This is a genomic window from Variovorax sp. GW460-12-1-14-LB1, from assembly GCF_059423605.1.
Window position 1 is genome coordinate 53244 of the sequence record NZ_JBWKYF010000008.1, and the last position, 87800, is coordinate 141043.

Genomic DNA, 87800 nt, shown 5'->3' on the forward strand with positions numbered 1-87800 from the left:
GGGTTGTCGCTGTTGCATGCCGGCCCCGACGACGCCGTGCTGCCGGAGCCGTCGACCTTCGAGGAGATGTACTTCATGCTCGAATTCTTCCTGCGCCAGCGCAATCGGCCGGTGGTGCCGCGCAGCCTCGACTGGCAGGAATTCAGCCTGTTGTCGCCGTTCGACATGGTCGACGTGGCCGGCACCGAGATTCGCCTGACGCCGATCGAATTCGACCTCGCGGCCGAATTCTTCCGCCACATGAACCGGCCGCTGGACCGGGAGCACCTGGAAATGATCGGCTGGCAAAGCGGCGTGGCCGCCGGCTCGCGCACGCTGGACGCCAACGTGTCGAAGCTGCGCCGCAAGCTCGGGTTGTATGTCGACCAGCCGCACGGCCTGTCGCTGCACGCCGTGTGGGGCATGGGCTATCAATTGAGCCAGCTGGGCAAGCGCGAGGCGCCCGGCACCTGGACGTTCCCGGCGGATTTCCGGGTGGCGTCGGCCGCGCCGTCGCAGCTGTCGACCTGAGCGGCGATTCAGCGCGCGGGTGGCTGCTGCTGTTGCGGCTGCGCCAGCACCCAGCGCGCGAGCACCTGCGCGTCGGCCTCCGACACCAGCGACTGGCGCGGCATGATCACGCGGCCCCAGGTGCCGACGCTGCCGTTGCGGATCTTCTCGGCCAGCCGTGCCGGCGCGGCCGCATCGTTGCGGTAGCGCTCGGCGATCTGCGCGAAGCCCGGCCCGACCTGCTTGTGCACCAGGCCGTGGCAGGCCATGCAGGCGTTCTTGCGGGCCAGGTCGACAGCGGAAAGTTGCGGCTGCTGGGCTGCGGCACCGAAGGATGCGGCAGCGAGTGCGATCGAGAGAAAGTGGGGAGCGGAAAGCCGGGGAATACAGGGCATGGAGGGGAAACCGGGGAGGGGTGAAAACTGTACCTTGCCCTGTCGCAGACCCCGGATCGCCGCCCGAATGCCCCGTCTGGAGGTCGTCTCTCATTCGCGACAAGTCGATTCAAGAGTAACTATATGTATGGTTAAATCCCTCGCAACTACCGCGAAGAGGACGAGGGATTCCCATGAAGCTGCCGCTCAGCATTGCATTGGCCACCGTGGTTCTGGCCGGATGCGCCAGCGCACCGCCGCCCGGGCCCGGCCAGGGCACCGGCATGTCGTACGTGCCGATGGTGGCCATGGAAGGCGTGGACAAGGTGCGCTACGACAGCGACGTGGCCGACTGCCGCACCGCCGCCACCCGCATCACCGCGCGCAGCGAATCGGGTGACGCCATGTGGGCCGCGCTGGGCCTGGGCCTGATCACGGTGCACGGCCAAGGCATCGTCGCCGCGGCCTCCTACACCGGCATCAGCGCCGCCGTCATCGACTGGAACACCCGCCCCAGCAGCGCGCTGATCGCCGAGCACCAGCAGGTCGCCATCGTCCATTGCATGGCCAAGCGCGGCTACCGCAACCTCGACCCGAACGTGCAGGACACGTTCTACGGCAACACCTTCAACCCCGTGCTTGCGCTCAAGCCGCGCCGCACGGGCATCGACACCTACAACGTCGAGCGCCTGGCCAAGGCTGGCCGCTGCAATGTGCAGCCGCGCGCCGAGCTGACGGCCAAGGGCCCGGGCTACGAGAGCTACAGCGTGCCGTGCACCACCGGCGTGGCCTGGGCCGTGCGCTGCGAGTTCGGCAACTGCCGCGTGCTGGCGCAGACGCCGATGCGCCCGGCGGCGCCCGTGCGCCGCTCCTGAGCCGGCCCCTCCGGGCTCACTTCACGACCATGCCCTTGAGCGCCGGGTCGGGCGGCGGGGGCTTGAGCTTCATGTCGCGCAGCGTCTTCACGAGCAGCTGCGCGATCATCATGTTGCGGTGCCGCTTGCTGTTGGCCGGAATCACGTGCCAGGGCGCGTGGTCGCTCGAGGTGGCGGCCAGCGCGTTCTGATAGGCCTTCTGGTAGTCGACCCACTTGGTGCGCACCTCGAGGTCGCCCATGCTGAACTTCCATTGCTTGCCGGGCGTGTCGATGCGGGCCTGCAGCCGTTCGCGCTGCTCGTCCTTGTCGATGTGCAGCATGCACTTGACGACGACCGTGCCGGTCTCGGTGAGCAGCCGCTCGAAGTCGTTGATCTGCGCATAGCGGCGGCGGGCCTCGTCGCCGTCGATCCAGCCTTCGACCACGGGCACGAGCACGTCCTCGTAGTGGCTGCGGTTCCACACCATGATCTCGCCGGTGCGCGGCACGGCGGCGTGGCAGCGCCAGAGGTAGTCGTGCGCGCGTTCGTCCTCGCTCGGCGCCTTGAAGGCCGTCACCCGCACGCCCAGCGGCGAGGTGCGCGAGAACACCCAGCGCACCGTGCCGTCCTTGCCGCTGGTGTCCATGCCCTGCAGCACCAGCAGCACCTTGCGCCGGCCTTCGGCGTGCAGCACGTCCTGCAGTTCGTCCAGCTCGACGGCCAGGGTGTCGAGCTCGGCGCGCTGGGCCGACTCGTCATCCGTGAGAAAGGGTGAGTCGTCGGGGTCGATGCGCGAGAGCTTGAACTTGCTGCCGACGCGGTACTTCTTGAATTTGGACATCTGCGGGCGCTCCGTCAAAAAAGAAACGAAGCCCGCAGGGTACGCGAATCAGCGTTGCGGGCGCCCGCGCGGCGGCGGGTGGTCGTCGTCGCCGTTGCTTTCGTCGATCGATGCGCTCCAGCGGTTGTCCCACTCGGCCTGGTGGCGCACGCCGTCGATCTCGCGCCGGTCGCGCTTGGTCGGGCGGCCCTGCTCGATGGCCAGGGCCGGCTCGCTGCCCATGCGGCGCTGCTCGCGGAAGGCGGCCTGCGCCGCCAGACTCTCGGGCGTTTCCTCGTACAGCTGCTGGGCCACGGGCGCCGGGCCGCGCTGGCCGCTGAGGCCGCGCACGGTCACGGTCCGCGTGAGCGGGCCCAGGCGCATCGCGACGGTGTCGCCGGCCTTGACCTCGCGCGAGGCCTTGGCGACCTCGCCGTTCACCTGGATGCGGTTCTTGCCGATTTCGTCCGCGGCCAGCGAACGGGTCTTGAAGAAGCGGGCGGCCCAGAGCCACTTGTCGATGCGCAGACGGTCCATGAAGGTCGGAAAAGAAAGGTCAGCCATTGTGGCGCGACAGCGGCAGCCGCACCACGGCGTCGAGCCCGGTCACGCGGTCGGTGCCGCCAGGGTTGGGTACCGTGCGGTTGTCGAGGCTGATGCGTCCACCCAGGGCCAGAACGATCTCGCGGCAGATCGCCAGGCCCAGGCCCGAGCCGCTCGCGGTGTTGCCCGCCGAGAAGGGCGCGAACAGGCGCTGGCGCAGTTCGGCGGAAATGCCTGGGCCGTCGTCGCGCACGGTGAGCACGGCCTCGTCGCCCTCGGCGTGCACGCGCACCGAGAGCGGCGCGCCCGTGGGGCTGTGCTTGATGGCGTTGTGCAGCAGGTTGCGCGTGAGCTCCTGCAGCATCCACTGGTGCGCGCGCACCGTCACCGCGTCGTCGGCGGCCAGCTCGAAATCGAGCGCCTTGTCGGCCACCAGCGGCGACAGGTCGAGCGCGATGTGGCGCACCACGTCGCCCAGGTCGAGCAGCGCCGACTCGGGCTGCTGGCGCAGCTGCTCCACCTTGGCCAGCGACAGCATCTGGTTGGCCAGCGTGGTGGCGCGCTCGACGGTCTGGCTGATCTCGACCAGCGCCTGCTCGGGCGCCACGTCGCCGCGGCGCGCCGACTGCACCTGCGCCTTCAGCACGGCCAGCGGCGTGCGCAGCTGGTGGGCGCTATCGCGCACGAAGCGCTTCTGGTGGTCGAGCAGGCGCTGCAGCCGGCCCATGACCTCGGTGGTGGCGTCGATGAGCGGGCGCAGCTCGGCCGGGGCGCCGGGCGCGTCGATGGGCGAGAGGTCGTCTTCGGGGCGCCGCTCGATGGCTTCGCCGAGCTCGCGCACCGGCCGCGTGGCGCGTTGCACGACGACGACGGTGACCAGCGCGATCACGCCCATCAGCAGCAGCTGGCGCCAGAGCATGTCGAGCAGCAGCTTGCGCACGAGTGTCTCGCGCAGCTCCAGTGTCTCGGCCACCTGCACCACGGCCATGCCGCGGCCGCGCGCGCTGGCCACCGGCTGCAGCATCACGGCGACGCGCACCGGCTGGCCGCGAAACTCGGCGTCGTAGAAATCGACCAGCGCCGCATACGCCCCGCGGTCGGGGATGCGCCCGCGCCAGAAGGGCAGTTCGGCGAAGCCCGAGACCATCTCGCCGTCGAGCGCCGACACCCGATAGAACAGCCGGCTGCGGTTGTCGGCCTCGAAGGCCTCGAGCGCGGAGTAGGGCACGATCGCGCGCAGCCGCGCCATGTCGTCGTAGCCTTCCACGTCGAGCTGCTCGCCGATGGTCTTGGCCGAGGCCAGCAGCGTGCGGTCGTAGGCGGTGGTGGCTGCCGCCAGACTCTGGCGGTACAGGCTCACGCTGTTGATCACGACGAACACCGCCACCGGCACCAGGATGCCGAGCAGGAGCCGCGCGCGCAGGGACGACATCGTGCGCCGCAGGGCCGCCCTCAAGCCTCGGCCCGCAAGAGATAGCCCAGGCCGCGCATCGTCATCAGCACCGTGCCGGTGCCCACCAGCTTCTTGCGCAGGCGGTACACGACCACCTCGATGGCCTCGTACTGCACCTCGGATTCGCCCGGGAACACCAGCTCGAACAGGCGCTCCTTGGTGACCGCGTGGCCGGGTTTCATCATCAGCGCCTTGAGCAGCGCGAGCTCGCGCGGCGTGAGCTCGAGCAGTTCCGAGCGGTGGTAGACGGCGCCGTTGTCGGGCTCGAAGCGCAGGCTGCCGACCTCCAGCGGGTTCAGCGTGGGGTCGGGCCCCGCGCTCAGGCTGCGCCGGCGCAGCGCACGGATGCGGGCCTCGAGCTCGTCCAGGTCGAAGGGCTTGGGCAGGTAGTCGTCCGCGCCGGCGTTCAGGCCCATGATGCGGTCGCCCACCGTGCCACGCGCGGTCAGCAGCAGCACCGGCGTGCGCAGGCCCTCGGCGCGCGCCTGGGCCAGCACCTGCAGGCCATCGACGTGCGGCAGGCTCAGGTCGAGCGCGACCACGTCGGGCTCGACGGCGCGCCACTGCGCGATCGCCTGCGCGCCGTCGCCGCAGATGCGCACGTCGATGCGGCGGCGCCCGAGGGTGCGCTGCAGGGTGATTTGCATCGAGGGGTCGTCTTCGACGAGCAGCAGCTTCATACGGGCAGGGGTCGGTACTTCGGTGTTTTCCCCAGTCTGGTGGACAGCCAACTGACAGCGGGGCGGCGCATGATAGCGGCTCAGGTCCAAGTCAGGTTCCATCCGTTCCCAAGTTCTCAGGAGACACCAACGATGCGTCGCGATACCTTTTTGAAGTCCCTGGCCGCACTGGCCGCTGCCGGCGCCTTGCCGCTGTCGGCGCGCGCTGCCGCCAACGTCAAGATGATGATCCCGGCCAACCCGGGTGGCGGCTGGGACACCACCGGCCGCGCGCTGGGCAAGGCCCTGACCGACGCCAAGGTGGCCGACACCGTCGCCTACGACAACAAGGGCGGCGCTGCCGGTGCGCTGGGCCTGGCCCAGTTCGTCAACGGCTCCAAGGGCGATGCCAACGCGCTGATGGTCATGGGCTCGGTCATGCTGGGCGGCATCATCACCGGCAAGCCGCCGGTCAACCTGTCGCAGGCCACGCCCATCGCGCGCCTGACCACCGAATACAACGTGTTCGTGCTGCCGTCGAACTCGCCCTTCAAGACCATGAAGGACGTGGTCGAGCAGCTCAAGAAAGACCCGGGCAGCGTCAAGTGGGGCGGCGGTTCGCGCGGCTCCACCGAGCACATCGCCGCGGCCATGATCGCGCAGAAGGTCGGCGCCGATCCGTCCAAGATCAACTACGTGGCCTTCCGCGGAGGCGGTGAAGCCACCGCCGCCATCCTGGGCGGCAACGTCACCATCGGCGGCAGCGGCTACAGCGAATTCGCCGAGTACATCGCCGCCGGCAAGATGAAACCCATTGCTGTCACCTCCGCCCAGCGCCTGCCGGGCATCAATGTGCCGACCCTGAAGGAACAGGGCATCGATGTCGAGATCGGCAACTGGCGCGGCGTGTACGGCGCGCCCGGCATCTCGGCCGAGCAGCGCAAGGCCCTGACCGACATGGTGCTGGCCGCGCTCAAGAGCCCGTCGTGGGCCGAGTCGCTCAAGAAGAACGACTGGACGCCGGCCGTGCTGTCGGGCGATGCCTTCGCCAAGTTCGTCGACGACGACTTCGCCAGCCTGCGCGCGATCATGGCCAAGTCCGGCATGGTCTGAGTTTGAGTCGCCCCCAGGCTGCGCGCCCTTCGTGTCGTGCACGCCAACCCCCTTCCGGGGGCAACACCCGCGGCCCGGCAAAGCCGGCTTGCGGTGTTTCTGGAAGGGGCCTTCTTTTTCCCCACGACTGCGGGAGCAAAAAATGACAACTCCAGAATCCTCGGTCTCACATTCCGCTGAGGCTACCTCCGGCGCGGCCCGCTGGCCGCAATACGTCGTCGGTCTCGGCGTGCTGCTGACCGGCGCTGCGCTGGCCTTCGGCGCCATCGGCATTTCTTCCGAAGCCGGCTACGGCGGCGTCGGCCCCAACTTCCTGCCCTGGATGGTCTCGATCGTCCTGATGGTCTGCGGCGCGTGGATCACCTGGGAAGCGTTCAGCGGGGGCTTTCGCGAGCTCGACGCGCCCTCGGGCGCCGACACCGCCTACTGGCCCGGCTTCATCTGGGTGGCGGCGGGCCTGCTGCTCAATGCGGCGCTCATCACCAGCATCGGCTTCATCCTGAGCTGCGCGCTGTGCTACCTGCTGGCCGTGCAGGGCCTGCGCCGCGCCGCCGGGCAGGCCAAGGTCAACGCACCGGCCACCTGGGTCACCGACTTGGTGACGGGCCTGGCGATCTCGGCCCCGGTCTTCTGGATGTTCACCAAGTTCCTGGCCATCAGCCTGCCGGGTCTCACCAGCACCGGCTGGATCTGAGCGGAGCCACGCCAAATGGATATCTTCAACGCACTGATGACCGGCTTCGCGGCCGCGATCACCCCCATCAACCTGCTGTGGTGCCTCATCGGCTGTGCCCTGGGCACGGCCGTGGGCGTGCTGCCCGGCATCGGCCCCGCCGTGGCGGTGGCGATGCTGCTGCCGATCACCGGCAAGGTCGACATCACGGCCTCGATGATCTTCTTCTCGGGCATCTACTACGGCGCCATGTACGGCGGCTCGACCACCTCGATCCTGCTGAACACGCCCGGCGAAACCGCCAGCATGGTCACGGCGATGGAAGGCAACAAGATGGCCAAGAGCGGCCGCGCGGGCGCCGCGCTCGCCACCGCGGCCATCGGCTCCTTCGTGGCCGGCACCATCGCCACCGTGGTCGTCACGCTGTTCGCGCCCTTCGTGGCCGACTACGCCGTGCGCCTGGCGGCGCCCGAGTACTTCCTGCTGATGCTGCTGGCCTTCACCACGGTGAGCGCGGTGCTCGGCAAGAGCACGCTGCGCGGCATGACGGCGCTGTTCGTCGGCCTGGCCATCGGCTGCGTGGGCCTGGACCAGATCACCGGCCAGGGCCGCTACACCGGCAACATGCCCGAGCTGCTCGACGGCATCGAGATCGTGCTGGTGGCGGTGGGCCTCTTTGCGGTGGCCGAGGTGCTGTACGCCGTGCTGTACGAAGGCCGCGTGGTCGAGGGCCAGAACAAGCTGACCCGCGTGCACATGACCTCGCGCGACTGGAAGCGTTCCATTCCCGCCTGGCTGCGCGGCGCGGCCATCGGCACGCCCTTCGGCTGCATCCCGGCCGGCGGCACCGAGATCCCGACCTTCCTGAGCTACGCCACCGAGAAGAAGCTCGCGAAGGACGCCGATGCCAAGGCCGAGTTCGGCACCACCGGCGCCATCGAAGGCGTGGCCGGCCCCGAGGCCGCCAACAACGCCACGGTGACTGCCGCGCTGATCCCGCTGCTCACGCTGGGCATTCCCACCTCGAACACCACGGCCATCATGCTGGGCGCGTTCCAGAACTACGGCATCCAGCCGGGCCCGCAGCTGTTCACCACCTCGGCCGCGCTCGTCTGGGCGCTGATCGCTTCGCTGTACATCGGCAACCTGATGCTGCTGGTGCTGAACCTGCCGATGGTCGGCCTGTGGGTCAAGCTGCTCAAGATCCCGAAGCCGCAGCTGTACGCCGGCATCCTGATCTTCGCGACCGTGGGTGCCTACGGCATGCGTCAGAACACCTTCGACCTGTTCCTGCTGTTCGGCATCGGCCTCCTGGGCGTGGTGATGCGGCGCTTCGACTTTCCGACCGCGCCTGTGGTGGTCGGCATGATCCTCGGCCCGCTCGCCGAAGCCAACCTGCGCAACGCCATTGCCATGGGGCAGGGCAGCCCGATCGTGTTCTTCCAGCGCCCCGAGTCGATCGTGGTGATCATCGCCATCGTCGCCGTGCTGGTGCTGCCGCGCCTGGCCAAGCGCATGAGCGAACGCAAGCTGAAGCGGCTGGCGCAGCTGGACGCCTGACGCGACCGACTTTCTTTTTCGGTTCACATGCCGCGGGCGATTGGCGCCCGCGGCATTTTTTTTGAATGCGCCTGCGGCGCCAAGGGGCTTGACCGCGCAGTCATCACCGCGTCGCCGCATGTCCCCAGAATGGCGGCTTCGTTCGGGGTACCGCTTGCATCGCCCGCATTCCATGCCCGGTACGGCAGGGGTGTGACGAGGTATTCCCATGAAGAGTCCACAGACTCTGGCCTGGCTGCTGCTTGCGGCCAGCGTGGCGGCGGAAGTCGCCGGCACCATCGCCCTTCGCCATGCCGAAGGGTTCACCCGCCTGTTGCCATCGCTGCTCACCGCCGCCTGCTATGCCGGCGCGATCTGGCTCATGTCGCTCGCGGTGCGCGAACTGGATGTGGGGCTGGGCTACGCGGTCTGGGCCGGTGCCGGCACCGCGCTGATCGCGGTCGCCGGCATGGTCTGGTTCGGTGAAGCGGTCACGCTGACCCGCGTGGTCGGCCTGCTCGCCATCGTGGCAGGCGTGGTGGTGCTGAACATCGAGGCGCGGTAGCGGCTTCACCGCTGCCCGCGCTCGGAGGTCTCAGCGCTGCGGCGCCTCGACCAGGTCGTCGTCGATGTGCGGGTCGGCCGGCTGCCCGCGCACCTTGCGCACGGTACGGCGGATCCAGTGCTCGATGTCGTCCACGTAGGTGAACACGGCAGGCACCACCAGCAGGCTCAGCACCGTGGAGGTGATCAGCCCGCCGATCACCGCCATCGCCATCGGCGAGCGGAAGCTCGAGTCGGCGGTGCCGAAGCCCACGGCAATGGGCAGCATGCCGGCGCCCATGGCGAGCGTGGTCATGATGATGGGCCGCGCGCGCTTGTGGCAGGCGTCGCGCAGCGCGTCCCAGCGGCTCATGCCGTGGTCGCGGCGCGCCACGATGGCGTACTCCACCAGAAGAATGGAGTTCTTCGTGGCGATGCCCATCAGCATGATCAGGCCGATCAGCGAGGGCATCGACAGCGCCTTCTGCCCGATCAGCAGGCCCACGAAGGCGCCGCCCAGCGCGAGCGGCAGCGCGCACAGGATGGTCACCGGGTGCAGGAAGTCCTTGAACAGCAGCACCAGCACGATGTAGATGCACAGCACGCCCGTGAGCATCGCCAGGCCGAAGCTGGCGAACAGCTCGGTCATCACTTCGGCGTCGCCCACCTCGGCGATGCGCACGCCCGGCGGCAGCTTCTGGATCGAGGGCAGGGCCTCGACGGCGGTCTTGGCATCGCCCAGGCCCACGCCCGACAGCTCGATCTCGAAGTTGACGTTGCGCGAACGGTCGTAGCGGTCGATGACGGCCGGGCCGCCTTCCATCGTGAGCGAGGCCACCTGGCTCAGCATGACGGGCCCGCGCGCGCCCGGCACCGACAGGCGACCGATGAGGTCGAGGTCTTGCCGTGCCGAGTCTTCGAGCTTCACCACGATCGGCACCTGCCGCTGCGCGAGGTTGAGCTTGGCCAGCGCCTGGTCGTAGTCGCCCAGCGTGGCCACGCGCAGCGTCTCGGCGATGGCCGAGCTGGTCACGCCCAGGTCGGCGGCGCGCGCGAAGTCGGGGCGCACGGCGATCTCGGGGCGGATCAGGCTCGCGGTCGAGGTGATGTTGCCCAGGCCGGGAATGGTGCGCAGGTCTTTCTCGACCGCACCCGCGGCGGCCGACAGCGCCACCGGGTCTTCGCCCGTGAGCACCAGGATGTACTTCTCGCCCGAGCCGCCCAGGCCCACGGTGCTGCGCACGCCGGGCAGGGTTTCGAGCGCGGTGCGGATCTCTTTCTCGATCACCTGCTTGCGCGGCCGGTCGCCGCGCGGGTCGAGCTGGATCGTCAGCGTGGCCTTGCGCGTCTCGGGCGTGCCGAAGTTCGCGAACGGGTCGCCGCCGGCGCTGCCGCCCGCCACCGTGGTGTAGACGCTCTTCACGTGGTTGATCTTCATCACGCGGCGGCGCGTTTCCTCGGCCGCGGCCGTGGTCTGTGCCAGCGTGGAGCCCGGCGGCAGCGACAGGTAGACCTGCGTCTGCGAGTTGTCGTCGGCCGGGATGAAGCCGGTCTTGAGCAGCGGGATCATCGCCAGCGAACCGAAGAAGAAGAGGGTGGCCATCACCATCGTCTTGAAACGGTTGTGCGTGCTCCACGTCACGGCGCGCATGTACCAGCGCAGCCAGCCCGGCTCCTTCTCGGCGCCGACGATCGGCTTGAGGATGTAGGCCGCCATCATCGGCGTGAGCACCCGCGCCACCACCAGCGAGGCGAACACCGCGAGCGAGGCGGTCCAGCCGAACTGCTTGAAGAACTTGCCGGCCACGCCGCTCATGAAGGCCGTGGGCAGGAACACCGCGATCAGCGTGAAGGTGGTGGCGATCACGGCCAGGCCGATTTCGTCGGCCGCCTCCATGGCCGCCTGGTAGGGCGACTTGCCCATGCGCAGGTGGCGCACGATGTTCTCGACCTCCACGATGGCGTCGTCCACCAATATGCCGACCACCAATGAGAGCGCGAGCAGCGAGATCACGTTGACCGAGAAGCCCAGCAGGTACATGCCGACGAAGGCCGGAATCACCGACATCGGCAGCGCCACGGCCGAGACGAAGGTGGCGCGCCAGTCGCGCAGGAAGAGCCACACCACGATCACCGCGAGGATGGCGCCCTCGTACAGCAGGTGCAGCGAGCCGTCGTACTCTTCTTCCACCGGGTCGACGAAGTTGAAGGCCTCGGTCAGCTCGATGTCGGGGCGCTGCACGCGCAGGTCGGCCAGCGCCTTCTGGATGGCGCGGCCCACTTCGACCTCGCTGGCGCCGCGGCTGCGGGCCACCTCGAAGCCCACCACCGGCTTGCCGTTGAGCAGCGCGGCGGCGCGCGGCTCGGCGATGGTGTCGCTGATGCGCGCCACCTGGTCCAGGCGGATGCGGCGGCCGTCGCTCAGTGCGATCTGCATGTCGGCGAGCTGGTCGGCCGACTGCACGGTGGCCATGGTGCGCACCGGCTGTTCGCTGCCGCCCAGGTCGATGCGCCCGCCCGCGCTTTCGGTCTGCACCTGGCGCAGCTGGCGCGAGATGTCGGCCGCCGAGGCGCCCAGCGCCTGCAGCTTGGCCGGGTCGAGGTCGATGTGCACCTGGCGCGTGACGCCGCCCACGCGGTTCACGGCGCCCACGCCGGGCAGCGCGAGCAGCTTCTTGGTGATGTCGTTGTCGACGAACCAGCTCAGCGCCTCGTTGTCCATGCGCGACGAGGCGATGGTGAAGGCCAGCACCGGCTGGGCCGCGAAGTCGAGCTTGGTGACGACCGGGTCGCGCACGTCGGCGGGCAGGTCGGCGCGCACCTTCTGCACGGCCGAGCGCACGTCGTCCACGGCCTCCTGCACGGGCTTCTCGAGGCGGAACTCGACGATCAGCGTGGCGGCGCCGTCCTGCACCTTGGTCGTGATGTGCTTCAGGCCCTGGATGGTGGCGATGGAGTTCTCGAGCTTGCGCGCGACGTCGGTCTCCAATTGAGAGGGTGCGGCGCCCGGCAGCGAGGCCGAGACGGTGACGGTCGGCAGGTCGATGTCCGGGAAGTTCTGCACCTTCATGGCGTTGAACGACAACAGCCCCCCGAAGGTGAGCAGCACGAACAGCATCACCGCCGGAATGGGGTTGCGTATGGACCAGGCGGAAACGTTCATGGCGTGTTCCTTGTGTTGGCTTATTTAGGCGAAGGGGCGGATGCCCCCGCCTTCGCCGGGGTGGCGGCCGCGGCGGCCGCGGGCGTGGCGTCCACCACGCGCACCAGGTCGCCATCGTTGAGGAAGCCCGCACCCTGCACCACGATCTGCACGCCCTCGGGCAGGGCGTTGGTGATCTCCACGCGGTCCTTCAGGCGGCGGCCGGTCTGCACCTTGAGCTGCGCCACGCGGCCGTCGGGCAGCAGCGTGAAGACGTTGTTGAAGCCGTCGCGCGGCACGATCGCGCTTTGCGGCACCGTCGGCGCGGAACTGCGGCCGAGTTCGAAATCGCCGCGCGCGAACATGCCGGCCTTCACGCCGGTGTTCTGCTGCACGTTGGGCAGGTCGACGTAGACCAGCGCCGCGCGCGTCTGCGGATCGACCGTGGGCGCGATGCTGCGCACCGTGCCCTTCACCTGCGCGCCGCTGGCGCTGACCACGAAGGCCGGCGTGCCCACGGCCACGCGGCCCAGCTCGGCCGAGGTGACTTCGGCGCGCCACTCGAGCCGGCCCTGGCGGATCAGCCGGAACAGCTCGGTGCCGGCGCCCACCACGCTGCCCACCGTGGCGGTGCGCGCGGAGATCACGCCGTCGTCGGGTGCCAGCACCTGCGTGTTGCGCCCGCGCACCTGCTGCGCGGCCAGCACGGCCTCGGCCGCTTCGGCGCGCGCCTTGGCGGTCTGCTCGGTGGTCTGGTACTGGTTGATCTGCTGCTGGCTCAGCGCGCCCGTGGCCTGCAGCGTGCGGGCGCGCGCGGCGTTGCCGGCGGCGTCGGCCGCCGAGGCGCGGGCCTCGGCCAGCGAGGCGCGCGCCTGCGCGATGTCGGCCTGCACCGTCTCGGGCGAGAACACCGCGAGCACCTGGCCCTTCTTCACGGTGTCGCCCACGTTGACGCGCACCTCTGCCAGCTTCAGGCCGTTCGACTCGGAGCCGATCACGGCCTCCTGCCAGGCCGCCACGTTGCCGTTGGCCGCCAGCGTGACGGTCAGTTCGGTGGCCTCGGGCCTGGCGACCGAGACGGTCAGCGCCGGGCGCTGGGTGGGGCCTTTCGCGGCGGGTGCGGCCTTGTCGTCGGCCGGCTTGCGGGTGAGCCACAGGCCTGCGCCAACGACGACGATCAGCGCCAGCAGCGCGAGGACAAGGGTGGAACGCTTCATTGTTTTCATGGCGACGTCGCGACCTTGGCGGCCGGGGTGGTGGTCATAGAGGACGATGCTTCGGCGGGGCGGCTCCAGCCGCCGCCCATCGAGCGGTACAGGGAGACCCAGGCTTCGGTGCTCTCGCGCTGCAGCGAGACGCGCGCGGTCTGCGCGGCGAACAGCGTGCGCCGCGAGTCCTCGAGCTCGAACAGGCTGGCCAGGCCGCTGCTGTAGCGGGCCTGGGTGGCGTCGAACGAGGCCTGGTAGTTCTTCACCGCGCTGTCGGCGTCGGTGCTGCGCGCGGTGGTGGCGTCGAGGTTCACCAGGGCTTCTTCGACCTCGCGCACGGCCTGGCGCACGTTGGCGCGGTAGAGCGACACGGCCTCGGTGTAGCGCGCCTTGGCCGCCTCGGCGTTGGCCGCGCGCGCGCCGCCATCGAGCAGCGGCACGGTGAGCGACAGCGGCCCGACGGTCCAGGTGTCGAGCGATTCGCGAAAGCCGCTGGTGCGGATCTGCATGCGGCCGATCGAGCCCGAGAGCGTGAGCTTGGGATAGCGCTCGGCCTCGGCCGAGCCCACCTCGGCGCTGGCCGCGGCCACGCCGAGTTCGGCTGCGTACACGTCGGGCCGCTGTGAGAGCGCCTGCGCCGGCACGCTGGCGATGGCACCGACCACCGGCAGCGCGCGCTGCGTGGGCGAGGCCGCGAGCTTCTGCGCGAGCGTGGGTTCGTCGAGCCCGCTGAGTGCGACCAGCGCCTTGCGCTGCACCACGCACAGGGCGCGCTGTTGCGTGAGGCGGCCCGAGGCGTCGGAGGCACTGGCACGCGCCAGCGCGGCGTCGGCCGGCGCGGTGAAGCCGGCGCGCGCCGACAGGTCGGTGAGCCGCGCCGTTTCGCCGCGCGACTTGGCATCCGACTCGGACACGTTCAACTGCTGCTGACAGGCGCGCTCGGCGAAGTAGGCATTGGCCGTTTCGGCCGCCACGGCGACACGGGCGTCGTGCCACTTGGCGGTGGCGCTGTCGAGCTTCTGCTGGGCCGCGTCGCGGTCGGCGCGCAGGCGGCCGAACAGGTCGATCTCCCACTTCGACTGCAGGCCGGCCTGCAGCGTGGTGACCGGCGCGGTGGAGGCGCTGCTGCTGCTCGAAGAGCCGCCCGCGCCGAACGACGAGCCCGAGACGCCCCGGCTCGCCGATGCCGTGCCGTCCAGGCTGGGCAGCAGCGCCGCGCCGGCCTGCACGCGCGTGGAGCGCGCCTCGGCCACGCGCGCCGCGGCGCTGGCAAGGTTGGGGCTGGCGGTTTCGGCGGCGGCGATCAGCTCGACCAGCAGCGGGTCGTCGAGCTGGCGCCACCACTCGGCCAGCGCGGCCAGCGAGCCGCCGTGGGGCAGGGGCGCGTGCCATTGCGCGGGGAAGGGCGCCTGCACCGAAGCGGGCGGGCGCGTCAGGCCGCAGCCGGCAAGGCCGAGGCCCAGCGGCAGGCTCAGAACAAGGGCAATCCGTCGGAGTCGTCTCATGGCTTCTTTCTCTGCTCGGCGGCCACCTGGCGGCGGCGTGCGGTTTCGGCCTGGACCAGCGCCATCGCGTAGCCCGTGAGCCGGTCGGCCCAGGTGTCGATGGCGCGCGGCGTGCGCAGCAGCGACGGGCGCAGGGCCTCGATGAAATCCTGGCTCACGTACAGCTGCATCGACAGCCCGGTGATCGCGAAGGTCAGGCGGTGGATGTCGTCGTCGGCGCGCTCCACCTGCAGGTGGCGGCACAGCAGTTCGACGATGGCGCGGTGCGGGCCCTTGATGTCGCGCTCCAGTTCCTTGGCCCACTGGCTGGTGGGCTCCAGCATCTCGCGCATGTGCAGCTGGATGCACTGGCGCACGATCTCGCCCTGCTTGAGCGGATCGATCATGGCCGCCATGCAGATGCGCAGCGTGGCTTCGAGCGACTGGCCGGGCACGTTGCAGGCGGCCACCAGGTCGTTCGAGTCGCTGCCCATCGGCTCGTTGAAGGTGGCGGAGTACAGCCCCTCCTTGTCGCCGAAGTAGTAGCTGATGGCCGAGACGTTCACGCCGGCCTCGCGCGCGATCTCGCGGATCGAGGTCTTGGCGAAACCGTTCTGGGCGAACAGCCGCAGCGCGGTGTGCAGCAGGCGGTGGCGCGCCTCGGCGCCGTCGCTGCGAGGGGCGCGGCGCGGCGACGGCACGGGCGTTGGCGTGAGGGGGTCCCTGGCGTTCATCGGCGCGATTAGAGCATGACTGAAATCAAACGATTGATTTACTTAAGGCTTGCTGAAGGCTTTTGTTTTTGGTTGCATGTGGGCCTGCGCGCGGCAGGGGCGGGTGCCGCACACAGTACGATCCGCGCATGTCCGTCGCTCCCTCTGCCGCCGCACCGCCGCCCGCCTTGCCCCTGGACGCCGAAGGCATCCTCGCGCTCGCCGCGCGCTCGATGTTTCATCTGTTTTCGAGTATCAGCCAGGGCATGTTCCTGGTCGACCGCAGCGGGCGCATCGTCTGGGTGAACGAGGGCTACCGCCGCTTCCTGCCGGCGCTGGGTTTTTCATCCATCGACGAGTTCATGGGCCACATGGTCGAGGACGTGATCCCCAACACCATGATGCGCCGCGTGCTCGAAACGGGCGAGCCGATCCTCATCGACCTGCTGACCAACAAGGCTGGCACCTTCGTCGTGAGCCGCATCCCGCTGCGCGAGGAGCGCGAAGACGGGGAGGGCCTGGGCAAGGTCATCGGCGCCATCGGCATCGTGCTGTTCGACCAGCCCGAGACCACGCTGCAACCGCTCATCAGCAAGTTCGCGCTGCTGCAGCGCGACCTCGACGACGCCCGCCGCGAGCTGGCCAGCCAGCGCAACAACCCGCTGTACCAGCACGCACCCGACGGCCAGCGCCGTTCCAAGTACACCTTCGCGAGCTTCATCGGCAGCAGCCCGGCGGCCGTGGAAGTGAAGCGCCACGCGCGCCGCGCCGCGCAGTCCACCAGCCCGGTGCTGCTGCTGGGCGAGACCGGCACCGGCAAGGAGCTGCTGGCGCATGCGATCCATGCGTCGTCCACGCGCGCCAAGGGCCAGTTCGTCAGCGTCAACATCGCGGCCGTGCCCGACACGCTGCTCGAGGCCGAGTTCTTCGGCTTCGCCCCCGGCGCCTTCACCGGCGCCGACAAGCGCGGGCGCGAAGGCAAGTTCAAGCTGGCCGACGGCGGCAGCCTGTTCCTCGATGAGATCGGCGACATGCCGCTGGGCCTGCAGGCCAAGCTGCTGCGCGCGCTGCAGGAAGGCGAGATCGAACCGCTGGGCTCCAACAAGCTGATTCCCTTCGACGCCCGCGTGATCGCCGCCACCTCGCGCGACCTGCCCGAGCTGGTGCGTCGTGGCCTGTTCCGTGAAGACCTGTACTACCGCCTGAACGTGCTGCCGCTGCGCGTGCCGCCGCTGCGCGAACGCCGCAGCGACATCCCGGCGCTGGTCGAGGCACTGGGCGAAGACATGGCGCTGCGCAGCGGCGAGGCGCCGCCCGAGCTCACGCCCGACGCGCTTGCGCTCTTGGCCGGCCAGCACTGGCGCGGCAACATCCGCGAGCTGCGCAACGTGCTGGAACAGGTGACGATGCGCAGCGACTCGCAGCGCATCGACGCGGCGCAGCTCGAACGCATCCTGCGCGAAGCGGGGCTGGAGCAGATCGAGGCGCCCGATACCTCGCACAGCCTGCGCGACGTCGACCAGGAGGCGGCGCTGCTGCGCCCGCTGTCGCAGCAGGTGGCCGAGCTGGAACGCAAGGCGATCGCCGCCGCGCTTGAAAGCACCGGCGGCAACAAGCTCGCGACCTCGCGGCTGCTGGGCATCTCGCGCGCCACGCTGTACGAGCGCATGACGGGGATGGGCCTCTCATGAGCGTCAAGGCACTGCGTTCCACCTTCGGCCCGAACTGCCATTGGTGCGGGCTGCCGATGGACTTCGACGAGCCGCACGGTCGGCCCGAGTCGGCCACCATCGAACACCTGCTCGACGCCACGATGGGCGGCGTGCGCCAGCAGAAGCACCGGCGCCTCGCGCACGCGGTGTGCAACCACACGCGCAACGAGCTGCGGATGCGGGCCGAGCGCGAGTTCGAGAGCTGGCTCGCGGCGCGCCGCGACTCTGCTGGGAAACCCTGACTGATCAGCAGACAGTTGTCTGAAATAAAGACAACGCAAATGCACTGAAATCAGGCGAAACCGGTTGCGACCGAATGAGGAAGCCTTTGTTATCAATGGCTTAGGTAGGTGGCACGAACTGTGCAATATTCAGTCACCTTTATCAGGAGACAAGACATGCACCGTCGCCACCTCATCGCCCTGGCCGCCCTGGGCGCCACCGTTGCCACCATGCCCGCCTGGGCCCAATCGAACGAGATCCGCATCGCCCACGTCTACAGCAAGACCGGCGCGCTGGAGGCCTACGGCAAGCAGACGCAGACCGGCCTGATGATGGGCCTGAACTACGCCACCGGCGGCACGATGATGGTCAACGGCAAGAAGCTCGTGGTCATCGAGAAGGACGACCAGGGTAAGCCCGACCTGGGCAAGTCGCTGCTGGCCGCCGCGTACTCCGACGACAAGGCCGCGCTCGCGGTCGGCCCGACCGCTTCGGGCGTGGCGTTGGCCATGCTGCCGGTGGCCGAGGAGTACAAGAAGATCCTGATCGTCGAGCCCGCCGTGGCCGACTCGATCACCGGCGACAAGTGGAACAAGTACATCTTCCGCACCGGCCGCAACTCGAGCCAGGACGCGATCTCCAACGCCGTGGCCATCGACAAGGCCGGTGTCACCGTCGCCACGCTGGCGCAGGACAACGCCTTCGGCCGCGACGGCGTGAAGGCCTTCGGCGCCGCGCTGAAAAAAGCCAAGCTCGCGCACGAGGAGTACCTGCCGCCCGCCACCACCGACTTCACGGCCGGCGCGCAGCGGCTGATCGACAAGCTCAAGGACCAGCCGGGCCGCAAGATCATCTGGATCGTCTGGGCCGGCGCGGGCAACCCGTTCAAGATCGTCGACCTCGACCTGAAGCGCTACGGCATCGAGATCGCCACCGGCGGCAACATCCTGCCGGCCATGGCGGCCTACAAGTCGCTGCCGGGCATGGAAGGCGCGGCCTACTACTACTTCGGCATTCCGAAGAACCCGGTGAACGAGGCGATGGTCGCGGCCCACTACAAGGAATTCAAGACGCCGCCGGACTTCTTCACGGCCGGCGGCTTCTCGGCCGCGATGGCAGTGGTGACGGCGCTGAAGAAGACCAACGGCGACACCGGCACCAACAAGCTCATCAGCACCATGGAAGGCATGAGCTTCGACACGCCCAAGGGCAAGATGACCTTCCGCAAGGAAGACCACCAGGCGATGCAGTCGATGTACCACTTCAAGATCAAGGCCGACCCCGCGTTCGCGTGGGGTGTGCCGGAGCTGGTGCACGAAATCAAGCCCGAAGAGATGGACATCCCGATCAAGAACAAGCGCTGAACACGGCGCTGATCGTTCCCTGAACCCGCGGCGCGCATGCAGGCGCCGCCCCCTTTTCGCCCCGGATGGCCGCCGGGCGAAGCGCCAGCCTGCGTCCGCGCACGCTGTCGCGCTCCACGGTCGATTCGTCAGTCTGCAAGCAAGCGTTCGATACACAAACCAACAGGAGACAGCGATGCCAGCGATGCGATGGAACAACTGGAAGGGGTTTGCCGCAGCAGCGGTGATCACGGCGGCGGCGCAGGCCGCCACGGCGGCCGTGCCGCTGCCGGCACTGGGCGCCAACCCGGCGGAGGTGAGCGTGTCCGGCTTGTCGGCCGGCGGCTTCATGGCGGTGCAGCTGCACGTGGCCTACTCGGCCACCTTCAAGCGCGGCGCGGGGGTGGTCGCTGGCGGTCCGTACTACTGCGCCGAAGGCTCGGTGGTCAATGCCACCGGGCGCTGCATGACGCACAGCACCAGCATCCCGGTGTCGACGCTCGTGAGCACCACCAACAGCTGGGCCGCCAGCGGTGCGATCGACCCGGTGTCGAACCTCACGAACTCCAAGGTCTACCTGTTCTCGGGCACTTCGGACAACACCGTCAAGCAGCCGGTGATGGACGACCTGAAGACGTACTACCAGAGCTTCGTGCCGGCCGCCAACACGGTCTACAAGAACAACCTCGGCGCCGGCCACGCGATGGTCACCGACGATTACGGCGGCGCCTGCAGCACCACGGCCGCGCCGTACATCAACAACTGCGGCTTCGACCTCGCGGGCGAGATCCTCACGCAGCTGTACGGTCCGCTGAACCCGCGCAACAACGGCGCGCTGGGCGGCACTTTCACGGAGTTCAACCAGTCGGAGTTCGTCTCCGGCCACGGCGTGGCCGCCACCGGCTGGCTCTACGTGCCGCAAGCCTGCACCACCACCTCGTGCCGCGTGCACCTGGTGCTGCACGGCTGCAAGCAGAACTACACCGACGTGAGCGACCAGTACGTCAAGAAGACGGGCTACAACCGCTGGGCCGACACCAACAACATCATCCTGATCTACCCGCAGACCAGCACCGCGGCCACCAACAGCTGCTGGGACTGGTGGGGCTACGACAGCGCCAACTACGCCAAGAAGTCGGGCCCGCAGATGGCCGCCATGAAGGCCATGATCGACCGCGTCACCGGTTCGGCCGGCGGCGGCGGGCTGCCGGCGCCCACCGGCGTGGGCACCTCGGGCGCGACCAGCAGCAGCATGGTGATCGGCTGGGCCGGCGTGTCGGGCGCATCGGGCTACAACGTGTACCGCGGCGGCAGCAAGGTCAACGCCTCGCCGGTGGCCGGCACCAGCTACACCGACACCGGCCTGGCCGCGTCGAGTACCTACAGCTGGACCGTGGCCGCGCTGAACGCGAGCAACGTCGAAGGCGCGATGTCGGCGGCCGCCACGGGCGCGACCACGGCGGGCCCGGGCGGCGGGGGCACGTGCTACACCGCGAGCAACTACACGCACACCATGGCCGGGCGCGCCTATGCGCTGTGGGGCCTGACCTATGCCAACGGCTCGGGCCAGTCGATGGGCCTGTGGAACATCTACGCCATGACCACGCTGAAGCAGACGGGCACCAACTACTACGTGATCGGCACCTGTTGAGGCCGTTCACCCTGCACTGATTTTTCGATTCGCAAGGACCTTTCCACAATGCTTGAGACCCGGGATCTGACCATCCGCTTCGGAGGGCACGTGGCCGTCAACAGCGTGAGCTGCGCATTCGCGCCAGGCACGCTGACGGCCATCGTCGGCCCCAACGGCGCGGGCAAGACCACTTACTTCAACCTGATCTCCGGGCAGCTCAAGGCCACGGCCGGCACGGTGTCGCTCGACGGGCAACCGTTGTCGCACCTGTCGCCGTCGGCACGCACGCACGCCGGGCTGGGGCGCGCGTTCCAGCTCACCAACCTGTTCCCGAACCTCACGGTGCTGGAGAACGTGCGGCTCGCCGTGCAGGCCACGCGCGCCGGCGCCCACCGCCACGGGCTCAACCTGTGGAGCATCTGGAGCGACCACAAGGCGCTGACCGAGCGCGCCGAGCAGATCCTGGCCGACGTGGCGCTCGAGCCGCGCGCCCACGCCACGGTGGCCAGCCTGCCGCACGGCGACCAGCGCAAGCTCGAGGTGGCGCTGCTGATGGCGCTCGAACCCAAGGTCTTCATGTTCGACGAGCCCACGGCCGGCATGCATGCGGCCGAGGCGCCCGTCATCCTCGACCTGATCCGCAAGCTCAAGCAGGACAAGACCAAGACCATCCTGCTGGTCGAACACAAGATGGACGTGGTGCGCGAACTCGCGGACCGCATCATCGTGCTGCACAACGGCACGCTCGTGGCAGACGGCGAACCGGCCGAGGTGATCGCCTCGCCGGTCGTGCAGGAGGCCTACCTGGGCATCGCGAAGGAGGCCGCATGAGCACCGAAAATTTGCTGACCCTCGAAGGCGTGCAGACGCACATCGGGGCGTACCACATCCTGCACGGCGTCGATCTGGCCGTGCCCAAGGGCCAACTCACCATGCTGCTGGGCCGCAACGGCGCGGGCAAGACCACCACGCTGCGCACCATCATGGGCCTGTGGCATGCGTCGCAGGGCAGGGTGCAGTTCGCCGGCAAGGACATCACGGCCCTGCACACGCCGCAGATCGCCGAGCTCGGCGTGGCCTACGTGCCCGAGAACATGGGCATCTTCTCCGACCTCACGGTGAAGGAGAACATGGTGCTGGCCGCGCGCGGCGCCAAGAACGCCGACGCCATCGACGACACGCGGCTGAAGTGGATCTTCAAGCTCTTCCCCGCGGTCGAGAAATTCTGGAACCACCCGGCCGGCAAGCTGTCGGGCGGACAGAAGCAGATGCTGGCCGTGTCGCGCGCCATCGTCGAGCCGCGCCAGCTGCTCATCATCGACGAGCCCAGCAAGGGCCTGGCGCCCGTGATGATCAACAACATGATCGAGGCCTTCGGCGAGCTCAAACGAAGCGGCGTGACGATCCTCTTGGTCGAACAGAACATCCACTTCGCCCAGCGCCTGGGCGACACCGTCGCGGTGATGGACAACGGCCGCGTGGTGCACAGCGGCTCGATGGCCGCGTTCTCTGCCGATGCGCAACTGCAGCAATCGCTGCTCGGACTCGCCCTATGAAACTCGACTTCGACTGGAAGCCTCTGCTTCTTGCCCCCATCCTCGCGCTCGTGGCGCTGCCGCTCACGGGCTCGGTCTCGACCTGGCTCACGCTCACGGTGGCGGGGCTGGCGATGGGCATGATCATCTTCATCATCGCCTCGGGCCTCACGCTGGTGTTCGGCCTGATGGACGTGCTGAACTTCGGCCACGGCGTGTTCATTGCGCTGGGCGCCTTCGTGGCCAGCAGCGTGCTCGGCCTCATGGGCGACTGGACCGGCTCGGGCGAGCTGTGGCGCAACCTCGTGGCGGTGTTCCCGGCCATGCTTGCCGCGATGGCGGTGGCCGGCGCCATCGGCCTGGCCTTCGAGCGCTTCATCGTGCGGCCGGTGTACGGCCAGCACCTGAAGCAGATCCTCATCACGATGGGCGGCATGATCATCGGCGAGGAGCTCATCAAGGTGATCTGGGGCCCGGCGCAGATTCCGCTGCCGCTGCCCGAGGCGCTGCGCGGCTCGCTGCTGATCGGCGACGCCGCCATCAGCAAGTACCGCCTGCTCGCGGTGGCCGTGGGCGTGGTGGTGTTCGGCGTGCTGGCCTGGACGCTGGGCCGCACCAAGATCGGCCTCTTGATCCGCGCCGGCGTGCAGGACCGCGAGATGGTCGAGTCGCTGGGCTACCGCATCGGGCGCCTGTTCGTGGGCGTGTTCGTGGTGGGCAGCGCGCTGGCCGGCCTGGGCGGCGTGATGTGGGGCCTGTTCCAGCAGAACCTGGTGCCGCAGATGGGCGCGCAGGTCAACGTGCTGATCTTCATCGTGATCATCATCGGCGGGCTGGGCTCGACCGGCGGGGCGCTGCTCGGCGCGCTGCTGGTGGGACTCATGACGAACTACATCGGCTTCCTGCTGCCCACGCTCACGCAGTTCGCGAGCATCTTCCTCATGGTGGCCGTGCTGCTGTGGCGCCCGCAGGGCGTGTACCCCGTGGCGAACCGTTGAGGAGAAAGCCGTCATGTTCCTGAAACGACTTCTCTCCAACGACATGCCGCGCAGCCGCCTGCTGGCACTGCTGCTGCTGGCCCTGTTCCTGGCGCTGGCCTTTGCGCCGTTCCTGTTCCCGGGCGTCAAGGCGCTCAGCGTCGCGGCCAAGATCCTGGTGTTCGTGGTGCTGGTCGCGAGCTTCGACCTGCTGCTGGGCTACACCGGCATCGTGAGCTTCGCGCACACGATGTTCTTCGGCATCGGTGCCTACGGCATCGCCATCTCGGCCTCGCGGCTCGGGCCCAACTGGGGCGCGGTGCTGGTGGGGCTGGGCGCGTCGCTCGCGATCTCGCTGGTGCTTTCGCTGGCCATCGGTCTGTTCTCGCTGCGGGTGCGGGCGATCTTCTTCGCGATGATCACGCTGGCCGTGGCCTCGGCGTTCCAGACGCTCGCCTCGCAGCTGTCGGACTTCACCGGCGGCGAGGACGGCCTGACCTTCAAGCTGCCCGAGCTGATCTCGCCGAGCTTCGAGTTCGCCGAAGAGCCCTTCCTCGGCGTCTCGCTCGACGGGCGTCTGCTGTGCTACTACCTGCTGTTCGTGGCGGCGGTGGTGCTGGTGCTGGCGATGCTGCGCATCGTGAACTCGCCCTTCGGGCGCGTACTGCAGGCCATCCGCGAGAACGAGTTCCGCGCCGAGGCCATCGGCTACCGCGTGGTGGTGTACCGCACCACGGCGGCCGTGCTGTCGGCGCTGTTCGCCACGCTGGCCGGCGCGATGCTCGCCATCTGGCTGCGCTACAACGGCCCCGACACCTCGCTGAGCTTCGAGATCATGATCGACGTGCTGCTGATCGTGGTGATCGGCGGCATGGGCACGATCTACGGCGCGGCCATCGGCGCGGTGCTGTTCGTGGTGGCGCAGAGCTACCTGCAGGACCTGCTGCGCCTGGGCAACGAGGCCGCCAGCGGCCTGCCGTGGCTCGCGGCGCTGCTGTCGCCCGACCGCTGGCTGCTGTGGCTGGGCGTGCTGTTCGTGCTCTCGGTGTACTACTTCCCCACGGGCATCGTCGGCAAGCTGAGGGCGAGGGCGGCGAAATGAGCGACGGCAAGAACAACAGCACCATGACGCCGACATCGCACTACGCACAACTCGCAGGCCGCGAAATCCACTGGCTTGATTGGGGCCCCGCCAACGCCCCCGTCGTCATCGCCTGGCACGGCCTGGCGCGCACCAGCCGCGACATGGACGAGCTGGCGCAGCACTTCGCGGCGCGAGGCTTTCGCGTGATCTGCCCCGACACCCTGGGGCGCGGCCTGAGCCAGTGGAGCCCGTCGCCCGACGAGGAATACACGCTCGCGTTCTACGCAAGGCTGGCCAATGCGTTGTGCGACGAGCTGCGGCTGGGCCGCGTGCACTGGGTGGGCACCTCGATGGGCGGCGCGATCGGCACGGTCTGCGCGTCGGGCCTGTTCGAGCCGCGCATGAAGGCGCGCATCGCCAGCCTCACGCTCAACGACAACGCGCCGCAGCTCGCGCAGGCCGCCATCGAGCGCATCCGCGCCTATGCCGGCGATCCGCCGGCCTTCGCCACGGTGGCCGAGCTGGAGGCTTTTTTCCGCACGGTCTACAAGCCCTACGGCTGGCTCAGCGACGCGCAGTGGCGCCGGCTGACCGAAAGCTCCACGCGCCGCCTGGCCGACGGCCGCGTCACGCCGCATTACGACCCAGCGATGGTCAAGCAGTTCAGCGCGCACGACAACGACTACCTGATCTGGCCGCACTACGACGTGATCGAGGCGCCGGTGCTGTGCCTGCGCGGCGCCGAGTCCGACCTGGTGCTGCCCGAGGTGATCGAGGAGATGCACCGGCGCGGGCCGGGCGCGGCCGGACGCCTGCAGGTGATCGAGGTGCCGGGCTGCGGCCATGCGCCCGCGCTCAACGTGCCGGAACAACTGGACCCGATCGAGGGGTTTATCCGCGCGGCCGGTCGTTGAAGGCACGGCGCGCTCACAATCGCGCCGACTTCAACTCCAAGATCACCTCGCCATGGCCCTCTCGATGTACGACCTGTCCGTGCCGGTTTTCACCCGCGGACTCGGGTAACTCACCCATCTGCTCGACAAGGGCCTCGCGCATGCGAAGGCCCAGGGCATCGACCCGGCGACGCTGGTCGAGGCGCGGCTGGCGCCCGACATGCTCACGCTGGCCGGCCAGATCCAGCGCGCGAGCGATGCTTCCAAGCTGGGCACGGCGCGCATCGCGGGCATCACGGCCCCGAGCTTTCCCGACGAGGAAAAGACCTGGGACGACCTGCTGGCGCGCATCGCGAAGACGCAGGATTTCCTGGCCGGCGTGGACCGCGCGCTCATCGACGGCCACGAAGAACGCCCCGTGACCATCAAGGCACGCGAAGGCGAGGCGCACTTCACGGCGCAGCGCTACCTGCTGCAGTTCGCGCTGCCGAACTTCTTCTTTCACGTGACCACCGCCTACGACGTGCTGCGCCACAAGGGCGTGCCCATCGGCAAGCTGGACTACCTCGGCCGCTTCTGAGTCCGTTCAGGCGCGGCGTGCCGCCAGCGCGTACATCAGCGGAATGCGCGGCATGCCTTCGGGCGGGGCCATGCGCCGTCCGCCGAGTTCGCGCATGCCTTCGAAGGGCTTCCAGCCGTTGGTGTACGGGTACTCCTCGAAGCGCTCGATGGCCAGGCCCGCCTGTGCGAGCGCGGTCGTCACCTGGCCCACGCCCCAGGTGAACTCGAAGCTCGGATGCGGGTTGCGAAAGGCCTGCACGCCGGGCATCGGCCGGTCGTCGGGCACGAGGCCGTCGCCCGATTCGGCCACGTAGTCGCCCACGCCTTCCTCGGGCACGGGCGCGTCGTTGAAGTAGTCGTAGTGGAACTTCCACTGCGGGTCGAACACCAGCGCGAACGGGTGGAACTCGACGATCACGAAGCGACCGCCGGGTTTCAGCAACTGCGCCACGCCGCGGGCCCACGCGCCGAGGTCGGACAGCCAGCACAGCGTGCCGTACGAACAGAACACGAGGTCGTGGCGCTCGCCGCGCGCGGCGGCAGCCTCGAAGTAGTCGTAGACGTCCGCGCGCTCGAAGCGCGCCGCAACGCCCGACTCGGCCGAGAGGCGGGTGGCGAAGTCGATGGCCTCGTCGGAGATGTCGACGCCGGTCACGCGGGCGCCGCGCCGCGCGATGCTGAGGCTGTCCTGGCCCGCGTTGCACTGCAGGTGCAGCACCGACAGGCCGTCCACGTCGCCGAGCAGGGCGCTTTCCTCGGGGAACAACGTCGAGCCGCCCGCGCGGAAGAAGGCGGCCTGGTCGCCCTTGTGGCTGTTGTGCGCCACCGTGGCGGCGTTCCACGACTGGCGGTTGGCTTCGTGCAGGTCTTTCTTCATGGCGTGGTAGTGTCGGGTCGGGTGGGCCAGCCCGCCAGGTGGCGTTCGGCGATGCCCGTGAGCGCGGTGATCCACGCCGGGCTGTCGTTGAGGCAGGGGATGTAGCCGAAGCGCTCGCCGCCCGCGTGCAGGAAGGCTTCGCGGCCTTCCATGGCGATCTCTTCGAGCGTCTCGAGGCAGTCGGCCGGAAAGCCCGGGCAGACCACGTCGACGTGCTTCACGCCGCGCGCGCCGAGTTCGCGCAGGGTGGGCTCGGTGTAGGGCTCGAGCCACTTGGCGCGGCCGAAGCGCGACTGGAAGGTCGTGCGGTACTGCGTGGACGCCAGGCCCAGCCGTGCCGCGAGCAGGCGGGCGGTCTCGAGGCACTGCGCCTCGTAGGGATCGCCCAGCGCGATGTTGCGCGCGGGAATGCCGTGGAAGCTCATCACCAGCAGTTCGCCGCGGCCTTCGGTCTTCCAGTGCTTCTCGATGCCTTGCGCGAGCGCCTCGATGTAGGCCGGGTCGTCGTGGTACTGGTTGACGAAGCGGAACTCGGGCACGTGGCGCTGGCGGCGGCTCCAGGCGTTCACGGCGTCGATCACGCTGGCCGTGGTGGTGGCCGAGTACTGCGGGTAGGCCTGCAGCACCAGCACGCGCGTGGCGCCCTCGGCCTGCAGCGCATCGAGCCGCGAGGCGATCGACGGGTTGGCGTAGCGCATCGCGTCGCGCACCGTCACGCGGTGGCCGCGTTCGCCGAGCCAGCCGGCCAGCAGGGTGGCCTGCTTCTGCGTCCAGACCTTGAGCGGCGAGCCCTCGGGCAGCCAGATGCTGGCGTACTTCGCGGCCGACTTCGCGGGCCGCGTGCGCAGGATGATGCCGTGCAGGATCAGCGCCCACAGCGCCCTGGGAATCTCGACCACGCGCGGGTCGCCCAGGAAGTCGGCGAGGTAGGGGCGCACCGCGGCGGCGGTGGGCGCATCGGGCGAACCCAGGTTGCACCAGAGCACGGCGGTGCGGTCGTTCTTGCTGTTCTGACTGTCTTGGGGGGCGAGAGGCATGCGATATTCTCGGGCATGACTTCCGCTTCCCCGGCGCCCGGCGGCGCCACGCCGCTCGACATCTCGCGCATCTCGGCGATCACGCTCGACCTGGACGACACCCTGTGGCCGATCTGGCCGACCATCGAGCGTGCCGAGCGCGTGCTGCACGAATGGCTGCTGCGCGAGGCGCCCAAGACGGCCTCGCTGCTGCTCACGCCGGGCGTGCTGCGCGAGCTGCGCGAAGCCACCGCCAAGGAGCGCTCCGACCTCGCACACGACCTGAGCGCGCTGCGCCGCGAGTCGATCCGCACGGCGCTCGTGCGCGCGGGCGAAGACCCGGCGCTGGCCGACCCGGCCTTCGACGCCTTCTTCGAAGAGCGCCAGCGCGTCACCCTGTACGACGACGCGCTGCCAGCGCTCAAGTGGCTCAGCGAGCGCTACCCGCTGGTGGCGGTGTCGAACGGCAACGCCGACCTCCACAAGACCGGCGTCGGCCGGTGGTTCCGCACCGCTTTCAATGCGCGCGCCTTCGGCAGCGGCAAGCCGCACGCGCCGATCTTCCGCGCTGCGGCGGCCTCGGTCGGGCTGCTGCCCAAAGACGTGCTGCACGTGGGCGACGACGCCGCGCTCGACGTGGTGGGCGCGCTCAACGCCGGCATGCAGGCCGCCTGGCTGGTGCGCGACGAGCGGCCGTGGGAGCACGGCGCGCGTCCGCAGCTGATCGTGCCCAACCTGCACGCGCTGTGCATCGCGCTGGGCGCCTGAAGGTCAGCGGAACACCGGGCGGAAGAAGCTGCGTTCGTAGCTGACGATGCAGCGCGTCTCTTCGGCGTAGCGGAAGGCGGCCTGGCAGTCGGCGTCCTGCATCGAGTCGGCCCGGTAGGTTTCGTACGCGGCCAGGCTCGGGAAGCTGAACATCGCCAGCGCCACGTTGTTGGCGCCTTCGGACGGCAGGAAGTAGCCGTGGTGCTGGCCGCCGAACTTCTCGACCAGCGGAATCCAGAGCTTGCCGTAGTGCTCGAATTCCTTGAGCTTGAAGGGATCGACGATGTAGCGCAGGTAGCAGGTGATCATGGGTGAGGAATGTCAGGGGACTATCGGCGCGGCCCGAGCGGCGCGCGGCTGCCCGGACTATAGTTTTGCGACGGCCCCCTTTCATTGCTTTCGCGCGAATTCCCTTCCATGCATCTCTCCACCTGGCTCCTCTTTTGCGGCGTGACCCTGGTCGTCGCCTTCACGCCCGGCCCGGCCGTGCTGCTCGCGGTCTCCAACGCCATCTCCGTCGGCCCGCGCCGCGCCATGATCAGTTCGCTGGGCAACGCCTGCGGACTCTTCCTGGTCTCGGCCGCCGCGATGGGCGGGCTGGGCGTGGTGCTCAACACCTCGGCCACGGCCTTCATGGTGCTGAAGGTGGCGGGCGCGGGCTACCTCGTGTACCTGGGCATCCGGCAGTGGCGCAGCCGCACGAGCGTGTTCGCCGAGCTGCAGCCTTCGGCCGCGCCGGCGCCTTCGCGTTCCGCGCGCCGGCTGTTCGGGCATGGCGTGACGGTGGCGCTGACCAACCCGAAGGGCATCCTGTTCTTCTCGGCGCTGTTCCCGCAGTTCCTCACGCACGACGCGCCGATCCTCACGCAGTTCGCCGTGCTCACCACGACCTTCGCGGCCGGCTCGGTGCTGGCGCATGGCTCGTACGTGCTGCTGGCGCGCCTGCTGAAGAAGCAGTTCGCGAACCCCAAGCGCGCGCAGCTGTTCAACCGCGTGTCGGGCGGCGCCTTCGTGCTGCTGGGGTTGAGCCTGCTGCGGCTGCGCAACAAGACGGCCTGAGAAGGCCTCCGACTTTCTTCAGTCGAGCCCGAAGCGCTCGCGCAGCGCCGCGCAGAAGTCGGCGGTGCCGCTGAGCGAGAGCGTGAGGGTGTCCAGGCGCGGGTTGTCTTCCCGCGTGCGCTGCACGTCGCAGTCCCACACCGCACCGTCGTCGAGCGCGCCGCGCCCACCGGGGAAGGTGGCCTCGGCCCAGGCCAGCACCTGCGCGATCTCGGCTTCCACCTCGGGCGTGCGCTCGGGCGGGGTCGAGGCCATGGCGTCGAAGGTGCCGTGGTCTTCGGTGTCTTCGCTGTAGTCGAAATCGAGGTAACGCAGGGTCGTGGTCATGGTCACGGCGTGGCAAGTGCGCGCGCGACGGCCAGTCCGTTGAGGACCGCGCCTTCGAGCGTGGCGGGATAAGGGCCTTCGGTGTAGTCGCCGCAGGCCTGCAGCCCCGGCGCGATGGCGGCCGGCGGGCGCGCCAGGCCGGGCGTGCAGGCGAAGGTGGCGCGTTTTTCGACCACGGTCTGGATCGGCGTGAGCCCCGGTTGTCCGAGCTGCGCGCCGGCTTGCGCGAGCACCTGTTTCTCGAGCGTCTCGCGGGGCGTTTCGTTGGCGCTCACGACGAAGGCGAGCACGCCTTCTGGTCCACCGAGTTGGCCGCGGTCGAACACGAACTGGGCCGGCGCGCTGCCCGGCTGGCTGCGCAGCGCGAGCATCGGCTCGGCCAGCGGTGCGGCGCCGCGCACGTAGACCGTGGCGATCGCCTCGAAGCGCAGCGATTCGGTGACGTTGCACCAGCGCGAAGCGGCCGGCAGGCCGGTGGCACGCACAAGGCGCGCGGCGTCCCAGGGCGCGCAGGCCAGCACGGCCTGGTCGAAGAGCTCGTCATCGACGCGCCACCGGTCGCCCTCGGGCGCGATGGCGCGCACGCGGTGGCCGATGTGCGCGATGGCGCCGTGCCGGGCGAGCCACGCGAGCGCGGCATCGGGCAGCAGGGCGCCGAGGTCCACGCGCGGCAGCAGCAGGTCGGCACCGCCGCGCCCGCTGAACAGCGCGTCGTGCAGCACGCGCAGGAACACCTGGCCGCTCGATTGCGGCACGGGCGTGTTGAGCGCCGAGACGCACAGCGGCTCGATGAGTTCGTGCATCACGCGCGGCGTGAGGCCGGCGCACAGCGTGGCGACGCTGGTGCCGGGCGCGCAGCGAAAGCCCGCGAGGCGCCAGCGCACGGCGGTGGCCAGCAGCGCGGCCTTGTCGCGCCAGGTCCAGCCGCGCGCGGTGAAGATGCCGATGAGCAGGTCGAGCGGCGGCGGCCGGCCCGCGGGCAGCTGCAGCCCGCCGCCGTCGGCAAAGCGCAGCGACAGCGGCAGGCGCTGCAGGGCGGTTTCCACATCCACCCCCACGTCGCGCATGAGCGCCAGCGTGGCGGTGTAGGCGCCGATCAGGATGTGCTGGCCGTTGTCCAGCGCCATGCCGTGCATGTGATCGACCCGCCGCGCCCGCCCGCCGGCCATCGGCGCGGCTTCGAACAGGGTGACGGCGTGCCCGAGCCGCGTGGCCTCGACGGCGCAGGCCAGGCCGGCCCAGCCGGCGCCGATGACGGCGAGCCTCATGGGCACGAAGGGTGGGGCGTCATATCCGGCCCAGCGCCTGGACTTTCCAGGCGAGCCACAGCTTGCGCACGGGCGTCAGGCTGATGCGCTGGTTCAACACCTGGAAGTCGTCGCGCTCGATCTCGCGCAGCAGCGTGCGGTAGATGCTGGCCATCATCAGGCCGGGCTTCTGCGTGCGGCGGTCGGCCAGCGGCAGCAGGGCCAGCGCCTCGTCGTAGGCGGCGTGGGCGCGCTGGGCCTGGAACTTCATGAGCGCGACAAAACGGTCGGAGTGCACGCGGTTCAGGATCTCGTGCGCCTTCACGTCGAACTGCTGCAGCTCGTTGACGGGCAGGTAGATGCGACCGCGCAGCGCGTCTTCGCCGACGTCGCGCAGGATGTTGGTCAGCTGCAGCGCCAGGCCGAGCTTGTGGGCGTAGGCGGTGGTCTGCGGATCGGTCTGGCCGAAGATGCGCGCCGCCACCTCGCCGACCACGCCGGCCACCAGATGGCAGTAGCGCGCGAGGCCGGGGAAGTCGAGGTAGCGGGTCTGGTCCAGGTCCATCTGGCAACCGTCGATCACCTCGTTGAGCTGGCGCGCCTCGATGCCGTAGGTGGCGGCATGCGGCATGAGCGCCTGCATGACCGGATGGCGCGGCGTGCCGGCAAAAGCCTGGGCGACCTCGGTGCGCCACCAGGCGAGCTTGGTGGCAGCCACGCCGGGGTCGGAGACCTCGTCGACCACGTCGTCGACCTCGCGGCAGAAGGCATAAAAAGCCGTGATCGCGGCGCGCCGCGGCTTGGGCAGGAACAGGAAGGCGTAATAGAAACTGCTGCCCGAAGCGGCGGCCTTGTCTTGCACGTATTGCTCGGGATTCATCGGGGAGGCGCTGCTTTCATGGGCCGTGATTGTCTCCGCATCCGCCATGCCTTCCAGAGCAGCACGGGCGCGTCGGCCTTGCCGACGGTGGGGCGCTGCGTGAAGGTGTCGAAGCCCAGGTCCTCGATCTTGTCGAGGATGCGCAGGCCGCCCTGCACGACCAGGCGCAGCTCCCAGCCCACGCGGCCCGGCAGGCGGTGCACGAGCGGGGCGCCCTCGGTCATGAGCTCGCGCGCCCAGAAGGCCACCACTGCTATCAGATTGATAGCTTCCTGCGGCGGCGGCGCGGAAGACAGGGGCGCGAAGACCTTGAAATGCTCCGAGGTGAGGCCGCGCCGCGCGCAGTCGGTGCGCGGAAAATAGAAGCGCCCGCGCGGCAGGTCGACGCTCGGGTCCTGCCAGAAGTTGATGAGCTGCAGTGCGCTGCAGATGGCGTCGCTCTGGGCCAGCGCCTGCGCATCGGTCACGCCGTACAGGTGCAGCAGCAGCCGGCCGACCGGGTTGGCGGAGCGGCGGCAGTAGTCGAGCAGCTCGGCGCGGTCGGCGTAGGTGCCGCGGTCGCGGGTCTTCTCGATGTCCTGCATGAAGGCGCTGAGCAGGTCGGCGAGCAGGTCTTCGGGCAGGCGGTACTCGGTGATGGCCCAGGCCAGCGGACCGAACACGTGGGGCCAGCGCGAGTCGGGCAGCGCTTCGCCGCGCGCGGCGGCGGCCAGTTCCTCGCGGTAGGCGCGCAGCTCGGCCAGGCGCGCATCGGGCGAGGCGTCGCCTTCGTCGGCGATGTCGTCGGCGGTGCGGGCAAAGTGGTAGATCGCGGCGATCGGCGGGCGCAGGTGCGGCGGGCACAGCCACGAGGCCACGGGGAAGTTTTCGTAATGGGCCGGCGCGGCGGCATGACCAGGATTGGCAGGAGGAGTGGCGGACACGCCACGATTGTCGGCGACGTCATGTCCGGGCACTATGCTGGCGGCGTCGCCACTTTCCATCTCTCTTTCGCCCATGACGATGAAAGCAACTGCCGCGGCTTCCGGGACTGCGCTTCCCGCTTCGGGCGACACCGCACATCCGGCCGGGCCGGGGCTGATGATCGCGGCGCTGGGCGTCGTCTTCGGCGACATCGGCACTTCGCCGCTGTACGCCTTCAAGGAGACGATGAACCCCGAGCACGGCGTGCCGTTCTCGCCCGACGCGGTGCTGGGCCTGCTCTCGCTGATCTTCTGGGGCCTGATGTTCGTGGTGACGCTCAAGTACGTGGTGTTCGTGCTGCGCGCCGACCACGACGGCGAAGGCGGCATCCTGGCGCTGCAGGCGCTGGCGCGCAACGCCGTTTCCGGCCCGAAGACCCGGCCCTGGGTGTGGCGCGGGATCGGGGTCCTGGGCCTGGTGGGTGCGGCCATGTTCTACGGCGACAGCCTCATCACGCCGGCCATCTCGGTGCTGTCGGCGGTCGAGGGCCTGGAGGTGCAGGCGCCGGTGCTGCAACGGGTGGTGATCCCGATCACGCTGGCGATCCTCGTCGGGCTGTTCATGGTGCAGAAGAAGGGCACCGGCGTGGTCGGCAAGATCTTCGGGCCGGTGATGCTGCTGTGGTTCCTGGTGCTGGGCGTGGCGGGGCTGTGGCAGGTGCTGCAGCAGCCGCAGGTGCTGGCGGCGCTCGACCCGCGCCGGGCGGTGGGCTTTCTGGTCGAGCACCGGGCGCAGTCGCTGGCCGTGCTGGGCGCGGTGTTCCTGGCGTTCACGGGAGGCGAGGCGCTGTATGCCGACATGGGGCACTTCGGCGCCAGGCCGATCCGTCTCGCGTGGCTCTTCATCGCGCTGCCGGGGCTGGTGCTCAACTACTTCGGACAGGGCGCGCTGGTGCTGGCGAACCCGGCGTCCATCGACAACCCGTTCTTCCGGCTCTTTCCCTCGTGGGGCGTGCTGCCGATGGTGGTGCTCGCGGCCATGGCCACGGTGATCGCGTCGCAGGCGGTGATCTCGGGCGCCTTCTCGCTCACCGCGCAGGCGATGCGCATGGGCTACCTGCCGCGCATGCGCGTGGTGCAGACCTCGGGCACGGCCATCGGGCAGATCTACGTGCCAGCCGTCAACTGGTTGCTGATGGTCGGCGTGCTGCTGCTGGTGCTGGGCTTCCGCAGTTCGGGCGCGCTGTCGGCGGCGTACGGCATCGCGGTGTCGATCACGATGGTGACGACCACATTGCTGGCCGGCATCGTGGCCTGGGGCCTGTGGCGCTGGAACAAGGTGGCGGTGGCGGTCGGCGTGGCGGCCTTCGCGGCGGTCGACCTGACCTTCGTGGTGTCCAACAGCCTGAAGGTGGCCGAGGGCGGCTGGCTCACGCTGGCGGTGGCGGCCGGGGTGATGGTGCTGTTCACCACCTGGGCCAAGGGCCGGCGCCTGGGCCTGGAGGCGGCGGCGGCCGACAGCCTGCCGCTGCGCCCCTTCGTCGATTCGCTGGCGCTGAACATGCCGCACCGGGTGAGCGGCACGGCCGTGTTCCTGAATCCCGACGCCACGGCGGTGCCCCACGCGCTGCTGCACAACCTCAAGCACAACCAGGTGCTGCACGAGCAGGTGATCGTGCTGCGCGTGCTCTCGTGCGACACGCCGCGCGTGGACGCGCGCCTGCGCATCGAGGCCGAGCAGCTGATGGACGGCATCTGGGTGGTCACGGCGCGCCACGGCTTCATGGAGCGGGCCGACGTGCCCGAGTTCATCCGCATCCTGGCCTACCAGAAGACCCTGGCCATCGACTCGATGAAGACCTCGTACTTCGTCTCCCGCGCCTCGGTGGGCGAGGAGAACCTGCCGGGCATGAACCCGGTGCGACGGGTGCTGTTCGGCTGGCTGCAGCGAAACGCGGGCCGGGCATCCGATTACTTCGAGCTTCCTGATAACCGGCTGGTAGAGATGGGGCAGAGAACTTAGCGCAAACAGGGTCAACTGACCGGCGGGTCATTGACACTGTTTAACGTTTACCCTAGATTACTAACCGGTGGGTCATTAATGGCCCGGTTCCTCTCTTCTTGGGTGTCTCATGACCGCCTCCGCCGCCTCACTCCGTGCCCGCAGCGCCGCCTGGCTGCTGCTTCCCGCCATCTTTCTGGCCGGCTGTTCGCCGAAACCGCCCGCCCAGGAGCCCGTGAGGGCGGTCAAGTTCGTGACCGTCGGCACCAGCGACTACGACGCCCAGCCCGAGTTCTCGGCCGAGGTGCGGGCCCGGGTCGAATCGCGCCTGGGCTTCCGGGTGGCGGGCAAGATCATCCGCCGCCAAGCCGAGCTCGGCCAGCACGTGCAGGCCGGCCAGGTGCTGGCGCAGCTCGATCCGCAGGACTACCGGCTGGCCGCCGAGGCCGCCCGTGCCCAGCAGGCCGCCGCGCTGACCAACCGCGACCTCGCGGCCGCCGACCTGAAGCGCTACACCGAACTGCGATCGCAGAACTTCATCAGCGGCGCCGAACTGGAACGCCGCGAAACCACCTGGAAGGCCGCCCAGGCCCAGCTCGAACAGGCGCAGGCGCAACTGGCCTCGCAAGGCAACCAGGCCAGCTACACGACGCTGGTGGCCGACGTGGCGGGCGTCATCACGGCCATCGAGGCCGAACCGGGCCAGGTGGTGCAGGCCGGCACGCCGGTCGTGCGCATCGCCCAGGACGGCGCGCGCGACGTGGTGTTCGCGGTGCCTGAAGACCGCGCCGCGCTGATCAAGCCCGGCTCGCCGGTCGCGGTGCGCGGCTGGTCCGGCGGCGAGGTGCTGCAGGGCCAGGTGCGCGAGGTGGCGGCCAGTGCCGACGCGGTCACGCGCACCTATTCGGTCAAGGTGTCGATCGACGCCGCGACTTCGCCGGCGCTCGGCGCCACGGTCTACGCCAGGCCGCAGGCCCTGGCCCGCACCGACGTCGCGGTGATCAAGCTGCCGACCAGCGCACTGCGCCAGGAAGGCAAGGGCTCGGCGGTCTGGGTGCTCGACAAGGACAGCATGACCGTGCGCTCGCAGCCGGTGCAGGTGGTCACGGCCGACGGCAATGAAGCCGTGATCGGTTCGGGCCTGGCGACCGGGATGATGGTCGTGGCCGCGGGCGTGCACGTGCTGTCGCCGGGGCAGAAGGTCACCATCTACCAGTCGAAGGAGGCCATGGCGGCCGCCGCCAATGGCCAGCAACAGGCGCAGGCGAAGCAGCAGGCGGTCGAGGCCGTGGCCGCGACGAAGAAGGAGATCGCAACGGGTGCCGCCAAATGACGGAAGGCCCAGCGACCCCCGCGACAACCCCGGCGCCTGAGTCTGAGTACAAGTCGCCCGGCTTCAATCTTTCCAAATGGGCGTTGGACCACGCGCCCCTCACGCGCTACCTGATGGTGGTGCTGATGGTGCTGGGCGCCTTCGCGTACTTCCAGCTCGGCCAGGACGAAGACCCGCCGTTCACCTTCCGTGCCATGGTGGTGCGCACCTACTGGCCCGGCGCCACCGCGCAGCAGGTGGCCGAGCAGGTCACCGACAAGCTGGAGCGCACGCTGCAGGAAGCGCCGTACGCCGACAAGATCCGCAGCTATTCGAAGCCGGGCGAGTCGCAGATCATTTTCCAGATCAAGGACTCGTCGAAGGCCGCCGAGGTGGCCAACGTCTGGTACACGGTGCGCAAGAAGATCGGCGACATGCGCGGCACCTTGCCCGCGGGTGTGCAGGGGCCGTTCTTCAATGACGATTTCGGCGACGTCTACGGCGTGATCTACGCGCTGGAAAGCGAAGGCTTCAGCTACGCCGAGCTCAAGACGCTGGCCGACGACGTGCGCCAGCAGCTGCTGCGCGTGAAGGACGTGGCCAAGGTCGACCAGTTCGGCGTGCAGGACGAGAAGGTTTTCATCGAGATCTCGCAGAAGCGCCTGGCCCAGCTGGGGCTCGACTTCAACGCCGTGCTGGCGCAGCTCGGCTCGCAGAACGCGGTCGAAAGCGCCGGCACGATCCAGTCGCCGCTGGACGTGGTGCAGGTGCGCGTGGGCGGCCAGTTCACCAGCGTCGAGCAACTGCGCGAGATGCCGATCCGCGGCAGCTCGGGCAACCAGATCAAGCTCGGCGACATCGCCGAGATCCGCCGCGGCTACGTCGATCCGCCGGCCGTCAAGGTGCACCACCAGGGCAAGGAAGTGATCGCGCTGGGGGTGTCGATGGCCAAGGGCGGCGACATCATCGCGCTGGGCAAGGCCCTCAAGGCCACCACCGCCACCATCGACCAGCGCCTGCCGGCCGGCGTGAAGCTGGCGCAGGTGCAGGACCAGCCGGTGTCGGTGGCCAGCTCGGTCAACGAATTCGTCGGCGTGCTCATCGAGGCCGTGGCCATCGTGCTGGCCGTGAGCATCATCGCGCTCGGCCTGCACAAGGGCGGGCGCTTCGGCTGGTACATCGACATGCGCCCGGGCCTGGTGGTGGCCATCACCATTCCGCTGGTGCTGGCCGTGACCTTCCTGGCCATGAACTACTTCGGTATCGGGCTGCACAAGATATCGCTGGGGTCGCTCATCATCGCGCTCGGCCTGCTGGTGGACGACGCGATCATTGCCGTGGAGATGATGGTGCGGAAGATGGAGGAGGGCTACGACAAGGTCCGCGCCGCCACCTTCGCCTACGACGTCACGGCCAAGCCGATGCTCACGGGCACGCTCATCACGGCGGCGGGCTTCCTGCCGATCGGCATCGCCAAGTCGGTGACGGGCGAGTACACCTTCGCGATCTTCGCGGTGACGGTGATTGCGCTGGTGCTGTCGTGGATCGTGTCGGTGTACTTCGTGCCGTACCTGGGCACGCTGCTGCTCAAGGTGAAGCCGCACGACCCCGATGCGCCGCCGCACGAGCTGTTCGACACGCCGTTCTACAACAGCTTCCGCCGCGCCGTGAACTGGTGCGTGCAGCACCGCTGGCTGACCATCGGCGCCACCGTGCTGATCTTCGCGCTGGGCATCGTCGGCATGGGCAAGGTGCAGCAGCAGTTCTTCCCCGATTCGAGCCGGCCCGAGATCATGGTGGACATCTGGTTCCCCGAAGGCACCTCGTTCGCCGCCAACGAAGAAGTGGCCAAGCGCGTCGAACAGCGCGTGATGAAGGAAGAGGGCGTGAAGACCGTCAGCACCTGGATCGGTTCCGGCGTGCCGCGCTTCTACCTGCCGCTGGACCAGGTCTTTCCGCAGACCAACGTGTCGCAGCTCATCGTGCTGGCCAAGGACCTGAAGGTGCGCGAAACGCTGCGTCTGCGCCTGCCCGCCTTGCTGGCCGAGGAGTTCCCCGAGGTGCGTGGCCGCGTGAAGCTGCTGCCCAACGGCCCGCCGGTGCCGTACCCGGTGCAGTTCCGCGTGATCGGCACCGAGCCCGCCCAGCTGCGCGCCCGCGCCGACGAGGTGAAGGCCGTGCTGCGCGAAAGCCCCAACATGCGCGGCGTGAACGACAACTGGAACGAGTCGGTCAAGGTGATCCGCCTCGAAATCGACCAGGCCAAGGCGCGTGCGCTCGGTGTGACCAGCCAGGCCATCGCCCAGGCTTCGCGCACCATGTTCAGCGGCACCACGGTCGGCCAGTACCGCGAGAACGACCTGCTGATCGACATCGTGCTGCGTCAGTCCGCCGACGAGCGCGAGGCGATTTCGGACATCGGCAACGCCTACATCCCGACGACCACGGGCCGTTCGATCCCGCTCACGCAGATCGCCCGTCCGGTGTTCACCTGGGAGCCCGGCGTGATGTGGCGCGAGAACCGCGACTACGCCATCACCGTCCAGGGCGACGTGGTGGAAGGCCTGCAGGGTGCCACCGTGACCGAGCAGCTGCTGCCGAAACTGCGTCAGCTCGAGGCCGGCTGGCATGCGGCCGGGCAGGGCGGCTACCGCATCGAGGTGGCGGGTGCCGTGGAAGAAAGCAGCAAGGGCTCGGCCTCGATCGTGGCGGGCGTGCCGATCATGCTGTTCCTGGTGTTCACGCTGCTGATGCTGCAGCTGCACAGCTTCAGCCGCTCGCTGCTGGTGTTCATCACCGGCCCGATGGGCATCGCTGGCGTGGCCGCCGCGCTGCTGCTGCTGAACCGGCCCTTCGGCTTCGTGGCGCTGCTCGGCGTGATCGCGCTGATGGGCATGATCCAGCGCAACGCCGTGATCCTGATCGACCAGATCGAGCTCGACCGCGCCGCCGGCGTGCCGGCCTGGGACGCGATCGTCGAGTCGGCCGTGCGGCGCCTGCGCCCCATCGTGCTGACCGCCGCGGCGGCGGTGCTGGCGATGATCCCGCTGTCGCGCAGCGTGTTCTGGGGCCCGATGGCCGTGGCCATCATGGGCGGGCTGATCGTGGCCACCGTGCTGACGCTGCTGGCGCTGCCGGCCATGTATGCCGCGGCCTTCCGCATCAAGCGGGAGCCGCAAACCGCTGCCGCCTGAAAAGGCGCTTTTCAGGGGCCGTTTTCGCGCGGCCCGTATCCCTTGCGCGAGAGTGGGTGAAATCCCCCAAAGGGGGAAGCCGGAAGGCCCCCATTCTTGCGTTTAAAATGCGCGGTTGACCGATTTCAGGCGGACGGTCTTGGGCCAGCGGTTTTTCCGCAGCGCCGAGGCCGTCCGCCTTTGCATTCACCTGAAATTTGGCATCGCGCGGGTGGCGAAATTGGTAGACGCACCAGGTTTAGGTCCTGACGTTCGCAAGAACGTGCCGGTTCGAGTCCGGCCCCGCGCACCAGCCACACCCCTCACAAGGAAGACACCATGACCGTGAACGTTGAAACTCTCGAGAAGCTCGAACGCAAGATCACGCTGACCCTGCCGGTCGGCACCATCCAGAACGAAGTCGATTCGCGCCTCAAGAAGCTCGCGCGCACCGTCAAGATGGACGGCTTCCGTCCCGGCAAGGTGCCGATGAACGTCGTGGCCCAGCGCTATGGCTACTCGGTGCACTACGAAGTCATGAACGACAAGGTCGGCGAGGCTTTCTCGCAAGCTGCCAACGAAGCCAAGCTGCGTGTCGCCGGCCAGCCCCGCATCACCGAGAAGGAAGAGTCGCCCGAAGGCCAGCTCGCCTTCGACGCGGTCTTCGAAGTGTTCCCCGAAGTCAAGATCAACGACCTGTCGGGCGCTGAAGTCGAGAAGCTGTCGGCCGAAGTCGGCGACGAAGCCATCGACAAGACCCTGGACATCCTGCGCAAGCAGCGCCGCACCTTCGCCCAGCGCGCCCAAGACGCCGTGGCCGAAGACAACGACCGCGTGACGGTCGACTTCGAAGGCAAGATCGACGGCGAGCCCTTCCAGGGCGGCAAGGCCGAAGACTTCCAGTTCGTCGTCGGCGAAGGCCAGATGCTCAAGGAATTCGAAGATGCCGTGCGCGGCATGAAGTCCGGCGACAGCCGCACCTTCCCGCTGTCGTTCCCGGCCGATTACCACGGCAAGGACGTGGCCGGCAAGCAAGCCGACTTCATGGTCACCGTGAAGAAGATCGAAGCTTCGCACCTGCCCGAAGTCAACGAACAGCTGGCCAAGTCGCTCGGCATCGCCGAAGCCACCGTGGAAGGCCTGCGCGCCGACATCAAGCGCAACCTCGAGCGCGAAGTGAAGTTCCGCCTGCTGGCCCGCAACAAGAACGCCGTGATGGACGCCCTGGTGGCCAACGCCGAACTCGACCTGCCGAACGCCAGCGTGCAGTCGGAAGTCGCCCGCATGATCGACGGCGCCCGCGCCGAGCTCAAGCAGCGCGGCATCAAGGACGCCGACAAGGCCCCGATCCCCGAGGAAGTGTTCCGCCCGCAAGCCGAGCGCCGCGTGCGCCTGGGCCTGGTGGTGGCCGAGCTGGTGCGTGCCAACAACCTGCAGGCCAAGCCCGAGCAGATCAAGGCCCACATCGACGAGTTGGCTGCCAGCTACGAGAAGCCGCAAGACGTCGTGCGTTGGTACTTCAGCGACAACAACCGCCTGGCGGAAGTCGAAGCCGTGGTCATCGAGAACAACGTGACCGACTTCGTGCTGGGCAAGGCCAAGGTCAACGAAAAGTCGGTGTCGTTCGACGAACTGATGGCGCAGCAGTAAGCTGGTTTCCGTCGCTGCATGCAGCAACGCCGATGGGGCTTGTGCTTTGCGGCACGAGCCCCATTTCACTCAGGCGTACAGTTCAATCAGAGCGAACGAATCCATTTTCCGGAGAGCAAATTCATGAGCGCACAGGAAATTCAAGGCCTCGGCATGATCCCGATGGTCGTCGAGCAGTCGGGCCGCGGCGAGCGGTCGTATGACATCTACTCGCGTCTCCTCAAGGAACGCATCATCTTCCTGGTGGGCGAGGTCAATGACCAGACCGCCAACCTCGTGGTGGCCCAGCTGCTGTTCCTCGAGAGCGAGAACCCGGACAAGGACATTTCGTTCTACATCAACTCCCCGGGCGGCAGCGTGAGCGCCGGCATGGCGATCTACGACACGATGCAGTTCATCAAGCCGTCGGTGTCGACCATGTGCCTGGGCTTCGCGGCCAGCATGGGCGCCTTCCTGCTGGCGGCCGGCGAGAAGGGCAAGCGTTTCTCGCTGCCCAACTCGAAGATCATGATCCACCAGGTGCTGGGCGGCGCACGCGGCCAGGCCACCGACATCGAGATCCATGCGCGCGACATCCTGCGCACCAAGGACCAGATGAACCGCATCCTGGCCGAACGCACTGGCCAGCCGCTGGAAAAGGTCAAGTCGGACACCGAGCGCGACTATTTCCTGACTGCCGACGAGGCCAAGGATTACGGCCTGGTCGACCAGGTCGTCTCCCAGCGCGGTTAATGCCGCCCGGCGCCTCGGGCGCCCAAAAGGCAAAAACGGCGTTTCCCACACGGGAAACGCCGTTTTTGTTTAGTTATCATTGTCCATACCCTGTCACGAGGCAAAAGTCCATGGCCGAAAAAAAAGGCACCTCCAGCGAAAAAACGCTTTATTGCTCGTTCTGCGGCAAGAGCCAGCATGAGGTCAAGAAGCTGATCGCGGGCCCTTCGGTCTTCATCTGCGACGAATGCATCGACCTGTGCAACGAGATCATCCGTGACGAGCTGCCGGCCGGTGAGGAAGCGCGCGACGCGCGCAGCGACCTGCCCACGCCGCTGGAGATCAAGACCAACCTCGACAACTACGTGATCGGCCAGGAGCCGGCCAAGCGCATGCTGTCGGTGGCGGTCTACAACCACTACAAGCGCCTGCGCCACAAGGAAAAGAACACCAAGGGCGACGAGGTCGAGCTCAGCAAGAGCAACATCCTCTTGATCGGCCCCACGGGTTCGGGCAAGACGCTCCTGGCGCAAACGCTCGCGCGCATGCTCGACGTGCCCTTCGTGATGGCCGACGCCACCACGCTGACCGAAGCCGGCTACGTCGGCGAAGACGTCGAGAACATCATCCAGAAGCTGCTGCAAAGCTGCAACTACGAAGTCGAGCGCGCCCAGCGCGGCATCGTCTACATCGACGAAATCGACAAGATCTCGCGCAAGTCCGACAACCCCTCGATCACCCGCGACGTGTCGGGCGAGGGCGTGCAGCAGGCATTGCTGAAGCTCATCGAAGGCACCATGGCCAGCGTGCCGCCCCAAGGCGGGCGCAAGCACCCGAACCAGGACTTCCTGCAGATCGACACGACCAACATCCTGTTCATCTGCGGCGGCGCCTTTGCGGGCCTGGAGAAGGTCATCGAAAACCGCACCGAGGCCTCGGGTATCGGCTTCGGCGCCGCAGTGAAGAGCAAGGCCCAGCGCAGCATCACCGAGGTGTTCCGCGAAGTCGAGCCCGAAGACCTGATCAAGTTCGGCCTGATCCCCGAACTCGTGGGCCGCATGCCCGTGGTCGCCTCGCTGGCCGAGCTGAGCGAAGACGCGCTGGTGCAGATCCTGACCGAGCCCAAGAATGCGGTGGTGAAGCAGTTCACCAAGCTGCTGCAGATGGAAGGCGTGGACCTCGAAATCCGTCCCGCGGCGCTCAAGGCGATCGCACGCAAGGCGCTGGCCCGCAAGACCGGTGCGCGCGGCCTGCGCTCGATCCTTGAACAGTCGCTGATCGACACCATGTTCGAATTGCCGAACGCGACCAATGTCGACAAGGTGGTGGTCGAGGAATCGACCATCGACGAAAACAAGCCCCCGCTGCTCGTGTACCGCGAAACGGCGAAAAAGGCCTAAAGGACAAGGACGCTCATGTCTGGTCATACCCCATTGCCCCCCGAGGCCCTCGACCTGCCGCTGCTGCCGCTGCGCGACGTCGTGGTGTTTCCCCACATGGTGATCCCGCTCTTCGTGGGTCGCCCGAAGAGCATCAAGGCGCTCGAGCTGGCGATGGAGGCCGAGCGCCGCATCATGCTGGTGGCCCAGAAGGCCGCCGCCAAGGACGAGCCCTCGGTCGAGGACATGTTCGAGGTCGGTTGCGTCTCGACCATCCTGCAGATGCTCAAGCTGCCCGACGGCACCGTGAAGGTGCTGGTCGAAGGCCAGCAACGCGCCCGTGTGAACCGCATCGATGACGGCGAAACCCATTTCTCGGCCAACGTGACGCCCGTCGAGGCGCCCGAAGGCGGTGAGAAGGGCACCGAGGTCGAGGCACTGCGCCGCGCGGTGATGCAGCAGTTCGACCAGTACGTCAAACTGAACAAGAAGATCCCGCCCGAGATCCTCACCTCGATCTCGAGCATCGACGACGCCGGCCGCCTGGCCGACACCATCGCCGCCCACCTGCCGCTCAAGCTCGACAACAAGCAGGCCGTGCTCGACCTGGACGACGTCAAGGCGCGCCTGGAAAACCTGTTCGGCCAGCTCGAACGCGAAGTCGACATCCTGAATGTCGACAAGAAAATCCGTGGCCGCGTGAAGCGCCAGATGGAGAAGAACCAGCGCGACTTCTACCTCAACGAGCAGGTCAAGGCCATCCAGAAGGAGCTCGGCGAAGGCGAAGAGGGCGCGGACATCGAGGAGATCGAGAAGAAGATCAAGCTCGCCAAGATGTCCAAGGAAGGCCTGAAGAAGGCCGAGGGCGAGCTCAAGAAGCTCAAGCTCATGTCGCCCATGTCGGCCGAAGCCACGGTGGTGCGCAACTACATCGACGTGCTCATCAGCCTGCCGTGGAGCAAGAAGACCAAGATCAAGCACGACCTGGCCAATGCCGAGGCCGTGCTCAACGCCGACCACTACGGCCTCGAGAAGGTCAAGGACCGCATCCTTGAATACCTCGCGGTGCAGCAGCGCGTCGACAAGGTGAAGGCACCCATCCTGTGCCTCGTGGGCCCACCGGGTGTCGGCAAGACCTCGCTGGGGCAGTCGATCGCGAAGGCGACCGGCCGCAAGTACACCCGCATGGCGCTGGGCGGCATGCGTGACGAGGCCGAGATCCGCGGCCACCGCCGCACCTACATCGGCGCGCTGCCGGGCAAGGTGCTGCAGGGGCTGAGCAAGATCGGCACGCGCAATCCGCTGTTCCTGCTGGACGAAATCGACAAGCTGGGCACGGACTTTCGCGGCGATCCGTCGAGCGCGCTGCTCGAAGTGCTCGACCCGGAGCAGAACCACACCTTCGGCGACCACTACGTGGAAGTCGACTTCGACCTGAGCGACGTCATGTTCGTCGCCACCTCGAACTCGATGAACATCCCGCCGGCGCTGCTGGACCGCATGGAAGTCATCCGCCTCTCGGGCTACACCGAGGACGAGAAGACCAACATCGCGATCAAGTACCTGCTGCCCAAGCAGATGAAGAACAACGGCGTGAAGGACGACGAACTGGCCGTCACCGAAGCCGCCGTGCGCGACATCGTGCGCTACTACACGCGGGAAGCCGGCGTGCGTTCGCTCGAGCGCGAGCTGTCCAAGATCTGCCGCAAGGTGGTGAAGGGTCTGCTGCTCAAGCAACTGACGCCCAAGGTCACGGTCGACGGCGAGAACCTCAACGAGTTCCTCGGCGTGCGCAAGTACAGCTTCGGCCTGGCCGAGAAGCAGAACCAGGTCGGCCAGGTGGTCGGCCTTGCGTGGACCGAAGTCGGCGGCGACCTGCTGACGATCGAGGCCGTGACCATGCCCGGCAAGGGCGTGATCAGCCGCACGGGTTCGCTCGGCGACGTGATGAAGGAATCGGTCGAGGCCGCACGCACCGTGGTGCGCAGCCGCTCGCGCCGCCTGGGCATCAAGGACGAGGTGTTCGAGAAGCGCGACATCCACATCCACGTGCCCGACGGCGCCACGCCCAAGGACGGCCCGAGCGCGGGCGCGGCGATGACGACGGCCTTCGTGTCGGCGCTCACGGGCATCCCGGTGCGTGCCGACGTCGCGATGACCGGCGAGATCACGCTGCGCGGCGAAGTCACGGCCATCGGCGGCCTGAAGGAGAAGCTGCTGGCCGCCCTGCGCGGCGGCATCAAGACCGTGCTGATCCCCGAAGAGAACGCCAAGGACCTGCAGGACATTCCCGAGAACGTGAAGAACGGCCTCGAGATCGTGCCGGTGAAGTGGATCGACAAGGTACTCGAGATCGCGCTCGAGAAGATGCCCGAGCCGCTGTCCGACGAAGAGGTGGCCGCGTCGGCTGCTGCAGTGGCCGAACTGGCCAAGCAGCGCGCTGGGGCGCCGGCCGTCGAAGGCTCGGTCAAACATTGATCGATTGATTGCAGAACTTGTGAAGCCTCAAAAAACTGGTATATAATTTGAGGCTCGAAACGCGGGAATAGCTCAGTTGGTAGAGCGCAACCTTGCCAAGGTTGAGGTCGAGAGTTCGAGACTCTTTTCCCGCTCCAGTTTTGAAAAAGGGAAGCAAGCAGCTTCCCTTTTTTTCGCAGTTCGATTTCGTTATTCAGCGTGGCGCGATAGCAAAGCGGTTATGCAACGGATTGCAAATCCGTCTAGCCCGGTTCGACTCCGGGTCGCGCCTCCACCCTCTCGTCAAGACCGATCGGCTCCGATACACAAGCCCCGCCAACCGACGTTGCCGGGGCTTGTTTCATTTGGGTTATCGTCGATGTTCAACCCGAGGCCCGGATGGTGAAATTGGTAGACACATCGGACTTAAAATCCGCCGCTTCCTTAATCGGGGCATACGGGTTCGACCCCCGTTCCGGGTACCACCATATTTACAAGGGAGTATTTGATGCCTCGCTACAACGCTCCATTTGAGATCCATGTGCATGGCGATGTGCCGCTGCGCTCGGACGTGAGCTTCGAGCAGATCCAGGAGGCGCTGCGGCCGCTCTGGAAATACGCAGGCGCCAAATCGCTGGCCGACGGTGCCACCAGCACCTACGAAGAAGAACCCGGCATCCGCTTCGAGCAGAAGGACCACACGCTGCAGATCTGCTGGACCGTGCCGGGCGACGAGGACTTCCGCCAGGCGCTCGACGAGATGTGCATGGGCCTGAACGAACTCTCCGAACGCGGCGCCGCGATCGAGGTCACCTTCTACGACACCGATTTCGACGAGGAAGAGGGCGACCCCGACGAAGAATCGCGCGACGACTTCCTGATGCTGTTCGTGGGCCCCAACCCGGCCGCGATCATGCAGGTGCAGCGCGACCTGCTGGTCGAAGACGTGGTCAACCTCATGGAACGCCACTTCGACGGTGCCGAACTCGGCGGCGTGGTCGCCGAAATCGATCGCCTTTTCAGCGACCGTTTCGATGCCCTCGTGAACTCGCTCGAAATCGGCAAGCGTCCGCGCGGTGCCGGTGGCGCCGGCGGCGGCAGCGGTGGTGGCCACGGCGGTGGCCGTCGTCCGCGCCACCTGCACTGACCTTTCCCTTACCGCCCGGTCCCAAGGCCGCATGGCCCTGTTTCCAGCCTCCGCGTTGCGCCCCGGCGTGCGCAAGCGCGAGGTGTTCGGCTGGGCGATGTACGACTTCGCGAACTCGGGCTACACCACGGTCGTGATCACGGCGGTGTTCGCCGCCTACTTCGTCGGCGGCATCGCCAAGGGCGCGCCCTGGGCCACCTTCGCGTGGACCGCCGCCCTCAGCACCTCGTACGCCATCGTGATGCTCACGATGCCCGCCATCGGCGCCTGGGCCGACCTGCGCGCCGCCAAGAAGCGCGTGCTGGTCATGACGACCACGGGCTGCGTGCTCGCCACGGCGGCTCTGGCGCTCACGCCGGGCTTCGCGGGCGGCCCGATGGGCGTTGCGCTCGCGATGGCGCTGGTGATCGTCTCCAACGCGTTCTATTCCTACGGCGAGTCGCTGACGGGCGCCTTCCTGCCCGAGCTGGCGACGGCCGAAGGCATGGGCAAGGTGAGCGGCTGGGGCTGGGCCTTCGGCTATGTCGGCGGCATGCTGGCGCTGGGGTTGTGCCTGGCATACGTGCTGTGGTCGCAGGCGCGCGGGTTGCCGGCGGCGCACTTCGTGCCGGTCACGATGCTGATCACGGCAGCGATCTACGGCGTGGCCGCCTGCGTCACCTTTGCGCTGCTGCCCGAACGCGCCGTGCCGCAGGCCAGTCGAGGCGAGGACAGCGCCTGGCGGCAGTTGCGCGCCACCTTCCAGCAGGCCCGCGCCTACCGCGACTTCATGTGGCTGCTGGTCTGCACCGTCTGCTACCAGGGCGGCGTGGCGGTCGCGATCACGCTGGCCGCGATCTACGCCGAGCAGGTGATCGGCTTCGTCGCGAGCGAGACGATGGTGCTGATCTTCGTGCTCAACGTCGCGGCCGCGCTCGGCGCCTTCGCCTTCGGCTACGTGCAGGACCGCATCGGCCACAAGGTGTCGCTGGCCGCCACGCTGCTCGCGTGGATCGCGGTCTGCGTGATCGCCGCGTGGGTCACGACCAAGGGCGGCTTCTGGTGGGCCGCCGCCATCGCAGGGCTGGCGATGGGCTCGAGCCAGTCGGCCGGGCGCGCGATGACCGGCTACCTCGCGCCGCCACAGCAGCTGGCCGAGTTCTTCGGCCTCTGGACCTTCGCCACGCGCCTGGCCAGCATCATCGGCCCGCTGAGCTTTGGTGCCATCACCTGGGCCACCGGCGGCAACCAGCGCATCGCGATCCTGTCGACGGCCGTGCTGTTCGTCGGCGGGCTGTTGCTGCTGCTGCCGATCGACATGCAACGCGGCCGCAAGGCGGCGCTGCACGACAAGGCTGCTGCGCGATAGCGGCGCCCCGGCGCCTCAGGGCGCTTGCTGCAGCGACTTCGGCACCTTGAAGCGCTCGCCGTCATAGCGCAGCGTCACGGTGCTGAACTTGGCGGGCAGCGCTTTCTCGACGCAGCCCTGGTCTTCCTGTTCCTGCGCGCGGCTTTGCACCAGCGTGCGCGACAGCTGCAGGTCGGCCAAGCCGTTGCTCGTGGTGCGCGCGACCGACAGCATGGTGCGCAGCTTCTCGAAGTGGCCGGTGCAGGTGGCGTCCCAGCCGCCGTTGTCGTGGTCGAGCTCGACCTCCTGCAGCACCTGCTGCAGCTTGTTGCCGCGCTGTACGTACAGGCGCACGGTCTCGCTGGCCTGCGGGCCCGAGGTCGGGCTGTTGCCGCGGTAGCGCACGCGCAGGCCGAAGGCGCGCGTGTCGGCCGACAGCACGTAGCGCGAGGTGTCGACGCGGATTTCCTGGATCGAGGTGGTGGCGTCTTCGTCGAGCGCCTCGGGCAGGAAGATCCGCCCGATCACCGTGTCGCGGTCGGTGTTGCCGTTGTCGGGCCGCTGGATCAGCAGCAGCGCGAGGTCGAAGACCTTGGCGCCCTTGTCCGTGGTCTCGCGCGGCATGGGCAGCACCACGATGCTGCGGCCGGGAAACGCCGGCCAGACCTTGCATGCGGCCAGCCGCTCGTCGAGCGGCTGCTTCGGATAGAGCTTGGCGTGCATGCGCTCGGCCAACCCGCTTTCGCAGGCGGCGTGGCCTAGGCCGGCGGCCGAGGCCAGGCCCAGCAGAACGAGTGCATGACGCAGGAAGAGGAGGGCGCGCATGGCCGGTGAAGTGATGTCAGGCGGTGCTTGCTGCAGGCACCGAAGCGTTTTGCGCGCGTGCGGGAAGCCAGCGCGCCGCGGCGGCTTCGAGCACCGCCAGGACGCCGCTGCTCTCAAGCACCAGCCCGCCTTCGCTGCCATCGTCGGCCAGTCGACCGAGCGACGTCAGCACGCGCCGCGTCTGCTGCGCGACCGGCGCACCGGTGTCGATGAAGCGCAGCGTCGACGGTGCGTGGCGCTGCAGTTCGTCTTTCACGAGCGGGTAGTGCGTGCAGCCGAGCACCACGGTGTCGACTTCGCCTGGCCCGTCGCCGAAGGGCCCGGCCTCCGCCATGTAGCGAGCGCACAGCGCGGCGATGGTGGCGCTGTCGAAGCCTTCGATGGCCTTCACGAGGCCGTCGCACGGCACGGGCCGCACGGTCGTCGCGCCTGCAAACGAATCGCGCAGGGCCGCGTACCTGGCGCTGGCCAGCGTGCCGCGCGTGGCCAGCACCGCGATGTGGCCCGTGCGGCTCGTCGCCACGGCGGGCTTGAGCGCCGGCTCCAGGCCCACGATGGGCAGCGCGGGGAATTCGGCGCGCAGCACGTGGATCGCCGCCGTGGTGGCCGTGTTGCAGGCCACCACCAGCGCCTTGATGCCGTGCGCGCGCAGCAGGTGTTCGACCACCTGGCGCGAGTGCGCGATGACGTAGGCGTCGCCGCGCTCGCCATACGGCGCATTCGCGGTGTCGGCGAAGTAGACGAAGCGTTCCGTCGGCAGCTCGGCCTGCAGCGCGGCGAGCGTGCTCAGCCCCCCGACGCCGCTGTCGAACACGCCGACCGGGTTCAAGCGACTTCCAGCGGAATGGTCTTGAACTCGCCGCTGGCGATGCGCTTTTGCCACTCGGCCGGGCCGGTGATGTGCGCGCTGGTGCCGCCGGCATCGACCGCCACCGTCACGGGCATGTCGACCACGTCGAATTCGTAGATGGCTTCCATGCCCAGGTCTTCGAAGCCCACCACCTTGGCGGTCTTGATGGCCTTGCTCACGAGGTAGGCGGCGCCGCCCACGGCCATGAGGTAGGCGCTCTTGTGCTTCTTGATCGCCTCGATGGCGACCGGGCCGCGCTCGGCCTTGCCGATCATGGCAATCAGGCCGGTTTCAGCCAGCATCATCTCGGTGAAGCCGTCCATGCGCGTGGCGGTGGTCGGGCCGGCGGGGCCCACGGCTTCGTTGCCGACCGGGTCGACCGGGCCGACGTAGTAGATGACGCGGTTCTTGAAGTCGACCGGCAGCTTCTCGCCCTTGGCCAGCATGCCCTGGATGCGCTTGTGCGCGGCGTCGCGGCCGGTGAGCATCTTGCCGTTCAGCAGCAGCGTGTCGCCGGGCTTCCAGCTCGCCACTTCGGCGGGCGTGAGCTGGTCGAGGTTGACGCGCTTGCTCTTCTTTTCGTCGGGTGCCCAGTTCACGTCGGGCCACAGGTCCAGCGACGGCGGGTCGAGGTAGACCGGGCCGCTGCCGTCCATCACGAAGTGCGCGTGGCGCGTGGCCGCGCAGTTGGGGATCATCGCCACGGGCTTGCTGGCCGCGTGCGTGGGGTACATCTGGATCTTGACGTCGAGCACGGTGGCCAGGCCGCCCAGGCCCTGCGCGCCGATGCCCAGGGCATTGACCTTCTCGAACAGTTCGAGGCGCAGCGCCTCGACCTTGCTGAGCTCGGCGCCCGAGGCGGCCTTGGCCTGCAGCTCGTGCATGTCCAGGTCGTCCATCAGGCTTTCCTTGGCCATCAGCGCGGCCTTCTCGGCGGTGCCGCCGATGCCGATGCCCAGCATGCCGGGCGGGCACCAGCCGGCGCCCATGGTCGGCACGGTCTTGAGCACCCAGTCGACCACGCTGTCGCCGGGGTTCAGCATGACCAGCTTGCTCTTGTTCTCGCTGCCGCCGCCCTTGGCGGCCACCGTCACTTCGACGGTGTTGCCGGGAACGATCTCGGTGAAGATCACCGCAGGCGTGTTGTCCTTGGTGTTCTTGCGATCGAACTGCGGGTCGCCCACGACCGAGGCGCGCAGCGTGTTGTCGGGGTGGTTGTAGCCGCGGCGCACGCCTTCGTTGATGGCGTCGTCCAGCGAGCCGGTGAAGCCGCCCCAGCGCACGTCCATGCCCACCTTGAGGAACACGTTGACGATGCCGGTGTCCTGGCAGATCGGGCGGTGGCCCGTGGCGCTCATCTTGCTATTGGTCAGGATCTGCGCGATGGCGTCCTTGGCGGCGGGGCTTTGTTCGCGCTCGTAGGCCTTGGCCAGGTGGGCAATGTAGTCAGCGGGGTGGTAGTAGCTGATGTACTGGAGCGCGGCGCTGATCGATTCGATCAGGTCGGCCTGCTGGATCGTGGTCGTCATGGTGGGGAGTCTTCTTGGAGGGGGAACGCCCTCGATTATCTCAGCCACCAATACCGCAGGCCGGCGCCGGGCGAAAGGGCGCCGGCGCGGGGGTGAGGCCGTGTTACCGGGCCGCGGCGCGCGCCTGGGCAATCCAGCCGTCGAAGGTCGCCTGATGCACCCGAATCCACCCGTCGGTGTGCCGCGTCACGTCCTGCATGCTGTTCGCGCCTTCGCTCATGCGCAGGTTCTGCGCGTTGATGTCGCTGATCGGCAGCTTCATCACCTCGAACAGGCGGCCGGCGGCGGGGTTCTTCTCGATGAAGGCCCGGTTGGCGACGATGCGCTGCTCGTTGGCCAGGAAGCCGTAGTTGCGGCCATTGGGCAAGCGGGTGTCGACCTGCGCGCCGGCCTGCGGCGGCGAGAACGGCACCTGCAGCCAGACCACGTCGGCGCCCGGGCGCAGCACGGCGCTGACCCAGTAGGGCGTCCAGGTGTAGTAAAGGATCGGCTTGTCCTGCTTGAAGCGCGCGATGGTGTCGGCCATGAGCGCGGCGTAGCTGCCCTGCTTGTGGGTCACGCTGTCGCGCAACTGGTAGGCGGCCAGGTGGCCTTCGATGGCCAGTTCGCAGCCCCAGCCGGGGTTGCAGCCGGTGAGGTCGGCCTTGCCGTCGCCGTCGGCGTCGAACAGCTTGGCAATCGCCGGGTCTTTCAGCTGCGCGAGGTTCGTGATGTTGTATTGCTCGGCGGTCTTGCGGTCGATCAGGTAGCCCTGCACCGCGCCGTCGGAGTACGTGCCCTGGTGCCACAGCTTGGCATCGCCGCCGCTGTTCTTGTAGAAGTCGGCGTGCAGCAGGCTCCAGTGGTTGGCCATGAAGGTGGCGTCGCCATTGGCAATGGCCAGGTGCTCGGTGGCGGGTTCGAGGTCTTTCATCGGCTCGACCTTGTAGCCGAGCTTTTCGAGCGCGCGCATCACCAGCAGCGTCTGGAAGGCTTCCTCGGCGAGCGAGCTTTTCAGCGGTTGCACGGTGATGCCCTGGCCGGGCAGATCAGTGGCGGCCTGTGCGGTCGCACCGAAGGCGATAAGGCCTAGCGCCAGGAGGCCGCGGGCAAGGAAGAGGCGGGTGGTCGTCATGCGTGGTTGTCCTCCATGACGGTCAGTGCGCTGGCGTGGAAAGGGCGGGCACGGCGTCGTCGGCGTGCGAGCCGCGCGAGGGCGTGCCGACAAGGCGCTGCAGCGTGCGCAGCGCAAGGCCGGCCGGTCCCGTGTACCACCAGCGATGGCCGGCGCTGCGGCGCGACTTGCCCATGGCCTGCGTCAGGCGGTCCAGCGTGATCGCCAGCAGCACGATGCCCAGGCCGCCGACGGTGGCCAGGCCCATGTCGAGCCGGCCGATGCCGCGCAGCACCATCTGGCCCAGGCCGCCCACGGCGATCATCGAGGCGATCACCACCATCGACAGCGACAGCATCAGCGCCTGGTTGATGCCCGCCATGATCGAGGGCATGGCCAGCGGCAGCTTCACCTTCACGAGCATCTGCCAGGGCGAGGCGCCGTAGGCGCGCGCGGCCTCGATGAGGTCGGGGCGCACCTGGCGCAGGCCGAGGTTGGTCAGGCGCACCAGCGGGGCGAGCGCGAAGACGATGGTCACGATCACGCCCGGCACGTTGCCGATGCCGAACAGCATCACCACCGGCACGAGGTACACGAAGGCCGGCGTGGTCTGCATGGCGTCGAGCACCGGGCGCATCACGCGCTGGGCCCGGTCGCTGCTGGCCAGCAGCACGCCCAGCGGCAGGCCGATGACCATGCAGAACACCAGCGAGGTCAGCACCAGCGACAGCGTGACCATCGCTTCGGGCCAGATGCCCAGCACGGTCACCAGCATCAGCGACACGACGGTGCCGATGGCCAGCGCGCGGCCGGCGAACTGCCAGGCGAGCAGGCCGATGAGCGCGATCATCGGCAGCGCAGGCAGGGCGGTGAGCAGGCCTTGCACCGAGTTGAGCGTGCTGTCGATGGGCAGGCGCACGGTCTGGAAGAAGGGGCGAAAGTGCTCCACCACCCAGCCCAGGCCCTGGTTGATCCAGGCCTCGACGGGCAGCGAGCCGTCCCACAGGCGGTGCAGCGCGAAGCCGTTGGTGGCGGTGTCGGCCTGCCCCGCGAGGGCGTGCGCGGTGTTCGCCGGCGCGTCGAGCCAGGCGCTGGCTGCCGAGGTGTCAGGCGCGGCGGAGATCGCTTCCCACGGATCGAGGGCGGCGGGGGGCGCGGCAGGCGTGTCCAGGACGGGGGTGTCCAGCAGGGGCGCGTTCAGGTCGGAAGGCAATGTGGTGTCGTTCATCGTTCAAGGTCCTTCGTGAATTCAGTGCGGCTCGGCGGCGAGTGCGGGCGCGGCGTGCGGCGAGACGGGTTCGATCGGCGGCGTGTCGCGGTCGAGGAAGCGCAGCAGCGTCGTCTTGCTGATCGCGCCGCAGAAGCGGCCGTCGCCGGCCACGACCGGCAGTGCGCACGGCGCCTGCGCGAGCTGGCCGATCAGGCCGGCCACGGGGGCCTCGGCGTCGATGCGCGGCAGGTCCTCGAGGAAGGCGTGCTGCAACCCGAGCGGGCCCGAATGTCCGTCGAGCGCACCGCGCAGCGTGTCGGCCGAGACCACGCCCAGGAAGCGCTTGGTCGGGCTGGTCACGTAGGCGAAGTCGCGGTCCTGGTCTTCGAGCAGCTTGAGCGCCGCGCGCGCGCCGCGCTCGGGGTGCTCGCACACCACGGTGAGCGACTTGCGTGCGATGTCGGCCGCCTTGAACACCGCCGCCGCGTCCACGCCGCGCACGAAGCTGCGCACGTAGTCGTCGGCCGGGGTGCGCAGGATTTCGTCGGGCGTGCCGACCTGGATCACGTGGCCGTCCTTCATGATCGCGATGCGGTCGCCGATGCGCATGGCTTCGTCCAGGTCGTGCGAGATGAACACGATGGTGCGGCGCTGCACCTGCTGCAGCCGCAGCAGCTCCGACTGCATCTCGGTGCGGATGATCGGGTCGAGCGCCGAGAAGGCCTCGTCCATCAGCAGGATCGACGGGTCGGACGCCAGCGCGCGCGCCAGGCCCACGCGCTGCTGCATGCCGCCCGAGAGCTCGTCGGGGTAGCTGTCGCCCCAGCCCGAAAGGCCCACCTGCGCCAGCGCGAGGTCGGCCTGCGCGAGGCGGTCTTTCTTGCGCGTGCCCGACAGCTCCAGGCCGAAGGCGGTGTTCTCGCGCACCGTCATGTGCGGCATCAGCGCGAACGACTGGAACACCATGCTGATGTCCTTGCGGCGCAGTGCGCGCAGCTTGCTGTCGGAGTGCTCGTTGATGTCGGCCCCGTCGATCACGATGCGCCCGGCGGTCGGTTCGATGAGCCGGTTCAACAGGCGCACCAGCGTCGATTTGCCCGAGCCCGACAGGCCCATGATCACGAAGATCTCGCCGGCCTGGATCTCGAAGGTGGCATCGAACACGCCGATCGACTGACCGGTCTTCGCCAGGATGTCCTTCTTGGAAAAACCTTGGCGGACCAGCTCGAGGGCTTGCTCGGGCGAGTCGCCGAACACCTTGAAGACATGGTCGATGAGAATTCCTTTGGCCATATGCCGGGGCTCCTTGAGTGAAGGGTGGACACAGCACCGCCCCGGAGGGCGGCAACGGCCACGCCATCAGCCCGATGAGGGAGCTGCCCGACAGCGCGCATGAAGATTGCGCATGCGCATGCAATGGCCCGGCGAGCCCCGAGGGCTGCCGACAGGCACTGAAGACGACTTGGCGACGAAGCCAGTGCCCGCCGGATGCTTCATTCGCAGACAACGGGCCTGGTCGAGGGGCGCCGCCTGGATGAGCGTGACGTGGCAATGGGGCCGGAAAAAAGATCCGGCCGGTTTGCCGGGCTGGGCCCGGCGTGAAGGGCCTTGCACCGCGACGGGATTCGCTGATCCGCGAGTAGTGCAAGGGTGACCAACATGACTTGTTGGTCGTCGGAAGCCGCTAATTATAACTTTTTGGCATGACGCGAGTCAACCCACGGGCGTATCGTGTCTGTGGGACCTGAGCGAAAGGCCTCGTCAGATGCGAGCCATTCTTATTGAGACCATACTCGGCACCGCGCCCGGTGAGCGGGCGCAACCATCCAAGACTGTGGAGCCATTTTTCTCATGACGACTTCTCCCAAGACCCGTGCCGAGCGCGACACCTTCGGCCCGATCGACGTGCCGGCCGACAAGCTGTGGGGCGCGCAGACGCAGCGCTCGCTGCAGAACTTCGACATCTCCGGCGAGCAGCAGCCGCGCGAAATCATCAAGGCGCTGGCCCAGGTCAAACGCGCATCGGCCGTGGTCAATCACGCGCTGGGCCTGCAGGACGAGAAGAAGACCCACGCCATCGTGGCCGCGGCCGACGAGGTCATTGCCGGCAAGCATCCGGGCGAGTTCCCGCTGGTGGTCTGGCAGACCGGCTCGGGCACGCAGAGCAACATGAACGTCAACGAGGTGCTGGCCAACCGCGCCAGCGAGCTGCTCGGCGGCGAGCGCGGGGAAGGGCGCCTGGTGCACCCGAACGACGACGTGAACCGCAGCCAGTCGAGCAACGACGTGTTCCCCACCGCCATGCACGTGGCGGCCGTGGAAGCCATCACGCACAAGCTGCTGCCCGCCATTGCCAAGCTGCGCGGCACGCTGGCGAAGAAGGCCGAAGACTTCGCCGACATCGTGAAGATCGGGCGCACCCACCTGCAGGACGCCACGCCGCTCACGCTGGGCCAGGAGTTCTCGGGCTACGTGGCGCAGCTGGCGCACGGCGAGGCGCACGTGCGCGCCGCGCTGCCGCACCTGTGCGAACTGGCGCTGGGCGGCACGGCCGTCGGCACCGGGCTCAACGCGCCCAAGGGTTACGCGGAGCAGGTCGCGGCCGAACTCGCGAAGCTCACGAACCTGCCGTTCGTGACCGCGCCGAACAAGTTCGAAGCCATGGCCAGTGTCGACGCGCTGGTGCATGCCCACGGCGCGCTCAAGACGCTCGCCGCCAGCATGAACAAGATCGCCAATGACGTGCGCTGGCTCGCGAGCGGCCCGCGCAGCGGCATCGGCGAGCTGAGCATTCCCGAGAACGAACCCGGCTCGTCGATCATGCCGGGCAAGGTCAACCCGACCCAGAGCGAAGCCGTCACGATGCTGGCCGCGCAGGTGTTCGGCAACGACGTGGCCATCAACATCGGCGGCGCCTCGGGCAACTTCGAGCTGAACGTGTTCCGCCCGATGGTGGCGCACAACTTCCTGCAGAGCGTGCGCCTGCTGGCCGATGGCATGGTGAGCTTCAACGACCACTGCGCCGTGGGCATCGAACCGAACCGCGAACGCATCACGGAGCTGGTGCAGCGCTCGCTGATGCTGGTGACGGCGCTGAACACGCACATCGGCTACGACAAGTCGGCCTACATCGCGAAGAAGGCGCACAAGGAAGGCACGAGCCTGCGCGAGGCGGCGATTGCGTCGGGGCACCTGACGGCCGAGCAGTTCGACCAGTGGGTGGTGCCGGAGAACATGACCGGCCGTTGATCCGGCTCGCTCATGAAAAAAGGACCCGCGAGGGTCCTTTTTCGTTGCCGGCCGATCGATCAGTAGCCGATCGTGTAGCGCTGGCGCGAGTGCGCGGGCTTCTCGAGTTCGTCGATGAACGCGATCGCGTAGTCCTCGAACGTGATCCAGCTGCGGCCTTCGGCGCTCACGAGCAGGTCGTCCTTGCCGAGGCGGAACTTGCCGGTGCGCTCGCCTTCGACGAATTCGGCGGAGGGCGACAGGAAGGTCCAGTCGAGGTCCTTCTCGTTGCGCAGCGCATCGAGGAACACGCCGCCGGCCGTGGCTTCGGCGCGGTAGGCATCGGGAAAGTTCGGCGTGTCGATCACCTTCAGGCCGGGCGCCGCGAACAGGCTGCCGGCGCCGCCGACCACCAGCAGGCGCTTCACGCCCGCGCGCTTCACGGGCTCGATGACGGCCGCGGGCGGCACGGTGGCGAAGTGCGCGGCGCTGAACACGGCGTCATGGCCGGCCACGGCCTTTTCGAGGGCGGCGGCGTCGAGCGCGTCGACATCGACGGTCTCGACGTTGGCACGGCCCGCCAGTTTCGCGCTGGCATGGCGGGCGATGGCCGTCACGGTGTGGCCGCGGCGCAGCGCTTCTTCGAGAAGGCGGCCGCCGGCACGTCCGGTGGCGCCGAGGATGGCGATGTGGCTCATGAGGGACTCCAGTCAAAAGTTGGGAAGGGGATGAACCGCATCTTAGGTTTCTGGTTTCGAAAGAAATACCTCGAATTCCGCGCTTCTTTATTCCTAAAATCGTTCGAATGGACCGATTGAACGCAATGCGGGTGTTCGTGACCGTGGTGGACGCGGGCAGCCTCTCGGCCGCGGCCGACAAGCTCGACCTCTCGCGCCCGGTGGTCACGCGCTACGTGGCCGAACTGGAGCAATGGACCGGCGCACGCCTGCTGCACCGCACGACGCGTCGCCTCAGCCTCACGGCGGCGGGCGAAGAGCTGCTGCCGCGCTGCCGTCAGGTGCTCGAGCTCGCGGGCGACATGCAGGCGGCGGTGCGCCACCCCGCCGAGGCGCCGAGCGGGCAGCTGCGCATCACCGCCAGCACCTCGTTCGCGCAGGCGCAGCTGGCCGGCGCGGTGGCCGATTACGTGCGGCGCTATCCAGGCGTGGCGGTCGACCTGGTGCTGCTCGACCGCGCGGTGAACCTGGTGGACGAGCGCATCGACCTCGCCATCCGCGTGTCGTCCGAGATCGATCCAAACCTCATCGCGCGCCGGCTCTCGGTGTGCCGTTCGGTGGTTTGCGCAACGCCCGATTACCTGAAGGCACACGGCCAGCCGCAGCGCGTGGAAGAACTGGCGCAGCGCAACTGCCTCACGCATTCGTATTTCGGCCGCAGCCTGTGGAACTTCACGCGCAAGGCCGACGGCCTGCCGGTCTCGGTGGCCGTGGCCGGCAACCTCTCGACCAACGACGCGGCCAGCCTGATGGCGCTGGCGCGGGCCGGGGCGGGCATCGCGATGCTGCCCACCTATCTGACGTCGGGGTTGCTGCAATCGGGCGAGCTGGTGTCGCTCTTTCCCGATCACGAGCCGCAGGTGCTGGGGGTGTATGCGGTGTACGCCTCGCGCAAGCACATGCCGTCTGCGCTGCGCACCTTGCTCGATTTCCTGGCCGAGCGCTTCACCGAAGTGCCGGCCTGGGATGTGGCCTAGCCGGCCTTCAGTGGTGGGCGTTGGCGGCGGCCGCCTCGTTCATGAGCTTGTCGGTGTAGGCGATGGCCATGGCCGAGAACAGGAACGCGATGTGGATCACGGTCTGCGCGATCAGCACCTTGTCGGTGTAGTTGTCCGCGTTGATGAAGGTCTTGAGCAGGTGGATCGAGCTGATGCCGATGATGGCGGTGGCCAGCTTCACCTTGAGCACCGAGGCGTTCACGTGGCTCAGCCACTCGGGCTGGTCCTGGTGGCCTTCGAGGTCCATGCGGCTCACGAAGGTCTCGTAGCCGCCCACGATCACCATGATCAGCAGGTTGGAGATCATCACCACGTCGATCAGCGCCAGCACCACCAGCATGATCACCGTCTCGTTGAGTGCGCCGACCGGTGCGGTGGTCTTGTAGCCGATGCTCGCGATCAGGGCCTGCAGCGCGTCCTTGTTGCCGAAGGCGGCTTCGACCAGGTGCAGCAGCTCGACCAGGAAGTGCACCACGTACACGCCCTGCGCCACGATCAGCCCCAGGTACAGCGGCAGCTGCAGCCAGCGGCTCGCGAAGATGAGCCGGGGCAGTGGCTTCAGCGGGGAACTGCGTGCTGGTACGGGCGCGTTCCGGGCGTCGAAAGGATCGGGGGCGGACATGAAGTAAGAAGACAGATGTAAAAAGTCGGGCGATTCTAGAGGTCTCCCAGTGACGCACTCGTGATAACCCTGCGAACTAACATCGACCCCGTCAGTGGCCCGTAAGTGCGTGCCCCGACATTACGGCCGCATTCAATCAGGAGACAAGAGCATGAGCAGCGCATCGAAGAACATTGAATCCGTCCTGGTCGAGAACCGTGTGTTCCCGCCCGACGCCCGCGCCACCGAAGGCGCCCGCATTGCCGGCATGGCCGCCTACGAGGCGCTGTGCAAGGAAGCCGAACAGGACTTCGAAGGCTTCTGGACCCGGCTGGCCAAGGACAACCTGCAGTGGACCAAGCCCTTCACCCGCACCCTGGACGAATCGAAGGCGCCGTTCTACGAATGGTTCGGTGACGGTGAACTCAATGCCAGCGCCAACTGCCTGGACAAGCACATCGGCACCCCCGTCGAGCACAAGACCGCCATCGTCTTCGAAGCCGACGACGGCGCCGTCACCCGCGTCACCTACAAGGAGCTGCTGGCCCGCGTGAGCCAGTTCGCCAACGCGCTGAAAGCGCAGGGCATCAACAAGGGCGACCGCGTCATCATCTACATGCCGATGACCATCGAAGGCGTGGTCGCCATGCAGGCCTGCGCACGCATCGGTGCCACCCACAGCGTGGTGTTCGGCGGCTTCTCGGCCAAGGCGCTGCAGGAACGCATCATCGACGCGGGCGCCGTGGCCGTCATCACCGCCAACTACCAGCTGCGCGGCGGCAAGGAACTGCCGCTGAAGGCCATCGTGGACGACGGCATCGCGCTGGGCGGCTGCGACACGCTCAAGACCGTGCTCGTGTACGAGCGCACGCCCACCGCGTGGAACCGCGTCGAGGGCCGCGACAAGACCTTCACCGAAGCGCTGGCAGGGCAGAGCACCGAGTGCGCGCCCGTGCCGGTCAATGCCGAGCACCCGCTGTTCATCCTCTACACCTCGGGCTCCACCGGCAAGCCCAAGGGCGTGCAGCACGCCACCGGCGGCTATCTGCTGTGGGCCAAGCTCACGATGGACTGGACCTTCGACATCCGTCCCGAAGACCTGTTCTGGTGCACCGCCGACATCGGCTGGATCACCGGCCACACCTACGTCGCCTACGGCCCGCTTGCGGCCGGCGCCACGCAGGTCGTGTTCGAAGGCATCCCGACCTTCCCGCATGCGGGCCGCTTCTGGGAAATGATCCAGAAGCACAAGGTCTCGATCTTCTATACCGCGCCCACCGCGATCCGCTCGCTCATCAAGGCGGCCGAAGGCGACGAAAAAGTGCACCCGAAGAACTGGGACCTGACCAGCCTGCGCATCCTCGGTTCGGTCGGCGAGCCGATCAATCCGGAAGCGTGGATGTGGTACCACCGGAACATCGGCGGCGAGCGCTGCCCGATCGTCGACACCTTCTGGCAGACCGAGACGGGCGGCCACGTCATCACGCCGCTGCCGGGCGCCACGCCGCTGGTGCCGGGTTCGTGCACCTTGCCGCTGCCGGGCATCATGGCCGCCATCGTCGACGAGACGGGCAAGGACCTGCCCAACGGCGCGGGCGGCATGCTGGTCATCAAGCGGCCCTGGCCCTCGATGATCCGCACGATCTGGAACGACCCCGAGCGCTTCAAGAAGAGCTACTTCCCCGAAGAGATGGGCGGCACCATCTACCTGGCTGGCGACGGCGCGGTGCGCAGTGCCGACCGCGGCTACTTCCGCATCACGGGCCGCATCGACGACGTGCTCAACGTGTCGGGCCACCGCCTGGGCACGATGGAAATCGAATCGGCGCTGGTGTCCAAGACCGACCTCGTGGCCGAAGCCGCGGTGGTGGGCCGTCCCGACGACGTGACGGGCGAGGCCGTGTGCGCCTTCGTCGTGCTCAAGCGCGCGCGCCCGACCGGCGAAGAGGCCAAGCAGATCGCCAACGAGCTGCGTGCCTGGGTCGCCAAGGAAATCGGCCCCATCGCCAAGCCCAAGGACATCCGCTTCGGCGACAACCTGCCCAAGACGCGCAGCGGCAAGATCATGCGGCGCCTGCTGCGCAGCATCGCCAAGGGCGAGGCGATCACGCAGGACACCTCGACGCTCGAAAATCCGGCGATCCTCGATCAGCTGTCCGAGACGAACTGAACCCCCGGGATTGGCCGAATCCGGCCATTCCGGAACAGTTGTCACGAACCTGCTGTATCGAGGTGTAGGACATGGCCGTTTGTGCGGCCATGTGCACCAAAGCGGCCTCCTGGCTGAGGTAAAACCGATGTCGTCACCGCGTGCCCTGACAGGCGCCTGGTCTTTGTCATCGTGATCGGTTGTTTGCAAGGAGGCGCCACATGGGCGTGAGATCCGCTTTTCTTTTTGTCATCGTGCTGCTCATCGCGGGGCTTGCCGCGCTGAACTGGGGCACGTTGTCGGCACCCACCGACGTGTGGCTGGGCTTCATGAGCGTGTCGGCGCCGCTGGGGCTGATCATGCTGGGGCTCACGGCCGTGCTCGCAGCCTTCTTCCTCGTGTACGTGCTGTACCTGCACAGCTCGGTGCTGCTGGAGACCAAGCGCCACACGAAGGAAATGCAGACCCAGCGCGACCTCGCCGACAAGGCCGAGGCCTCGCGCTTCACCGAACTGCGCAACTTCCTGGAAGCGCAGGAGAAGCAGCACATGTCGCACAACGCCGACCGGCACACGGCGCTGCTGGCGCGCATGGATCAGCTGGAAAGCGCGGTCAAGCTGCGTTCGGACCAGACCGACAACACGGTGGCGGCGCACATCGGGCAGCTCGAAGACCGCATCGAACGCCGTCCGCTGCCCAGCGACATCAACCCGAGCATCTGACCGGGCGCGCCGCCGCGCGCTTCGTTTTGCTGCCGGTTACTTCGTCGACAACACCCAGGCTGCGAGCTTCTTCGCATCGGCTTCGCTGACCTGGTTGTTGGCCGGCATCGGCACCGGGCCCCACACGCCCGAGCCGCCCTTGATGATCTTGGTGGCCAGCGAGTTGGCTGCGCCCTTGTCGTCCTTGTACTTGGCCGCGATGTCCTTGAACGACGGCCCGAGCACCTTGCGTTCGACCGCGTGGCAGCTCATGCAGTTCTTCGACGTGGCAAGGGCCAGGTCGGCAAAGGCGGGCGCCGCGAGGCCGAGGCCCAGGGCTGCCATCAACATCGTTCTTTTCATGGGGACTGTTTTCGTAAGGGCTGAGTTACATTCGATCCAACGCGATTGTAGGTAGCGCGGTGCACACGCACCGGCGGCGATACCGACCAACTCGGAGGGTATTCGCGATGTGGTTTCTGCTCTTGGGCCTGCTCGGTGTAGCCCTCAAATATTTCGAAGTGGGCATGGTCGCCGGCTGGAGCTGGTGGATCGTGCTGAGCCCGTTCGCGCTGGCGCTGGCTTGGTGGGCCTGGGCCGATTCGTCGGGCTATACCAAGCGCAAGGTCATCGAGCGCGAAGAGCGGCGCAAGCAGGCGCGCATCGACCGCCAGAAGACCAACATGGGCCTGCGCACCAGCAACGGTCAGCAGCGCCCGCGCCGCTGACCCCGCGGCTCCGTCACCCGCGCTGCATGCCGACAGGACGCGCGCCATGGACGACGAAGCCGCCACCCACGCCTTGCTCGTCTTCGGACTGTCGCTGCTGGTCGGGCCGGCCGTCGGTGCGCTGGCCGGGCGTTTCAAGACCTTCTTCTGGGGCGCCGGCGTCGGGGCACTGCTGATCGGCTGCGCCGGCCTGTACGGTGCGGTCACGGTGGGCTGGCAGCGCTACCAGTCGATCGCGGGCACGGCCAGCACGCAGGGCAGCCTGGTCGAGTTCGTGGAAGAGCGCAGCAAGGACAGCAAGGGCTACGTCACCACCACGCGCGCGCCCCTCGTCGAATACACCGCAGCCGACGGGCAGAAACGCCGCGTCAAGGGGCTGGGCGGCAGCCTGTCGGACAAGGAATGGGGCGATGCGGTCGAGGTGCGCTACAGCACCGCCGATCCGGCCCAGGCACTGGTGGCCGATTTCCAGAACATGTGGGGCATCGTCTGGGGGCTCGGCCTCTTCGGCGGCTTTCCGACGATGTTCGGCCTGTTCTTCACCGGCATGGCGCTCAAGGAAGGCCGCAGGGGCCGGCCGGCGCCGGTGCGCGAGCCGACGCCCACGCACAAGAAATGGCGCACGCGCGGCACGGTGCTGGCGAACGTGGTGTTCCTGGCCGGCTTCGCGCTGGTGTTTCTCTATCCCGACGACAGCGCGATGAAGCAGTTCGGTGCGGGTTTTCTCACCATCGGCGCGGGGGCGCTGCTGCACTTCGTCGTGCAGAGCTTTCCCCCGGCGATGGATTTCGAAGCCCGAGCCATCTTCGCGATCGTCGGCCTGGGCTTTGCTGCCTTCGGCTACGGCGCTTGGATGATGGGCTGAGTCCGCTTCAGAACTTGTCGAGCACCGCGCCCGAGCTCGCGCTCGAGGCGTTGAACGCGAACTTGGCCTGCACGCCGCGCGTGTAGCGCGGGGCCGGCGGCGTCCAGCCTTCGCGGCGCTTGGCGAGTTCGGCTTCGGGCACGTTGAGTTCGAGCTTCAGTTCGTGCGCGTCGATGGTGATCGAGTCGCCTTCGTTGACGAACGCGATGGTGCCGCCCGCCGCCGCTTCGGGCGCGACGTGGCCGACCACCATGCCCCAGGTGCCGCCCGAGAAACGGCCGTCGGTGATGAGGCCGACGCTTTCGCCCAGGCCCGCGCCGATCAGCGCGCCCGTGGGGGCCAGCATTTCCGGCATGCCCGGGCCGCCCTTGGGGCCGAGGTAGCGCAGCACCATCACGTCGCCGGCGACGATCTTGCCCGCCAGGATGGCCTGCAGCGCCGACTGCTCGTCGTCGAACACGCGCGCCGGGCCGGTGATGACCGGGTTCTTCAGGCCGGTGATCTTGGCGACCGCGCCTTCGGGCGACAGGTTGCCCTTCAGGATGGCCAGGTGGCCTTCCTCGTACATCGGGTTGTCGATGGGGCGGATCACGTCCTGGTCGGCGCGCGGCACGTCGGGCACGTCCTTGAGCACTTCTTCGATGGTCTGGCCGCTGATGGTGATGCAGTCGCCGTGCAGCAGGCCGGCCTTGAGCAGCACCTTCATCACTTGCGGAATGCCGCCGGCCTGGTGCAGGTCGACCGCGAGGTACTTGCCCGAGGGCTTCAGGTCGCAGATCACGGGCACCTTCTTGCGCATGCGCTCGAAGTCGTCGATGGACCACTCCACGCCAGCCGCGTGCGCGATCGCCAGGAAGTGCAGCACCGCGTTGGTCGAGCCGCCGGTGGCCATGATGACCGCCACCGCGTTCTCGATGGCCTTCTTGGTCACGATGTCGCGCGGCTTCAGGTCTTTCTTGATGGCCTCGATCAGCACCTTGGCCGATTCCTTGGCCGAGTTGGCCTTTTCGTCGTGCGGGTTCGCCATGGTCGACGAGTAGGGCAGCGAGATGCCCAGCGCCTCGAACGCGCTCGACATCGTGTTGGCCGTGTACATGCCGCCGCAGGAGCCGGTGCCGGGAATGGCGCGCTTCTCGATCTCGTGCAGGTCTTCGTCGCTCATGTTGCCGGCGGCGTTCTGGCCCACGGCTTCGAACACGCTGACGATGTTCAGGTCCTGGCCCTTGTAGCGGCCCGGGAGGATCGTGCCGCCATAGACGTAGATGGCGGGCACGTTGGCGCGCAGCATGCCCATGAGGCCGCCGGGCATGTTCTTGTCGCAGCCGCCGACCACCAGCACGCCGTCCATCCACTGGCCACCGACGCAGGTCTCGATGCAGTCGGAGATGACCTCGCGGCTCACCAGCGAGTACTTCATGCCTTCGGTGCCCATGGCCATGCCGTCGGAGATGGTGGGCGTGCCGAACACCTGCGCGTTGCCCCCGGCTTCCTCGATGCCCGCGATGGCCGCGTCGGCCAGTTTCTGCAGGCCCGAGTTGCAGGGCGTGATGGTGCTGTGGCCGTTGGCGACGCCGACCATCGGCTTCTTGAAGTCGCCTTCCTCGTAGCCCATGGCGTAGAACATCGAGCGGTTGGGGGCGCGGCTCTTGCCTTCGGTGATGTTCGCGCTGCGGCGATTGATCTGGATGGTCTTGGTGTCCATGGTGTCTCTTCTGTCGTGGGGAGATCGTGAGGGAAGCGCCAAGTATCGGACTTCTGATTGATTGGTTCCAATCCAATTTGAAGCTTGGATTGATATGCTTGGCATATGAATGAAGCCCTCATCGACCTGCGCGCCTGGCGCCAGTTCGTGGCCGTGGCCGAAGAGCTGCACTTCGGCCGCGCCGCCCTGCGCTTGCACATGACGCAGCCGCCGGTCACGCAGGCCATCGCCCAGCTCGAGAAAACGCTGGGCGTGGTGCTGTTCGACCGCACGCGCCGCCGCGTGGCGCTCACGCCGGCCGGCGAGGCGCTGCTGCCCGATGTGCGCGAGCTGCTGGCGCGCGCCCAGGCGCTGCCGGCGCGGGCGCGCGCGGCGGCGGCGGGGCAGGTGGGGCGCGTGCGCATCGCCTTCGTCTCGACGGTCGGCTTTGAACAGCTGCCGGCCTGGGTGCGCGAGTTCCGCGTGCTGTGCCCCGAGGTGGCGCTGGAGCTGGTCGAGGCCACCGGCGACGTGCAGCTCGAAGCCTTCGCGCGCGGCGAGATCGACGCCGGCCTGATGCTGCATTCGCCGGGCGCCGCGCCGCCGGGGCTGGCCTGCCTGCCGGTCGAGGTGGAGCCGCTGGTGCTCGCGCTGCCCGCCCAGCACCGGCTGGCCGAGGCGCGGCCCGTGCCCCTGGCCGAGGTGCTGGACGAGCCGCTGGTGATCTTTCCGCGCCGCATCGTGCCCTCGCTGCACGACGCGATCTTCGACCTGTACCACGCGGCCGGGCGCACGCCGCAGGTGGCGCAGGAGGCGATCCAGATGCAGACCATCGTCAACCTCGTGTCGGGCGGCATCGGCGCGGCCTGGGTGCCGCACAGCGTGATGCAGTTCCGGCGCGCGGGCGTGGTTTACCGGCAGGTCCACGAGTTCAAGGGCGTGGGGCGCCGCCGCGTGACGCTGCCGGTGTGCGAGACCAGCCTAGTGTGGCCCGCGCAGGCGGCGCACCCGGCGCTGGCGCGCTTCGTGGCCTTCGTGCGCGAGCGGGCGGGGCGCGTGCCGGCGTAAGACTCAGGCGCTGCGCGAAGCCCGGCCGGCGGGCGAGGGCGTATCGAGCGTGGCCGCCAGCAGCGTGTCGAGCCAGCCCGCGAAGGCCTGCACCCGCCGCGACAGATTGCGTCGGTGCGGGTAGACGAGGTGCACCGGCAGCGGCTCGGCGCGCGCGTCGGGCAGCACTTCCACCAGCTCCCCGGCCGCGAGGTGTTCGCGCACGTCGTAAGCCGGGATCTGGATCAGGCCCAGCCCTGCCAGCGCGCAGGCGATGTAGGTCTCGGCGTTGTTCGCCGCCACCTGGCTGCGCAGGCGCAGCACCTGGGTCTCGCCGTCGCGCACTTGCCACTCCCAGGGCGCGGCGCGGCCGCTGGTCGGCGAGGCGTAGTTGACCGCCACGTGCTGCGGCAGGTCGGCCGTCGTGCGGGGCGTGCCGTGGCGTGCGAGGTAGGCGGGGCTGGCGCAGTTGATGAGCGTGAAATGCCCCAGCGGCCGGGCCACGAGACTGCTGCTGGCGAGCGGGCCGACGCGCAGGGCGCAGTCCACGCCTTCGAGCACGAGGTCGACCGCGCGGTCGCTGGAGCCCAGTTCCAGCTCGACCGCCGGATGGCGTGCAAAGAAATCGGGCAGCGCCGGCGCGATCAGCAGCCGCGCGATGCGGCTGGGCACATCGACCTTGAGCCGGCCGCTCACGCTGCTGTGCGCGGGCTGGAACTGCTGCTCCATGTCTTCCATGTCGGCCACCAGTGCGCGGGCCCGCTCGAGCAGCACCTCGCCGTCGGGCGTGAGGCCCACGCGGCGCGTGGTGCGGTGCAGCAGGCGCGAGCCCAGGCGCGCCTCGAGCTGCTGGATGGCGGTCGAGATGGTGGCGCGCGGCAGCGCCAGCCGGTCGGCGGCGCGCGTGAAGCTGCCGGTTTCGGCCACGCGCAGGAAGACCTGGAGGAGTTCGATGCGGTCCATGGCGGCGGGGCTGATTGTTCGTGGTTTTCAGAACAGTCTAGCCTTGAATGAATGATTTATCTGCAACTTGGCGATCAATAGACTGGCGGCTCGTCACACATCCCGTCCCGGGTCTTTCACTCATTCAGAGGAATCCATCCATGTCCGCACGCACGCTCACGAACAAGGTCGCCGTCATTGCCGGCGGTGGCAAGAACCTCGGTGCCCTCATCGCCCACCAGCTGGTCGACGGCGGCGCCCGCGGCATCGCCATCCACTACAACAGCGACGGCTCGCGTGCCGAGGCCGAACAGACGGCGGCCGCGCTGAAGGCCAAGGGCGCCGACACGCTGCTGGTGCAGGGCGACCTCGCGGTGGTCGAGAACAACGTGAAGCTGTTCGACCAGGCCGTGAAGCACTTCGGCCAGGTCGACCTGGCGATCAACACGGCGGGCGTGGTGATCAAGAAGCCGATCCTGGACATCACCGAGGCCGACTACGACAAGAGCTTCGACGCCAATGCCAAGGCCGCCTTCTTCTTCATCCAGCAGGCCGGCCGCACCATGGCCGACGGCGGCAGCATCGTGACGCTGGTGAGCTCGCTGCTCGCGGCCTACACGCCGTTCTATGCGATCTACCCGGCGGCCAAGGCGGCGGTGGAGCACTACACGCGCGCGGCCTCCAAGGAGTTCGGCGACCGCGGCATCTCGGTGAACGCCATCGGCCCGGGCCCCATGGACACGCCGTTCTTCTACGGCCAGGAAAGCCCCGAGGCCGTGGCGTACCACAGCAGCGCCGCCGCGCTCAGCAAGTACTCGAAGAAGGGCCTCACCGACATCGAGGACATCGCGCCCATCGTGCGCTTCCTGGTCACCGAAGGCTGGTGGATCACGGGCCAGACGATCTTCGCCAACGGTGGCTACACCACGCGCTGAAGCGCCGATATCCGGCAAGATGCGCCCAGGAGGACAACGCAGATGCACACAGTCATGGTGATGGGGGGCGGCTTCGCGCTGCTGGTGGTGTTTCTTCTGGCCGGCCGCTTCATGGGCGACGGCTCGTCGATGGCGCTGGCCGCGGCGGCCAAGTGGTTCATTCCGGCGTGGTTCGTCGGCGCGGGCATCAACATGGCCGTGGGCGTGCTCAAGGCCGGGTACTCGGTGGCCGAGGAGCTGCCGATCTTCCTGTTCATCTTCGCGGTGCCGGCCCTGGTGGCGGGGTTGCTGTGGTGGAAGTTCGGGCGCTGACATTGCCCTGAATGCCCCCGTGGCGGCGGCGTCATTGCGCCACGGCACAATCGTCGGATGCTCATGTATCCGCAGATCAATCCCATCGCCTTGCAGCTGGGGCCGGTGGCCATCCACTGGTACGGCCTGACCTACCTGGCGGCCTTCGCGCTGTTTTATTTCCTGGGCACGCGCCGCCTGCACCACGAGCCGTTCCGCTCGCTGGCCACGGCCGGCGTGTGGCAACGCAAGGACATCGAGGACATCCTGTTCCTGGGCGTCATGGGCGTGATCGTCGGCGGCCGGCTCGGCTACTGCCTGTTCTACAAGCCCGAGTACTACCTCACGCACCCGCTCGAGATTCTTTACGTGTGGCAGGGCGGCATGAGCTTCCATGGCGGCCTGCTCGGCGTGGTCGGCGCCATGGTGTGGTTCTCGCGCTCGCGTGCGCGGCCGTTCTGGCAGGTGATGGACTTCGTCGCGCCCTGCGTGCCGACCGGCTTGGCCGCGGGCCGCGTGGGCAACTTCATCAATGGCGAGCTGTGGGGCCGCTTCAGCAGCCCCGAGCTGCCCTGGGGCATGGTGTTCCCGCAAAGCGGCTCGATGCTGCCGCGCCACCCGTCGCAGGTCTACCAGTTCCTGCTCGAAGGGCTGCTGCTGTTCGTCGTGATGTGGCTCTATGCGCGCAAGGAGCGCAAGCAGGGCCAGGTGGCCGCCGTGTTCCTCATCGGCTATGGCGTGCTGCGCTTCGTGGCCGAGTACTTCCGCGAGCCCGACGATTTCCTGGGCCTGCGTGCACTGAGCCTGAGCCAGGGCCAGTGGCTCAGCGTGCCGATGGTGATCGCCGGCATCGCGCTGTGGTTCTGGTTCGGCCGCGCCGGCAAGACGGGCAGCACCGCGCGCGCCTGACCTCTCCACACCCCGCACAACGCGGCGCAGCACCTTCGGGTGCGCGCCGCTTTTTTTCGTCGATCTCAGGGTAATTCCGGGCCGCAAGGGCAGGGCGCGGCCCTTGCATTGCGTTAACCATGCACTCACAATTATGCGTAATTACAGGAAATTACGCGAAACGCCCACCGACTTTCCGAGTCCTTCACGCATGCGCCTGGTCCCCAATTCCCTCCACGACGAAGTCGCCGCCACGCTGCGCGAGCAGATCTTCGACGGCACGCTGTCGCCCGGCAGCTTCGTGGACGAGGTGGCCCTGTGCGAGCGGCTGTCGATCTCGCGCACGCCGCTGCGCGAAGCGCTGAAGGTGCTCACCGCCGAAGGCCTGCTGCGCCACGAGCCGCGCCGCGGCTGCTTCGTGAACGAGGTGACCGAGCGCGACCTGGACGAAATCTTTCCGGTGATCGCGCTGCTCGAAGGGCGCTGCGCCTACGAGGCCGCGCGCAACGCCAGCGACGCCGAGCTGAACGAGCTCGACGCATTGCACGAGCGCCTGGTGCGCCACGCCAAGGCACGGCGCATCAACGACTACTACGCCACCAACCACATCATTCACGAGGCGATCATCAAGCTCGCCGACAACAAGTGGCTGGCGCAGGTGATCGGCGACCTGCGCAAGATCCTGAAGCTGGCGCGGCTGCAGCAGCTGCACGCGCCGGGGCGGCTCGACCAGAGCCTGTCGGAGCACCTGGCCGTGTTCGCCGCGCTCAAGGCGCGCGACAGTGAGGGCGCCGACGCCGCCATGCGCACGCACATGACGCGCCAGCGCGAAGCATTGCGCGAAGTCATGCAACAGCAGAAATCCCGGGTGATGCCGTGACAGGCACCGCCCACATAGCTAACGGCACAGGAGCAGATCGATGAGTGCGACCGAGTGGTTCCAGGCGCGCCTGCGCATGGGCGAATCGTCCAAGGTTCCCGTGGCGAGCAACGGCGCCACGAAAGGCCCGGCCCGTCACACGCCCAAGCCCAGCGCCCGCACCACCGCCGAGCGGCTGCAGGCCACGCTGCGCAAGGCCGACGAGGCGCTGTCGCCGCGCACGCTGCGCCGCGTGCTGGCCGAGCTGCAGGCGGTGATCGACCCGCGCGTGAGCGAGGTCGAGGGCGGCCGCCGCGCCCATGCCATTGCGCAGGCCTACGCCGGCGCCTCGCCCGAAGAACGCCGCGACTACTGGGCGCTCATGAGCGAGCATTTCGCCGCCGACGCGGGCAAGCTCAAGAGCGCGCGCGACCAGCACCAGAGCGCCGTCGGCACGCCCGACGAAGGGCAGGCCGAGTTGCGCCTGCGCCGCGCGCTGGTGTCGCCGCGCATGCGGCTGCTGCAGCGCTTTGCGGTCGAGCCCGGCGGCATGCGCTTCCTGGTCGACCTGCGCGCCGACCTGCTGCCGTGCCTGAAGTCCGACAAGCGCCTGCTCGCGCTCGAGGCCGAGCTGGAGCACCTGTTTTCCACCTGGTTCGACGTGGCTTTTCTCGAGCTGCGCCGCATCGACTGGAACTCGCCGGCCTCGCTGATCGAGAAGCTCATCCGCTACGAGGCGGTGCACGACATCAAGAGCTGGTCCGACGTGAAGAACCGGCTGGACGACAGCGACCGCCGCTGCTACGGCTTCTTCCATCCGCGCCTGCCGAACGAGCCGCTCATCTTCGTCGAGGTGGCGCTGGTCGACCGCATCAGCGAAGGCATCATGCCGCTGCTCGACGAGGCCGCCGTGCCGGTGCAGCCGGCCAAGGCCACCACCGCGATCTTCTATTCGATCAGCAACACGCAGACGGGCCTGCGCGGCGTGAGCTTCGGCGACTCGCTCATCAAGCGCGTGGTCGAGACCCTGCAGGACGAGCTGCCGCGCCTGAAGACCTTTGCCACGCTGTCGCCCATTCCGGGCCTGCGCGCGTGGCTCGCCAAGAACGCCGCCGAGCTGCTGCCGCGCCTGGACGAGAAGCGCGAAGCCGAACTCGGCCGCCTCGTCGGCTCGGTGCCGCCGACGGCCGAACGCCTGCTGGCGGCGGTTGATGCAGCAACCGAACTCGACGCGAAATCGCCGCTGCGCCAGTGGCTGCTGCAGGCCACCGCCGAGTACCTGGGCCGCACGCTGGTCGACGGCACGCCGGCCGACCCGGTGGCGCGCTTCCACCTGGGCAACGGCGCGCGCGTCGAACGGCTCAACTGGGCCGGCGACCCGTCGGCCAAGGGGCTCAAGCAGTCGTACGGCCTCATGGTCAACTACCTGTACGACCTCAAGCGCCTCGACCGACATCGCACCTGGCTGGCCGAAGGCAAGATCGCGGTTTCGGGAGACATCGAAGGCCTGTTCCTCAAAAAAGGCTGAGTCCGTTCGCTTTGCCGCGGCAGCGCTGCGGCCCGCACCTTGACCGCCGGAGGGCGGCAACATCCACAACGACGACGACAGGAGACGAGACAGATGACGCAACAGAGTTTTCAACGACGCGATGTGCTGCGCGTCGCCGCCGCTGCCGGGGCCGTGGCCCTGTGCGGTGGCGCACGTGCCCAGGGCTGGCCGACCAAGCCCGTGACCATGGTGGTGCCGTTCCCGGCCGGCGGAGGCACCGACGCCTTCGCGCGCCCGCTGTCGGCGCAGTTCGCGCGCGCGGCGGGCCAGACGCTGGTCATCGACAACCGCGGCGGCGCGGGCGGCACCGTGGGCGCGAGCATCGCGGCCAAGCTGCCGGCCGACGGCTACTCGCTCTTCATGGGCGCCGTGCACCACGCGATCGCGCCGTCGATCTACCCCAAGCTCGACTACGACCTCGAGAAAGACTTCGTGCCCCTGATGCTGCTGGCCAACGTGCCGCAGGTGGTGGTGGTCAACCCGAAACGGGTGCAGGCCGCGACCATCCAGGAGCTGATTGCCACCGCCAAGCGCAACCCCGGCAAGCTCAACTACGGCTCGGCCGGTTCGGGCACCTCGCACCACCTGGCGGGCGAGCTGTTCAAGCTGCAGACCGGCACCTTCATCACCCACATTCCGTACCGCGGCGCGGGCCCGGCGCTGTCCGACCTGATCGCGGGCAACGTCGACCTGATGTTCGACGGCCTGGGTTCCTCGGCACAGCACATCAAGGGCGGTCGCATCAAGGCGCTCATGGTGGCCGGCGCCAAGCGCAACCCCGCGTTCCCCGACGTGCCCTGCGCCGCCGAAGTCGGCCTGCCCGACTACACCGTCACCACCTGGTACGGCCTGTGGGCGCCCAAGGGCACGCCGGTCGAAGCGCAGACGCAGATCATCGACACGATGAAGAAGGCGCTGGGCACCGACGAGCTGAAGGCCATCTGGGCCCAGAACGGCTCCGAGATCCCGAACGTCACGACCGCCGCCTACGGCCGCTTCGTCAACGCCGAGATCAAGCGATGGGCGACCGTCGTGAAGGCCTCGGGCGCCAAGCTCGAATGACCGATCGGCAGGTCTCGCTGCGCCGCGAAGGCGCCGTGGCGCTCGTCACGCTGTCGAACCCGGGGCGTCTCAATGCGATGACGCGCGCCATGTGGCGCGCGTTGCGCGCGGTGTTCGACGACCTGCATGGCGACACCGTGCTGCGCTGCGTCGTCGTGCGCGGGGAGGGCGGTGCCTTCTGCGCGGGCGGCGACATCTCCGAGTACCCCTCGTTCCGTTTCGAGGAAGCGAGCCTGCGCGAATTCCACGAGAACGAAGTCTGGGCCGCGCTGCAGGCGATGCTCGACTGCCCGCTGCCGCTGGTGGCCCAGATCGAAGGCGCCTGCATGGGCGCCGGCGTCGAGATCGCCAGCTGCTGCGACATCCGCCTGGCCGGTGCGTCGGCGAAGTTCGGCGCGCCCATCGCGAAGCTGGGCTTTCCGATGGCGCCGCGCGAAGCCGCGCTCGTGCATGGCGCCATCGGCGACGTGCTGGCGCGCGACATGCTGCTGGCCGCCGGCGTGCATGGCGCGCAGCGGCTGTACGACGCCGGTTTTCTGCTGCACGTGCTGCCCGATGCCGAGGTGCCGGCCGCTGTGCAGGCGCATGCGGCGCGCATCGCGGCGCTGTCGCCGCAGGCCGCGCGCCTGCACAAGGCCACCTTTACCGCACTGAAGAGCGGCGGCGCGGCGGCGCAGCAGCTGCTGGCCACCGCGTATGACTATGCCGACAGCGCCGAGCACCGCGAGGGCATCGATGCCTTCCTGGGCAAGCGCCCTCCGAATTTCCGACCTTCCTGAGCCTGCCGTTCGATGATGACGAAGATGATGAAGACGAAGTCCTCCCCCAACGCCAACCTGTTCGCCGCCTTGCGCGCCGCCTTTCCTGCCGATCTCGACGCCATCGCGGTCGAGACCGAGAACGGCCTGCACTATTCGTGGCGCGACCTCGACCGCGCCAGCGCGATGATCGCCAACCTGCTCGACGGCCTGAAGCTCGAGAAGGGTGCGCGCGTCGCCGTGCAGGTCGAGAAATCGGTCGAAGCCATGCTGCTGTACCTCGCGACCCTGCGCGCGGGCTACGTGTTCCTGCCGCTCAACACGGCCTACCAGAGCGCCGAGATCGAGTACTTCATCGGCAACGCCGAGCCCGCCGTGGTCGTGTGCACCGGCCGCAACGCGGCCTGGGTGCGTCCCATCGCCGAGGCGGCCGGCACGCGCCACGTGTTCACGCTGGACGACGACCGCACCGGCACGCTGCTCGACGCCGCGGCGCGCTGCAGCGACCGCCACACCGTGGCCATCAAGAAGCCCGACGACCTCGCCGCCATCCTGTACACCAGCGGCACCACCGGCCGAAGCAAGGGCGCGATGCTCACGCACCGCAACCTGCTGTCGAACGCCGAAGTGCTCAAGGACTACTGGGGCTGGACGAAGGGCGACGTGCTGATTCACGCGCTGCCGATCTTCCACGTGCACGGCCTGTTCGTGGCACTGCACGGTGCACTGCTCAACGGCAGCAAGATCCTGTGGTTCTCGAAGTTCGACCCCAAGCGCATCGTCGCCAAGCTGCCCGAGGCCACCGTGTTCATGGGCGTGCCCACGCTCTACGTGCGCCTGCTGGCGGAGCCGGGCCTCACGCGCGAGGCGGTGCGCACCATGCGCCTGTTCGTCGCGGGCTCGGCGCCGCTGCTCATCGAAACGTTTGACGAATGGCGCGAGCGCACCGGCCACACCATCCTCGAGCGCTACGGCATGAGCGAGACCGCCATGCTCACGTCCAACCCGTATGACGCCAAGAAGGGCGAGCGCCGCGGCGGCACCGTCGGCTTCGCGCTGCCCGGCGTGCAGCTGCGCGTGCGCGACGACGAGGGCAAGGACCTGCCGATCGACGAGATCGGCGGCATCCAGGTGAAGGGCCCCAACGTGTTCGCCGGCTACTGGCGCATGCCCGAGAAGACGAAGGAAGAGTTCACCGCCGACGGCTTCTTCAAGACCGGCGACGTGGGCAAGATCGATGCGCGCGGCTACATCACCATCGTCGGGCGCAGCAAGGACCTGATCATCAGCGGCGGCTACAACGTCTACCCGGCCGAGATCGAGGGCTACATCAACGAGATGCCCGGCGTGGCCGAAAGCGCCGTCATCGGCGTGCCGCACCCCGACTTCGGCGAGGTGGGCGTGGCCATCGTGATCCCCAAGGGCGGCGCCACGATCGACGCCGACGCCATCGTGGCCGAGCTCAAGGCCAAGCTGGCGAACTTCAAGATCCCCAAGCGCTGCTTCGTCGTGCCGGAACTGCCGCGCAACACGATGGGCAAGGTGCAGAAGGCGTTGCTGCGCGCGGAGCACAAGGGGCTGTTCGCCGCCTGAGCCCCGCTGCGCGCCCGGGCTTCAGGCGGCGGGTGCGAGCCCGTTCATCAGCCCGCTGCGCGCGTGGCAGTTGATGTACTCGTAGCTTTGCTCGTCGGCCTTCAGCGCCGACACCTCGTGGTACAGGCGCAGGCGCAGCTCGAAGTTCAGCGCCTGCACGTAGCGCATGAAGCTGCCGAAGATCGCGACGTGTGTCGGGTGCGACTCGGCCCAGCGTTCCATGTCGGCCAGCGAGCGCCAGTAGCTCAGGCCGAAGGATTTCTGCAGCGGTGCGCCGTGCGCGTCGAGGTGGTGCATGAAGCGGTTGCTGTAGCAACCGATGGGCAGGCCCTGGTCGCGCAGAAAGTCCATGCCTTCGCGCAGCACCGGGGCCATGTCTTCCAGGTAGAGCCCGCGTTCCTGGCCGGTGGTCTCGGTCCATTCCTGGCCCGAACGGATCATCGCGAGGTGCGTGTGGCCCGCGATGCGCACGCGCTGGCCTGACGCAGGCGTGCCGGCGATCACCGCGCGCGTGCCCGAAGGCGCGAGCGCGTCGGCCTGCGCGAGCGGGAGTCGATCGCGCATCGACCCCCAGTAGCCGTGCTCCTGCAGTTCGCCGCTCACACCGCCCATCACCACGCCGATGCCCTCGAGGCGGTCGGGCGTGCTGAACAGGGTCTCGAAGTGCACAGCACGCGGGGATGCGATTTCGCGGAAGTAGCCGAGGCCTTCATGCAAGCGCTCGTCGGCGTTCCACCAGGCCTCGATGGCGGGCGTGGCACACCAGCGCGCGAACGCCGCCGCATCGCGCCAGTAGGCGATGGCGATCAGGTTGTCGTACCCGTCGGCGTCGACGCAATGGGCCAGGTCGTGGTGACCGGGGCCGTCGGGCAGGGCGAAGTCGCGGGCGATCTTCAGGAGCGCGGCGCAGGCCCGGCCCTGCATCGCCGGGCCGCGCGATTGCACGCCGAAGTAGCCCATCACGACCTGGGTCGTCGTCACGGGCGCGCGCGCCGACCAACCGGGGTAGGGTGGCGTGTGATCGTCTGCCACGCGGCGCTCGCGGGTGCGCGGGCAGCGCAGGTGCTCGGGGATGGCCGATTCCATGGTGCGGCTCCGTGGTCGGCTCAGGCCACGACCGGCTCGGGCACGCTGCCCTCGGGCTCCGGCGTGAGCTGCACCACCACGGGTGTGCGCCGCGTCTTGTTCAGCAGCAGCTGCGTGACGTCGGGCCGCGAATAGTGGCCGCTCGGATCGGCCGCCGCCTTGGCGAGCGCGATCATGCCGAGGTCGATGTCGGCGATCACCAGGCCTTCGGCGTCCTCGGCCAGCGGCGTGCCCAGCGGCGAGCCGTCCGGGCCATAGATGCGCGCATGTCCGCCGCCGACGCCCAGCATCTGCCGCTTGCCGTCGTCGGTGCACATCAGCTCGCTCATCGCCTTCGACACCGTGGCGCAGGGCGCGATGACGAAGCAGCCGCCCTCGACCGCATACACCTGGCTCGCGGCGTTGTTGACCTCATGGCCCAGCGCGTAGGCCGCGCCGCGGTAGAGCGAGAAGCTCGGCCACGCGCCGCAGTGGATCTGCTCGTTCTGCGCATACATCGCGTACTTGCTCAGCGGCTGCAGGTGCTCCCAGCAGCACAGCGAGCCGATGTTGCCCAGCGGCGTCTCGACCACGTGCAGGTCGGCGCCGTCGCCTTCGCCGAACACGGTGCGTTCCACGTGCGTGGGCTTGAGCTTGCGGCGCGTCTGCACGGTGCGGCCCTGGTCGTCGATCAGCGCCTGCGCGATGTACAGGCTGCCCGCCGCTTTCTCGCTGTAACCGAGCGAGAGCCAGATCTTGTGCTGGCGCGCCGCCGCCTGCAGGCGTTCGAACTCGGGCGAGCCGATGACCAGCGAGTTGTCGTGGTAGCGCTGCACGAACTGCATGCCCCAGGCCGGCGAATCGAGCCAGACCCACCACGGGTAGCCCGGCACCCAGGTCTCGGGAAAGGCGATGAGCTGCACGCCCTGTTTCGCGGCCTGCGCCATGAGGTCGATGGTCTTGTCGATGGTGGCGTCGAGGTCGAGGAAAACAGGCGCGGCCTGCACGGCGGCGACGCGGAGCTTGGGGTGGACGGTGGTCGGCATGGGGTGTTCTCCAGGGGACGATGAACGTAACGAAATCCCCACTGTGCGCACCGGGTTTGCGCGGTGGCATGCGGGTTGCATGAAGCGTAAATTCGCGCCGCCGGAACGCCTTGACCCGGATTGGCGGCGTTCTTGTTCCAGCGTTGCATGTGCCTTGCGAAGGCCTTCCGAGGACCCCGATGACCCCCTTGCTCAGCACCGATGCCGTCCCGCGCGACCAGCGGCTCGCGTACTGGACCGACATGATCTGCAACGTCTACGTGCAGCTCGAATGCGACGCGGTGCGCACCGGCGACGGCGGCGACTTCGAGGGCAGCATCCGCCAGCACGCACTGCCCGGCCTCGGCATGTCGGTCGTGACCTCGCGGGCGCAGAAGGTGATGCGCACGCCGGGCCACATCGCGGCGTCGAGCGACGACTGTTTTCTCGTGAGCATCCAGGCGCGCGGGCAGGGCGTGGTGCGCCAGGACGGGCGCGACGCGGTGCTCGGCGCCGGCGACTTCGCGCTGTACGACAGCACGCGGCCTTACCAGCTGCTGTTCGACCAGCCCTTCGAGCAGATCGTGCTCAAGCTGCCCGGCGAGCGGCTGCGCAGCGAACTGCGCGACACCGAAACGCTCACGGCCACCACCGTGTCAGGGCGCGAGGGCGCGGGGCACCTGCTGCTGGGCATGATCCGCACGCTGCGCGAGGACTTCGACGCGCTGCAGCCGGCCTCGGCGCTGGCGGTGGCCCATGGCGTGCAGAACATCCTCGTGGCCGGCCTGCAGACGTTGCCTGCGGCGCACGCACCGGCGCTCAGCAAGCTCACGGCGTACCACCTCGCGCGCGTGAAGCAGCGCATCGACGAGCAGCTGGCCGATCCGACGCTGTCGGTGGGCACGCTGGCGGCGCAGCTGGGCATGTCGGTGAGCCACATCCACCGCGTGTTCAAGAGCGAGCCGCTGACGCCCTCGCAGTACATCTGGGAGCGTCGGCTTGACGCATGCAGCCGCGACCTGCTGGAGCCGCGCCTGGCAGGGCGGCCGGTGGGAGAGATCGCGTACGGGAGGGGGTTCAACGACGCGGCGCATTTCAGCCGCGCGTTTCGCGAGCGCTTCGGATGTTCGCCGCGCGAATGGCGGCAGCAGCGCTCGCCGCAATGACCGCGGCCACGGCGCATCGGCCGTCGCCGGGGTTGTCGGGTCTTCTTACTGGACCAGCAGCACCGAGATGTCGGTCTCGGCCACGACCTTGGTCGCGACCGAGCCCATCAGCGCGCGGCCCAGGATGCCGTGGCCGTGCGTGCCCAGCACGATCAGCTCGGCCTTCGATTCGGTGGCCGACTTGAGGATTTCCTCGGCCGCGTGGCCGTGGCGCGCGTCGGCGGTGAAGTTGGCCACGCCTTTCTCGGCGAACCAGGCCTTCACCGGGTCGAGCACCTTGGCGTTTTCCTCGGCGTAGTACTCGGTGACGATTTCCTTGCTCAGGTGGCGCGCCACGTGGCCGGAGATGCCGGTGCAGACATTGACCACCACCAGCTCATGGCCGTCCACGAACATGGCGCGGTTGGCGAGCAGATAGTTGAGGGCCTTTTGCGTGTAGGCGCTGCCGTCGACTGCAATGAGGATTTTCATGGCTTTCCTTCTACGACTGTGAACAAGTGCCGCATAGGATGGCACAGGAAAGCCAGCGAGTGTTTGATATGCCTCAGCCCCGCAGGCCCTTCCAGAGCATGTAGGCGGCCAGCAGGTACAGGATGCTCGCGAACACGCGCTTGAGCTTCTTCACCGGCAGGCTGTGCGCGGCCTTGGCGCCCAACGGCGCGGTGAACACGCTGCAGGCCGCGATCACCACGAGCGCGGGCAGCCAGATGTAGCCGAAGGCGCCGGCCGGCAGGCCCTGCACCGACTGGCCGCTGAGCACGTAGCCCAGCACGTTGGCCACCGCAATGGGAAAGCCCAGCGCCGCGCTGGTCGCCACCGCGTTGTGGATCGCCACGTTGCACCAGGTCATGAACGGCACGCTGATGAAGCCGCCGCCCGCGCCCACCAGGCCCGAGATGAAGCCGATGATGCCGCCCGCCGCGAGCTGGCCCCCGGTGCCCGGCATCTGGCGCGTGGGCTTGGGTTTCTTGTCGAGGAACATCTGCGTGGCCGAGAAGCCCACGAACAGTGCGAAGAAGATGGCCAGCGCCGTGCCCTTGAGCAGCGCGAACACGCCCAGGCTGCCCGCGAGGCTGCCGATGACGATGCCGGGGGCCAGGCGCTGCACGATGTCCCAGCGCACCGCGCCGCGCTTGTGGTGCGCGCGCACGCTGGACACCGACGTGAAGATGATCGTCGCCATCGAGGTCGCGATCGCCATCTTCACCGCCAGGTCGGCCGGCACGCCGCGCTGGCCCATGATGATCGTGATGAACGGCACCATCAGCATGCCGCCGCCGATGCCCAGCAGGCCGGCGAGGAAACCGGTGCCCAGGCCGAGCGCGGCGAGTTCGGCGATCAGGAGCGGGTCGAGCAGGGCAGCGAGGTTCACGGGAGGATGGGGAAAGAACGAGCGGCTGAAAAAGCAACGGCCCCGTGCGGTGAAGCAGGGGGCCGTGGCAGGAAAAGGTGTCTGCAGATGGTGTGCCGGACCCGCATCCTGAACCAGGGTTCAGGTGGGCGAGGGCAGCAGGACTTCGGGTTCATCTGACGCGAGATGATCACGCCCGTCAAGCGATGTACCAAGCCCGGCTCCGGAGAGCATTGGAACAAGGAAATATTAAGCCCGACACGTCTGCAGACAAAACGGATTTTACGCCCCGGATGTGCCGGGCCGCGTGCCCTCAGAGCAAATGTCCATCGCCCGCCAGGGCCTGATCGAGTCTCTGAATGAGCTGGGCGGCCTTCGGGTCGGTGTCGGCGGAGCTTTCTTCCGTGCTGCTGGCAGCGACAGGGGCCGGTGCCGCGGCAGCAGCGGCCTGCTGGGCCGCGAGATCGAAAGCCAGGTTCAGCGAGGCGAGCACGGCGATGCGGTCGCGTGCCTTCACCTTGCCCGCGTCGCGGATCTTGCACATGGCCGCGTCCACGCGGTCGACGGCCTCGCGCAGTTGCGCTTCGCCGCCGTCGGGACAGCCGAGCAAGTAGCTCTGGCCCATGATCTGTACTTCAATCTGCTTCATGCGTGATGGGAATCTTCGGAAGGGGGTTCGGCCGGCAGCCGTTCGAGCAGGGCATCGAGGCGGGTGCGGGCCGCGGCGAGCCGCGACTTCAGGCCGTCGCGTTCACGCGTGAGCGCATCGACCTGTTCCTGCAGCAGCGCGTTGGTGCGCTGCACCTCTTCGTGACGCACGAGCAGGCGTTCCACACGCTCGGCGATCTGGTCGATGGGGCTGGAGGCGGGCATGGTTGGCGATTGTAGTTTCCCGGGAATTCGGAACATCCGGCGCACCGCGCGGGGCGCGCACCGGACGTGGCCGAGATTCTGGGGCCTGCGCCGTCCGTGATCAAACCCGGTGTGGCGTGTGCGCCCCGTGGGCTAGGGTGAGTCGGCATTCAGACGGGGCCGCGTTGGCCCGCCTTGCACCCGGATGCGCGAAGGGCGGCGCAGGCCAGAGTCATCTCTGGTCAAGCCGGCCGACAAAGCAGGCGGGTGCAAGGCGGGCCAACCCGAAGGGAAGGACGAATACCGGGCGCATTGCGGCGTTGCGCTTCGCTTGCGTAGCCAAGCTACGCGGCGCTCACCGCGCCTTGCACTGCACCCGGTATTCGTCCTTCGCGGCCCCGTCTGAATGCCGATTCACCCTAAAATCTCGCCCGTTGGTGCTCGCGGCGTGGTTCGCACGGCGCAGTTCAACGGGAAGCAGGAGTGGACGCCCCCCGGGGCCGAAGCCGCCTGCGCTGCCCCCGCAACGGTCAAGCAGACGACGCCGCAACGCGTCACCCCTTTCCATCCAGCCACTGGGCGCCCTGAAACAGGTGCCTGGGAAGGCGGCAAAGGGTCGATCTGCCAGCCCGGATACCGGCCAACAAGGCGGCTGCCGCATCGGCAGCCATGACGCCCATGGCGCCGGCGGGGAAGCCGGCCAGGGCATAGAAGTTCGTTCGGTTCACCCCATGATTTCCTGTGTTTCCCTCTCCAGCGGCCGCGCCAGCGTGCGCCGCAACCGTCCCGCGTGCCTGCCGCTGACGCTCGCCCTGGCCTCGGCCTTCGGCGGCCTGGCCCTGGTGCCGCTGGCCGCGCAGGCGCAAGCCGCCGCAGCAGCACCTGCCACGCTCGACGAGACCGTCGTCACCGCCAACCGCACGCCGCAGGCGCTGTCGGACCTGGTGGGCGATGTCTCCATCATCGACCGCAAGACCATCGAGCGCAGCGGCGCCACCGGCGTGGCCGACGTGCTGGCGCGCCTGCCCGGCATGGAGATCTCGCGCAGCGGCGGCGTGGGCAACGCCACCAGCGTGTTCATCCGCGGCGCCGAATCGCGCTTCACCGCGGTCTACCTCGATGGCGTGCGCATCGATTCGCAATCGACCGGCGGTGCCGGCTGGGAAGGCATTCCGCTCGCGCAGATCGACCGCATCGAAGTGCTGCGCGGCCCGGCCGCCGCGGTGTACGGCTCGGACGCCGTGGGCGGCGTGATCCAGCTCTTCACCAAGCGCGGCGAGGAGGGCGTGTCGCCCTACGCCGGCATCGGCTTCGGCAGCCACGGCCTGCGCCGGATCGAAGGCGGCGTGAGCGGCAAGTCGGGCCTGCTCGACTACTCGTTCGGCGTCGCGCATGAGGAAAGCAAGGGCTTCAACATCCAGCCGATCGCCAAGCGCACGCCCTCGAAAGACGGCTTCACCAACCCCGACCGCGACGGCTACCGCAGCACCTCGGGCAACCTGAAGCTGGGTTTCCAGATCACGCCCGACCAGCGCATCGACGCCACCTTGCTCACCAGCAACACCGAAGCGGCCTACGACCCGTCGGTGAGCTTTCGCACCAAGCCGCCGATCACCTTCCGCAACGACGTGTCGACCAACGAACTGCGCACCGCCGGCCTGACCTGGTCGGCCAAGTGGAACGACATCTACAGCACCCGCCTGCAGGTGACCGATTCGCAGACCGTCTACAAGACCCAGCCCTCGTTCTACCGCACCGAAACCCGCCTGCGCGGCTACCTGTTCCAGAACGAATTCCGCTTCGGCGCGCACCTGGTGACCGCCACGCTCGAGCGCCGCGAAGACGCGCTCGAAAACGCGCCCACCACCTCGGCCAAGCTGTTCTCGCGCGACCGCTCGCAGAACGCCGCCGCACTGGGCTACGGCTACGTGAAGGGCCCGCATTCGCTGCAGCTACATGTGCGCCATGACGACGACAGCGAGTTCGGCGGCAAGACCACCGGCAGCGCCGCCTACGGCTACGCCATCACGCCGAGCCTGCGCGCCACCGTGTCGGCCGGCACCGCATTCCGCGCGCCCACGCTGTACCAGCGCTTCAGCGAGTACGGCCTGGCGAGCCTGCAACCCGAATCGAGCCGCAACGTCGAGCTGGGCCTGCAGTACACGGCCGGCGCCACGCAGGCCGGCATCGTGCTGTACCGCAACCGGGTGCAGAACCTCATCGTGTTCGACGGCAGCGCCAAGGGTTGCCAGTCGTCGTTCGGCTGCTACGCCAGCACGGCGCGTGCGCGCTACCAGGGCGTGACGCTCACGGGCGGCCACCGCATCGGCGACGTCACGCTGCGCGCCTCGCTCGACTACCAGGACCCGCGCGACCTCGCCACCGACCACCTGCTGGCACGCCGTGCCCGGGCCCACGGCACGCTGGGCGCCGACTGGCGCATCGCCGGCTGGACGCTGGGCGCCGAGCTCCAAAGCTCGGGCAAGCGCTACGACGACGCGGCCAACACCGTCAAGCTCGGCGGCTACACGCTGCTCAACCTGTCGGCCAGCAAGCAGATCATGCGCGACCTGAACCTGGTGGCGCGCGTGGACAATGTGGGCGACAAGGACTACCAGTTCGCACGGCTCTACGCCACCGGGGGCCGCACCGCGTACGTCGGACTCAAGTGGACTCCGCAGTAAACACCCGTCGCTCCTCGCCCGGCGCAGCCGTCACCTGCGCCGCGGTGCTCGTGGCCGCGCCGGCCTCGGGGCAGGGCAAGACCACGGTCGCGGCCGCGCTCGCGCGGCTGCACGTGCGCCAGGGCCGCCGCGTGCGGGCCTTCAAGTGCGGTCCCGACTTCCTCGATCCCCACTGGCTCGCGCTGGCCACCGGCGCGCCGGTGCATTCGCTCGACCTGTGGATGACCGGCGAGGCCGACTGCCGCGCGCGCCTGCATGCCGCCGCGAGCGAGGCCGACCTGGTGATCGTCGAAGGCGTGATGGGCCTGTTCGACGGCACGCCCAGCGCGGCCGAGCTGGCCGAGCGCCTGGGCCTGCCGGTGCTGGCCGTGATCGATGCGCAGGCCATGACCGGCACCTTCGGCGCGCTGGCCTACGGCCTGCAGAACTTCCGCCCGGGCCTGCCCTGGGCCGGCGTGCTGGCCAACCGCGTGGCCGGCGAGCGCCACGCCGACATGCTGAAGGACGCCTTGCGCGAGCCCGACGACTGGCTCGGTGCCTTGCCGCGCAGCGCCGATTTCGCGCTGCCCGAACGCCACCTGGGACTGGTCGGCGCTGCCGAACTCGGCGACGCGATGGTGCGGCTCGACGCCGCGGCCGACGTGCTCGCCGCCACGCCGCTGGGTCAGCGCACGCCCGGGCAGCTGCCGCAGGTGCGCTTCGAGCCCGCGCCGACGGCGCCCATCGCGCCGCTGCTGGCCGGACGCACCATCGCCATCGCGCGCGACACGGCGTTCTCGTTCATCTACCCGGCCAACCTCGAGGTGCTCGAAGCCCTCGGCGCGCGGCTCGCGTTCTTCTCGCCGCTGGCCGACGAACCGCTGCCACCCTGCGACGCCGCCTGGCTGCCCGGCGGCTACCCCGAGCTGCATGCGGCCGTGCTCTCGGCCAGCGGCCGGCTGCGGCTCTCGCTCGCCAACCACGTCACGGCCGGCAAGCCGATCTGGGCCGAATGCGGCGGCATGATGGCGCTGTTCGACGAACTCGCCACGCGCGACGACGCCGAGCCGACCGACGTGCACCGCCTCTGGGGCGTGCTGCCGGGGCGGGCCGTCATGCAGAAGCGGCTGGCCGGCCTGGGCCCGCAGCAACTCGACCTGGGCGCGCATGCCTTGCGCGGCCACACCTTCCACTACTCGCGCTGCGAGACGCCGATCGCGCCTGCCGCGCGCACCGTCGGCACGCGCGGCGGCGAGGCGCTGTACGTGCACGGCCCCGTGCGCGCGAGCTACTTCCATGCGTGGTTCGCGTCCAGCCCGGAAGCGACCGCGCGGCTCTTCAGCGCCATGCCCCTCGAACTCGACAGCCACGCTGCACAGGCGCCCCCCGATGCCCCTCACTGAGCACGAATTCATCCTCGGCGGCCAGAAAAGCGGCAAGTCGCGCCGCGCCGAACAGCGCGCGGCCGACTGGCTGGCGTCCGGGCCCGCATCGCGCCGCGCGGTGCTGATCGCCACCGCGCAGGCCCACGACGACGAGATGCGCGAGCGCATCGCGCGCCACCAGGCCGACCGCGCCGAGCGCGTGCCCGGTCTGCAGACCCTCGAGGAGCCGATCGAGCTGGGGCGAGCCATCGTCACGCAGAGCGCGCCCGACACGCTCGTGGTGGTCGACTGCCTCACGCTGTGGCTCACCAACCTGCTGATGCCGCTGCGGACCGAAGGCGCCGCGGTGGTCACGCGCACGCCCTCGGCGCACGCCACGCTGCTGCTCATCGCGCTGCGCGAGGCGCGCGGGCCGGTGGTGCTGGTGGGTAACGAGATCGGCCTGGGCGTGATCCCGCTGGGCCGCGAGACCCGCGCTTTTGTCGACGTGCTCGGCCGGCTGAACCAGGACGTGGCGGCCGCCTGCCACCGCGCGACGCTGATGGTCGCCGGCCTGCCGCTGACGCTGAAGGCGCCCGGCGCATGAAGTTCGAATCCGTGAAGACCTGGCTGCGCGCGCTCTCGCTCGGCCTGGCGTTGGTGGTGTGCGCGCAGGCAGCGCAGGCCATCGATGTGGTCGACGAGCGCGGCGTCACCGTGCATCTGGCGCAACCGCCGCAGCGCATCGCCTCGCTGCTGCCGTCGCTGACCGAAGGCGTCTGCGCACTCGGCGCCTGCGACCGCCTGATCGGCGTCGACCGTTATTCCAACTCGCCCGCGCAGGTGCGCGCGCTGCCGCAGCTCGGCGGCGGGATCGACCCGAACGTCGAAGCCATCGTCGCGCTCAAGCCCGACGTGGTGCTGCTCGCCAGATCGTCGCGTGTCACGCAGCGGCTCGAGGCACTGGGCCTGAAGGTGATCGTGCTCGAACCCAAGAGCCACGCCGACGTGCGTCGTGTACTGGGCGCGCTCGACCAGGTGCTCGGCACGCAGGAGGCGCCCGCCGTGTGGCGCGCCATCGACGCGGCCGTGTCGGCCGCGGCGCAGTCGCTGCCCGCCAGCGCCAAGGGCCTGCGCGTGTACTTCGAGGTCAACACCGGCCCTTACGCGGCAGGCGACTCGTCCTTCATCGGCGAGACGCTCGCGCGCCTCGGCGTGAAGAACATCGTGCCGGCGTCGCTCGGCCCCTTTCCCAAGCTCAACCCCGAGTTCGTGGTGCGCGCGAACCCCGACCTCATCATGGTCAGCGTGCGCAGCGCGATGGGACTGGAGCAGCGACCCGGCTGGGGCGGCATCCGCGCGGTGCGCGAAGGCCGCGTGTGCCGCTTCGACGCCGAGCAGACCGACGTGGTCGTGCGCCCCGGCCCGCGCATGGACGAGGCCGCGCGCCTGATGGCGCAGTGCCTGGCGGACAAGGGGCGGTGAGCGGCATGCATTCCGCGCACCTGCGTCGCGTGCTGCTGCTCGGTGCCGGCCTGCTGGTGCTGGGCGCGGCGCTGCTGCTCTTCGGCCTGGGCATCGGCAGCACCGGTTTCCAGAGCCTGCTGTCCGCTCGGCACGACCCGGTGGCGCTGCAGATCGTGTGGGACATCCGCCTGCCGCGCACCCTCGGCGCGTGGCTCGCGGGCGCGCTGCTCGGGCTCGCGGGCGCGGTGGCGCAGGGTCTGTTCCGCAACCCGCTGGCCGATCCGTACCTGCTGGGCAGCGCCTCGGGCGCGTCGCTGGCCGTGGCGCTGGCGCTGATGCTGTTCGGCGGCTCCGTCACCAGCACGCAATGGGTGATGCGCCTGGGGCTCACCGGCGCGGCCTTCGTCGGCGCGGTGGCCGCGGTGCTGCTCACGCTCACGCTGGCGCGCGGCGTGCAGCAGACCCTGCGGCTGCTGCTGGCGGGCGTGATCGTGGGCGTGGTGCTGGGCGCCGCCAAGGACCTCATCACCATCGCCTCGGCCGACATCCTGCAGGCGCTGCAGGGCTTCGTCCTCGGCAGCACCGGGCTGGTCGGCTGGGCCGCCTGCGCCGTGATGGCGGCGGTCGGCGCGGCCTGCCTGCTGCTGGCCTGGGCGCTCGCGCCGGTGCTCGACGGGCTCGCGCTTGGCGAGGCCACGGCGCGCAGCCTCGGGTTGCCGCTGGGCGCCATGCGCGCCGCGCTGGTGGCGGTGCTGGCGCTGGCGACCGGCGCCGCCGTCGCGCAGACCGGCCTCATTGCTTTCGTCGGCCTGGCCGCGCCGCACCTGGTGCGCTCGGTGGTCAAGACCACGCACGCGCGGCTGATCGTGCTGTCGGCGTTGATGGGCGGGCTGCTGCTGATGGCGGCCGACCTGCTGGCGCGCTGGCTGATTGCGCCGCAGGAGCTGCCAGTGGGCGTGCTCACGGCCGTGCTCGGCGGCAGCTACCTGCTGTGGCTGATGCACCGGCGCGGCGCGAAGGGAGGCGGCCTATGAGCCGCACGCCATCCGCCGCGCTCGAAGCGCACGGCCTCAGCGCCACGCTCGGGTCGGTCGAGGTGCTGCACGGCATCGACCTGTCGCTCGCGGCCGGCCGCTGGACCAGCATCGTCGGACCGAACGGGGCCGGCAAGTCGACGTTGTTGAAAGCGTTGGCCGGCCTGCTCGCACATCGCGGCGAAGTGCGGCTCTTCGGTGAGGCACAGGCGGCCGTGCCGGCCCGTGTGCGCGCACGGCGCCTGTCGTGGCTGGGCCAGAGCGGCACGGGCGAGGGCAGTGCCGACGATTTGATGGTCTACGACGTCGCCATGCTGGGGCGCCTGCCACATCAGCGCTGGCTGGCTGCGCCGAGCGAGGCCGACCGCGATGCCGTGGAGCGCGCGTTGCGCAGCACCCAGGCCTGGGACTGGCGCGACCGTCCGCTGGGGCAGCTCTCCGGCGGCGAGCGCCAGCGTGTGCTGCTGGCGCGCGCGCTGGCGGTCGAGGCCGAGCTGCTGCTGATGGACGAGCCGCTGGCCAACCTCGATCCGCCGCATCAGGCCGACTGGATGCAGACGGCGCGCGAACTGGTCGCGCAAGGCCGCACCGTGGTCAGCGTGTTGCACGAACTGCCGATGGCGCTGGCTGCGGACGAACTGGTGGTGATGAATCGGGGGCGGGTGGTGCACCACGGTGCATGCGCCGATCCTGCGACGCACGCTGCGCTGGAACAGGTGTTCGACCATCGCATTCGCGTGCATCGCGTGGCAGACCAGTGGATCGCGTTGCCGCTATGAAGCTTCGCGCATCAAGTCATTCGGGGCGCGCTCTCGCCGACGGGGCACCTTGCTCCGCGAATGTCCCCCGGCCTGCGGCCTCCTCCTTGATTTCGCTGCGCAAGGCACCCC

General features: G+C 68.5%; 82 protein-coding genes, 4 tRNA genes and 1 riboswitch (1 of these 87 only partly in view). Of the genes, 53 read left to right on the forward strand and 33 right to left on the reverse strand.

Features of this window, described 5'->3' with window-relative positions; all coding sequences use genetic code 11:
* Positions 1 to 510 carry the 3' portion of a winged helix-turn-helix transcriptional regulator gene (locus tag AC07Y4_RS06265; RefSeq protein WP_307583417.1) on the forward strand. The gene continues 144 nt to the left of window position 1, outside the view, so the window shows 510 of its 654 coding nt (coding positions 145-654); its start codon lies beyond the left edge, outside the window; the stop codon is at positions 508 to 510.
* Between the two features lie 8 nt (positions 511 to 518).
* On the opposite strand, the gene AC07Y4_RS06270 is transcribed toward AC07Y4_RS06265, so the two are convergent.
* Positions 519 to 884, reverse strand: a complete 366-nt coding sequence (locus tag AC07Y4_RS06270; RefSeq protein ID WP_070060438.1) for a c-type cytochrome — start codon at positions 882 to 884, stop codon at positions 519 to 521.
* Between the two features lie 173 nt (positions 885 to 1057).
* On the opposite strand from AC07Y4_RS06270, the gene AC07Y4_RS06275 reads away from it, so the two are divergent.
* Positions 1058 to 1738, forward strand: coding sequence for a hypothetical protein (locus AC07Y4_RS06275; protein WP_487847107.1), 681 nt, complete (start codon positions 1058 to 1060; stop codon positions 1736 to 1738).
* Positions 1739 to 1754: 16 nt separating this feature from the next.
* Here AC07Y4_RS06275 and AC07Y4_RS06280 read toward each other — a convergent pair whose 3' ends face one another.
* From AC07Y4_RS06280 to AC07Y4_RS06295, 4 genes are read right to left on the reverse strand one after another with little or no spacing between them, the layout of a single operon-like run.
* Complete coding sequence (locus AC07Y4_RS06280; protein WP_487847106.1) at positions 1755 to 2561, reverse strand: PPK2 family polyphosphate kinase; 807 nt, start codon at positions 2559 to 2561, stop codon at positions 1755 to 1757.
* 48 nt (positions 2562 to 2609) lie between these two features.
* Complete coding sequence (locus AC07Y4_RS06285; RefSeq protein ID WP_062481157.1) at positions 2610 to 3077, reverse strand: RNA-binding S4 domain-containing protein; 468 nt, start codon at positions 3075 to 3077, stop codon at positions 2610 to 2612.
* 19 nt (positions 3078 to 3096) lie between these two features.
* Positions 3097 to 4515, reverse strand: a complete 1419-nt coding sequence (locus AC07Y4_RS06290) for a sensor histidine kinase (protein ID WP_307693806.1) — start codon at positions 4513 to 4515, stop codon at positions 3097 to 3099.
* Between the two features lie 20 nt (positions 4516 to 4535).
* Entirely contained in the window at positions 4536 to 5216 is a 681-nt protein-coding gene (locus AC07Y4_RS06295) for a response regulator transcription factor (RefSeq protein ID WP_487847105.1), read from the reverse strand.
* 132 nt (positions 5217 to 5348) lie between these two features.
* Here AC07Y4_RS06295 and AC07Y4_RS06300 point away from each other — a divergent pair, with 132 nt between their 5' ends.
* The 4 genes from AC07Y4_RS06300 to AC07Y4_RS06315 all read left to right on the forward strand — a co-directional run bounded on the left by AC07Y4_RS06300 (position 5349) and on the right by AC07Y4_RS06315 (position 9085).
* A complete protein-coding gene (locus AC07Y4_RS06300) occupies positions 5349 to 6308 on the forward strand; it encodes a Bug family tripartite tricarboxylate transporter substrate binding protein (protein ID WP_070060440.1) in 960 nt (319 codons plus the stop codon).
* Between the two features lie 142 nt (positions 6309 to 6450).
* Complete coding sequence (locus AC07Y4_RS06305; protein ID WP_062482508.1) at positions 6451 to 7002, forward strand: tripartite tricarboxylate transporter TctB family protein; 552 nt, start codon at positions 6451 to 6453, stop codon at positions 7000 to 7002.
* Between the two features lie 15 nt (positions 7003 to 7017).
* Entirely contained in the window at positions 7018 to 8541 is a 1524-nt protein-coding gene (locus AC07Y4_RS06310) for a tripartite tricarboxylate transporter permease (protein ID WP_354343496.1), read from the forward strand.
* Between the two features lie 208 nt (positions 8542 to 8749).
* Positions 8750 to 9085 (forward strand): DMT family transporter, encoded by a 336-nt coding sequence (locus tag AC07Y4_RS06315; RefSeq protein ID WP_095745062.1) that lies wholly within the window; start codon positions 8750 to 8752, stop codon positions 9083 to 9085.
* 30 nt (positions 9086 to 9115) lie between these two features.
* On the opposite strand, the gene AC07Y4_RS06320 is transcribed toward AC07Y4_RS06315, so the two are convergent.
* Genes AC07Y4_RS06320 through AC07Y4_RS06335 form a run of 4 tightly spaced genes read right to left on the reverse strand, consistent with a single transcriptional unit; the run spans position 9116 to position 15631 of the window.
* On the reverse strand, positions 9116 to 12226 hold the full coding sequence (locus AC07Y4_RS06320; RefSeq protein WP_487847104.1) for an efflux RND transporter permease subunit: 3111 nt from the start codon (positions 12224 to 12226) through the stop codon (positions 9116 to 9118).
* A gap of 20 nt (positions 12227 to 12246) precedes the next feature.
* On the reverse strand, positions 12247 to 13431 hold the full coding sequence (locus tag AC07Y4_RS06325; protein WP_487847103.1) for an efflux RND transporter periplasmic adaptor subunit: 1185 nt from the start codon (positions 13429 to 13431) through the stop codon (positions 12247 to 12249).
* Entirely contained in the window at positions 13428 to 14918 is a 1491-nt protein-coding gene (locus AC07Y4_RS06330) for an efflux transporter outer membrane subunit (RefSeq protein WP_487847102.1), read from the reverse strand. The genes AC07Y4_RS06325 and AC07Y4_RS06330 overlap by 4 nt, the downstream gene beginning before the upstream one ends.
* Positions 14915 to 15631: a TetR/AcrR family transcriptional regulator gene (locus AC07Y4_RS06335; RefSeq protein WP_070060446.1), complete on the reverse strand. Its 717-nt coding sequence runs from the start codon at positions 15629 to 15631 to the stop codon at positions 14915 to 14917. The genes AC07Y4_RS06330 and AC07Y4_RS06335 overlap by 4 nt, the downstream gene beginning before the upstream one ends.
* Before the next feature lie 128 nt (positions 15632 to 15759).
* Between AC07Y4_RS06335 and AC07Y4_RS06340 the strand changes: the two genes are divergently transcribed.
* The 10 genes from AC07Y4_RS06340 (at position 15760) to AC07Y4_RS06385 (ending at position 25589) form a co-directional block, all read left to right on the forward strand.
* Positions 15760 to 17301, forward strand: a complete 1542-nt coding sequence (locus tag AC07Y4_RS06340) for a sigma-54 interaction domain-containing protein (protein ID WP_062475896.1) — start codon at positions 15760 to 15762, stop codon at positions 17299 to 17301.
* Entirely contained in the window at positions 17298 to 17564 is a 267-nt protein-coding gene (locus tag AC07Y4_RS06345) for a hypothetical protein (protein WP_095745066.1), read from the forward strand. Before AC07Y4_RS06340 ends, AC07Y4_RS06345 begins: the two co-directional genes overlap by 4 nt.
* Positions 17565 to 17720: 156 nt before the next feature.
* The gene (locus AC07Y4_RS06350; protein WP_070060448.1) at positions 17721 to 18908 is read left to right on the forward strand and encodes a substrate-binding domain-containing protein; all 1188 of its coding nucleotides are present in this window, start codon (positions 17721 to 17723) and stop codon (positions 18906 to 18908) included.
* A 175-nt stretch (positions 18909 to 19083) separates the two neighbouring features.
* Positions 19084 to 20538 (forward strand): extracellular catalytic domain type 2 short-chain-length polyhydroxyalkanoate depolymerase, encoded by a 1455-nt coding sequence (locus AC07Y4_RS06355; RefSeq protein WP_487847101.1) that lies wholly within the window; start codon positions 19084 to 19086, stop codon positions 20536 to 20538.
* A gap of 48 nt (positions 20539 to 20586) precedes the next feature.
* The gene (locus AC07Y4_RS06360) at positions 20587 to 21351 is read left to right on the forward strand and encodes an ABC transporter ATP-binding protein (RefSeq protein ID WP_062475886.1); all 765 of its coding nucleotides are present in this window, start codon (positions 20587 to 20589) and stop codon (positions 21349 to 21351) included.
* Positions 21348 to 22076 carry an ABC transporter ATP-binding protein gene (locus AC07Y4_RS06365; protein WP_159277159.1) on the forward strand — a complete coding sequence of 243 codons (729 nt, stop codon included), beginning with the start codon at positions 21348 to 21350 and terminating at the stop codon, positions 22074 to 22076. The genes AC07Y4_RS06360 and AC07Y4_RS06365 overlap by 4 nt, the downstream gene beginning before the upstream one ends.
* On the forward strand, positions 22073 to 23053 hold the full coding sequence (locus tag AC07Y4_RS06370; protein WP_062475880.1) for a branched-chain amino acid ABC transporter permease: 981 nt from the start codon (positions 22073 to 22075) through the stop codon (positions 23051 to 23053). Before AC07Y4_RS06365 ends, AC07Y4_RS06370 begins: the two co-directional genes overlap by 4 nt.
* Positions 23054 to 23066: 13 nt before the next feature.
* Positions 23067 to 24134, forward strand: coding sequence for a branched-chain amino acid ABC transporter permease (locus AC07Y4_RS06375; protein ID WP_062475876.1), 1068 nt, complete (start codon positions 23067 to 23069; stop codon positions 24132 to 24134).
* 23 nt (positions 24135 to 24157) lie between these two features.
* A complete protein-coding gene (locus AC07Y4_RS06380) occupies positions 24158 to 25030 on the forward strand; it encodes an alpha/beta fold hydrolase (RefSeq protein ID WP_095747584.1) in 873 nt (290 codons plus the stop codon).
* A gap of 118 nt (positions 25031 to 25148) precedes the next feature.
* Positions 25149 to 25589 carry a DUF1993 domain-containing protein gene (locus AC07Y4_RS06385; RefSeq protein ID WP_487847340.1) on the forward strand — a complete coding sequence of 147 codons (441 nt, stop codon included), beginning with the start codon at positions 25149 to 25151 and terminating at the stop codon, positions 25587 to 25589.
* 6 nt (positions 25590 to 25595) lie between these two features.
* Here AC07Y4_RS06385 and AC07Y4_RS06390 read toward each other — a convergent pair whose 3' ends face one another.
* Together AC07Y4_RS06390 and hemH are read right to left on the reverse strand one after the other, a co-directional pair.
* Positions 25596 to 26447, reverse strand: a complete 852-nt coding sequence (locus tag AC07Y4_RS06390) for a class I SAM-dependent methyltransferase (protein WP_487847100.1) — start codon at positions 26445 to 26447, stop codon at positions 25596 to 25598.
* Positions 26444 to 27484: a ferrochelatase gene (gene hemH, locus AC07Y4_RS06395; protein ID WP_487847099.1), complete on the reverse strand. Its 1041-nt coding sequence runs from the start codon at positions 27482 to 27484 to the stop codon at positions 26444 to 26446. Before hemH ends, AC07Y4_RS06390 begins: the two co-directional genes overlap by 4 nt.
* A gap of 15 nt (positions 27485 to 27499) precedes the next feature.
* Between hemH and AC07Y4_RS06400 the strand changes: the two genes are divergently transcribed.
* Positions 27500 to 28231 (forward strand): HAD family hydrolase, encoded by a 732-nt coding sequence (locus AC07Y4_RS06400; RefSeq protein ID WP_447743727.1) that lies wholly within the window; start codon positions 27500 to 27502, stop codon positions 28229 to 28231.
* Positions 28232 to 28234: 3 nt separating this feature from the next.
* Here the strand turns inward: AC07Y4_RS06400 and AC07Y4_RS06405 are convergent, their stop codons facing one another.
* Positions 28235 to 28540, reverse strand: a complete 306-nt coding sequence (locus AC07Y4_RS06405) for an NIPSNAP family protein (protein WP_062475864.1) — start codon at positions 28538 to 28540, stop codon at positions 28235 to 28237.
* Positions 28541 to 28648: 108 nt separating this feature from the next.
* On the opposite strand from AC07Y4_RS06405, the gene AC07Y4_RS06410 reads away from it, so the two are divergent.
* A complete protein-coding gene (locus AC07Y4_RS06410; RefSeq protein WP_062475861.1) occupies positions 28649 to 29290 on the forward strand; it encodes a LysE family translocator in 642 nt (213 codons plus the stop codon).
* Positions 29291 to 29308: 18 nt separating this feature from the next.
* Here the strand turns inward: AC07Y4_RS06410 and AC07Y4_RS06415 are convergent, their stop codons facing one another.
* From AC07Y4_RS06415 to hpnC, 4 genes are read right to left on the reverse strand one after another with little or no spacing between them, the layout of a single operon-like run.
* The gene (locus AC07Y4_RS06415) at positions 29309 to 29617 is read right to left on the reverse strand and encodes a hypothetical protein (protein WP_487847098.1); all 309 of its coding nucleotides are present in this window, start codon (positions 29615 to 29617) and stop codon (positions 29309 to 29311) included.
* A 2-nt stretch (positions 29618 to 29619) separates the two neighbouring features.
* Positions 29620 to 30885: a hydroxysqualene dehydroxylase HpnE gene (gene hpnE, locus AC07Y4_RS06420; protein ID WP_487847097.1), complete on the reverse strand. Its 1266-nt coding sequence runs from the start codon at positions 30883 to 30885 to the stop codon at positions 29620 to 29622.
* Positions 30886 to 30904: 19 nt separating this feature from the next.
* Positions 30905 to 31744 (reverse strand): presqualene diphosphate synthase HpnD, encoded by an 840-nt coding sequence (gene hpnD / locus AC07Y4_RS06425; RefSeq protein ID WP_070060460.1) that lies wholly within the window; start codon positions 31742 to 31744, stop codon positions 30905 to 30907.
* Positions 31741 to 32667, reverse strand: a complete 927-nt coding sequence (gene hpnC / locus AC07Y4_RS06430) for a squalene synthase HpnC (protein ID WP_487847096.1) — start codon at positions 32665 to 32667, stop codon at positions 31741 to 31743. Before hpnC ends, hpnD begins: the two co-directional genes overlap by 4 nt.
* A 157-nt stretch (positions 32668 to 32824) precedes the next feature.
* Between hpnC and AC07Y4_RS06435 the strand changes: the two genes are divergently transcribed.
* The 13 genes from AC07Y4_RS06435 (at position 32825) to AC07Y4_RS06495 (ending at position 47825) form a co-directional block, all read left to right on the forward strand.
* A complete protein-coding gene (locus tag AC07Y4_RS06435) occupies positions 32825 to 34669 on the forward strand; it encodes a potassium transporter Kup (RefSeq protein ID WP_487847339.1) in 1845 nt (614 codons plus the stop codon).
* A 109-nt stretch (positions 34670 to 34778) separates the two neighbouring features.
* The gene (locus AC07Y4_RS06440) at positions 34779 to 35981 is read left to right on the forward strand and encodes an efflux RND transporter periplasmic adaptor subunit (protein ID WP_487847095.1); all 1203 of its coding nucleotides are present in this window, start codon (positions 34779 to 34781) and stop codon (positions 35979 to 35981) included.
* Entirely contained in the window at positions 35978 to 39154 is a 3177-nt protein-coding gene (locus AC07Y4_RS06445; RefSeq protein WP_487847094.1) for an efflux RND transporter permease subunit, read from the forward strand. Before AC07Y4_RS06440 ends, AC07Y4_RS06445 begins: the two co-directional genes overlap by 4 nt.
* A gap of 205 nt (positions 39155 to 39359) precedes the next feature.
* Positions 39360 to 39446: transfer RNA gene (locus AC07Y4_RS06450), tRNA-Leu, on the forward strand.
* A gap of 26 nt (positions 39447 to 39472) precedes the next feature.
* Complete coding sequence (gene tig, locus AC07Y4_RS06455) at positions 39473 to 40783, forward strand: trigger factor (RefSeq protein ID WP_487847093.1); 1311 nt, start codon at positions 39473 to 39475, stop codon at positions 40781 to 40783.
* 123 nt (positions 40784 to 40906) lie between these two features.
* Positions 40907 to 41515: an ATP-dependent Clp endopeptidase proteolytic subunit ClpP gene (gene clpP, locus AC07Y4_RS06460; protein WP_062475843.1), complete on the forward strand. Its 609-nt coding sequence runs from the start codon at positions 40907 to 40909 to the stop codon at positions 41513 to 41515.
* A 110-nt stretch (positions 41516 to 41625) separates the two neighbouring features.
* Positions 41626 to 42894: an ATP-dependent Clp protease ATP-binding subunit ClpX gene (gene clpX, locus AC07Y4_RS06465; protein WP_062475840.1), complete on the forward strand. Its 1269-nt coding sequence runs from the start codon at positions 41626 to 41628 to the stop codon at positions 42892 to 42894.
* Between the two features lie 15 nt (positions 42895 to 42909).
* A complete protein-coding gene (gene lon / locus AC07Y4_RS06470) occupies positions 42910 to 45351 on the forward strand; it encodes an endopeptidase La (protein ID WP_139703709.1) in 2442 nt (813 codons plus the stop codon).
* Between the two features lie 61 nt (positions 45352 to 45412).
* A tRNA-Gly gene (locus tag AC07Y4_RS06475) sits at positions 45413 to 45488 on the forward strand.
* Between the two features lie 63 nt (positions 45489 to 45551).
* Positions 45552 to 45625 (forward strand) — tRNA-Cys (locus AC07Y4_RS06480).
* Between the two features lie 98 nt (positions 45626 to 45723).
* Positions 45724 to 45815, forward strand: a tRNA-Leu gene (locus tag AC07Y4_RS06485).
* Between the two features lie 23 nt (positions 45816 to 45838).
* Positions 45839 to 46477 carry a DUF6806 family protein gene (locus tag AC07Y4_RS06490; protein WP_095745079.1) on the forward strand — a complete coding sequence of 213 codons (639 nt, stop codon included), beginning with the start codon at positions 45839 to 45841 and terminating at the stop codon, positions 46475 to 46477.
* A 31-nt stretch (positions 46478 to 46508) separates the two neighbouring features.
* Positions 46509 to 47825: an MFS transporter gene (locus tag AC07Y4_RS06495; protein ID WP_487847092.1), complete on the forward strand. Its 1317-nt coding sequence runs from the start codon at positions 46509 to 46511 to the stop codon at positions 47823 to 47825.
* A gap of 15 nt (positions 47826 to 47840) precedes the next feature.
* Here AC07Y4_RS06495 and AC07Y4_RS06500 read toward each other — a convergent pair whose 3' ends face one another.
* From AC07Y4_RS06500 to proV, 6 genes are all read right to left on the reverse strand, one after another.
* On the reverse strand, positions 47841 to 48629 hold the full coding sequence (locus tag AC07Y4_RS06500) for a PA3715 family protein (RefSeq protein WP_487847091.1): 789 nt from the start codon (positions 48627 to 48629) through the stop codon (positions 47841 to 47843).
* 16 nt (positions 48630 to 48645) lie between these two features.
* On the reverse strand, positions 48646 to 49458 hold the full coding sequence (gene murI, locus AC07Y4_RS06505; protein WP_487847090.1) for a glutamate racemase: 813 nt from the start codon (positions 49456 to 49458) through the stop codon (positions 48646 to 48648).
* Positions 49455 to 51008: a fumarate hydratase gene (locus tag AC07Y4_RS06510; RefSeq protein WP_062475824.1), complete on the reverse strand. Its 1554-nt coding sequence runs from the start codon at positions 51006 to 51008 to the stop codon at positions 49455 to 49457. Before AC07Y4_RS06510 ends, murI begins: the two co-directional genes overlap by 4 nt.
* A 103-nt stretch (positions 51009 to 51111) precedes the next feature.
* Complete coding sequence (proX, locus tag AC07Y4_RS06515; protein WP_487847089.1) at positions 51112 to 52122, reverse strand: glycine betaine/L-proline ABC transporter substrate-binding protein ProX; 1011 nt, start codon at positions 52120 to 52122, stop codon at positions 51112 to 51114.
* Between the two features lie 22 nt (positions 52123 to 52144).
* Entirely contained in the window at positions 52145 to 53329 is a 1185-nt protein-coding gene (proW, locus tag AC07Y4_RS06520) for a glycine betaine/L-proline ABC transporter permease ProW (protein ID WP_495274313.1), read from the reverse strand.
* Between the two features lie 21 nt (positions 53330 to 53350).
* Positions 53351 to 54604 carry a glycine betaine/L-proline ABC transporter ATP-binding protein ProV gene (gene proV / locus AC07Y4_RS06525; protein WP_487847087.1) on the reverse strand — a complete coding sequence of 418 codons (1254 nt, stop codon included), beginning with the start codon at positions 54602 to 54604 and terminating at the stop codon, positions 53351 to 53353.
* A gap of 558 nt (positions 54605 to 55162) precedes the next feature.
* On the opposite strand from proV, the gene fumC reads away from it, so the two are divergent.
* Positions 55163 to 56560: a class II fumarate hydratase gene (fumC, locus tag AC07Y4_RS06530; RefSeq protein WP_487847086.1), complete on the forward strand. Its 1398-nt coding sequence runs from the start codon at positions 55163 to 55165 to the stop codon at positions 56558 to 56560.
* Positions 56561 to 56619: 59 nt separating this feature from the next.
* Here fumC and AC07Y4_RS06535 read toward each other — a convergent pair whose 3' ends face one another.
* Positions 56620 to 57237: an NAD(P)-dependent oxidoreductase gene (locus tag AC07Y4_RS06535; protein WP_495274314.1), complete on the reverse strand. Its 618-nt coding sequence runs from the start codon at positions 57235 to 57237 to the stop codon at positions 56620 to 56622.
* A gap of 107 nt (positions 57238 to 57344) precedes the next feature.
* On the opposite strand from AC07Y4_RS06535, the gene AC07Y4_RS06540 reads away from it, so the two are divergent.
* On the forward strand, positions 57345 to 58253 hold the full coding sequence (locus AC07Y4_RS06540; protein ID WP_307693783.1) for a LysR family transcriptional regulator: 909 nt from the start codon (positions 57345 to 57347) through the stop codon (positions 58251 to 58253).
* Between the two features lie 7 nt (positions 58254 to 58260).
* Here AC07Y4_RS06540 and AC07Y4_RS06545 read toward each other — a convergent pair whose 3' ends face one another.
* Positions 58261 to 58896, reverse strand: coding sequence for a YqhA family protein (locus tag AC07Y4_RS06545; protein ID WP_062475803.1), 636 nt, complete (start codon positions 58894 to 58896; stop codon positions 58261 to 58263).
* 151 nt (positions 58897 to 59047) lie between these two features.
* Here AC07Y4_RS06545 and acs point away from each other — a divergent pair, with 151 nt between their 5' ends.
* Together acs and AC07Y4_RS06555 are read left to right on the forward strand one after the other, a co-directional pair.
* The gene (gene acs, locus AC07Y4_RS06550) at positions 59048 to 61045 is read left to right on the forward strand and encodes an acetate--CoA ligase (RefSeq protein ID WP_487847085.1); all 1998 of its coding nucleotides are present in this window, start codon (positions 59048 to 59050) and stop codon (positions 61043 to 61045) included.
* Between the two features lie 200 nt (positions 61046 to 61245).
* Positions 61246 to 61746 carry a Signal transduction histidine kinase gene (locus tag AC07Y4_RS06555; protein WP_070060479.1) on the forward strand — a complete coding sequence of 167 codons (501 nt, stop codon included), beginning with the start codon at positions 61246 to 61248 and terminating at the stop codon, positions 61744 to 61746.
* 36 nt (positions 61747 to 61782) lie between these two features.
* Here AC07Y4_RS06555 and AC07Y4_RS06560 read toward each other — a convergent pair whose 3' ends face one another.
* The gene (locus AC07Y4_RS06560) at positions 61783 to 62088 is read right to left on the reverse strand and encodes a c-type cytochrome (RefSeq protein WP_095745089.1); all 306 of its coding nucleotides are present in this window, start codon (positions 62086 to 62088) and stop codon (positions 61783 to 61785) included.
* A gap of 107 nt (positions 62089 to 62195) precedes the next feature.
* On the opposite strand from AC07Y4_RS06560, the gene AC07Y4_RS06565 reads away from it, so the two are divergent.
* Together AC07Y4_RS06565 and AC07Y4_RS06570 are read left to right on the forward strand one after the other, a co-directional pair.
* Entirely contained in the window at positions 62196 to 62453 is a 258-nt protein-coding gene (locus tag AC07Y4_RS06565; protein WP_062482640.1) for a TIGR04438 family Trp-rich protein, read from the forward strand.
* 46 nt (positions 62454 to 62499) lie between these two features.
* Positions 62500 to 63318, forward strand: a complete 819-nt coding sequence (locus AC07Y4_RS06570; RefSeq protein ID WP_487847084.1) for a DUF3592 domain-containing protein — start codon at positions 62500 to 62502, stop codon at positions 63316 to 63318.
* 7 nt (positions 63319 to 63325) lie between these two features.
* Here AC07Y4_RS06570 and ilvD read toward each other — a convergent pair whose 3' ends face one another.
* Entirely contained in the window at positions 63326 to 65020 is a 1695-nt protein-coding gene (gene ilvD / locus AC07Y4_RS06575) for a dihydroxy-acid dehydratase (RefSeq protein WP_369632648.1), read from the reverse strand.
* A gap of 105 nt (positions 65021 to 65125) precedes the next feature.
* Between ilvD and AC07Y4_RS06580 the strand changes: the two genes are divergently transcribed.
* Entirely contained in the window at positions 65126 to 66067 is a 942-nt protein-coding gene (locus AC07Y4_RS06580) for a LysR family transcriptional regulator (RefSeq protein WP_099796740.1), read from the forward strand.
* 3 nt (positions 66068 to 66070) lie between these two features.
* On the opposite strand, the gene AC07Y4_RS06585 is transcribed toward AC07Y4_RS06580, so the two are convergent.
* Complete coding sequence (locus AC07Y4_RS06585) at positions 66071 to 67009, reverse strand: LysR family transcriptional regulator (protein ID WP_487847083.1); 939 nt, start codon at positions 67007 to 67009, stop codon at positions 66071 to 66073.
* 140 nt (positions 67010 to 67149) lie between these two features.
* Between AC07Y4_RS06585 and AC07Y4_RS06590 the strand changes: the two genes are divergently transcribed.
* The 8 genes from AC07Y4_RS06590 (at position 67150) to AC07Y4_RS06625 (ending at position 74923) form a co-directional block, all read left to right on the forward strand.
* Positions 67150 to 67923: an SDR family oxidoreductase gene (locus AC07Y4_RS06590; RefSeq protein WP_390344244.1), complete on the forward strand. Its 774-nt coding sequence runs from the start codon at positions 67150 to 67152 to the stop codon at positions 67921 to 67923.
* Between the two features lie 42 nt (positions 67924 to 67965).
* Positions 67966 to 68235 (forward strand): hypothetical protein, encoded by a 270-nt coding sequence (locus AC07Y4_RS06595; protein WP_062480550.1) that lies wholly within the window; start codon positions 67966 to 67968, stop codon positions 68233 to 68235.
* Positions 68236 to 68292: 57 nt separating this feature from the next.
* Positions 68293 to 69123 carry a prolipoprotein diacylglyceryl transferase gene (gene lgt / locus AC07Y4_RS06600; protein ID WP_487847082.1) on the forward strand — a complete coding sequence of 277 codons (831 nt, stop codon included), beginning with the start codon at positions 68293 to 68295 and terminating at the stop codon, positions 69121 to 69123.
* Between the two features lie 190 nt (positions 69124 to 69313).
* The gene (locus AC07Y4_RS06605) at positions 69314 to 69982 is read left to right on the forward strand and encodes a GntR family transcriptional regulator (RefSeq protein WP_062480546.1); all 669 of its coding nucleotides are present in this window, start codon (positions 69314 to 69316) and stop codon (positions 69980 to 69982) included.
* Positions 69983 to 70022: 40 nt separating this feature from the next.
* Positions 70023 to 71489, forward strand: a complete 1467-nt coding sequence (locus AC07Y4_RS06610) for a malonyl-CoA decarboxylase (RefSeq protein ID WP_062480544.1) — start codon at positions 70023 to 70025, stop codon at positions 71487 to 71489.
* A 93-nt stretch (positions 71490 to 71582) separates the two neighbouring features.
* Entirely contained in the window at positions 71583 to 72572 is a 990-nt protein-coding gene (locus AC07Y4_RS06615) for a Bug family tripartite tricarboxylate transporter substrate binding protein (protein ID WP_487847081.1), read from the forward strand.
* Positions 72569 to 73351, forward strand: a complete 783-nt coding sequence (locus AC07Y4_RS06620; RefSeq protein WP_487847080.1) for an enoyl-CoA hydratase/isomerase family protein — start codon at positions 72569 to 72571, stop codon at positions 73349 to 73351. Before AC07Y4_RS06615 ends, AC07Y4_RS06620 begins: the two co-directional genes overlap by 4 nt.
* 27 nt (positions 73352 to 73378) lie before the next feature.
* A complete protein-coding gene (locus AC07Y4_RS06625) occupies positions 73379 to 74923 on the forward strand; it encodes a malonate--CoA ligase (RefSeq protein ID WP_487847079.1) in 1545 nt (514 codons plus the stop codon).
* Between the two features lie 21 nt (positions 74924 to 74944).
* On the opposite strand, the gene AC07Y4_RS06630 is transcribed toward AC07Y4_RS06625, so the two are convergent.
* Together AC07Y4_RS06630 and AC07Y4_RS06635 are read right to left on the reverse strand one after the other, a co-directional pair.
* A complete protein-coding gene (locus tag AC07Y4_RS06630; RefSeq protein WP_495274315.1) occupies positions 74945 to 76009 on the reverse strand; it encodes a phenylacetaldoxime dehydratase family protein in 1065 nt (354 codons plus the stop codon).
* 20 nt (positions 76010 to 76029) lie between these two features.
* Positions 76030 to 77034, reverse strand: a complete 1005-nt coding sequence (locus AC07Y4_RS06635) for a carbon-nitrogen hydrolase family protein (RefSeq protein WP_139703749.1) — start codon at positions 77032 to 77034, stop codon at positions 76030 to 76032.
* A gap of 179 nt (positions 77035 to 77213) precedes the next feature.
* Here AC07Y4_RS06635 and AC07Y4_RS06640 point away from each other — a divergent pair, with 179 nt between their 5' ends.
* The gene (locus AC07Y4_RS06640) at positions 77214 to 78179 is read left to right on the forward strand and encodes an AraC-like ligand-binding domain-containing protein (RefSeq protein ID WP_487847077.1); all 966 of its coding nucleotides are present in this window, start codon (positions 77214 to 77216) and stop codon (positions 78177 to 78179) included.
* 45 nt (positions 78180 to 78224) lie between these two features.
* Here the strand turns inward: AC07Y4_RS06640 and AC07Y4_RS06645 are convergent, their stop codons facing one another.
* The 4 genes from AC07Y4_RS06645 to AC07Y4_RS06660 all read right to left on the reverse strand — a co-directional run bounded on the left by AC07Y4_RS06645 (position 78225) and on the right by AC07Y4_RS06660 (position 80403).
* Positions 78225 to 78650 carry a universal stress protein gene (locus AC07Y4_RS06645; RefSeq protein ID WP_062480532.1) on the reverse strand — a complete coding sequence of 142 codons (426 nt, stop codon included), beginning with the start codon at positions 78648 to 78650 and terminating at the stop codon, positions 78225 to 78227.
* Between the two features lie 73 nt (positions 78651 to 78723).
* Positions 78724 to 79551, reverse strand: coding sequence for a sulfite exporter TauE/SafE family protein (locus AC07Y4_RS06650; RefSeq protein ID WP_070060491.1), 828 nt, complete (start codon positions 79549 to 79551; stop codon positions 78724 to 78726).
* A gap of 292 nt (positions 79552 to 79843) precedes the next feature.
* The gene (locus AC07Y4_RS06655) at positions 79844 to 80179 is read right to left on the reverse strand and encodes a cell division protein ZapA (protein ID WP_369632657.1); all 336 of its coding nucleotides are present in this window, start codon (positions 80177 to 80179) and stop codon (positions 79844 to 79846) included.
* Positions 80176 to 80403, reverse strand: a complete 228-nt coding sequence (locus tag AC07Y4_RS06660) for a hypothetical protein (RefSeq protein ID WP_056581479.1) — start codon at positions 80401 to 80403, stop codon at positions 80176 to 80178. The genes AC07Y4_RS06655 and AC07Y4_RS06660 overlap by 4 nt, the downstream gene beginning before the upstream one ends.
* A 398-nt stretch (positions 80404 to 80801) precedes the next feature.
* A riboswitch (cobalamin riboswitch) is annotated at positions 80802 to 81041 on the forward strand.
* A 72-nt stretch (positions 81042 to 81113) separates the two neighbouring features.
* On the opposite strand from AC07Y4_RS06660, the gene AC07Y4_RS06665 reads away from it, so the two are divergent.
* Genes AC07Y4_RS06665 through AC07Y4_RS06690 form a run of 6 tightly spaced genes read left to right on the forward strand, consistent with a single transcriptional unit; the run spans position 81114 to position 87689 of the window.
* Complete coding sequence (locus AC07Y4_RS06665; protein ID WP_487847076.1) at positions 81114 to 83066, forward strand: TonB-dependent receptor domain-containing protein; 1953 nt, start codon at positions 81114 to 81116, stop codon at positions 83064 to 83066.
* Positions 83051 to 84448: a cobyrinic acid a,c-diamide synthase CobB gene (locus AC07Y4_RS06670; RefSeq protein WP_487847075.1), complete on the forward strand. Its 1398-nt coding sequence runs from the start codon at positions 83051 to 83053 to the stop codon at positions 84446 to 84448. The genes AC07Y4_RS06665 and AC07Y4_RS06670 overlap by 16 nt, the downstream gene beginning before the upstream one ends.
* The gene (locus tag AC07Y4_RS06675; RefSeq protein WP_159271953.1) at positions 84435 to 85016 is read left to right on the forward strand and encodes a bifunctional adenosylcobinamide kinase/adenosylcobinamide-phosphate guanylyltransferase; all 582 of its coding nucleotides are present in this window, start codon (positions 84435 to 84437) and stop codon (positions 85014 to 85016) included. The genes AC07Y4_RS06670 and AC07Y4_RS06675 overlap by 14 nt, the downstream gene beginning before the upstream one ends.
* Complete coding sequence (locus AC07Y4_RS06680; RefSeq protein WP_487847074.1) at positions 85013 to 85894, forward strand: ABC transporter substrate-binding protein; 882 nt, start codon at positions 85013 to 85015, stop codon at positions 85892 to 85894. The genes AC07Y4_RS06675 and AC07Y4_RS06680 overlap by 4 nt, the downstream gene beginning before the upstream one ends.
* 5 nt (positions 85895 to 85899) lie before the next feature.
* A complete protein-coding gene (locus tag AC07Y4_RS06685; protein WP_095747588.1) occupies positions 85900 to 86910 on the forward strand; it encodes a FecCD family ABC transporter permease in 1011 nt (336 codons plus the stop codon).
* Positions 86907 to 87689: an ABC transporter ATP-binding protein gene (locus AC07Y4_RS06690; RefSeq protein ID WP_487847073.1), complete on the forward strand. Its 783-nt coding sequence runs from the start codon at positions 86907 to 86909 to the stop codon at positions 87687 to 87689. The genes AC07Y4_RS06685 and AC07Y4_RS06690 overlap by 4 nt, the downstream gene beginning before the upstream one ends.
* Positions 87690 to 87800 lie beyond the last annotated feature (111 nt).

Excerpts from the sequence above, each read along its gene's own strand:
- AC07Y4_RS06270 (WP_070060438.1), bottom strand. The coding sequence starts at position 884 with ATGCCCTGTATTCCCCGGCTTTCCGCTCCCCACTTTCTCTCGATCGCA.
- AC07Y4_RS06275 (WP_487847107.1), top strand. The coding sequence starts at position 1,058 with ATGAAGCTGCCGCTCAGCATTGCATTGGCCACCGTGGTTCTGGCCGGA.
- AC07Y4_RS06280 (WP_487847106.1), bottom strand. The coding sequence starts at position 2,561 with ATGTCCAAATTCAAGAAGTACCGCGTCGGCAGCAAGTTCAAGCTCTCG.
- AC07Y4_RS06285 (WP_062481157.1), bottom strand. The coding sequence starts at position 3,077 with ATGGACCGTCTGCGCATCGACAAGTGGCTCTGGGCCGCCCGCTTCTTC.
- AC07Y4_RS06290 (WP_307693806.1), bottom strand. The coding sequence starts at position 4,515 with ATGTCGTCCCTGCGCGCGCGGCTCCTGCTCGGCATCCTGGTGCCGGTG.
- AC07Y4_RS06295 (WP_487847105.1), bottom strand. The coding sequence starts at position 5,216 with ATGAAGCTGCTGCTCGTCGAAGACGACCCCTCGATGCAAATCACCCTG.
- AC07Y4_RS06300 (WP_070060440.1), top strand. The coding sequence starts at position 5,349 with ATGCGTCGCGATACCTTTTTGAAGTCCCTGGCCGCACTGGCCGCTGCC.
- AC07Y4_RS06305 (WP_062482508.1), top strand. The coding sequence starts at position 6,451 with ATGACAACTCCAGAATCCTCGGTCTCACATTCCGCTGAGGCTACCTCC.
- AC07Y4_RS06310 (WP_354343496.1), top strand. The coding sequence starts at position 7,018 with ATGGATATCTTCAACGCACTGATGACCGGCTTCGCGGCCGCGATCACC.
- AC07Y4_RS06315 (WP_095745062.1), top strand. The coding sequence starts at position 8,750 with ATGAAGAGTCCACAGACTCTGGCCTGGCTGCTGCTTGCGGCCAGCGTG.
- AC07Y4_RS06320 (WP_487847104.1), bottom strand. The coding sequence starts at position 12,226 with ATGAACGTTTCCGCCTGGTCCATACGCAACCCCATTCCGGCGGTGATG.
- AC07Y4_RS06325 (WP_487847103.1), bottom strand. The coding sequence starts at position 13,431 with ATGAAAACAATGAAGCGTTCCACCCTTGTCCTCGCGCTGCTGGCGCTG.
- AC07Y4_RS06330 (WP_487847102.1), bottom strand. The coding sequence starts at position 14,918 with ATGAGACGACTCCGACGGATTGCCCTTGTTCTGAGCCTGCCGCTGGGC.
- AC07Y4_RS06335 (WP_070060446.1), bottom strand. The coding sequence starts at position 15,631 with ATGAACGCCAGGGACCCCCTCACGCCAACGCCCGTGCCGTCGCCGCGC.
- AC07Y4_RS06340 (WP_062475896.1), top strand. The coding sequence starts at position 15,760 with ATGTCCGTCGCTCCCTCTGCCGCCGCACCGCCGCCCGCCTTGCCCCTG.
- AC07Y4_RS06345 (WP_095745066.1), top strand. The coding sequence starts at position 17,298 with ATGAGCGTCAAGGCACTGCGTTCCACCTTCGGCCCGAACTGCCATTGG.
- AC07Y4_RS06350 (WP_070060448.1), top strand. The coding sequence starts at position 17,721 with ATGCACCGTCGCCACCTCATCGCCCTGGCCGCCCTGGGCGCCACCGTT.
- AC07Y4_RS06355 (WP_487847101.1), top strand. The coding sequence starts at position 19,084 with ATGCCAGCGATGCGATGGAACAACTGGAAGGGGTTTGCCGCAGCAGCG.
- AC07Y4_RS06360 (WP_062475886.1), top strand. The coding sequence starts at position 20,587 with ATGCTTGAGACCCGGGATCTGACCATCCGCTTCGGAGGGCACGTGGCC.
- AC07Y4_RS06365 (WP_159277159.1), top strand. The coding sequence starts at position 21,348 with ATGAGCACCGAAAATTTGCTGACCCTCGAAGGCGTGCAGACGCACATC.
- AC07Y4_RS06370 (WP_062475880.1), top strand. The coding sequence starts at position 22,073 with ATGAAACTCGACTTCGACTGGAAGCCTCTGCTTCTTGCCCCCATCCTC.
- AC07Y4_RS06375 (WP_062475876.1), top strand. The coding sequence starts at position 23,067 with ATGTTCCTGAAACGACTTCTCTCCAACGACATGCCGCGCAGCCGCCTG.
- AC07Y4_RS06380 (WP_095747584.1), top strand. The coding sequence starts at position 24,158 with ATGACGCCGACATCGCACTACGCACAACTCGCAGGCCGCGAAATCCAC.
- AC07Y4_RS06390 (WP_487847100.1), bottom strand. The coding sequence starts at position 26,447 with ATGAAGAAAGACCTGCACGAAGCCAACCGCCAGTCGTGGAACGCCGCC.
- hemH (WP_487847099.1), bottom strand. The coding sequence starts at position 27,484 with ATGCCTCTCGCCCCCCAAGACAGTCAGAACAGCAAGAACGACCGCACC.
- AC07Y4_RS06400 (WP_447743727.1), top strand. The coding sequence starts at position 27,500 with ATGACTTCCGCTTCCCCGGCGCCCGGCGGCGCCACGCCGCTCGACATC.
- AC07Y4_RS06405 (WP_062475864.1), bottom strand. The coding sequence starts at position 28,540 with ATGATCACCTGCTACCTGCGCTACATCGTCGATCCCTTCAAGCTCAAG.
- AC07Y4_RS06410 (WP_062475861.1), top strand. The coding sequence starts at position 28,649 with ATGCATCTCTCCACCTGGCTCCTCTTTTGCGGCGTGACCCTGGTCGTC.
- AC07Y4_RS06415 (WP_487847098.1), bottom strand. The coding sequence starts at position 29,617 with ATGACCACGACCCTGCGTTACCTCGATTTCGACTACAGCGAAGACACC.
- hpnE (WP_487847097.1), bottom strand. The coding sequence starts at position 30,885 with ATGAGGCTCGCCGTCATCGGCGCCGGCTGGGCCGGCCTGGCCTGCGCC.
- hpnD (WP_070060460.1), bottom strand. The coding sequence starts at position 31,744 with ATGAATCCCGAGCAATACGTGCAAGACAAGGCCGCCGCTTCGGGCAGC.
- AC07Y4_RS06435 (WP_487847339.1), top strand. The coding sequence starts at position 32,825 with ATGATCGCGGCGCTGGGCGTCGTCTTCGGCGACATCGGCACTTCGCCG.
- AC07Y4_RS06440 (WP_487847095.1), top strand. The coding sequence starts at position 34,779 with ATGACCGCCTCCGCCGCCTCACTCCGTGCCCGCAGCGCCGCCTGGCTG.
- AC07Y4_RS06445 (WP_487847094.1), top strand. The coding sequence starts at position 35,978 with ATGACGGAAGGCCCAGCGACCCCCGCGACAACCCCGGCGCCTGAGTCT.
- tig (WP_487847093.1), top strand. The coding sequence starts at position 39,473 with ATGACCGTGAACGTTGAAACTCTCGAGAAGCTCGAACGCAAGATCACG.
- clpP (WP_062475843.1), top strand. The coding sequence starts at position 40,907 with ATGAGCGCACAGGAAATTCAAGGCCTCGGCATGATCCCGATGGTCGTC.
- clpX (WP_062475840.1), top strand. The coding sequence starts at position 41,626 with ATGGCCGAAAAAAAAGGCACCTCCAGCGAAAAAACGCTTTATTGCTCG.
- lon (WP_139703709.1), top strand. The coding sequence starts at position 42,910 with ATGTCTGGTCATACCCCATTGCCCCCCGAGGCCCTCGACCTGCCGCTG.
- AC07Y4_RS06490 (WP_095745079.1), top strand. The coding sequence starts at position 45,839 with ATGCCTCGCTACAACGCTCCATTTGAGATCCATGTGCATGGCGATGTG.
- AC07Y4_RS06495 (WP_487847092.1), top strand. The coding sequence starts at position 46,509 with ATGGCCCTGTTTCCAGCCTCCGCGTTGCGCCCCGGCGTGCGCAAGCGC.
- AC07Y4_RS06500 (WP_487847091.1), bottom strand. The coding sequence starts at position 48,629 with ATGCGCGCCCTCCTCTTCCTGCGTCATGCACTCGTTCTGCTGGGCCTG.
- AC07Y4_RS06510 (WP_062475824.1), bottom strand. The coding sequence starts at position 51,008 with ATGACGACCACGATCCAGCAGGCCGACCTGATCGAATCGATCAGCGCC.
- proX (WP_487847089.1), bottom strand. The coding sequence starts at position 52,122 with ATGACGACCACCCGCCTCTTCCTTGCCCGCGGCCTCCTGGCGCTAGGC.
- proW (WP_495274313.1), bottom strand. The coding sequence starts at position 53,329 with ATGAACGACACCACATTGCCTTCCGACCTGAACGCGCCCCTGCTGGAC.
- proV (WP_487847087.1), bottom strand. The coding sequence starts at position 54,604 with ATGGCCAAAGGAATTCTCATCGACCATGTCTTCAAGGTGTTCGGCGAC.
- fumC (WP_487847086.1), top strand. The coding sequence starts at position 55,163 with ATGACGACTTCTCCCAAGACCCGTGCCGAGCGCGACACCTTCGGCCCG.
- AC07Y4_RS06535 (WP_495274314.1), bottom strand. The coding sequence starts at position 57,237 with ATGAGCCACATCGCCATCCTCGGCGCCACCGGACGTGCCGGCGGCCGC.
- AC07Y4_RS06540 (WP_307693783.1), top strand. The coding sequence starts at position 57,345 with ATGGACCGATTGAACGCAATGCGGGTGTTCGTGACCGTGGTGGACGCG.
- AC07Y4_RS06545 (WP_062475803.1), bottom strand. The coding sequence starts at position 58,896 with ATGTCCGCCCCCGATCCTTTCGACGCCCGGAACGCGCCCGTACCAGCA.
- acs (WP_487847085.1), top strand. The coding sequence starts at position 59,048 with ATGAGCAGCGCATCGAAGAACATTGAATCCGTCCTGGTCGAGAACCGT.
- AC07Y4_RS06555 (WP_070060479.1), top strand. The coding sequence starts at position 61,246 with ATGGGCGTGAGATCCGCTTTTCTTTTTGTCATCGTGCTGCTCATCGCG.
- AC07Y4_RS06560 (WP_095745089.1), bottom strand. The coding sequence starts at position 62,088 with ATGAAAAGAACGATGTTGATGGCAGCCCTGGGCCTCGGCCTCGCGGCG.
- AC07Y4_RS06565 (WP_062482640.1), top strand. The coding sequence starts at position 62,196 with ATGTGGTTTCTGCTCTTGGGCCTGCTCGGTGTAGCCCTCAAATATTTC.
- AC07Y4_RS06570 (WP_487847084.1), top strand. The coding sequence starts at position 62,500 with ATGGACGACGAAGCCGCCACCCACGCCTTGCTCGTCTTCGGACTGTCG.
- ilvD (WP_369632648.1), bottom strand. The coding sequence starts at position 65,020 with ATGGACACCAAGACCATCCAGATCAATCGCCGCAGCGCGAACATCACC.
- AC07Y4_RS06580 (WP_099796740.1), top strand. The coding sequence starts at position 65,126 with ATGAATGAAGCCCTCATCGACCTGCGCGCCTGGCGCCAGTTCGTGGCC.
- AC07Y4_RS06585 (WP_487847083.1), bottom strand. The coding sequence starts at position 67,009 with ATGGACCGCATCGAACTCCTCCAGGTCTTCCTGCGCGTGGCCGAAACC.
- AC07Y4_RS06590 (WP_390344244.1), top strand. The coding sequence starts at position 67,150 with ATGTCCGCACGCACGCTCACGAACAAGGTCGCCGTCATTGCCGGCGGT.
- AC07Y4_RS06595 (WP_062480550.1), top strand. The coding sequence starts at position 67,966 with ATGCACACAGTCATGGTGATGGGGGGCGGCTTCGCGCTGCTGGTGGTG.
- lgt (WP_487847082.1), top strand. The coding sequence starts at position 68,293 with ATGCTCATGTATCCGCAGATCAATCCCATCGCCTTGCAGCTGGGGCCG.
- AC07Y4_RS06605 (WP_062480546.1), top strand. The coding sequence starts at position 69,314 with ATGCGCCTGGTCCCCAATTCCCTCCACGACGAAGTCGCCGCCACGCTG.
- AC07Y4_RS06610 (WP_062480544.1), top strand. The coding sequence starts at position 70,023 with ATGAGTGCGACCGAGTGGTTCCAGGCGCGCCTGCGCATGGGCGAATCG.
- AC07Y4_RS06615 (WP_487847081.1), top strand. The coding sequence starts at position 71,583 with ATGACGCAACAGAGTTTTCAACGACGCGATGTGCTGCGCGTCGCCGCC.
- AC07Y4_RS06620 (WP_487847080.1), top strand. The coding sequence starts at position 72,569 with ATGACCGATCGGCAGGTCTCGCTGCGCCGCGAAGGCGCCGTGGCGCTC.
- AC07Y4_RS06625 (WP_487847079.1), top strand. The coding sequence starts at position 73,379 with ATGAAGACGAAGTCCTCCCCCAACGCCAACCTGTTCGCCGCCTTGCGC.
- AC07Y4_RS06630 (WP_495274315.1), bottom strand. The coding sequence starts at position 76,009 with ATGGAATCGGCCATCCCCGAGCACCTGCGCTGCCCGCGCACCCGCGAG.
- AC07Y4_RS06635 (WP_139703749.1), bottom strand. The coding sequence starts at position 77,034 with ATGCCGACCACCGTCCACCCCAAGCTCCGCGTCGCCGCCGTGCAGGCC.
- AC07Y4_RS06640 (WP_487847077.1), top strand. The coding sequence starts at position 77,214 with ATGACCCCCTTGCTCAGCACCGATGCCGTCCCGCGCGACCAGCGGCTC.
- AC07Y4_RS06645 (WP_062480532.1), bottom strand. The coding sequence starts at position 78,650 with ATGAAAATCCTCATTGCAGTCGACGGCAGCGCCTACACGCAAAAGGCC.
- AC07Y4_RS06655 (WP_369632657.1), bottom strand. The coding sequence starts at position 80,179 with ATGAAGCAGATTGAAGTACAGATCATGGGCCAGAGCTACTTGCTCGGC.
- AC07Y4_RS06660 (WP_056581479.1), bottom strand. The coding sequence starts at position 80,403 with ATGCCCGCCTCCAGCCCCATCGACCAGATCGCCGAGCGTGTGGAACGC.
- AC07Y4_RS06665 (WP_487847076.1), top strand. The coding sequence starts at position 81,114 with ATGATTTCCTGTGTTTCCCTCTCCAGCGGCCGCGCCAGCGTGCGCCGC.
- AC07Y4_RS06675 (WP_159271953.1), top strand. The coding sequence starts at position 84,435 with ATGCCCCTCACTGAGCACGAATTCATCCTCGGCGGCCAGAAAAGCGGC.
- AC07Y4_RS06680 (WP_487847074.1), top strand. The coding sequence starts at position 85,013 with ATGAAGTTCGAATCCGTGAAGACCTGGCTGCGCGCGCTCTCGCTCGGC.
- AC07Y4_RS06685 (WP_095747588.1), top strand. The coding sequence starts at position 85,900 with ATGCATTCCGCGCACCTGCGTCGCGTGCTGCTGCTCGGTGCCGGCCTG.
- AC07Y4_RS06690 (WP_487847073.1), top strand. The coding sequence starts at position 86,907 with ATGAGCCGCACGCCATCCGCCGCGCTCGAAGCGCACGGCCTCAGCGCC.